This is a genomic window from Faecalibacterium sp. AF28-13AC (assembly GCF_003478405.1).
Lineage (GTDB): Bacteria > Bacillota > Clostridia > Oscillospirales > Ruminococcaceae > Faecalibacterium > Faecalibacterium prausnitzii_E.
In genome coordinates, this window is the sequence record NZ_QUFG01000003.1 from 57,672 (window position 1) to 168,632 (window position 110,961).

The 110,961-nt window shown below is 56.4% G+C and carries 119 protein-coding genes, 1 tRNA gene, 8 pseudogenes and 1 riboswitch (1 of these 129 cut by a window edge); of the genes and pseudogenes, 36 read left to right on the forward strand and 92 right to left on the reverse strand.

The window, feature by feature from the left end:
- Both cls and DWY95_RS04650 read right to left on the reverse strand, forming a co-directional pair.
- Positions 1-668: the beginning of a cardiolipin synthase gene (gene cls / locus DWY95_RS04645; RefSeq protein ID WP_118552569.1), read on the reverse strand. It extends 862 nt beyond the left edge of the window; 668 of the gene's 1,530 nt are visible here — the first part of the coding sequence; it begins with the start codon at positions 666-668; the stop codon falls past the left edge of the window.
- A 68-nt stretch (positions 669-736) separates the two neighbouring features.
- Complete coding sequence (locus tag DWY95_RS04650; RefSeq protein WP_118552570.1) at positions 737-1,576, reverse strand: DegV family protein; 840 nt, start codon at positions 1,574-1,576, stop codon at positions 737-739.
- 160 nt (positions 1,577-1,736) lie between these two features.
- Here DWY95_RS04650 and DWY95_RS04655 point away from each other — a divergent pair, with 160 nt between their 5' ends.
- Complete coding sequence (locus DWY95_RS04655; protein ID WP_097793335.1) at positions 1,737-2,285, forward strand: DUF1836 domain-containing protein; 549 nt, start codon at positions 1,737-1,739, stop codon at positions 2,283-2,285.
- A 56-nt stretch (positions 2,286-2,341) separates the two neighbouring features.
- Here DWY95_RS04655 and prfB read toward each other — a convergent pair whose 3' ends face one another.
- Entirely contained in the window at positions 2,342-3,463 is a 1,122-nt protein-coding gene (prfB, locus tag DWY95_RS04660) for a peptide chain release factor 2 (RefSeq protein ID WP_118552571.1), read from the reverse strand.
- Positions 3,464-3,774: 311 nt separating this feature from the next.
- Between prfB and DWY95_RS04670 the strand changes: the two genes are divergently transcribed.
- Complete coding sequence (locus tag DWY95_RS04670; protein WP_097793332.1) at positions 3,775-4,755, forward strand: RING finger protein; 981 nt, start codon at positions 3,775-3,777, stop codon at positions 4,753-4,755.
- Positions 4,756-4,796: 41 nt separating this feature from the next.
- Positions 4,797-5,672: a UTP--glucose-1-phosphate uridylyltransferase gene (locus DWY95_RS04675; protein WP_118552573.1), complete on the forward strand. Its 876-nt coding sequence runs from the start codon at positions 4,797-4,799 to the stop codon at positions 5,670-5,672.
- 60 nt (positions 5,673-5,732) lie between these two features.
- Here the strand turns inward: DWY95_RS04675 and DWY95_RS04680 are convergent, their stop codons facing one another.
- Positions 5,733-6,419, reverse strand: a complete 687-nt coding sequence (locus DWY95_RS04680) for a rhomboid family intramembrane serine protease (RefSeq protein ID WP_118552574.1) — start codon at positions 6,417-6,419, stop codon at positions 5,733-5,735.
- A gap of 272 nt (positions 6,420-6,691) precedes the next feature.
- Here DWY95_RS04680 and holA point away from each other — a divergent pair, with 272 nt between their 5' ends.
- Both holA and DWY95_RS04690 read left to right on the forward strand, forming a co-directional pair.
- Complete coding sequence (gene holA, locus DWY95_RS04685) at positions 6,692-7,720, forward strand: DNA polymerase III subunit delta (RefSeq protein WP_118552575.1); 1,029 nt, start codon at positions 6,692-6,694, stop codon at positions 7,718-7,720.
- Positions 7,717-8,334: a DUF4093 domain-containing protein gene (locus tag DWY95_RS04690; RefSeq protein ID WP_118552576.1), complete on the forward strand. Its 618-nt coding sequence runs from the start codon at positions 7,717-7,719 to the stop codon at positions 8,332-8,334. The genes holA and DWY95_RS04690 overlap by 4 nt, the downstream gene beginning before the upstream one ends.
- 28 nt (positions 8,335-8,362) lie before the next feature.
- Here the strand turns inward: DWY95_RS04690 and DWY95_RS04695 are convergent, their stop codons facing one another.
- Positions 8,363-9,049: a sigma-70 family RNA polymerase sigma factor gene (locus DWY95_RS04695; protein ID WP_223383515.1), complete on the reverse strand. Its 687-nt coding sequence runs from the start codon at positions 9,047-9,049 to the stop codon at positions 8,363-8,365.
- A 202-nt stretch (positions 9,050-9,251) separates the two neighbouring features.
- On the opposite strand from DWY95_RS04695, the pseudogene DWY95_RS04700 reads away from it, so the two are divergent.
- Positions 9,252-9,371 (forward strand): annotated as a pseudogene (locus tag DWY95_RS04700) (argininosuccinate synthase domain-containing protein); the annotation flags it as partial.
- 178 nt (positions 9,372-9,549) lie between these two features.
- Positions 9,550-10,683, forward strand: coding sequence for an SLC13 family permease (locus tag DWY95_RS04710; protein WP_118552578.1), 1,134 nt, complete (start codon positions 9,550-9,552; stop codon positions 10,681-10,683).
- Positions 10,684-10,832: 149 nt separating this feature from the next.
- On the opposite strand, the gene DWY95_RS04715 is transcribed toward DWY95_RS04710, so the two are convergent.
- The 4 genes from DWY95_RS04715 to DWY95_RS04730 all read right to left on the reverse strand — a co-directional run bounded on the left by DWY95_RS04715 (position 10,833) and on the right by DWY95_RS04730 (position 13,695).
- Entirely contained in the window at positions 10,833-11,126 is a 294-nt protein-coding gene (locus DWY95_RS04715) for a GNAT family N-acetyltransferase (protein ID WP_223383514.1), read from the reverse strand.
- Positions 11,123-11,965: a class I SAM-dependent methyltransferase gene (locus DWY95_RS04720; RefSeq protein ID WP_118552579.1), complete on the reverse strand. Its 843-nt coding sequence runs from the start codon at positions 11,963-11,965 to the stop codon at positions 11,123-11,125. Before DWY95_RS04720 ends, DWY95_RS04715 begins: the two co-directional genes overlap by 4 nt.
- 88 nt (positions 11,966-12,053) lie before the next feature.
- Positions 12,054-12,665: a class I SAM-dependent methyltransferase gene (locus DWY95_RS04725; RefSeq protein WP_118552580.1), complete on the reverse strand. Its 612-nt coding sequence runs from the start codon at positions 12,663-12,665 to the stop codon at positions 12,054-12,056.
- Between the two features lie 247 nt (positions 12,666-12,912).
- The gene (locus tag DWY95_RS04730) at positions 12,913-13,695 is read right to left on the reverse strand and encodes a ZIP family metal transporter (protein ID WP_097770701.1); all 783 of its coding nucleotides are present in this window, start codon (positions 13,693-13,695) and stop codon (positions 12,913-12,915) included.
- A gap of 75 nt (positions 13,696-13,770) precedes the next feature.
- On the opposite strand from DWY95_RS04730, the gene DWY95_RS17325 reads away from it, so the two are divergent.
- Positions 13,771-14,202, forward strand: coding sequence for a hypothetical protein (locus DWY95_RS17325; RefSeq protein ID WP_223383513.1), 432 nt, complete (start codon positions 13,771-13,773; stop codon positions 14,200-14,202).
- On the opposite strand, the gene DWY95_RS04740 is transcribed toward DWY95_RS17325, so the two are convergent.
- The 8 genes from DWY95_RS04740 to DWY95_RS04780 all read right to left on the reverse strand — a co-directional run bounded on the left by DWY95_RS04740 (position 14,124) and on the right by DWY95_RS04780 (position 18,840).
- The gene (locus tag DWY95_RS04740; protein WP_118552581.1) at positions 14,124-14,651 is read right to left on the reverse strand and encodes an isochorismatase family protein; all 528 of its coding nucleotides are present in this window, start codon (positions 14,649-14,651) and stop codon (positions 14,124-14,126) included. The genes DWY95_RS17325 and DWY95_RS04740 overlap by 79 nt on opposite strands.
- Before the next feature lie 184 nt (positions 14,652-14,835).
- Positions 14,836-15,225, reverse strand: coding sequence for a C-GCAxxG-C-C family protein (locus DWY95_RS04750; protein WP_118552582.1), 390 nt, complete (start codon positions 15,223-15,225; stop codon positions 14,836-14,838).
- Between the two features lie 32 nt (positions 15,226-15,257).
- Complete coding sequence (locus tag DWY95_RS04755) at positions 15,258-15,884, reverse strand: alpha/beta hydrolase (RefSeq protein WP_118552583.1); 627 nt, start codon at positions 15,882-15,884, stop codon at positions 15,258-15,260.
- Positions 15,885-15,901: 17 nt separating this feature from the next.
- Positions 15,902-16,672, reverse strand: a complete 771-nt coding sequence (locus DWY95_RS04760; RefSeq protein WP_118552584.1) for an EFR1 family ferrodoxin — start codon at positions 16,670-16,672, stop codon at positions 15,902-15,904.
- Between the two features lie 59 nt (positions 16,673-16,731).
- Positions 16,732-17,355, reverse strand: coding sequence for an isoprenylcysteine carboxylmethyltransferase family protein (locus DWY95_RS04765; RefSeq protein ID WP_337995357.1), 624 nt, complete (start codon positions 17,353-17,355; stop codon positions 16,732-16,734).
- A gap of 38 nt (positions 17,356-17,393) precedes the next feature.
- Positions 17,394-17,729, reverse strand: coding sequence for a pentapeptide repeat-containing protein (locus DWY95_RS17330; RefSeq protein WP_118552585.1), 336 nt, complete (start codon positions 17,727-17,729; stop codon positions 17,394-17,396).
- A gap of 12 nt (positions 17,730-17,741) precedes the next feature.
- A complete protein-coding gene (locus tag DWY95_RS04775; protein ID WP_118552586.1) occupies positions 17,742-18,191 on the reverse strand; it encodes a low molecular weight protein-tyrosine-phosphatase in 450 nt (149 codons plus the stop codon).
- Positions 18,192-18,297: 106 nt separating this feature from the next.
- Positions 18,298-18,840: a ClbS/DfsB family four-helix bundle protein gene (locus tag DWY95_RS04780; RefSeq protein ID WP_118552587.1), complete on the reverse strand. Its 543-nt coding sequence runs from the start codon at positions 18,838-18,840 to the stop codon at positions 18,298-18,300.
- 249 nt (positions 18,841-19,089) lie between these two features.
- On the opposite strand from DWY95_RS04780, the gene DWY95_RS04785 reads away from it, so the two are divergent.
- The 4 genes from DWY95_RS04785 to DWY95_RS04800 are packed head-to-tail and all read left to right on the forward strand — an operon-like array spanning position 19,090 to position 25,001.
- Entirely contained in the window at positions 19,090-19,653 is a 564-nt protein-coding gene (locus DWY95_RS04785; RefSeq protein ID WP_118552588.1) for a TetR/AcrR family transcriptional regulator, read from the forward strand.
- Positions 19,650-22,031 carry a glycoside hydrolase family 2 TIM barrel-domain containing protein gene (locus DWY95_RS04790; protein ID WP_118552589.1) on the forward strand — a complete coding sequence of 794 codons (2,382 nt, stop codon included), beginning with the start codon at positions 19,650-19,652 and terminating at the stop codon, positions 22,029-22,031. The genes DWY95_RS04785 and DWY95_RS04790 overlap by 4 nt, the downstream gene beginning before the upstream one ends.
- Positions 22,022-23,407: a glycoside-pentoside-hexuronide (GPH):cation symporter gene (locus DWY95_RS04795; RefSeq protein WP_118552590.1), complete on the forward strand. Its 1,386-nt coding sequence runs from the start codon at positions 22,022-22,024 to the stop codon at positions 23,405-23,407. Before DWY95_RS04790 ends, DWY95_RS04795 begins: the two co-directional genes overlap by 10 nt.
- The gene (locus DWY95_RS04800; protein WP_118552591.1) at positions 23,400-25,001 is read left to right on the forward strand and encodes a glycoside hydrolase family 36 protein; all 1,602 of its coding nucleotides are present in this window, start codon (positions 23,400-23,402) and stop codon (positions 24,999-25,001) included. Before DWY95_RS04795 ends, DWY95_RS04800 begins: the two co-directional genes overlap by 8 nt.
- Before the next feature lie 364 nt (positions 25,002-25,365).
- Here DWY95_RS04800 and DWY95_RS04805 read toward each other — a convergent pair whose 3' ends face one another.
- The 15 genes from DWY95_RS04805 to DWY95_RS04880 form a co-directional block, all read right to left on the reverse strand.
- The gene (locus DWY95_RS04805; protein WP_118552592.1) at positions 25,366-25,809 is read right to left on the reverse strand and encodes a GNAT family N-acetyltransferase; all 444 of its coding nucleotides are present in this window, start codon (positions 25,807-25,809) and stop codon (positions 25,366-25,368) included.
- Positions 25,810-25,915: 106 nt separating this feature from the next.
- On the reverse strand, positions 25,916-26,824 hold the full coding sequence (locus DWY95_RS04810; protein WP_118552593.1) for a radical SAM mobile pair protein B: 909 nt from the start codon (positions 26,822-26,824) through the stop codon (positions 25,916-25,918).
- The gene (locus DWY95_RS04815) at positions 26,812-27,501 is read right to left on the reverse strand and encodes a radical SAM mobile pair protein A (protein WP_118552594.1); all 690 of its coding nucleotides are present in this window, start codon (positions 27,499-27,501) and stop codon (positions 26,812-26,814) included. The genes DWY95_RS04810 and DWY95_RS04815 overlap by 13 nt, the downstream gene beginning before the upstream one ends.
- Positions 27,498-27,935, reverse strand: a complete 438-nt coding sequence (locus tag DWY95_RS04820) for a radical SAM mobile pair system MarR family transcriptional regulator (protein WP_118552595.1) — start codon at positions 27,933-27,935, stop codon at positions 27,498-27,500. Before DWY95_RS04820 ends, DWY95_RS04815 begins: the two co-directional genes overlap by 4 nt.
- Before the next feature lie 242 nt (positions 27,936-28,177).
- On the reverse strand, positions 28,178-28,843 hold the full coding sequence (sfsA, locus tag DWY95_RS04825; RefSeq protein ID WP_118552596.1) for a DNA/RNA nuclease SfsA: 666 nt from the start codon (positions 28,841-28,843) through the stop codon (positions 28,178-28,180).
- A gap of 267 nt (positions 28,844-29,110) precedes the next feature.
- On the reverse strand, positions 29,111-29,488 hold the full coding sequence (locus tag DWY95_RS04835; RefSeq protein ID WP_118552597.1) for a desulfoferrodoxin family protein: 378 nt from the start codon (positions 29,486-29,488) through the stop codon (positions 29,111-29,113).
- Positions 29,489-29,589: 101 nt separating this feature from the next.
- Positions 29,590-30,315, reverse strand: a complete 726-nt coding sequence (locus DWY95_RS04840; protein ID WP_118552598.1) for a MerR family transcriptional regulator — start codon at positions 30,313-30,315, stop codon at positions 29,590-29,592.
- Positions 30,316-30,369: 54 nt separating this feature from the next.
- Positions 30,370-30,921, reverse strand: a complete 552-nt coding sequence (locus DWY95_RS04845; protein WP_118552599.1) for a GNAT family N-acetyltransferase — start codon at positions 30,919-30,921, stop codon at positions 30,370-30,372.
- 52 nt (positions 30,922-30,973) lie between these two features.
- Positions 30,974-31,186: an HFLK protein gene (locus tag DWY95_RS04850; protein WP_118552600.1), complete on the reverse strand. Its 213-nt coding sequence runs from the start codon at positions 31,184-31,186 to the stop codon at positions 30,974-30,976.
- 98 nt (positions 31,187-31,284) lie between these two features.
- A complete protein-coding gene (locus DWY95_RS04855; RefSeq protein ID WP_118552601.1) occupies positions 31,285-31,782 on the reverse strand; it encodes a hypothetical protein in 498 nt (165 codons plus the stop codon).
- Positions 31,763-33,280, reverse strand: coding sequence for a DNA methylase (locus DWY95_RS04860; protein ID WP_118552602.1), 1,518 nt, complete (start codon positions 33,278-33,280; stop codon positions 31,763-31,765). Before DWY95_RS04860 ends, DWY95_RS04855 begins: the two co-directional genes overlap by 20 nt.
- A gap of 215 nt (positions 33,281-33,495) precedes the next feature.
- Entirely contained in the window at positions 33,496-35,595 is a 2,100-nt protein-coding gene (locus DWY95_RS04865) for a PTS transporter subunit IIABC (protein ID WP_118552603.1), read from the reverse strand.
- Positions 35,596-35,683: 88 nt separating this feature from the next.
- Positions 35,684-36,532, reverse strand: a complete 849-nt coding sequence (locus DWY95_RS04870; protein WP_118552604.1) for a PRD domain-containing protein — start codon at positions 36,530-36,532, stop codon at positions 35,684-35,686.
- Between the two features lie 591 nt (positions 36,533-37,123).
- Entirely contained in the window at positions 37,124-37,300 is a 177-nt protein-coding gene (locus DWY95_RS04875) for a hypothetical protein (RefSeq protein WP_243082583.1), read from the reverse strand.
- 25 nt (positions 37,301-37,325) lie between these two features.
- A complete protein-coding gene (locus tag DWY95_RS04880) occupies positions 37,326-37,646 on the reverse strand; it encodes a sigma-70 family RNA polymerase sigma factor (RefSeq protein WP_243082584.1) in 321 nt (106 codons plus the stop codon).
- Between the two features lie 225 nt (positions 37,647-37,871).
- On the opposite strand from DWY95_RS04880, the gene DWY95_RS04890 reads away from it, so the two are divergent.
- Both DWY95_RS04890 and DWY95_RS04895 read left to right on the forward strand, forming a co-directional pair.
- The gene (locus DWY95_RS04890; protein ID WP_243082585.1) at positions 37,872-38,351 is read left to right on the forward strand and encodes a helix-turn-helix transcriptional regulator; all 480 of its coding nucleotides are present in this window, start codon (positions 37,872-37,874) and stop codon (positions 38,349-38,351) included.
- A gap of 122 nt (positions 38,352-38,473) precedes the next feature.
- A complete protein-coding gene (locus DWY95_RS04895) occupies positions 38,474-40,255 on the forward strand; it encodes an AAA family ATPase (RefSeq protein ID WP_118552607.1) in 1,782 nt (593 codons plus the stop codon).
- Positions 40,256-40,409: 154 nt separating this feature from the next.
- Here the strand turns inward: DWY95_RS04895 and DWY95_RS04900 are convergent, their stop codons facing one another.
- The 21 genes and pseudogenes from DWY95_RS04900 to DWY95_RS04990 form a co-directional block, all read right to left on the reverse strand.
- Positions 40,410-41,486 carry a hypothetical protein gene (locus DWY95_RS04900; protein WP_337995356.1) on the reverse strand — a complete coding sequence of 359 codons (1,077 nt, stop codon included), beginning with the start codon at positions 41,484-41,486 and terminating at the stop codon, positions 40,410-40,412.
- A 204-nt stretch (positions 41,487-41,690) separates the two neighbouring features.
- The gene (locus DWY95_RS04905) at positions 41,691-41,933 is read right to left on the reverse strand and encodes a hypothetical protein (protein ID WP_147365919.1); all 243 of its coding nucleotides are present in this window, start codon (positions 41,931-41,933) and stop codon (positions 41,691-41,693) included.
- Positions 41,915-42,448, reverse strand: coding sequence for an AbrB/MazE/SpoVT family DNA-binding domain-containing protein (locus tag DWY95_RS04910; protein ID WP_118552610.1), 534 nt, complete (start codon positions 42,446-42,448; stop codon positions 41,915-41,917). The genes DWY95_RS04905 and DWY95_RS04910 overlap by 19 nt, the downstream gene beginning before the upstream one ends.
- Before the next feature lie 179 nt (positions 42,449-42,627).
- Entirely contained in the window at positions 42,628-42,864 is a 237-nt protein-coding gene (locus DWY95_RS04915; protein WP_005922522.1) for a hypothetical protein, read from the reverse strand.
- Positions 42,865-42,924: 60 nt separating this feature from the next.
- The gene (locus DWY95_RS04920) at positions 42,925-43,308 is read right to left on the reverse strand and encodes a type II toxin-antitoxin system PemK/MazF family toxin (RefSeq protein WP_118552611.1); all 384 of its coding nucleotides are present in this window, start codon (positions 43,306-43,308) and stop codon (positions 42,925-42,927) included.
- 190 nt (positions 43,309-43,498) lie between these two features.
- Positions 43,499-44,191: a DUF6551 family protein gene (locus DWY95_RS04925; protein ID WP_243082586.1), complete on the reverse strand. Its 693-nt coding sequence runs from the start codon at positions 44,189-44,191 to the stop codon at positions 43,499-43,501.
- On the reverse strand, positions 44,188-45,309 hold the full coding sequence (locus DWY95_RS04930) for a hypothetical protein (RefSeq protein WP_118552612.1): 1,122 nt from the start codon (positions 45,307-45,309) through the stop codon (positions 44,188-44,190). The genes DWY95_RS04925 and DWY95_RS04930 overlap by 4 nt, the downstream gene beginning before the upstream one ends.
- A complete protein-coding gene (locus DWY95_RS04935; RefSeq protein WP_118552613.1) occupies positions 45,290-45,532 on the reverse strand; it encodes a hypothetical protein in 243 nt (80 codons plus the stop codon). The genes DWY95_RS04930 and DWY95_RS04935 overlap by 20 nt, the downstream gene beginning before the upstream one ends.
- Positions 45,533-46,076: 544 nt before the next feature.
- The gene (locus tag DWY95_RS16965; protein WP_158577518.1) at positions 46,077-46,232 is read right to left on the reverse strand and encodes a hypothetical protein; all 156 of its coding nucleotides are present in this window, start codon (positions 46,230-46,232) and stop codon (positions 46,077-46,079) included.
- 11 nt (positions 46,233-46,243) lie between these two features.
- Positions 46,244-46,699, reverse strand: coding sequence for a (deoxy)nucleoside triphosphate pyrophosphohydrolase (locus DWY95_RS04940; RefSeq protein WP_118552614.1), 456 nt, complete (start codon positions 46,697-46,699; stop codon positions 46,244-46,246).
- A 21-nt stretch (positions 46,700-46,720) separates the two neighbouring features.
- Positions 46,721-47,914, reverse strand: coding sequence for a Fic family protein (locus DWY95_RS04945; RefSeq protein ID WP_118552615.1), 1,194 nt, complete (start codon positions 47,912-47,914; stop codon positions 46,721-46,723).
- A 138-nt stretch (positions 47,915-48,052) separates the two neighbouring features.
- Entirely contained in the window at positions 48,053-48,565 is a 513-nt protein-coding gene (locus DWY95_RS04950) for an NUDIX domain-containing protein (RefSeq protein ID WP_005922551.1), read from the reverse strand.
- A 2-nt stretch (positions 48,566-48,567) separates the two neighbouring features.
- On the reverse strand, positions 48,568-49,059 hold the full coding sequence (locus tag DWY95_RS04955; RefSeq protein WP_118552616.1) for an HD domain-containing protein: 492 nt from the start codon (positions 49,057-49,059) through the stop codon (positions 48,568-48,570).
- A gap of 56 nt (positions 49,060-49,115) precedes the next feature.
- Entirely contained in the window at positions 49,116-49,352 is a 237-nt protein-coding gene (locus DWY95_RS04960) for a hypothetical protein (protein WP_118552617.1), read from the reverse strand.
- Between the two features lie 154 nt (positions 49,353-49,506).
- Complete coding sequence (locus tag DWY95_RS17580; protein ID WP_337995362.1) at positions 49,507-49,707, reverse strand: adenine deaminase C-terminal domain-containing protein; 201 nt, start codon at positions 49,705-49,707, stop codon at positions 49,507-49,509.
- Positions 49,708-49,813: 106 nt separating this feature from the next.
- Positions 49,814-51,247: pseudogene (gene ade / locus DWY95_RS04965) on the reverse strand (adenine deaminase); the annotation flags it as partial.
- A gap of 173 nt (positions 51,248-51,420) precedes the next feature.
- A complete protein-coding gene (locus DWY95_RS04970; protein WP_097782528.1) occupies positions 51,421-52,455 on the reverse strand; it encodes an alcohol dehydrogenase in 1,035 nt (344 codons plus the stop codon).
- A gap of 107 nt (positions 52,456-52,562) precedes the next feature.
- Positions 52,563-53,420 (reverse strand): YitT family protein, encoded by an 858-nt coding sequence (locus DWY95_RS04975; protein WP_118552618.1) that lies wholly within the window; start codon positions 53,418-53,420, stop codon positions 52,563-52,565.
- A gap of 249 nt (positions 53,421-53,669) precedes the next feature.
- Positions 53,670-54,134, reverse strand: coding sequence for an Hsp20/alpha crystallin family protein (locus DWY95_RS04980; RefSeq protein WP_118552619.1), 465 nt, complete (start codon positions 54,132-54,134; stop codon positions 53,670-53,672).
- A gap of 233 nt (positions 54,135-54,367) precedes the next feature.
- A pseudogene (locus DWY95_RS17585) lies at positions 54,368-54,787 on the reverse strand (ADP-ribosylglycohydrolase family protein); the annotation flags it as partial.
- Positions 54,788-55,250: 463 nt separating this feature from the next.
- A complete protein-coding gene (locus tag DWY95_RS04990) occupies positions 55,251-55,544 on the reverse strand; it encodes an XRE family transcriptional regulator (protein ID WP_118552620.1) in 294 nt (97 codons plus the stop codon).
- A gap of 110 nt (positions 55,545-55,654) precedes the next feature.
- Here DWY95_RS04990 and DWY95_RS04995 point away from each other — a divergent pair, with 110 nt between their 5' ends.
- Complete coding sequence (locus DWY95_RS04995; protein ID WP_118552621.1) at positions 55,655-56,848, forward strand: AIPR family protein; 1,194 nt, start codon at positions 55,655-55,657, stop codon at positions 56,846-56,848.
- A 357-nt stretch (positions 56,849-57,205) separates the two neighbouring features.
- On the opposite strand, the gene DWY95_RS05000 is transcribed toward DWY95_RS04995, so the two are convergent.
- The 4 genes from DWY95_RS05000 to DWY95_RS05015 all read right to left on the reverse strand — a co-directional run bounded on the left by DWY95_RS05000 (position 57,206) and on the right by DWY95_RS05015 (position 60,160).
- A complete protein-coding gene (locus tag DWY95_RS05000) occupies positions 57,206-57,403 on the reverse strand; it encodes a hypothetical protein (protein ID WP_187116959.1) in 198 nt (65 codons plus the stop codon).
- A 160-nt stretch (positions 57,404-57,563) separates the two neighbouring features.
- Positions 57,564-58,364 (reverse strand): ADP-ribosylglycohydrolase family protein, encoded by an 801-nt coding sequence (locus DWY95_RS05005; protein ID WP_118552622.1) that lies wholly within the window; start codon positions 58,362-58,364, stop codon positions 57,564-57,566.
- Positions 58,365-58,378: 14 nt separating this feature from the next.
- Complete coding sequence (locus tag DWY95_RS05010; protein ID WP_118552623.1) at positions 58,379-59,038, reverse strand: vWA domain-containing protein; 660 nt, start codon at positions 59,036-59,038, stop codon at positions 58,379-58,381.
- Between the two features lie 90 nt (positions 59,039-59,128).
- On the reverse strand, positions 59,129-60,160 hold the full coding sequence (locus tag DWY95_RS05015) for a macro domain-containing protein (RefSeq protein WP_118552624.1): 1,032 nt from the start codon (positions 60,158-60,160) through the stop codon (positions 59,129-59,131).
- A 114-nt stretch (positions 60,161-60,274) separates the two neighbouring features.
- Here DWY95_RS05015 and DWY95_RS05020 point away from each other — a divergent pair, with 114 nt between their 5' ends.
- Complete coding sequence (locus DWY95_RS05020) at positions 60,275-61,156, forward strand: DUF5131 family protein (RefSeq protein WP_337995355.1); 882 nt, start codon at positions 60,275-60,277, stop codon at positions 61,154-61,156.
- A gap of 22 nt (positions 61,157-61,178) precedes the next feature.
- Here the strand turns inward: DWY95_RS05020 and DWY95_RS05025 are convergent, their stop codons facing one another.
- From DWY95_RS05025 to DWY95_RS05065, 9 genes and pseudogenes are all read right to left on the reverse strand, one after another.
- Complete coding sequence (locus DWY95_RS05025; RefSeq protein ID WP_118552625.1) at positions 61,179-61,631, reverse strand: aminoacyl-tRNA hydrolase; 453 nt, start codon at positions 61,629-61,631, stop codon at positions 61,179-61,181.
- A gap of 12 nt (positions 61,632-61,643) precedes the next feature.
- The gene (locus DWY95_RS05030; protein ID WP_118552626.1) at positions 61,644-62,231 is read right to left on the reverse strand and encodes a pentapeptide repeat-containing protein; all 588 of its coding nucleotides are present in this window, start codon (positions 62,229-62,231) and stop codon (positions 61,644-61,646) included.
- An 87-nt stretch (positions 62,232-62,318) separates the two neighbouring features.
- Entirely contained in the window at positions 62,319-63,095 is a 777-nt protein-coding gene (locus tag DWY95_RS05035) for an HAD family hydrolase (RefSeq protein ID WP_118552627.1), read from the reverse strand.
- A pseudogene (locus DWY95_RS05040) lies at positions 63,080-63,540 on the reverse strand (DUF523 domain-containing protein). The gene DWY95_RS05035 and the pseudogene DWY95_RS05040 overlap by 16 nt, the downstream one beginning before the upstream one ends.
- An 85-nt stretch (positions 63,541-63,625) precedes the next feature.
- Positions 63,626-63,925, reverse strand: a complete 300-nt coding sequence (locus DWY95_RS05045) for a helix-turn-helix transcriptional regulator (RefSeq protein ID WP_118552628.1) — start codon at positions 63,923-63,925, stop codon at positions 63,626-63,628.
- A gap of 280 nt (positions 63,926-64,205) precedes the next feature.
- Complete coding sequence (locus DWY95_RS05050; RefSeq protein WP_118552629.1) at positions 64,206-64,484, reverse strand: helix-turn-helix transcriptional regulator; 279 nt, start codon at positions 64,482-64,484, stop codon at positions 64,206-64,208.
- A gap of 423 nt (positions 64,485-64,907) precedes the next feature.
- The gene (locus DWY95_RS05055) at positions 64,908-65,786 is read right to left on the reverse strand and encodes a ParB/RepB/Spo0J family partition protein (protein WP_118552630.1); all 879 of its coding nucleotides are present in this window, start codon (positions 65,784-65,786) and stop codon (positions 64,908-64,910) included.
- Positions 65,743-66,570 (reverse strand): ParA family protein, encoded by an 828-nt coding sequence (locus DWY95_RS05060; protein WP_118552779.1) that lies wholly within the window; start codon positions 66,568-66,570, stop codon positions 65,743-65,745. Before DWY95_RS05060 ends, DWY95_RS05055 begins: the two co-directional genes overlap by 44 nt.
- A 4-nt stretch (positions 66,571-66,574) precedes the next feature.
- Positions 66,575-66,796 (reverse strand): annotated as a pseudogene (locus DWY95_RS05065) (DUF6017 domain-containing protein); the annotation flags it as partial.
- A gap of 262 nt (positions 66,797-67,058) precedes the next feature.
- Here DWY95_RS05065 and DWY95_RS17340 point away from each other — a divergent pair.
- Positions 67,059-67,277, forward strand: a pseudogene (locus DWY95_RS17340) (recombinase family protein); the annotation flags it as partial.
- 103 nt (positions 67,278-67,380) lie between these two features.
- Positions 67,381-67,473, forward strand: a pseudogene (locus tag DWY95_RS17345) (hypothetical protein); the annotation flags it as partial.
- Positions 67,474-67,968: 495 nt separating this feature from the next.
- On the opposite strand, the gene DWY95_RS05080 reads toward DWY95_RS17345, so the two are convergent.
- Positions 67,969-68,244 (reverse strand): sigma factor, encoded by a 276-nt coding sequence (locus DWY95_RS05080; protein ID WP_347561990.1) that lies wholly within the window; start codon positions 68,242-68,244, stop codon positions 67,969-67,971.
- A gap of 268 nt (positions 68,245-68,512) precedes the next feature.
- Here DWY95_RS05080 and DWY95_RS05085 point away from each other — a divergent pair, with 268 nt between their 5' ends.
- Positions 68,513-69,469, forward strand: coding sequence for a pyruvate kinase (locus DWY95_RS05085; RefSeq protein ID WP_118552633.1), 957 nt, complete (start codon positions 68,513-68,515; stop codon positions 69,467-69,469).
- 90 nt (positions 69,470-69,559) lie between these two features.
- Here the strand turns inward: DWY95_RS05085 and DWY95_RS05090 are convergent, their stop codons facing one another.
- From DWY95_RS05090 to DWY95_RS16975, 7 genes are all read right to left on the reverse strand, one after another.
- Positions 69,560-70,390, reverse strand: a complete 831-nt coding sequence (locus tag DWY95_RS05090) for an energy-coupling factor transporter transmembrane component T (protein ID WP_118552634.1) — start codon at positions 70,388-70,390, stop codon at positions 69,560-69,562.
- Complete coding sequence (locus DWY95_RS05095; RefSeq protein ID WP_118552635.1) at positions 70,380-72,104, reverse strand: ABC transporter ATP-binding protein; 1,725 nt, start codon at positions 72,102-72,104, stop codon at positions 70,380-70,382. The genes DWY95_RS05090 and DWY95_RS05095 overlap by 11 nt, the downstream gene beginning before the upstream one ends.
- A 97-nt stretch (positions 72,105-72,201) precedes the next feature.
- On the reverse strand, positions 72,202-72,753 hold the full coding sequence (locus tag DWY95_RS05100) for an ECF-type riboflavin transporter substrate-binding protein (protein ID WP_118552636.1): 552 nt from the start codon (positions 72,751-72,753) through the stop codon (positions 72,202-72,204).
- A gap of 133 nt (positions 72,754-72,886) precedes the next feature.
- The gene (locus DWY95_RS05105; protein ID WP_118552637.1) at positions 72,887-73,876 is read right to left on the reverse strand and encodes a Na/Pi symporter; all 990 of its coding nucleotides are present in this window, start codon (positions 73,874-73,876) and stop codon (positions 72,887-72,889) included.
- A gap of 179 nt (positions 73,877-74,055) precedes the next feature.
- Positions 74,056-74,292 carry a hypothetical protein gene (locus tag DWY95_RS05110; protein ID WP_118552638.1) on the reverse strand — a complete coding sequence of 79 codons (237 nt, stop codon included), beginning with the start codon at positions 74,290-74,292 and terminating at the stop codon, positions 74,056-74,058.
- 62 nt (positions 74,293-74,354) lie between these two features.
- Positions 74,355-74,831 carry an InlB B-repeat-containing protein gene (locus DWY95_RS16970; RefSeq protein ID WP_158577519.1) on the reverse strand — a complete coding sequence of 159 codons (477 nt, stop codon included), beginning with the start codon at positions 74,829-74,831 and terminating at the stop codon, positions 74,355-74,357.
- Positions 74,832-74,982: 151 nt separating this feature from the next.
- Positions 74,983-76,056: a hypothetical protein gene (locus tag DWY95_RS16975; protein ID WP_158577520.1), complete on the reverse strand. Its 1,074-nt coding sequence runs from the start codon at positions 76,054-76,056 to the stop codon at positions 74,983-74,985.
- 176 nt (positions 76,057-76,232) lie between these two features.
- On the opposite strand from DWY95_RS16975, the gene DWY95_RS05120 reads away from it, so the two are divergent.
- From DWY95_RS05120 to DWY95_RS05130, 3 genes are all read left to right on the forward strand, one after another.
- Positions 76,233-77,153 carry an AAA family ATPase gene (locus DWY95_RS05120; protein ID WP_118552640.1) on the forward strand — a complete coding sequence of 307 codons (921 nt, stop codon included), beginning with the start codon at positions 76,233-76,235 and terminating at the stop codon, positions 77,151-77,153.
- The gene (locus DWY95_RS05125) at positions 77,153-78,910 is read left to right on the forward strand and encodes a hypothetical protein (protein WP_118552641.1); all 1,758 of its coding nucleotides are present in this window, start codon (positions 77,153-77,155) and stop codon (positions 78,908-78,910) included. The genes DWY95_RS05120 and DWY95_RS05125 overlap by 1 nt, the downstream gene beginning before the upstream one ends.
- A 196-nt stretch (positions 78,911-79,106) precedes the next feature.
- A complete protein-coding gene (locus DWY95_RS05130; RefSeq protein WP_118552642.1) occupies positions 79,107-79,835 on the forward strand; it encodes a hypothetical protein in 729 nt (242 codons plus the stop codon).
- A gap of 45 nt (positions 79,836-79,880) precedes the next feature.
- On the opposite strand, the gene DWY95_RS05135 is transcribed toward DWY95_RS05130, so the two are convergent.
- The 3 genes from DWY95_RS05135 to glyA all read right to left on the reverse strand — a co-directional run bounded on the left by DWY95_RS05135 (position 79,881) and on the right by glyA (position 82,466).
- A complete protein-coding gene (locus tag DWY95_RS05135) occupies positions 79,881-80,396 on the reverse strand; it encodes a cob(I)yrinic acid a,c-diamide adenosyltransferase (RefSeq protein ID WP_118552643.1) in 516 nt (171 codons plus the stop codon).
- On the reverse strand, positions 80,393-80,989 hold the full coding sequence (locus tag DWY95_RS05140) for a histidine phosphatase family protein (protein WP_118552644.1): 597 nt from the start codon (positions 80,987-80,989) through the stop codon (positions 80,393-80,395). Before DWY95_RS05140 ends, DWY95_RS05135 begins: the two co-directional genes overlap by 4 nt.
- 223 nt (positions 80,990-81,212) lie before the next feature.
- Entirely contained in the window at positions 81,213-82,466 is a 1,254-nt protein-coding gene (glyA, locus tag DWY95_RS05145) for a serine hydroxymethyltransferase (protein ID WP_118552645.1), read from the reverse strand.
- A 238-nt stretch (positions 82,467-82,704) separates the two neighbouring features.
- On the opposite strand from glyA, the gene DWY95_RS05150 reads away from it, so the two are divergent.
- The 4 genes from DWY95_RS05150 to DWY95_RS05165 all read left to right on the forward strand — a co-directional run bounded on the left by DWY95_RS05150 (position 82,705) and on the right by DWY95_RS05165 (position 86,254).
- Positions 82,705-83,292, forward strand: a complete 588-nt coding sequence (locus DWY95_RS05150) for a 5-formyltetrahydrofolate cyclo-ligase (RefSeq protein WP_118552646.1) — start codon at positions 82,705-82,707, stop codon at positions 83,290-83,292.
- On the forward strand, positions 83,267-83,899 hold the full coding sequence (locus DWY95_RS05155; protein ID WP_337995354.1) for a cyclodeaminase/cyclohydrolase family protein: 633 nt from the start codon (positions 83,267-83,269) through the stop codon (positions 83,897-83,899). Before DWY95_RS05150 ends, DWY95_RS05155 begins: the two co-directional genes overlap by 26 nt.
- 5 nt (positions 83,900-83,904) lie before the next feature.
- Entirely contained in the window at positions 83,905-84,753 is an 849-nt protein-coding gene (locus tag DWY95_RS05160; protein ID WP_118552647.1) for a bifunctional 5,10-methylenetetrahydrofolate dehydrogenase/5,10-methenyltetrahydrofolate cyclohydrolase, read from the forward strand.
- 157 nt (positions 84,754-84,910) lie between these two features.
- Positions 84,911-86,254, forward strand: a complete 1,344-nt coding sequence (locus DWY95_RS05165; protein ID WP_118552648.1) for an MATE family efflux transporter — start codon at positions 84,911-84,913, stop codon at positions 86,252-86,254.
- A gap of 448 nt (positions 86,255-86,702) precedes the next feature.
- Here DWY95_RS05165 and DWY95_RS05170 read toward each other — a convergent pair whose 3' ends face one another.
- Positions 86,703-87,647: a phospho-N-acetylmuramoyl-pentapeptide-transferase gene (locus DWY95_RS05170; protein WP_118552649.1), complete on the reverse strand. Its 945-nt coding sequence runs from the start codon at positions 87,645-87,647 to the stop codon at positions 86,703-86,705.
- Between the two features lie 202 nt (positions 87,648-87,849).
- On the opposite strand from DWY95_RS05170, the gene DWY95_RS05175 reads away from it, so the two are divergent.
- Positions 87,850-89,268, forward strand: coding sequence for an MATE family efflux transporter (locus tag DWY95_RS05175; RefSeq protein ID WP_118552650.1), 1,419 nt, complete (start codon positions 87,850-87,852; stop codon positions 89,266-89,268).
- Between the two features lie 54 nt (positions 89,269-89,322).
- Here the strand turns inward: DWY95_RS05175 and DWY95_RS05180 are convergent, their stop codons facing one another.
- Positions 89,323-89,922, reverse strand: a complete 600-nt coding sequence (locus tag DWY95_RS05180) for an ECF transporter S component (RefSeq protein WP_112145826.1) — start codon at positions 89,920-89,922, stop codon at positions 89,323-89,325.
- 144 nt (positions 89,923-90,066) lie between these two features.
- Positions 90,067-90,187: riboswitch (FMN riboswitch) on the reverse strand.
- Between the two features lie 117 nt (positions 90,188-90,304).
- On the opposite strand from DWY95_RS05180, the gene DWY95_RS05185 reads away from it, so the two are divergent.
- The gene (locus DWY95_RS05185; protein WP_118552651.1) at positions 90,305-91,393 is read left to right on the forward strand and encodes a mechanosensitive ion channel family protein; all 1,089 of its coding nucleotides are present in this window, start codon (positions 90,305-90,307) and stop codon (positions 91,391-91,393) included.
- 72 nt (positions 91,394-91,465) lie between these two features.
- Here the strand turns inward: DWY95_RS05185 and DWY95_RS05190 are convergent, their stop codons facing one another.
- Positions 91,466-92,095, reverse strand: a complete 630-nt coding sequence (locus DWY95_RS05190) for a ZIP family metal transporter (protein ID WP_118552781.1) — start codon at positions 92,093-92,095, stop codon at positions 91,466-91,468.
- A gap of 510 nt (positions 92,096-92,605) precedes the next feature.
- Here DWY95_RS05190 and DWY95_RS05195 point away from each other — a divergent pair.
- Positions 92,606-92,866: a hypothetical protein gene (locus DWY95_RS05195; RefSeq protein ID WP_118552652.1), complete on the forward strand. Its 261-nt coding sequence runs from the start codon at positions 92,606-92,608 to the stop codon at positions 92,864-92,866.
- A gap of 100 nt (positions 92,867-92,966) precedes the next feature.
- On the opposite strand, the gene DWY95_RS05200 is transcribed toward DWY95_RS05195, so the two are convergent.
- On the reverse strand, positions 92,967-93,539 hold the full coding sequence (locus DWY95_RS05200; protein WP_118552653.1) for a chromate transporter: 573 nt from the start codon (positions 93,537-93,539) through the stop codon (positions 92,967-92,969).
- Positions 93,536-94,099 (reverse strand): chromate transporter, encoded by a 564-nt coding sequence (locus DWY95_RS05205; protein WP_118552654.1) that lies wholly within the window; start codon positions 94,097-94,099, stop codon positions 93,536-93,538. Before DWY95_RS05205 ends, DWY95_RS05200 begins: the two co-directional genes overlap by 4 nt.
- 199 nt (positions 94,100-94,298) lie before the next feature.
- On the opposite strand from DWY95_RS05205, the gene thiD reads away from it, so the two are divergent.
- Positions 94,299-95,087, forward strand: a complete 789-nt coding sequence (gene thiD, locus DWY95_RS05210) for a bifunctional hydroxymethylpyrimidine kinase/phosphomethylpyrimidine kinase (RefSeq protein ID WP_118552655.1) — start codon at positions 94,299-94,301, stop codon at positions 95,085-95,087.
- A gap of 52 nt (positions 95,088-95,139) precedes the next feature.
- On the opposite strand, the gene DWY95_RS05215 is transcribed toward thiD, so the two are convergent.
- Both DWY95_RS05215 and DWY95_RS16770 read right to left on the reverse strand, forming a co-directional pair.
- Positions 95,140-96,096 (reverse strand): 2-dehydropantoate 2-reductase, encoded by a 957-nt coding sequence (locus tag DWY95_RS05215; RefSeq protein ID WP_118552656.1) that lies wholly within the window; start codon positions 96,094-96,096, stop codon positions 95,140-95,142.
- 150 nt (positions 96,097-96,246) lie between these two features.
- Positions 96,247-96,510: a hypothetical protein gene (locus tag DWY95_RS16770; RefSeq protein ID WP_147365920.1), complete on the reverse strand. Its 264-nt coding sequence runs from the start codon at positions 96,508-96,510 to the stop codon at positions 96,247-96,249.
- On the opposite strand from DWY95_RS16770, the gene DWY95_RS17350 reads away from it, so the two are divergent.
- Positions 96,509-97,147, forward strand: coding sequence for an MBL fold metallo-hydrolase (locus tag DWY95_RS17350; RefSeq protein WP_243082587.1), 639 nt, complete (start codon positions 96,509-96,511; stop codon positions 97,145-97,147). The genes DWY95_RS16770 and DWY95_RS17350 overlap by 2 nt on opposite strands.
- 545 nt (positions 97,148-97,692) lie before the next feature.
- On the opposite strand, the pseudogene DWY95_RS17590 reads toward DWY95_RS17350, so the two are convergent.
- The 5 genes and pseudogenes from DWY95_RS17590 to DWY95_RS05250 form a co-directional block, all read right to left on the reverse strand.
- Positions 97,693-99,192: pseudogene (locus DWY95_RS17590) on the reverse strand (ComEC/Rec2 family competence protein); the annotation flags it as partial.
- 3 nt (positions 99,193-99,195) lie between these two features.
- Positions 99,196-99,735: a phosphoribosyltransferase family protein gene (locus DWY95_RS05230; protein WP_097793201.1), complete on the reverse strand. Its 540-nt coding sequence runs from the start codon at positions 99,733-99,735 to the stop codon at positions 99,196-99,198.
- A 40-nt stretch (positions 99,736-99,775) separates the two neighbouring features.
- On the reverse strand, positions 99,776-100,108 hold the full coding sequence (locus DWY95_RS05235; protein ID WP_097793200.1) for a histidine triad nucleotide-binding protein: 333 nt from the start codon (positions 100,106-100,108) through the stop codon (positions 99,776-99,778).
- Between the two features lie 84 nt (positions 100,109-100,192).
- Positions 100,193-102,853 carry an alanine--tRNA ligase gene (gene alaS, locus DWY95_RS05240; RefSeq protein WP_118552659.1) on the reverse strand — a complete coding sequence of 887 codons (2,661 nt, stop codon included), beginning with the start codon at positions 102,851-102,853 and terminating at the stop codon, positions 100,193-100,195.
- A 472-nt stretch (positions 102,854-103,325) separates the two neighbouring features.
- Complete coding sequence (locus tag DWY95_RS05250) at positions 103,326-104,057, reverse strand: hypothetical protein (protein WP_243082588.1); 732 nt, start codon at positions 104,055-104,057, stop codon at positions 103,326-103,328.
- A 159-nt stretch (positions 104,058-104,216) separates the two neighbouring features.
- Between DWY95_RS05250 and DWY95_RS05255 the strand changes: the two genes are divergently transcribed.
- A complete protein-coding gene (locus DWY95_RS05255) occupies positions 104,217-105,167 on the forward strand; it encodes an RluA family pseudouridine synthase (RefSeq protein WP_097793198.1) in 951 nt (316 codons plus the stop codon).
- Positions 105,168-105,394: 227 nt separating this feature from the next.
- On the opposite strand, the gene DWY95_RS05260 is transcribed toward DWY95_RS05255, so the two are convergent.
- Positions 105,395-106,414, reverse strand: a complete 1,020-nt coding sequence (locus DWY95_RS05260) for an alpha-hydroxy-acid oxidizing protein (protein WP_118552660.1) — start codon at positions 106,412-106,414, stop codon at positions 105,395-105,397.
- Between the two features lie 264 nt (positions 106,415-106,678).
- Between DWY95_RS05260 and DWY95_RS05265 the strand changes: the two genes are divergently transcribed.
- The 3 genes from DWY95_RS05265 (at position 106,679) to DWY95_RS05275 (ending at position 108,491) form a co-directional block, all read left to right on the forward strand.
- Positions 106,679-106,770, forward strand: a tRNA-Ser gene (locus DWY95_RS05265).
- Between the two features lie 187 nt (positions 106,771-106,957).
- Positions 106,958-107,641 carry a gamma-glutamyl-gamma-aminobutyrate hydrolase family protein gene (locus tag DWY95_RS05270; protein ID WP_118552661.1) on the forward strand — a complete coding sequence of 228 codons (684 nt, stop codon included), beginning with the start codon at positions 106,958-106,960 and terminating at the stop codon, positions 107,639-107,641.
- Between the two features lie 13 nt (positions 107,642-107,654).
- Positions 107,655-108,491, forward strand: a complete 837-nt coding sequence (locus DWY95_RS05275) for a hypothetical protein (RefSeq protein ID WP_118552662.1) — start codon at positions 107,655-107,657, stop codon at positions 108,489-108,491.
- Between the two features lie 54 nt (positions 108,492-108,545).
- Here DWY95_RS05275 and DWY95_RS05280 read toward each other — a convergent pair whose 3' ends face one another.
- Positions 108,546-109,256 (reverse strand): 4Fe-4S dicluster domain-containing protein, encoded by a 711-nt coding sequence (locus DWY95_RS05280; RefSeq protein ID WP_118552663.1) that lies wholly within the window; start codon positions 109,254-109,256, stop codon positions 108,546-108,548.
- Positions 109,257-109,342: 86 nt separating this feature from the next.
- Between DWY95_RS05280 and DWY95_RS05285 the strand changes: the two genes are divergently transcribed.
- Positions 109,343-109,999, forward strand: coding sequence for a Crp/Fnr family transcriptional regulator (locus tag DWY95_RS05285; protein WP_118552664.1), 657 nt, complete (start codon positions 109,343-109,345; stop codon positions 109,997-109,999).
- Between the two features lie 80 nt (positions 110,000-110,079).
- Here the strand turns inward: DWY95_RS05285 and DWY95_RS05290 are convergent, their stop codons facing one another.
- Positions 110,080-110,958 carry a hypothetical protein gene (locus tag DWY95_RS05290; protein WP_118552665.1) on the reverse strand — a complete coding sequence of 293 codons (879 nt, stop codon included), beginning with the start codon at positions 110,956-110,958 and terminating at the stop codon, positions 110,080-110,082.
- Between the last annotated feature and the right edge of the window lie 3 nt (positions 110,959-110,961).

Below are 110,961 nucleotides of genomic sequence, written 5' to 3' on the forward strand. Positions count from 1 at the left end.
ATGACGAAGTCGCTGGGCAGGCCCAGCAGACTGCCGAAATCGTCGTAGATCAGCCGCACATCCACGCCCTCGGCAGCTTTCTGCTTGAGGATGGCCTCAATGCCGTCCCACATCGTACCCGACTTTACAATGAAGAATTCGAGAAAGATAAATTTTTCCGCCCGTTCCAGGTCTTCCAGAAGCCTGGGGTACATGGCTTCGCCGCAGGGGAAATAGTGCGCGGCGGTGTGCTTCCACGCCGGGTAGGGGCCGTAGGTCTCCACATAATGGCTCAGGTTTTTCTCCACGCGGTCCAGCGTGTCGGTCTGGTCCGGCCGGGGCGCAAGGTCGGCCGTGTGGGCCTGCTCCACCTTCCGCATCCGGGTGCGGAGCCCCTTGGCCGGGGCCTTGTTGCCAAAGGCCAGATACAGCGCCCCGCCCAGCAGCGGCAGCAGGCCGATGAGGACGATCCAGCCGATCTTGTAGGCGCTGTTTTCGTCCTTCCGGACGAGGTAGAGCACGATGACGATGCTCAGCGCCTTGAGCAGGCCGTTCAGCCAGACCCGGCCCGCCGTAAAGGCCCAGAACGCCCAGAGCAGCCACAGCACCTGCAATGCCACCAGCACGATGGTGATGGTGGCACGGTTGAGGATGCGGCTGAAAAATTTAACGATCGGCAGTCTGAACACGCTGTACCTCCCCCGCCGCTGCGCGGCTCTTTAAGATGGAGTTAGTATAGCGCGGTCCGGGTGATTTTTCAAGCCTCTCCGTCCTCGTATCCGATCAGAAGGCCGCCCAGCTCGGCGTAGTAGCTGCACAGGCCGCCGCACTCCGTCACCACGACTCTGGCCCCCTCAAAGACAGCCTCGATCATGTGCTTCAGGCGCTCGGCAGCGGCAGGGTTGCCGCAGTGGGAGATGTTCACCTTGCCGTTGGTGTAGCCGTGCTCCTTGAGCTCCAGCACGATGCGCTCCAATGCGCCATGCTCGCCGCGCGTTTTGCAGATCACGTCCAGCTCACCGGCCTCACTGGCCTGCCCGATGACCCGGATGCCCAGCATCCGCGCCACTGCCGCCACAGCGGGCTTCACGCGGCCATTGCGGGCCAGGTTGGCCAGCGATTCCAGCGAGAAGAGCAGATGGGTGTGCTTATGGTAGCGCAGCATCTCTTCACAGATGGTGTCGAACTCCTTGCCGGCAGCCAGCTCATCCCGCAGATGCTCGGCCAGCAGGACCTGCTCCGGGCCGGTGGACAGGCTGTCCAGCACAAAGACCCGCTTACCGGGGTTCTCCTGCTGGTATTCCTCCGCCGCCAGCTGGGCCGCATTGCAGCTGCCCGACAGCGTACCGGTGATGGTGATGGCGTACACCTCATCGGCTCCCTCGTAAGCGGCCAGCCAGTCGCCAACGTTGGGGCAGGAAGTCGAGGTCTTTCCTTTATAGGTGCGCAGGGTCGTGGCCATGCCCACCGCATCCAGCGTGCCGTCATCGTGGTATTCCTCGTGATCGGTGATGATTTTCAGGGGCACACAGGCAAAATCCACGCCATCCAGTGCATACAGGCTTGCGGCAGAATCCACAACGATCCGGGTCTTCATAAGCAGTATCTCCATTCCAGCGGCAAAATCCGCCGCATTTTTCATGTTGTCGAAGCTATGATATCAGTTTTTCAAAAACCTGTCAACCGTTTCCGAGAAATCTTCAAAAAGTTTTCATAAGACGGTTGACCCTGCCGGAAAAATACGCTATACTATCCGCATGAACAATGAATCCAACCGCCGCATAGCGGCCTGCGCCGTGGATTTTGCCCTGCCGCGGTACGCAGAACTGCCTTCCGTCGGGCTGTATCTCGACCAGACCGTCCAGTACGTCAACGGGTATTTTCGTGCATTTCCAGGGGTGGAGCTCACGGCTTCCATGGTGAGCAACTACGTCAAGAAAGGGATCATCGGCCACCCCATCAAGAAAAAATACACCCGTGAGCAGCTGGCCGGCCTGATCTACATCGTCGTCTCCAAAACGGTGCTCTCGATGGAAAACATCGACACCCTCTTCAAAATGCAGCGCCAGCACTACTCTGCCGCGCAGGCCTACGACTATTTCTGCGAGGAAGTGGAAAACTGTCTGCCCTATGTGTTCGGCCTGACCCATACCATCCGGGATCTGGCCGCGGACGCCGGAGAGGAGAAGCTGCTGCTCCGCAGCACCATCATCGCCGCCGTCAACAAGATGTTTCTTGACTGCGCATTTGCCGTCATGCACCAGGAGCAGGCTCTCTGGCCGGACATCCTGGCGGATCTGGCGTAAGACACACAAACGAAAAAGCCACGCTTTCGCGTGGCTTTTTTGCTTATCGGTAAGATTTAGGTGTCCTGCAATTCCCCGCGGCTGGCGGCCTTGAGGTATGCAAAGATGAAGCCGTCGAGGTCGCCGTCCATAACAGCGTCCACGTTGCCGGTCTCGTAGTTGGTGCGATGGTCCTTGACCATGGTGTAGGGCATGAAGACATAGCTGCGGATCTGGTGGCCCCAGGCGATCTCGTTCTGGACGCCCTTGATGTCCTCGATCTTGTCCATGTGCTGCTGCTGGGCGATCTGATACAGCTTCGCCTTCAGCATCTCCATGGCGTAGTCGCGGTTCTGGAACTGGCTGCGCTGGGTCTGGCAGCTGACCACGATGCCGGTGGGCTTGTGGATCAGACGGACAGCCGAAGAGGTCTTGTTGATGTGCTGGCCGCCGGCACCGGAAGAACGGTAGACCTGCATCTCGATGTCTTCGGGGCGGATGTCCACCTGGATGGTGTTGTCCAGCTCCGGCATGACTTCCAGCGAAGCAAAGCTCGTCTGGCGGCGGGCGTTGGCGTCAAACGGAGAGACGCGAACCAGGCGATGCACGCCGTTCTCGCTCTTGAGCAGGCCGTAGGCGTTGGCGCCCTTGACCATCATCGAAGCACTCTTCAGACCGGCTTCGTCGCCGTCCTGATAGTCCAGCACTTCCACGGTCATGCCGTGGGCAGCGGCCCAGCGGTTGTACATCCGGTAGAGCATCTCGGCCCAGTCCTGCGCCTCGGTGCCGCCGGTACCGGCATGGAAGGTCAGGATGGCGTTGCTGTGGTCGTACTCGCCATTCAGCATGGTCATGAGCTGCAGTTCATCCACCGCCTTCTCCACGGTGTTGACCGCCTCTTCGGCTTCGGGGATCATTTCCGGGTCGTACTCCTCGTCCAGCATTTCCAGCATGGTTTCGGCGTCATCGTACAGGCCCTGCAGCTTTTCAAAGCGGTTCAGCTTGCCGCGCAGGTCGCCCACCTCGTCGAACACCTTTTTGCTCAGCTCAGCATCGTCATAGAAGCCGGGGCGGGACATGGTGTGCTCCAGCTCCTGCACACGCTTGCGGGAGGCCTCGATGGCGAGGGCCTCTTCCAGGTCCTTCACCGCTGTGCCGTATTCGGCCAGCTTCACTTTCAGTTCTTCAGTCGTGATCATTCTCAATATCCTCTCAAAAATAAGAAGTATCGCCCTTATTTCTCATAGGTCCATCGCGCTTTGCATTCTGGCAAACACAAAAGCCGGCCGCCAGAGGTTCTCCCTGCGGGAGAGCTGGCATCGCGCAGCGATGGCTGAGAGGGCTACAAAAAGATACAGTTTATACACAGATACTTCATTAGTATACCGGGAATCCGTGATAAAGTAAAGAGGAAAAATCACCATCATGCTGGAAATTTGAAGATTTTCACCTTTTCTTTTCTCCGGGATGGGAGTATAATAGCATCAAGTACCATTTATGGGAGGAAGTTATGCCAAAATATTATGGCTGCCCCTGCGAGGGCTGCGGCAAGCCGCTGACGCTGCAGGACGATATCGTCGTCTGCCCCGACTGCGGCGCACCGTACCACCGGGATTGTTATGAAAAACTGGGCCGCTGCATCCACAGCCCAGCTCATGCCGCCGGATACGAATGGAAGTTCCCGTATCAGGAATCCGAGCTGTGCACCTGCCCTGCCTGCGGCGAGCGCACCCTGCGCAGCGAGGACCACTGCCGCTGCTGCGGTGCCGTGCTGCCGCCGGAAGGGGCCGAAGAGCCTGCCGACCGCACGGCCGGCCCCGGCGAGGGCAATTTTGATTATTCCAGCCTGTACCGCCAGTATCAGGAGACCGGCTCCATGCCCCAGGACCCCATGCGGCAGGCCTATGAGGCCGCCTTTGGCAAGGACGAGATGCTGGACGGCATCCCCTGCAAGGACTGGGCCAGCTACATCGGCCCTGCGTCCCCCGCCTACCTGAGCACCTACTGCCGGATGCAGCTGGCGCACAGCAAGATCTCCATGAGTTTTTCGGCACTGCTGTTCGGGCCGTTCTATTTCTTTTACCGCAAGGCATGGAAGCCCGCATTCGGCTTCCTGGCAGCTGAGCTGCTGCTGGCCGTGCCCACCCTGCTGCAGCTGATGCAGCTCACCGGCAGCACCATGGCCCCCGCTCTGAGCGATTCCACGATGGTCATGCTGGCCCGCCTGTGCTCGGCCCTGAGCTTTTTGCTCATGGTCGTGCGCGGCATGTACGGCAAGTGGCTCTACCGCAAGAGCGCGGCAGACCGCATCCGGAAGATCCGCTCCGAGTTCCCGGACGAAGCCCAGCGCAAGGCCGTTCTGGCCGCACAGGGCGGCGTCAGCTTTGCGGCGGTGTTCGGCTGCTTTTTGCTGCTGATGGTCATCGGCAGCGCCAGCACCCTGCTGCTGGGCCCCAATGTGGACGCCCTGCTCAATCTGGTCTACGGCTGATGCACCCAGCCTGCGATAGTTTTGCGAAGGAGTTTTGAATCATGAAAAAAGTCACGAAAGCTGTCATCCCTGCTGCGGGCCTTGGCACCCGTGTGCTGCCCGCCACCAAGGCCATGCCCAAAGGGATGCTGCCCCTTGTGGACAAGCCCGCCATCCAGTATCTGGTGGAAGAGGCCGTCCGTTCCGGCATCACTGACATCCTCATCATTCTGGGCCGCAACCAGAGCATCATCGAAGACCACTTCGACCGCAGCCCGGAGCTGGAAGAGAAGCTGGCCGCACCCGGCAAGGAGAAGATGCTGGAGGAGTGCCTGGGCATCTCCAACCTGGCCAACATCTACTTCGTCCGCCAGAAGCAGACCCTGGGCCTTGGCCACGCCGTGAGCATGGCAAAAGCTTTTACCGGCGACGACCCCTTCGTGGTCATCTATGGCGATGACGTCATCTGGGGCGAAGACCCGGTCTGTGCCCAGCTCATCCGCGCCTACGAGGAGTTCGGCCGCCCGGCCGCAGGCGTCTCCGCTGTGCCCTGGGCCGATGTGAGCCGTTATTGCAGCCTGAAGACCACCCCCATCCACGACAACTACTTCTTCGTAGATGACATGATCGAGAAGCCCAAGAAGGGCCAGGAGTTCAGCAACTACTCCATCCTGGGCCGCGTCCTGCTGACCCCGGAGATCTACGACATCCTTGCCCGCACCAAACCCGGTGCCGGCGGCGAGATCCAGCTGACCGACGCCATGGCCGAGTTCGCCCGCAACTATGGCGGCATGACCGCAGTCGAGTTCACCGGCAAGCACTACGACATGGGCAACAAGCTCAAGATTGCCGAGGCACAGGTGGAGCTGTCGCTCCAGCACCCGGAGATCGGCGAGGCCTTCCGCGCTTATCTGAAAGAATTCTGCAAGACGCTGTAACGCATCTGCACAAAAATCCCCTTCCGCATGGTCCTGCCGCGCGGAAGGGGATTTTTTATTTTACCGGTTCCTGTGCCGGGAGGTCTTTTCAAATTTCAGGCCCGGCTTTGCCCCGGACGCCTTGCGGCGTTTTTGGGGGCGCAGGGCGTAGAAGTAGCCGAACCCCGTGCCGCAGATGCCGCCCACGATGTGCATGAAGTTGGCGACATTGTCATGCACGAAGACGATATCGTACACCTGCTGGCCCAGATACAGCGCCGCCACCAGCAGCATCGTGACCGGGATGCCGCCCGAAAAGCCGGACAGCGACGCCAGCATGATGAGCATGAACACGATGCCGGAAGCGCCCAGCAGGGCCGTGCGGGGGAAGAGCGCGCATTGCAGCACACCGGACACCAGCGCCGTGAAGACGATGCCCTCCAGCAGCGGGATGCTGCCGTATTTTTCCTCCATCGGCGGGCCGATGACGAGGAGCAGGAGCATATTGTTCAGGAAATGATCCCAGCTGGCATGGCCCAGCACATGGCCGAACAGCCGGACATAGAACAGCGGGTCTTTGAACGAGGAGCGATAGACGCAGAACAGGTGCATGGTCGTCCAGCCGTTCGTCCACTGGCCCAGAAAGAGCACCAGGAGCGACAGCAGAAAAAAGGTGAGGATCACCGGGGAGTTGTATTGCAGCTGCAACGTAAATTTGGCACGTTTCGTAATGGCTTCATCCTTTCGCGGCCCGCGGAGGCCGGGCATTTTTTACTTCCGGCAGGGTCGGCCCCCTGCATTTTCATTCGTTTCCTCTTTGCCGAATGTTTGAGAAAAGCGTTTTCAGTATATCATGTTTTTCCGTTCCCGAAAAGCCCCGCCCCGGCTTTTTTTGCGTCCGGGCAGGCAGCATTTTTTTGCCAGGCCCCTGTGCACTGTGCATTGACAACGCCCCGCAAGTCCGCTACACTATGGATATCGAATCTCCCGGCATCTGCGGGGCAGAAGATCCCCCGCAAAAACGAAAGAAGGTCTCCCCTTTGGCAACGGAAGCAAAGCTCCGGCAGCTGGCAGAAAGCAGCTGCCCGGTCTACTATTTTTATTCCAGCGAGCGGTATCTGGTGCGGCAGGCCGTGGCGGCTGCCGTGCGGCTGCTCTCGGCCGACAGTGACGAAGAAACCACCGTGCTGGACGGTGCCGCTCCGGAGCTGGAACAGCTCATCATGGCGGCGGGCACCATCTCATTTTTCGGCACCCGGCGCGTGGTGGTCCTGCCCGAACTGGACCCCGCCGCCTACAGCGACAAAGATCTGGATGCGCTGTGCGAAACGCTTTCCAGCCTCGAAAATGCCGTCGTCGTGCTGGGCAGCGTGTTTCCTTTGGAGCGCGGCAAGCTCAAGACCGGCAAACGGGCGCAGAAGCTCACCGCTGCCTGCAAAAAGCTCGGCTATGCCGAAGAGCTGGCCAAGCCCAAACCCTACGAGCTCAAGGTGATGATGATCGAGCGGGCCAAAGCGCAGGGTGCTACCCTGCCCGAAGGTGCCGCCACTGCCCTGCTGGAGCGCTGCGGTGAAGACCCCTTCCTGCTGGAAAACGAGGTGGACAAGCTCTGCGCCCTCTCCGGCTACCAGACCGTCACTGCGGCCATGGTGGCTGAGATGGGCACCGTGAGCCTGGAGGCCGATGTCTTCGAGATGACCCGGATGATCACGGCCAAAAACGCCACCGGGGCCTGCAAAAAATTACAGGCTCTGCTCCGGCTGCAGCAGGAGCCCATCGCCATCACAGCGGCACTCATCGGCAGCTATGTGGACCTCTACCGGGTCAAGCTGGGCAGCGCCAGACGCAAGAGCTACAGCACCGTTTTCAAGGAGTTCGGCTACAAGGGCAGCGATTACCGGCTCAAGCGCTCGGCCGAGACCGCCAGCCACTACACCCTCGGCCAGCTGGAAGCCTGCTTGCAGGTCCTGCTGGATCTGGACAAATCATTGAAAAGCCAGCCCGTAGACGCGGAGGTACTGCTGGAAGCAGCTCTCTGCCGTCTGGCGCTGGCGGGGAGCGGACGATGAGCGAACGAGAACTTCTCCACACCGACCGGGTGCTGGTGGTGGAAGGCAAATACGATGCGGCACGCCTTTCCCACCTGACAGACGCGCTGATCCTTCTGACCGACGGATTCGGCATTTATAAGGATAAAAAGCGCCAGCAGCTGTTCAAGGCGCTGGCAAAGAAAAACGGGCTCATCCTGTTCACGGATTCGGACGCCGCCGGGTTCCGCATCCGCACCTACATCACCAATCTGGTGGGGGCCGAACACGTGGTGCAGGCCTATGTGCCTGCCATCCACGGCAAGGAAAAGCGGAAGCCGCAGCCCGGCAAAGAGGGTCTGCTCGGCGTGGAGGGCGTGGACGACGCCATCGTGTTGCAGGCGCTCAAAGACGCCCTCGGTGCGGAGGCTGGCGCAGCTGTCCCCCGCCCGGAGGGCCGGGCCATCACCTATGCCGACCTCTACGATTGGGGGCTCTCCGGCACACCGGGCAGCGCCGAGCGGAAATATGCGCTGCTCAACGCCCTGGGCCTGCCGCCCCGCCTCTCGAAAAAGGAGCTGGTGGAGGCACTGAACCGCCTGTACCGGTTTGAGGAACTGGATGCGTTCCAGGCGGCGTTTTTCGCTTCGGTGTGAAAGCACTCCGCGATGAAGGTCAAAATTTTTACCGGCATCCGCCCCACCCTTCCCGCAGCAGTTCCAGCGCGTGGGTCTCCAGGCGGGAAACATAGCTCCGGCTGATCTGCAGCAGCTTTGCGGTCTCCAGCTGGGTCAGCGGCGGTTGACCGGCCAGGCCATACCGCAGCAGGATCAGCTTCCGTTCCCGCGCCGGCAGCCCTTCGATGAGCTGCCGCAGCCGCCGGGCCTCGTCCTGCTGCTCACAGCTGTCCTCCATGCAGAAGCCGTCCTGCAGCACGTCCGAGAGGGTCAGTGCCGTGTCGTCCTTGCCCGCCTCCAGCGTTTCCTGCAACGACACGGTGGTCCCGCTTTTCCGCTCCCTCCGGAAGTGCATCCGAAGTTCATTTTCAATGCAGCGGCTCGCATAGGTTGAGAACCGCGCCTTCCGGGTAGAGTCGAAGGTATCCACCGCCTTCATCAGGCCGATGGTCCCGATGGAGATCAGGTCTTCCTGGTCGCTGGGCTGGGCGTAGTATTTTTTCGCCACATGCACCACCAGCCGCAGATTGTGCCGGATGAGCGTTTCCCGCGCCGTGGGGTCGCCCGCCCGCAGGGCCGCAAAGGTCTCGACCTCTTCCCGTGCGCTCAGGGGCTTGGGGAAACTCCCCGCTTCCAGATGCAGCGCCAGCACCAGAAATTTCGTGGCAAAAAATTGCAGCAGAGTCAACAGCATACAACGCACCTCCCAAACTATGGTCCTCCTACACTGTATGAGCGGGGACAAACGGTTCAGAAGTTGTCTGCATGCTGCACCTTCCTGTATCCTGTTCTTGCTGCAATCTGATTCATTGCAGTTTCAGCTTACAACAAAAAATGAGATAGGCCCCCTTTTTCTTCTGCTCCCTCTGTGTAACACATCATTGACAAACCTACACGCATCCAAGCTGTACATCGAAGACCTGACCGATGAATTTGTGGAGGATTACGTCATTCCCACCATGCAGGCCGGGGCAGATTACGAGGGTTATCTGCTGGGCACCAGCTTTGCCCGCCCCGATCACCAGCACATTGAGCAGTGTCGGCAATATGATCGGCCCCATGGGAATGCTGCTGGCAGGCATGGCCATTGCGGAAGTGCCCCTGAAAGTTGTTTGAGCTGTTGCTCTGAAATACGAAAAAAGGCCGTCCGGCACCGTAGCAGGGCAGCCTTTACAACTACAAGGATGTGTCTCTATGAAACTACTCAAACAATTCATTCAGCAGGAAACGGTCCTCACCGCAGCCGCTGTGCTGGCCGTTGTCTCCGCCTTCTTTGTTCCACCGGATGTACAGTATCTCGGCTACATCGACCTGCGCACACTGGCGATCCTGTTTTCCCTGATGACGGTCATGGCCGGGCTGCGGCGGCAGGGCTTTTTTGATGGCCTGGGCCGGGCATTGCTGTCCCGTACCCACAGCACCTTTCAGCTGACACTGGTACTGGTCGGGCTGTGCTTTTTCGGAAGCATGTTCATCACCAACGATGTTTCCCTGCTGACCTTCGTTCCCTTTACCTTCGTGGTCCTGAGCCGTCTGGGAGCGGATGTCCGCCGCTCTCTTCTGATCCCGGTGGTCTGTATGCAGACCATTGCGGCAAACCTTGGCAGCATGCTGACCCCCATCGGCAACCCGCAGAACCTCTATCTTTACGGAAAAAGCGGCATGAGCATCGGGGGATTTGTGCTTCTTATGCTGCCCTACACACTGGTCTCTCTGCTCCTGTTGCTGGCTTGGGCAGCATTGGTCTGCCGGAAAGCCTCTGCCACCCTCTCCGTGGACGAGCTTGTTTCTTCCTCTGCATCTCAGGGGAATCAGAAAATCATCCTGCTGTATCTGGTTCTGTTTGCCGTTTGCCTGCTGTCCGTGATCCGGGTGTTGCCCTATGGCATTGCCTTTGCCGCTGTACTCGTCTGCGTTCTTTTTGCAGACCCGCACACCTTACGGGCAGTGGACTATTCCCTGCTTTTGACCTTTGTGGCTTTTTTCATCTTCATTGGCAATCTAGGGCGCATTCCGGCCTTTTCCGGCTGGCTGCAGGAGTTTCTGACCGGCCGGGAAGTTCTTGTGGCGGTTCTTGCTTCGCAGGTCACCAGTAATGTTCCCGCCGCCCTGCTGCTGTCCGGGTTTACGGCAGAGACACAAGCCCTCATCATCGGCACCAATCTGGGAGGTCTTGGCACTTTGATCGCATCCATGGCCAGTCTTATTTCCTACCGGCAGATTGCACGGGAGCTGCCACAGGGAAAGAAGCAGTATTTTGGGCTGTTCACCCTGTCCAACCTGATCTTCCTTGCGATCCTGCTGGGTGTGTGGTTTTTGCTCCGCTGAGCGTAGCAGATAACTTATGGTTTTTCTATAAAGCTAAAAAAGGGAGTTCCGTCACGGACGAAGGTCCGGGCAGAACTCCCTTTGGTTTTATCGTATGCACCAGCGGATAAACAGTTTCGTTTCTTCTTTCTTCATTGCGCCGCCTCTCCTCACACTATTCCGTTTGCTTTGGTCGGCTCCGGGTACTTAATCAGATCATACAGCTTGCCATATGTGCCAAGATCGTGTGTTCCGGCAAGTTTCATACCCAGATGCACATATTTGTCGCACTTGCTTTTTGCATCTGTTTCCAGGATCACCGGCACGCCCAGCCGGTCGCCCTCGGCAAAGGCAAGGTCCAGCACCTTTCGCATATAGCCCTGTCCCTGATACTGCTCCCGCACACAGACAAGCCCAACGAAAATATAGGGTTTCTTTTCCTTGTCCATCCCTGCGTATTTCATTGTCTGTCTCCAAATCCGATCTTCACGATCTGCATTTTCATTCCGTTGTCTCCAACCTTTGCAAGAAAACGGAAAAATCCGCTGACGGACGGGTCTTTCAAATCGTTGTAGCCCAGCATATAGCCCCTGCTGGATACCCGCAGACGGCTGTCCCATGGAGAAAACTCGCTTTTCGCATCCGAAACCGCGAAATATGCTCCCACATCTTTGATTTTCGCCGTCCTGAGCCACGTTTTGGCGATCATCTTCACCGCCGTGCGGTTGGCGGCATCGAACACCAGCACCCCGCCGGGAAAAGCATCTGCCATCCCCTGCACCAGATCCCGGACCTGCCGGGTCAGGAAGTAATAGAACACCCCGGAGGCAAAAAGCACCGCCCCGCCGGAGGCATCAATCTTGTCAAACCATGCGGGGTCTTTCAGGTCGCAGGGGATGTTTTGCTCCCGCTCCCCGGCGGGCAGCAGCTGCTGCCGCAAGGCGATAACATCCGGGAAGTCCAGATTGTAGATCTTGCATCTGCCGTTGTCGCAGGCTCTGCCGGTGTTATCCAGCCCACAGCCCAAATTGACCACCGCCGCGCTGGGATGGGTTTTCAGATAATTCCGTACCTCCCACGCAAGGTCATTCTGCCGCATGGCGACCTCCAGCGCACCAAAGCGCTGCATCAGGCTGCGGGAGTTTTCCTCTGCCTCTGAAAAGTCGTAGTCAATCTGGTCGATCAGATGCACCGCTGTTTCGTCCCGATAAAGGTTTGGATACAGCTCTGTGCACAGCTTCCGGGAATACAGTGGGAGGATCAGCGTCTCCTGTACAGTGTTTTTCTCAATTTTGTATTTCATAGGTTCCTCCCTGATCTCCTTATTCTGCTTTCCGGCAGACAAACCATGCCATGTTCTTCACTGTTCCAAATGTTACAGTTGCACTACTTCACCACTTTTGCGCCGTAACGCAAAGCCAGCCCTTTTTATTTTTGTGGCTTTGGATCTTACAAAATCCTGCTTGTTCCAGATACTCTTTCAATGCAGTATCCGTATAGATGGTCATGCCGCCGATGATCTCCGTCCACTTCTTGTCCTTGTCCGTATCGCCGTTTGCTTCGTTACAGATGAAAAAGACCCCGCCGGGCTTCAGCACCCGATAGACCTCTCGGAAATTCTGCGCAAGCTCCGGCCAGAAATAGACCGTTTCAAAGGCGGTCACCACATCAAACTGCTCCGCTTCAAACGGCAGCTCTGCCACACTTGCCTGCTGCACGGTACACCGTCCTGCCGCAATGGCATCCGCATTGACCTTACGCGCTTTTTCTACGCTGACAGCCGAATAGTCGATGCCCTGCACTTTGCCTTTTGGGCACAGCTTCAACAGCGTTTTAATGTTCGCTCCACCGCCGCAGCCGCAGTCCAGCACCATGGCATCCGGGGCAGGCTGTAAAAAGCGCAGCCCCCATTCTGCCATTGCGCTGTGTCCAAAGTTCATCATAGCAACCATGATCTTCCCGCCAAAGCCTACGGGCTTTCGGGTGTTTTCAAAAAAGGACATAATGCCTCCCTCTTTCTATTTACCGTTCACAATGCAATACTTTTTTACCAGATGCGCCCACTGCACCGGATGACAGGCCAGCAATTCCTCGTGCCGAAAGTTAGATAAAGCTAACTTTTCATTCTATAAAAAGCCGCCTCTCAGCGGCCCTTCTGCCAAAATAATACGCCCTGCTGTTGTCGCTGTCAAGAAGTTTCGGCATTTTCGGAGATTCCGAAAGAGATTTCGTTTTCAAGACCCCCAACCGTCACCCCAGTGCCACATCCAGCACCATCATCACGCTGAAGCCCACCGCGAAAAATACCGTGCCAACGTTGGAGTGCTGCCCCTGCGACATTTCCGGAATCAGTTCCTCCACCACCACATACAGCATGGCTCCGGCGGCAAAGCTGAGCAGATAGGGCAACGCAGGCACCACGATGCCTGCTGCCAGAATCGTCAACACTGCCCCGATGGGCTCTACGATGCCGGACAGCACGCCGCCCCAGAACGCCCGGCCTTTTTTCATTCCTTCCGCCCGCAGGGGCATAGAGATGATGGCACCCTCCGGGAAGTTCTGGATGGCAATGCCAAGGGAAAGTGCCAGCGCCCCGGCGGCAGTGATCTGAGCAGTCCCGGCAAGGTATCCGGCATAGACTACGCCCACTGCCATGCCCTCCGGGATGTTGTGCAGCGTCACCGCCAGAACCATCATGGTGGTGCGCTGGAGCTGGCTTTTTGGCCCTTCGGCCTGCAAGCTGTTCTGGTGCAGATGTGGGATGAGATGGTCCAGCAGCAGCAAAAACAGGATGCCCAGCCAGAAACCCACCGCCGCCGGGAAAAATGCCAGCCTGCCCAGATCCGCGGCCTGCTCCATAGCCGGGATCAGCAAGCTCCATACCGATGCCGCCACCATCACTCCGGCGGCAAAGCCGGTGAGGGCGCGCTGGATGCCGTCACGCAGAGAGTTTTTCAAAAAGAACACACAGCCCGCCCCAAGACTTGTGCCCAGAAAGGGGATCAAAATCCCCCAGAATGCGTCTTGTATCATGTCGTACCTCCTTGTGGTTAAATACAGCTAACCGCATAAAAAGTATACTGCGCTCCGGCAAAAAGGTCAAGGGCTTTGCGGTATTATAAGCTCAGTGAGACCCCTGCCTACTACATCACCGCATGGTATAACCTGCTGAGCGGCAAGTGGGAGTTTGGCAAGGTCCACGCCACCGAGACCACCGTAGAGGGCACCACTGTGGAGCTGAATACCAACGGTCACCACGCCACCTACGAGATGAAAATCTCCGGTTTTGATCTGGACTACAAGGCCAACAAGGTCTACGGCGTAGTTCTGACCACCGCCGATGGCAGTGAGTACGGCCTGCACCATGTGACCAATTTATTGAATTTACTGCAACATAATCTTGAAGTTTATGTAATGTATTTCGGTAACAAAGGTATTCAGCAAAGACCGTTTACGCTATATCATTTTTTGAGTAACTCCAATGCCCTGTCCATTGGTACGCAGTCTGCATATCGTTCAGGCCAGAGAAATTCATTATAGTAATGGTAAGCCTGTTCCCTAGTCATGTACTCATTGTCCTGCGTAGAATTTGCATAGGCAGGAACAATCATGTGTAAGCCATGCTCAAAACCAGCCTCTACCGTGGCATTGATACAGAAATCAGTCATAATGCCACAAATCATCACGTCTTTTTCTTCCTTTGCAGTCAGATACTCAAGCAGACCACTCTCTTTTTTGAACGCACTGCATACGGACTTGATAAACCGTTTTTCATCAGGCATCGGTTGAAACTCGGAATAAACCTCAAACTCATCATCCCCGATAGAGAATCCGGTATCAGGTCCATCATCATGCTGTACATAAATAACTTCTATGCCTTGTTCTCGTGCTGCTCCAATCAGCTTTTTGATATTACCAACAAACTTTCTGAACTCATATAAGCGTTCATCCACGATACCATTCTGTGTATCTACAACCAATAAAACCATGAATAATCTCTCCTTTTTGAGCTTTTTGCCTTGATTCAAATAAACTAAATTCGTATATTATAATAGAGCGTAACTTCTGCTTCATACACCGATTCTGTATGAGAATCAAATAGCACCCATTCCATATCGGTCCCACAGTATGTATCACATAATGCCGTGGCAAATAAACAAGATCTTCTTCATCTTACTCTCCCAGCACCTCGCCCAGTGCCAGAACAGCGTTGCGGACGCACTCCGGGCACGGGCACAGCGGTGCGCCGTTCTCTATCCCCTTCAGATCTTTGCAGATGGTAGCACCGCACTTTTCCTGAAAGTTTTGCAGCAGCTCCTTGGAAATGCGGGGTGTGCCCTTGCCGTCGGTGACAATGCCCGCCACCATCACAGCGCCGATCAGTGCGCCGCAGGTGCTCTCCATGCAGCCCATGCCGGCGGCATAGCCTGCGCCCAGCTTCATCAGGGTATCGGCATCCACCGGCAGCTTGTCCTCAAATGCCTTCAGCACCGACTGTGCACAGTTGCACTGTCCAGTAGCTTTCCATGCAGCAGCCTGTGCCGCCCGTTCTTCGATGTTCATTTTACAGTCCTCTTTCTTTGATGAATCGTAGTTTATTCGACACTATTATAAAATTCCTGTAACACTGTTGCCAATTCCTCCGGAGATTCTACGTTTGCTTCATGACCCGCTTTCAGAAGTTCATGGAAGTGGGAATCGCTCAAATAACTGGCAAGTTCCTTTGAGGCTTTTTTGTTTGCGTTGTCCTTTTCCCCACAAACGATCAATGCCGGACAGGACACCTTACATAATGAATCCCTGAAATCCAATTCCGTCATCGTACCGCACAAGCTGATCACATCTGCTTTTTTGAATCCAAATTGCTTGAACGTTGCATTTGGCATAAAGCGGAACAGCATATTCTGGAATTTCAATAATTTTTTAGGCATTTTATATTGTGCCGCAATTAACACAAGCGCCTTTATTTTATCCGGATGGTCTATCGCATAATTAAGTGCCAGAACAGCACCCAAGGAAAGCCCGCACAAGACGATTTCATCATGTTCCTTATCACACTCTCCTGAAAATGCAGCATACAGTTCCCCATAAGTGGCCGCTTTGTCCTCCAGCATCTCTGCCAAACTCAAGCAGACGCTGCTGTCCGAGACCTTCGTTTCTTTTATTACTCTGTCCCAACTGTCTGGTTTTTGTCCCAACCCATGCAAGTATAAAAACTTCATCTAATTTCCGCTCTCCTTCAGGCATCCTGCTGCTTCCTTTCCAGCGCTTCAAAGTGATACCGTGGCTTCCCTTTGCTCTTTTTGCCGTACTCGATGGCCTCTTTGGGGCAATAGCAGATGCACGCCATGCAGTGGGTGCAGTTTTTTCCCCAGACCGGCTTCCCGTTTTCCAGATGGATATTGTTCAGGGGGCACAACTCCACGCACTTACCGCAGCCGATGCAGGCACCCGTTGCCCGGAAGGCATCGGCTTTTACAAAGAAGCGATAGAACACCGGGTTCACCGGGCCGCTCATAAAGCGGTCATAGAGGGCCTCTCTCTGCGGAGGAAATTCCTGCCCGGCTCTGAGCTGGGTCAGCACCTTCCGAAGCGCAGGCTCTGCCTGCTCCACAATGCTCTTTGCCTGCTCTTTTTGGGGTACATTGAACATGGCAATGTAGTTTTCCGGCATGATGATCTGAGCAGTCCCCATGTACTGCAGCTGCTTTTGCGCCGCAAGCTGCCGGTTATAGCCTGCCGCATTGCCGATTTCGCTGCCGCAGTCCATCACAAACCAGATGCGCTCTGCCCCGGTCAGCGCGGTCTTGCCCAGCCACTCCGACACCACCCGGGGGATACGCCATGCGTAGGTAGGCGTGACCAGCACCACATCCCGCCCGGTCTGCACCGGGGCAGTATCCCATGCCTTGATGCAGGCGTTCAGGTCGTAAAGCGGCATCTCCAACCCTTCGGCAATGCGCCGTGCCAGATACCGGCTGTTGCCGGTTCCTGTAAAATAAAGTACCATGGCTGTTCCCTCGTTTTTGTATGGTTTTTCAGATGCCTGTCTGCCCGGCAAACTGGAAGTTATCTTTTTCTTCCTAAATATCGGCATACTTTTGATTTGTATTGCAGGTACTCATTTCCGAATGCTTCTATCAAAAAATCTTCCTCTACATTGACTATCTGTAAATGAAAAAATACCACTGCAAAACCTGTTGCAAAGCAAAGGAACCAATTAAAGAACGAAAACAATATTCCTATATACATTAAATCAAAACCCAAAAATGCAGGATTTCTGCTAATAGAATAGATTCCCGTTGTTACCAAATTGGTCTTTTCTTCTTTTTGCACACCTGCTCTCCAATTCTCCTTCATTTGTGTAACAGAAACAATAAAAGCAAGTACACCGAACATTGTTATTACAACTCCTGTAAATTGCAACACAATATGTGCTGTTCCCGAATAAAACACAATACTGATAATCTGTATTACAGGAAGCAAATATGTGATTATTTTAAGAGCTACTTCTATAAATTTGACAAATCCCTCTTTTCCTTTTCCTAATTGGTCTGTCTTTATGCCTTGCTTTTTCTGACTAATCAGCTTTGCAAAATAGCAGATGTAGAACACTGCCATCAGTGAAATTGTAACAATTTTTATTATCATCGTGTACCTCCAAATTCCAAGTTGTCGCTCTCCGTATGCCATAGTCTCCGCACGCAAAAGACCCGCGGCAAAGTGCGTGCTTACACCTCGCCCGCGAACTTCGTGCCCCAGCTCATGCGGGTGTCGTACATCAGGCGGGTCAGCGCAAGGCGGCTGTAATCGTCGGTGCCGTACTCGTTGATGTGCACCTCTTTGGTTTCCACCTTCTCCGGGTCCTGCACCGAGGAGGATACGCTCCGCAGCCCGGTGATCTCGCACCGCACGAACCGGCACTCGTTCAGGGTGGTGTGGTCCAGCTCACATTTTGTAAAGGAGCAGTCCACAAATAGGCAGTCTGCAAAATCGCAGCGCTCAAAGATTTCCCCGGCAAACGACAGGCCGGTAGACCGTTCGCCCTCGCAATAACGTTCCGTCATCCCCTTTCCCTTTTATCGCAGCTCTTCCAGCAGGGCGGTGCAGCCCTCCAGCACATCCTGCCAGGTGGCTTCAAAATCCCCGGTGTACCACGGGTCTGCCACATCGCCGGGGCGGCGGGTGTGGTCCATCAGCAGCGACACCTTGTGGTCGGGGTCGCTGCCCACAAAGCAGGTCATGTTCCGCAGGTTGTTGTAGTCCATGGCAATGAGATAGTCGTAGCTCTCATAGTCCCGCCGGGTCATCTGCCGGGCGGTTTTGCCATCACAGGAAATGCCGTGCTCTGCCAGCTTGCGCCGGGCAGGCGGATAGACCGGGTTGCCGATCTCCTCGGTGCTGGTGGCTGCCGAGGCAATTTCAAACTGCCCGGAAAGCCCCGCCTTTTCCACTAAGTCCTTCATCACAAATTCCGCCATGGGGCTGCGGCAGATATTGCCGTGGCAGATAAAAAGCACTTTTATCATAATCTCTATATTCCTCCATAAGTTTCTGCAAATCTCTGTTTTTCAGCGCAGCTTCTATGCTTTTTCTTAATACCTGATCCTAAAATAATCCAGATACGCTTTATATTTATCCTGTGCAGCAATGCGGAGAACGCAGCGCAAGCTTTTTCCATTTCCGGATCTTAGTCCGAAAGGTCCCGAAGGGAGCGACCGTGTTGACGTGAATGAATTTGTACACCTCCCACACCGCTGTTTTCGTGGCATCATCCGCCCATTTTCTCTTATGCGGCTGGAACAGCTCCTCCTCGCTCATGGCATCGATCATTGCATTGAGCCGATCCATATTCTCCTTCAATCGGGCTTTCAGCTCCTGCAGGGATAACGGTGCATAAGTATCCGTGAACCACTGATACAATCCGCCCAGTTGATTCCATTTGAAGTCCTCCGACGGCGTTTTTACCGGTAGACCGTTTCGTTCATCCGTTTCCCATTTCAAAACCAGTGTCGTCCAGCCCACCTGATACGCAAGGTTTTCTGCCGGTGTCCGGTCCACCTCCTCGACCCGTTTATCCTTTAAGGCTTCGGGGATGTCATCAAACTCTGAAATATACTTCTTGAATGCTTTATTGATCTCAGCCTTGAGCTCTTCCTTGTTGTTGTATGTTCTCAAAAAAACACCTCCGGAATTCCATATCGCTGCACCCAGTATACCATGCCTTCTCCCCACTGAAAAGCTTTCGCACGCAAAAAAACCCGGCGGCTTTCAAGGCACGCCGGGGTTCTTTTTGTCATTCTGCTGCAAAATGTCTGCACTTTCTTGGCAGAACGCAGAAAATGCGGAAACTGCTTGATTTAGTTCGGTTTTCGCACTAGAATGGAAACCAGAAAAGCAAGTGCAGTTTCCACAAGGAGGACGCTCATGCAGGAAAAGCTCGATGCGCTGGTGCGCACGCAGGCCATGCAGTTATTCCGTCAACAGGGGCTGCATTTCACCATGCAACAGGTGGCAGAGCCGCTGCACATCAGCAAAAAAACCATCTACACCGTTTACCCCTCCAAGGAGGCCCTTCTGCTGGACATGGTAGACCATGCCTTTGCGGACATCCACCACTGCAAGCAGAAAATTCTGGCGGGCAGCGGTACTTTGCAGGAGAAGCTGCGGGCGGTCATCATTGCCATGCCGACAGAATACGCCGCGCTGGACCTGCGGCAGATGAAGGAGCTGGACGAGAAATACCCGGTGGTGGCGGCGCGAGTGCGCAGTCAGTTGGAAAACGGGTGGGAACCCACCATGGCGCTGCTGGAGCAGGCTGTGGCAGAAGGGGTCATGCGTCCAGTATCCCTGCCGGTGCTGCGGCAGATGATCACCGCATCCATCGAGAGCTTTCTGGCAGACCGCAGTCTGGCAGAAAGCGGAGTACAGTATGTGGCTGTACTGGAGGAAATGATCTCGATTTTACTGGAAGGAGTGCTGCTGCGATGAAACACAGCTTTTGCGAGGACTGGGAGTTTACACGACACTGGACGGAAGCCTTTGGCAAGGGGCTGCCTGTACCAAAACAACAAGCCGTTCGCTTGCCCCATACCTGCCGGGAGGTGCCGCTGCACTATGCCTCTCCGGCCGATTACGAGATGGTCTGCGGCTACCGCAAGCGGTTCCGGGTACCGCCGGTACAGGCTGCGCCCCGGCTGTTTCTCCGCTTTGACGGCGCTGCTCATCAGGCGGTGGTGCGGGTCAACGGCAGGGTTGCCGGGCAGCACCGGGGCGGCTATACCGGCTTTGCGGTGGAGATCACCGACCTTGTGGACCGGGAGGGTGAAAACCTGCTGACCGTGCAATTGGATACCCGTGAAGACCCGACCATTCCGCCCTTTGGCTTTGTCATTGATTACCTGACCTACGGCGGTCTGTACCGGGAGGTCTGGCTGGAAGCCACCGCCGAAAGCCGCCTGACCGACCTGTTCGTCTACACGCCCACCCTGCAAGAGGCTGTGGTGCAGTGGACCGCAGAGCTTACATCCGCAGCCGTGGCGGTCCGCATCCGGCTGGAGACCGCAGACGGCACCCTGCTGGCCGAGCAGACCGCACAGGCAACAGAAACCGGAAAGATGCAGCTTTCCGTCCCGGACGCACAGCCGTGGGATACCGAGCACCCGGTTTTGCATCATGCCGTGGCAGAGCTTTTGAACGCAGCCGGACAAGCCATCGACCGCAAACAGGTGACGTTTGGCTTCCGCACCGCAGAGTTCCGGGCGGATGGCTTTTATCTCAACGGCAAAAAGACCTTCCTGCGGGGTCTGAACCGACACCAGAGCTACCCTTACATCGGCTATGCTGCGCCGGAAAGCCTGCAGCGGGAGGATGCCCGCATTTTGCAGGAGGAGCTGCACTGCACCGCCGTGCGCACCAGCCACTACCCTCAAAGCCAGTATTTTCTGGATGAGTGCGACCGGCGAGGTCTGCTGGTGTTCACCGAGCTGCCGGGCTGGCAGCACATCGGGGATGACAACTGGAAGGACGCTGCCTGCGAGATGCTGCGGGAGATGCTCCTGCAAAACCGCAGCCACCCCAGCATTATCCTGTGGGGCGTGCGCATCAACGAAAGCGTGGACGACGATGCCTTCTACACCCGCACCAACGAGATTGCCCATCAGCTGGACCCCAGCCGCGCCACCTCCGGTGTGCGGTATCTGGAAAAGAGCCATCTGCTGGAGGATGTCTATGCCTACAACGATTTTTCCCACAACGGCGTAACGCCCGGTGCAAAGCCCAAAAAGGACGTGACCCCGGATATGAGCAAAGCGCTGCTCATCTCGGAGTGCAACGGTCACATGTACCCCACAAAAGCCTTTGACGATGGTCCCCATCGACAGGAACACGCCCTGCGGCATGTCCGGGTTCAGAATGCCGCTTACGGCAGCGGAGAACACGCCGGGTGCTTCGGCTGGTGTATGTTCGACTACCAGACCCATAAGGATTTCGGCTCCGGCGACCGCATCTGCTACCACGGCGTGCTGGACAGCTTCCGTAACCCCAAATTGGCGGCAGCAGTCTATGCCAGTCAGGGTGACGCTGACCCGGTGCTGGCGGTCAGCTCCTCCATGGACATCGGCGATAACCCCGCCGGGCAGCTGGGCACAGCCTATGTTTTCAGCAATGCCCAGCAGGTAAAGCTGTACAAAAACGATGTGTTTGTCACCGCCCTGCGCCGCAGCGAGTGGACAGCCCTACCGCATCCGCCCTTTGTGATGGACGATCCCATTGGCGAGCTGCTGGAAACGCAGGAGCATTTTTCGCCGTCCAAAGCGGCCGCTGTGCGGGACTGCCTGCTGGCTGCCGGGAAATACGGCTTGGCGGGGCTGCCGCTTGCCTACAAGGTCAAATTCGGCTGGTGTATGCTGCACTACAAAATGACCTTTGAGGATGGCGTGGCGCTTTACGGCAAATATGTGGGCAACTGGGGCGGCGAAGCTACCCGATGGCGGTTCGATGCCGTGCAGGACGGCAACGTGGTGCGCAGCGTGACCCTTTGCCCCAGTGCAAAGCTGCACTTGGAAGTCAAGGTCAGCCGGACGACCCTGCGGGAGCAGGATACCTACGATATGGCCGCTGTCCGGGTGCGCATTCTGGACGAGAATGGCACCCCTGCCCCCTACGCACAGTTCCCGGTGCAGTTTGCGGTGGAGGGCAGCGCCGCCCTTGTGGGTCCACAGACCGCCGTTGCCGAGGGCGGCATGACCGGAACCTATCTGCGCACCGTGGGCACTGCCGGAGAAGCCCTGCTGACTGTTTCTGCACCGCAGACCCAGCCCGTTGTGCTGCGGTTTACCATTGAAAAGGAGGACGCTGTATGGAACTGACCCTGAAACAGAAAACCGCATTTGGTATTGGTGCCGTGGGCAAGGATATGGTATATGCCCTGTCGGCTTCTTACGTCATGTATTATTATCAGGATGTGCTGGGGCTTTCGGCCAGCTTTGTGGGCGTCGTGCTCATGGCTGCCCGGTTCTTTGATGCCTTCAACGACCCCTTTATGGGGGTTCTGGTGGCAAAGACCCGCACCCGCTGGGGGCGTTTCCGTCCGTGGATCTTTTCCGGCACACTGCTCAATGCACTGGTGCTCTACGCCCTGTTTGCCGCCCCGGTGCTGGACGAAGCAGCGCTGATGGTCTATTTCAGTGTGGTGTACATCCTGTGGGGCGTCACCTACACCATGATGGATATCCCCTACTGGTCCATGATCCCGGCCGTGACCCGCATCCCCAAAGACCGGGAGAACCTTTCCATGGTGGGCCGTACCTGTGCAGGCGTTGGCTCTGCCCTCATCGCCATGTTCACCATGCTGCTGGTGGGAGCACTCGGCGGCGACAGCGAGCGCGCTGGCTTCCGCTGGGTGGCATTGATCGTAGCGGCAATTTTTGCAGTGACAGAGCTGGTGTGCTGCATTTCCATGAAAGAAACTACCCCCAGTGAGATGAAGACCGCCACCGTAAAGGAGATGTTCTCCGCCCTGTTCCGCAACGATCAGGCTATGGTAGTGGTGGGCAGCATCGTGCTGATCAACTCGGCGCTGTACCTTACCTCCAACTTCATCATCTATTTCTTCAAGTACGACCTTGGCGGTGCAGGTTGGAAAGCCACCTACACCCTGTTTTCCACCGTGGGCGGTGCGGCTCAAATTCTGGGCATGATGGTGCTTTACCCCTTGCTGCGCAAAAAGTTCAGCAGCACGCAGGTGTTCCATCTGAGCCTTGTGCTGGCGCTGTGCGGCTACGGCACGCTGCTGGTGTTCTGCCTGACCGGCCTGTCCCACAGCCTTGCCCTGCTGTGCATTCCGGGCGTGGTGGTGTTTGCCTGCAACGGAATGCTGACTGTGCTGACCACCCTGTTCCTTTCCAACAGCGTGGATTACGGTCAGCTCAAGACCGGCCGCCGGGAGGAGAGCGTCATCTTTTCCATGCAGACTTTTGTGGTCAAGGCTGCCTCCGGTGTGGCGGTATTCCTGACCGGCATCGGGCTGGACCTCATCGGTCTTGTGGGCAACACGGAGGAGACCGGCCCGGTGGCAGTACAAAGCGCCGGAACCCTGCTGGGTCTGCGCCTGATGATGACCGTTCTGCCCATGCTGGTGCTGGCTGGTGCGCTGGTGCTGTTCCGCCGCAAGTTTGTTCTGACCGATGCCCGCGCTGCCGAGATCAGCGCACAGCTCCACGGGGAGGAAACGCACCATGACTGAAATGCTGCACTGGTACGCGGAAACTTCCGGCGGCGTACAGACAGGCAACTGCACGGTCACGGAGAATGGCGGTGCGCTGCATCTGACGGCAGACCTGCCCGCCGGGACGCTGAAGGCGGTGCGTGCCGAGATGCCGTGGACGATGGAAGCAGACGAGCGTCTGTTCATGAACGGCTACCAGACATGGACCTACAGCCCGGAGCTTGACCGGAACGGCAAGCTGCGCGGCACCGACCACATCCCCGGCTTTCTGCGCAAAAAATATGCCTTTGACCGCTACGGCGATTATCATTTTGCGCCTTATGGGCATCAAAAGGGGCAGAGCCACGGCTTTTCCTACTGCTATTTCCGCAAGGGCACACAGTTCCGGCTGGTGGCATCGCTGGACGAGAAGCCGGGCTACACCATCCTCCGGTACGACAGCCGCAAAGCCCTGCTGACGCTGGAGCGTGACTGCGCCGGGGTGGAGCATCCCGGCGGCAGCGTTGCCCTGTTTGACCTGTTTTTTTCCGCAGGCAGCGAGGCCGAGGTGTTCGACGGCTGGTTTCAGGCTATGGGCATCAAGCCCCGGACTGAAAAGAAGCTTGCAGGCTATTCCAGTTGGTACAACCGCTATCAGGACATCACCGAGGATACCATCCGGGAGGATCTGATCGGCTGCCGCAGCCTGCTTTGTCTGGGAGACCTGTTCCAGATCGACGATGGCTGGGAGCCGAAGGTAGGCGATTGGCTGGAAACGGATGCGCAGAAATTCCCCCACGGGCTGAAAGGCATGGTGGAGGAAATTCACGCCGCCGGATTTCAGGCCGGGCTCTGGCTTGCACCCTTTGTGTGCGAAAAGGACTCTGCCCTTTTCCGGCAGCACCCGGACTGGCTGCTGAAGGTGAACGGTGCACCGTGGTGCTGCGGCTGCAACTGGAGCGGCTTTTATGCGCTGGACATCGACAACCCGGCCGTGCTGGATTATCTGCGCCGGGTATTTGACCGGGTTCTGAACGACTGGGGCTTCGACCTTGTCAAGCTGGATTTTCTGTACGGCGCCGCCCCCTTTGGCAACGCCCACGAGAGCCGTGCCGCCCGGATGCGCCGTGCCATGGAGATGCTGCGCAGTTGGTGCGGACAAAAAGCCATCCTTGGCTGCGGCGTGCCGGTGATGCCTGCTTTCGGGCTGGTGGATTACTGCCGTGTCAGCTGTGACGTAGGGCTGGACTGGGACGATGTGTGGTATATGCGCCTGTTCCACCGAGAGCGAGTGTCCACAAAGCAGGCCATCAACAACACGCTATTCCGGCGGCAGCTCAATGGCCGTGCCTATGGCAGCGACCCGGATGTGTTCTTCCTCCGGGAGGAAAACTGCAAGTTGACGGCAGAGCAAAAACGCACCCTTGCCACGGTCAACGCCCTGCTGGGCAATGTGTTCCTCACCTCGGATATGCCGTCTCACTACACGGATGCGCAACGGGCAGAGTACCGCCGTCTGCGCACCCTCTTTGAGCACGCCACCCAGGTGCAGGCAGAAGCGGAAAACGACCGTCTCAGCATCCGGTATCTGCTGGACGGAACTCCACAAAAATTATGTTTTACCCCCTTCTGACGGCGTGAACAAACCCCAACAGTCAAAACCACCGGCTGAGCCGGTGGCTTGAGTAAGCCCTAGAAGGGCATCCTACTGGCAAAGCCCCTCAAGGGGCCTCGAGCAAGCGTCTTTCATCTGCATTATCTGCCCTACCGCTCTAACGAGCTATGTTGCAAAGTACATCTTCTAAGATGACAATTTCTTTGTCATCTCGCTTTGCTCGAATCTTATAGCTAAAGCATTTTCTACTCCACCAGCGGAGCTGGTGGTTGTCGCTCGCTCAAGCTACCCAACAGCCAACAAGCCAGACGGCGATTCATCTCACCGCCCGGCTTGTTTTGTACCGCAGCAAAAGCTCTGTACCCGTGTGGTAAACTGGAAGTTATATATGTCTTTGCAAATATACCATATCTATTAGTTGTACACCGCCCTCATAAATTAGGTGGTCATAATTATCGGTAAAGAAATTAGGAATCTTGTGAGAACGAACAAATCCACATTTTTCATAAAATGGTATCGTCAATGGACTGTCACCTGTTCCAACTTGCAAAACAGAATATTCATCTGCATATTTACCGGCAAGAAAATCAATTAGTGCTTTGCCATAGCCCTTTCCCTGATTTTCCGGATCGACTGCGATATTCTTGATTTCAAGTATTTCATTACCTTCATCGGTGACAACACATTCAGCTTTTACATCATTGTCTTCAAGCACATACATAGTTCCTTTTTCAAGATACCGATCAACCATGCTCTCCTGTTCATCAGCTAATAACAATAATGATATAAACTGCTTTTTATTCTCATTCACTTCTCGGATTTTCATATTCATTACTCCGTCAAACTGGAATTGTTCTAAATCTTCTCGGTTGCACCTTCTTGCCCTTCGGACAAGGAGTCTCCCTCGTTCAAAGTTCTTACAAAATTTCTGTTTAACGATTTCTTTTTCCGGTATTTTCTGTCCCTCGGATTTCCTCATGATAGAAATAATCTACGATCACCGGATGTCCCTGCGGGACTCTGCCATAAGGCATTTCATTATCCACAAAGGGACAATCATACTTCTTAGCCATTTCCGCAGCTTTTACTTCAAGTGCTTCAAAGTAGCTGCGGTTATGCTTGTTATAGATCTCGTCGTAAAGTGGTACAAGATCAGGATATTTTCCGGCGATATAATCCATAATTGTCTTTTTGAAACCGCCTCGAAGATTGAGATTTTCGAGCCAGAACAGATCGCACTGATCCTTTACCCGCTCAAAGATTGCTTCAAAATCCGTGATACCGGGAAATACCGGGGATACGAAACAGACTGTACGGATACCTGCTTCATATACCTGCTTCATAGCAGCGATACGACGCTCAATGCTAGAAGCAGAGTCCATATCGTTCTTGAAATTTTCATCCAGTGTGTTGATCGACCATGAAACGGTTACTCGTCCAAGCTTCTTCAGCAGATTAATATCTCGTACCACAAGATCCGACTTTGTGCAGATCAGAATATCTGCGTCACTGCCGATCAGCTGCTCCAGAAGTTTTCTGGTATTCCCGAATTGCTCCTCCTGTGGATTGTAGCCATCTGTCACAGAACCGATGACCACCCGCTGTCCGGCATATTTCTTCGGATTCTTAATTTCCGGCCAATGCTTCACATCAAGGAAAGTGCCCCATTCCTCCTTGTGTCCGGTAAAGCGCTTCATAAAAGAAGCATAGCAATACTTGCAGGCGTGTGTACAGCCTACATAAGGATTGACCGAGTAACCGCCTACAGGCAGACTGGACTTGGTCATGATGTTCTTTGTTTCCGCCTCATTAATGAGGATTCCATTTATTACTTCTGCCATGATCTCTGTACCTCCAACACTTTATTGAATTCATCCGGCATTTCCTGAATCATATTTTCATTCCCTATGATAGGGACAAGATCTTCCTTCATAAATACCGGAATGCCGAGCTTATGTGCCTGGTCCGCCAGAGACCATGCCCATTCCGGCTCCGTATGAACCTTCCTGCTCTGAACTCCAGTCATGGTGCCGACAACGATCCAATTGATTCCGGAAAGATCAACTGAACCTGGATTGTCGAATAGCGGCTCAAAGGTAACATGATAGTGTTTTGCTCTGACATTTTCCCGTAGTGCGTCAATACGCCACAGTTCTGCTTTTCTCGTCACCGTAACACCAAACCACGCGTTTTTCAAATCTGTATCAAAATCCAGCAGATCTGGTCGCTTTGTAAGGAACAGGAACTGATGCTGTGGATTTTCACGGATTTTTTCAAATACCTCGTCTCTCCATTCTGGCTTCCAGCCGGAAAAATCGCTCATGCCGGTAAGAAAAAAGTTCTGCGGACGTTTCTTTTCCATCATCTTGAGCTTACCCGGAAAGAATTCAGGGTCAGCAAAGTCATCAATCATATGCCAGCGTTTCACATTATTGCGGGCATAGCAATATGCACACCCCACTGTACATCCGATGACGAGATTCATGTTTTGAATCTGATCTTTGATACAAATACTCATGATTTCTGCCACTCCTCAAGATTCTTTCTGATACGGTCGAGGCATTCCTCAAACCGGGCAATTTCTTCCTCCGAAAAACCTTTGTAGTAAATACTGCCCATTTTATCAGATACAGAATCGTATTCGTCCTTTAAGGCATGTGCTTTTTCAGTCAGAAACAGGAGTGTTTTCCTTTTGTCCGTTTCAGACTGAACACGTCTTATCAGCCCTTGATGTTCCATTCTTTCCAGCATCGTAGTAAGAGAAGTTATCGCTAATCCACATTTAATCGAGAGTGACCTGATTGAGATTCCATCTTCCTGCCACAGTACATAAAGAATACGCCCTTGGGCTCCGTTAAACGCATCAATATTCTTTTCGCTGAGAATCTTCTCAAAGATTCGATCTCCAAGTTGTTTTATTTTGGTAACAAGAAATCCGCCATTCATTTTCACACAAAAACTCCTATATAGTATTTTATCAAATAATACTATATAGGAGTTTTACTGTCAACAGTTTGTATGTCTAAGTAGAAGTAAATTCCGATTCGTCGAGTTCAGTATACCACGCTTTCTCCCTACAGAAACGTTCCTGCACGAAAAAGAGCCGCTGCGATCAAGGATAAAAACAATCTCTGTGAGATCCTTCTTCATGATCGAACGAACGCAAACAGGGTGTCCTTTCATTCCCTCCCTTTTTACGCTTCTCTCTGCTCCACGATTTCCAGACTGTCCCGCCCGACATGGCAAAGCAGGAACAGCACACTCACGCCTGCGGCTTTCGCTTCGGCCAGCGCTGTGCCAAACTCCGGCTGCGTGTCAACATTCGGCCTTACCTCGGTGATGCCTTCCATCTGGATCACAAAGGCTACTGCGCACCGATACCCTGCCCGCTGTGCCTGCGCTAACTCGTGCAAGTGCTTCACGCCCCGTTCGGTGGGCGCATCCGGGAAATACCCGATACCGCCCACTTCCAGTGTACAGCCTTTGACTTCCAGCAGGTATTTCTGTTCGCCCTTTTCCATGTAGAAGTCGATGCGGGATTTTCCGTAGGTAAACTCTGGCCTGACAAGGTCAAACTCCTGCTTTGAGAGCCATTCTCCTACCACCTTGTTGGGTGCCTGACTGTCCATATTGACCCAGCCAAGTTTCTGCTTGCGTACCGCCACAAGGTCGTATTTTGTCTTGCGTTTCGGGTTGTCCGACACTTCCAGACGCACCGCCGCACCGGGCAGCAGCAGTTCCTTGCACCGCCCTGTGTTTTTGACATGGACGGTTTCCACCGCACCGTTCACGTTCACATGGGCAATAAAACGGTTGGGACGGTCAAGAAAAATGCCGTCCACGATCTCTCTGTATTTCAATGTTTACTCCATTTTCATTTTTGTCTGATCCGCCTGCGCCGTCCGGGCATCAAAGCAGCAGAAGATGACCTTCCTATCGCAGTCGGCGTGGCGTTGCAGCCAATCCGCCACGGTACAATATCCTCGTACGTTGGTTTCTTGCGCGTATCATACTTCATCCTCTGCACAAGGTCAAGCAGAACATTTTCAGCGCTGCATCAGCCCTCTGGCTGTACGCAAAACAGGCTCCTGCAAGCGTTCAACCACCGGCAGGAGCCTGTTCCGTTCTTAAAGCTTCGTCATCCACAGACCATGCAGGTTGCAGTAGGCGTAGACCGCCACCGGCTTTTCGCTGCCCAGCTCAAACACCGCCTTGGGCGCCTGACCGGGGGCGAGGTAGCGGAGCTGTCCACCGTTTTCGGTCTCCACAAAGATCCACTGGATGTGGTGCACATCCACCATGGGGTGCTCCACCGCACCCACCGCAACGGTGAGGGTGCTGCCGGAAAGCTCTGCCACCGGCAGATGCTTTTCGCCGCTGGCCTCCACGGTGTTGGGGATCAGCTCCTTCATCTTTTCGCCGCAGCAGACCATCGGAACGCCTGCGTTGTGGATGGTGGTGACCAGATTGCCACAGTGCTCACAGATATAAAACTTTGCCTTCATATTCAAATCCTCCATCGGAATGTTGTTGGTGTTTCTTGTGACTATATGATAACATTTCCTAGTTGGATTTTCTGTGACCGGGTCACGCAAGACAATTTTGCTTACCGGCAATAGATTTCAATGGCTTTCTGTGCGAATTCTGCAGCGCCTTCTCCCCCGGCAGCGTTAATGTTCTCCGTAAACTCGCCGCCGGCACCGTACATCTGTCCAAGTTGATGCAGAATGGGCTTCGTGCAGGTATAGTAATTTTCCGTGATAAAGTCCTGCAGCTTTTTCACCTGTGCCTGTACTGCGGGATCTGCCGGTTCTCTGGTTTGCAGCGTTCCGAATGCCGCTACGAGCCCCATCAACTGCTCGTTGATGCTGCCAGATTCCTTCTGCGTCCGACGGGCGTTTTTTGCCTCGAATTCCTGATACTCTGTGGTTTCGCCCCATTCTTTCTTTGCACGTTCTGCGTATTCCCTGATCTTCTGTGTGTCAAATGCGTTGAAATCCATAACATTTCCTCCTGTTGTCCGAATCTTCTCCGCAAGAGCGATCAACTTTTCCAGATGTTGTTTTTTCAGGGTCAGCAATGTGATCTGCTGTTCCAGTGCCTTTTCCCGGTCAAATTCCGGGTTTTTCAGAATTTTTCGGATATCCTCCAGTGAAAATTCCAGCTCTCGGAACAGCAAAATCTGTTGCAATCGTTCCAGTGCAGCATCATCATACAGGCGATAGCCTGCCTGCGTTCGATGCGCCGGATGCAGCAGACCGATTTTATCGTAATATTGCAGCGTCCGAATGCTCACCCCGGTCAGATTGCTCACTTCCTTGACAGTCATCATTTCGTTTTCCTCCCTTGCGACAAGCTCAGTATACGCTATGACGCAACGTCAGGGTCAAGTGCTTTTTTCAAATGGAGCCTTTCGTATCTCATAGACGATCACGTTTGGCAATTTTGCCATCCCACCCTCTGAAAGGCTATATGCCTTTCTCACCGTCTCTGTAAACACATCTCGGACATCGATCTGCTGCCCGCCAAGTTTCTCTGCGATCCGGCGAGAATAGATGTTTTTGGGAAACGCATTCCAGATCAACGCCTCGTCCGGACTTCTTTCAAAAAAAGCCCGGCACAACAGCCATGCCGCCTCATATCCGTAGCCTTTGTTCCGGGATGGCGGTGCGATTGCAATATCGATTGCCGGACGATTCAGGTCTACGTCGATATCAATGTATCCGCATGGCAGATCCGTTTTCACCTCCCGAATCAGATACCGCTCACTGGAATCCTCAATTGCTCCAATCTCTCTGCACATATACGCCCAGAGATCCGACTTCTGTTCGTAGAGGTCGTGAAAGTTCGATGCCGCCTTATAAGCCGTCAGATAATCCTGACGATTTTCCTCGTTCAGTCTGCTGATACAGACCTTCTCCCCCTGTAAAGATGCCATATTCTCACCCTCGTGTGTACCGCAATCAACCGTCGGTTTCTGTCAGATGCCCTCAGCTTCCCATGGCAATAAGCACCAGCACGACCACCACCGCAATGGCGATGAGGCAGCCGCAGCCGCTTCCATCTCCACCACCGCCGCCACCATTGTTGTGGCCGCCGCCACCGCCGCCGGACGAGCCGCCGAAGTTGCGGTTGAAGGCCGTCATGTATTGGGCATAGCCCGTGTCGCCTTTGCCAAAGTAGCCGTAATCACCGTTTGCCATTGTATTTTCCTCCATCCGAAGTGTGTTTTGCTTCTTCTGAGGTCATTTTACTGAAAGAGCTGTCCCATAAACATCTCTTTCAGAATCTCTTTGCAATGTCATTCTTCTCCGATGCCCAGATACACATCAATGTCCATGATACCCTCCCCGCTGACCTCCACCAGATCTTCAAAGGGCACCACGGTGTCGCCCACCTGCAAGGTGCGGAACACCGGGTCGATGCGCTCCACTGTTCCACTCAGCGTGATATAGTTGCCTACCGCCGGAACCTCCGGGTGGGCGGTATCCTCTTTGAAGTATCGCACCGTGACGATCATGCCCTTGGTGACCTGCATCAGCCGATCGGACAGGGCGGACATTTCTTCCTCGGTCAGAATGCGCTTGGGCACCCGCTCGGTGCGCTGCTTTTCTGCGGCAAGCTGCTCGTCATAGCCCCGCAGCGGAGAGAAGGGCGAGAAGATCTTGGCACGGTTCTGAAGGGTCATGCGGGGGTGCTTGCGAATGGATTCTTCGGTCTGAGGGCGCTCCATCTCCAGGATGTCCCCGTACTTTTGGGCAGTCTCCCGCCCGATTTTGCTATTTTTGTAGTTTTCCATCTAAACCTCCTGCCGCACCTCCTGCGTTGTGACCACCGATTTGTGCGTTGCGCTGGCGCATGGTGGCACCTTCTTCGTAGCTGCTGGCTTTCAGCACAGCGTTTTTGCCGTACTTATTCTTGATACCCAGCATGGCCTGCTGGAGCTTTTTCTCCTTTTCCAGCTTCTTGGTGTCGGTGAAAAAGTCCACCTGATAGATACCCTCATCCGGCGTGACCTTATTGGCGTTGAGGGTAATGCGCCGCACCGTCAGCGCCGGATTTGTAATGCGCTCAAACAGCTTTGCGCTTTCGTTGATGAGGGTGCTGCCCAGATTGGTGGGGGCATCAAACCGAACCGTGCCGTGCGCCGCCTTGGGGATAATTCTGCCGTAGCGGTCGGTCTGGGTCAGACCACGGTAGCCCCCCTTGTCCACGTTCTCCCGGTCGTAGCCTATCTCCAAGGTGATGGATTCCGTCACCAGTTTCTTTTCCGTGAGTCGGAACATCAGAATCTCCGCCATCTCCCGGACGATGAGTTTAGCTTTGTCGTTGGGGTAGGGACAGGTCAGCACCTGCCCCTCGCTGATGCTGTTGGTGCTGGGCTTGTAACTTTTGATCTGCTCCATGCCGCAGGGTTCGCAGCCCCATGCGTGGTCGATGAGGATCTCTGCGTCCACGCCGAAAATTTCATACAGTCGATCTTCTCCGTGGATGGAAAACCGCGCCAAGTCCCCCATCGTATAAATGCCGTGAGATTCCAGCCGCTTGACGGTGCCTGGACCGGTCATCCAGAAATCTGTCAGCGGGCGATGGTTCCACAGCAGATACCGGTAGGACTGCTCGTCCAGCTCCGCAATGCGGACACCGTCCTTGTCCGCAGGGATGTGCTTTGCCACAATGTCCATGGCCAGCTTTGCAAGGTAGAGGTTGGTGCCGATGCCTGCCGTTGCGGTGATGCCGGTGTTGGTCAGCACCTCCCGCACCATGGTCATGGCAAGTTCATGGGCGCTCATGTGGTAGTAGAGCAGATAGCCTGTCACGTCAATGAAAACCTCGTCGATGGAGTAGGGGTAAATATCCGCCGGGGACACATATTTGAGGTAGGTCTTGTAGATCTGGGTGGAAACGTCCAGATACCGCTGCATCCGGGGCGGCGCAACGATGTAGCTCAGCCCTAGCGTCGGGTCTGCGTTCAGGGCATTGGCATCGAAAGAGGTGCTGGCAAAGTGGTACTTGCCATCCTCTCCCCGGACTGCCTTTTTCTGCCGGATGGCAGTTTGCAGCCGCTGGGTGTTGACTTCCCGGACACGCTGGACGGCTTCAAACAGCCGCGCTCTGCCGGGGATCTTGTAGGATTTCAGGGAGGGCGACACTGCAAGGCAGATGGTCTTTTCGGTGCGGGAGGCGTCCGCCACCACCAGATTGGTGGTCAGGGGGTCCAGATGGCGGTCTACGCACTCCACCGAGGCATAAAAACTTTTCAGGTCGATTGCCAGATAGGTGCGCTGCGCTGCCATGATTCAGCCCTCCTTTGCAAAATTTACAACCATTTATCTTATTATAATAAATCTTTACGCCGTTTTCAAGATGGAACGGCTATTTTATCCGTAATTCAGACAGCAAAAAATGAGATAGGCCCCCCTTTCGGGGAAGTCTATCTCATTTTTTCGTTGGGGCTATTTTGCAACAGCCCCCCTTATAACAACCCTGCCTTACGGTTGAAGAAAAACGCTTAGTGCTTCAGTTCCAGCAGCGCATCGCCCTGCTTTACGGTGCCACTGGCTTTAGCCGCGACAGCGGCATAGTCATCGGTATTGCAGACAATAAGCGGCGTGGTCACGGGATAGCCTTCGGCCTTAATGGCTTCCAGTTCAAAGCGGATCAACGGCTGACCTTTCTTCACCTTATCACCCTCGTTGACGAGGTAGGTAAAGTGCTTGCCACCCAGCTTGACCGTATCGATGCCGATGTGCATCAGCAGTTCGGCACCGTCAGCCGTGGTCATGCCCACGGCATGGTGGGTCTCAAAGGTGGAGGAGATCTCACCGTCAGCAGGTGCCACCAGTTCACCATCGGTGGGCTCAATGGCAATGCCGTCGCCCAGCGCACCGCTGGCAAAGGCTTCATCCTTCACATCGGCCAGCGGCACTACAGTACCGTTCAGGCAGGCAGACAGCACGGTATCCTTTGCTGCGGGGGCCGCCGGGGCGGGTGTTGCGGTCGCCGCCGGGGTCTTAGGTGCATTTTCCAGATAATCTTCCAGCTTTGCCTTGATGACGGCCACCTTGGGGCCGTATACCACCTGCACACCGTTGCCCTTGCAGATCACGCCGGAGGCACCGGAGGCTTTGAGCACATCCTGCCGGACCAGCGCAGCGTCCTTGACGGTGCAGCGCAGGCGGGTGGCGCAGCAGTCCACGTCGGACAGGTTGTTGGTACCTCCCAGACCTTCTACGATCAGGGCGCTGACCGGATCATCCCCTGCGGGGGTGGTGCTGCCGGAAGCGGCGCTGCGGGCGTTCACGTCCGCACGGGTGTACAGCTTGACTTCCTCGGCATCATCGCGACCCGGGGTCTTGTAGTCAAACTTGGAGATCATAAAGCGGAAAATGATGTAGTACAGTACAAAGTACACCGCACCGACCACGACCACCCACATCCAGTGGGTCTTGGCGTTGCCCTGCATCACACCGAACAGCACCAGGTCGATGAGACCGCCGGAGAAGGTCATGCCCACGCCCACATTCAGAATGTGCATCAGCATGAAGGACAGACCGGCCAGCACGCAGTGCACCGCGTACATGGGAAGTGCCACAAAGATAAAGGTAAATTCCAGCGGCTCGGTGATGCCGGTGAGGAAAGCGGTCAGGGCTGCGGAAAGCAGCAAGCCGCCTGCCACCTTTTTCTTTTCCGGCTTGGCGCACTGGTACATCGCCAGCGCCGCGCCGGGCAGACCGAACATCATAAAGGGGAACTTACCGGCCATGAAACGGGTAGCGCTGACCGAGAACACCGTGGTAGACTTGGAAGCCAGCTCGGCAAAGAAGATGTTCTGTGCGCCGGTCACGGTGACGCCATCGATGATGGCGGTGCCGCCCACAGCGGTCTGCCAGAACGGCATATAGAACACATGATGCAGCCCAAAGGGGATCAGCGCACGCTCCAGCAGGCCGTAAATAAAGGTGCCTGCGTAGCCGGAAGCCAGCACCAGTGCACCCAGCGCGGCAATACCGCTCTGCACCACCGGCCAGATATAGAACATGGCAATGCCGACCACCAAATACACGATGGAGCTGACGATGGGCACAAAGCGTGTACCGCCAAAGAAGGCCAGCACCTGCGGCAGCTCGATCTTATAGAACTTGTTGTGCAGCGCCGCCACGCCCAGACCGACCACGATGCCGCCGAACACACCCATTTGCAGGGTTGTGATGCCCAGCATGGTGGTGGTGGAGTTGGCAGGCATCGCTTCTACGCCGCCTGCCGCATTGATCATTGCCTGAATGGCTGTATTCATAATGATATAGGCCACTGCGCCGGACAGGGCGGCCACCTCTTTTTCCTTGCGGGCCATGCCGATGGCCACGCCCATGGCGAACAGCAGCGCCAGATTGTTGAACACGGCGCTGCCGGTCTGGCTCATCACGTCCAGAATGGTGTAGATCAGGGTACCGGGGTGGATGACGCTGTTCAGGCCATAGGCCGCCAGCATGGTTTCGTTGGTGAACGAGCTGCCGATACCCAGCAACAGGCCCGCTACAGGCAGCAGTGCAATGGGCAGCATAAAGCTGCGTCCCACGCGCTGCAGCACGCCAAAGATCTTGTCTTTCATCTTCAGTTCTCCTTTTCTCAAGTTCGTATCCAGCATATATATCCACACAGGAAAGACCTGTGGAGAATCAAAGGTAAAGCAAAAGAGCTTATTTTCCCATCCGGATCCGTTTCAGATGGATCGTAAGGAACATCAGTTCCTCGTCCGAAAGCTCCTTGTGCCAGGTGTTGCGGACATACTCCGCAATGCAGCAGGCGCATTTGTAGTGTTCGCTGCAATTGCGGGCGATCAGGGCGCGGAACACTTCGTCGTGGGTATCGTTTTCCTGCTCCTGTTTTCCTTGAAATACGCGTTGCGCAAAAAAGCGCAAATGCACGGTAAAGCGGCTGAAATCCAGTGCATCCCGGTCAAAATGGCAGTTGTAAAAGTATTCCACCACCTGCACGCAGCCATCCACAAAGCGGGTGACATCGTTCACCACGCTCATGGTGGTGTTGAGCTCTGCGTTGACGATGTGCAGCGCAATGAAGCCGCCCTCGTCGTCCGAAAGGTCTGCATGGCAGCGCTGGCGGATGGCGGCAAGGCACTCCATGCCAAGGCGATACTCTTCCGGGTAGAATTCCCGAATGGGAGCCATCAGCGGGTTGGAAAAGCGAATCCCCTGCTCACTGCGCTGGATGGCAAAGCTGATGTGGTCAGCCAGCGTGATGAGCAGGCTCTCGTTCAGCGGGTAGTTCACCCGGCTGCGGATCATTGCCACCAGCTCGTCGGTGAGCAGCAGATGCTCATACGGGATCTGTTCCAGAAGTTCCACCAACTTCTGCTGCACGGCAGGGCTGGTCATGCGGTAGCTGCGCTCCACGGTTTCAGCCTCAATTTTATAGCCCGGCTTAACGCCAAAGCCCAAACCGCGCCCGGTGACGATCAGCTCACAGCCCGTGGGGTCCACCACGCGCAGAATATTATTGTTGATTGGTTTTTTGACGGTATATTGCATTGTTTCTCCTCCTTAGGTTGAAAAAGGCAATAAAAAAAGACCACTCTTGACACAGCAAACATACCGAAGGCTGAAACACGCTTTCGGCTTGTGCTATGCAGAGTTGGTCTAGCCCGCCAAACGGTAACAATCCAACGACGCTGCTCACGTACATTTTTCTTTTTGTAAGGCACAAACAAATTAAGCACTTGAATAACAATTTATTTTATGCTAGATTACAATACCATATTCTTTGTGGAGTGTCAAGATAGAAACGGGGGTTCTTTTTGACTTTGTCAATTTTACCCAAACTCAGGTGATTTTCTACAGCAAATTGACAAGTAAGAATATTCCTTTTTTGCTTTATATGTGCCGTTGTTTTCAATCGAGATTATTGCGGAGAAAGCTGTGCTCCATCTCGTAACTTATCACCTTCACAAAAAACGGTCAAGAATTGCTGCCCTATATACAAAAAAGCCGCCGAGGACACCTCCACAATGGGAAGAGTCCTCGACGGTATTCGCTTATCGGGTCTGGGTTTTCTTGGTGGTGTCCTTTTCAGGTCACTTGCTTATGGAATCTTTTTTTCGCGTTTTGCGGCAAACTTCTCTGTTATACTCCAAACACTGTTTTCATGGTATGTTCCATAAAAGATCGGATCGCCTGCTGGCTGTACCCGTTTTCGGATGCATTGACGATATAATCTGCCTCAATCAAAATCTGGTAGTCGATGCCGTTGATCTGCTCCGGTCTATGGTGGTGCCCCACCAGATAAGCCACCCGGTTCACAGGATATATTCCATCTGCCGTTCCTTTATTCTCCCGGTGATTCTTGAAGCCAGCCTTTGCGCAACTGATCCAGTGCGTGGGTCTTGAGCCTTGAGACATAACTTCTGCTGATCTGGAGCAGCTGTGCCGTTTCCAGTTGGGTCAGCGGCGGCTGACCCGCCAACCCGTACCGCAGCAGGATCAGCTTCCGTTCCCGCGCCGGCAGCCCTTCGATGAGCTGCCGCAGCCGCCGGGCCTCGTCCTGCTGCTCACAGCTGTCCTCCATGCAGAAGCCGTCCTGCAGCACGTCCGAGAGGGTCAGTGCCGTGTCGTCCTTGCCCGCCTCCAGCGTTTCCTGCAACGACACGGTGGTCCCGCTTTTCCGCTCCCTCCGGAAGTGCATCCGAAGCTCATTTGCTATCCTCTCCCCAGCGCACTTTCAGATGGAAAAGAGAATCCATCTCTTTCACGCAATGACGCATCTACGTCAAAATGGATTTTTTGGAGCCGAGAGAGCGGTTCCTTTTTTCTGCTTCAGAGGGTGTCATGTGAGGGTCATGGTCTAACCCCTCTATACATCTTGCAGGTAACTTTGGCAGGCCCCCGCACCACCGTAGAGGCGCAGGCGTTCTACCGTATGTACCACTCTTACGCCGACATCCCGAACCCATGGGACCGTCTGCGTTGGTGCCGCTATGGTCTTGACCTGCTGCAAAAAGAGGTTGCTGCCATGGTGGGCATGGAGGAATGGCTCTATCGGGATCTGGAAAGCGGCGCATTTCACCGCAGCTTCACGCCCGAACTTGCGGACAAGCTCGCCGCCCTTTACGGCATCCCGGTGGAGGATATTCTGGACGACTACACCCTGTTTCTGCACCGGGGCAGAGGAGACTTCCTCCGCAGATACCGGGAGACAAAAGGCTGGAACCGTCAGCAGCTTGCCGACCATGCCAAGGTAGGCAGGACAAGTATTCGCTGCTGGGAGACCGGACAGAAAACCATCAGCCAAAAGTGTTTCCGGCTTCTGGCCGAAAATCTTGGGCCCGATTTTCTTTCTATGCTTCGCATGTGAGGTATGGTAATTTTTCTCCGGTCAAAAGAATTTTTCATTATACCCCTTTATACCCTTGTGTAAAAGGGTATAAAGGGGTATAATACTTATAGACGCTATTTCAACAGAATAGGAGGCACCTTATGGAACAGAGCGAATTGCAGGTTCACATGAACGAGTTGGCGCAAAAAATCGCCATGCTTCCTCCCGGTTCGATTGTAAAGAAAACTGTAACCGGGCGCGAATATTATTATCATCGCTGGACAGAAAATAAGAAGCGCCATGAAAAGTACATCCCCGCTGAAGTGTTAGATTCTTTTCGCGCACAGATTGAGCAGCGAAAAGAGTTAGAGCAGGAGCTGAAGGCACTGAAAAAGATGTTGCCGAAGGCAGCACCGACTCACGTTGCTGCTTTTACCACAAATGTCCGCATTGGTGCCGCTCTGCGCACATTCTCTGCTTCTGTCAAACGATACAAAAAACGAGAGTGTTTTCAACAGTTGCATAATTTTCTATACGGTGAAGCACAGGACAAAGTTTTTATTCTCTATGGTTTGCGCAGAACCGGAAAAACAACTATGATTCGGCAAGCCCTCGCCGAAATGAATGATACAGACTTGATGAAGTCTGCATTCATCCAAATCACTGCTCAGGATACGCTTGCTGCCTTAAATACCGACTTAAAGGTTTTGGAATCGCAGGGCTTTCAATATGTATTCCTGGATGAAGTCACCCTGCTGGACGATTTCATCGAGGGTGCTGCACTGTTTTCTGATATTTTTGCAGCAAGCGGCATGAGAATTGTACTTTCAGGCACAGACTCTCTCGGCTTTCTGTTTACCGAGGACGAACAGCTTTATGACCGTTGTATTCTTCTGCACACTACCTTTATTCCCTACCGCGAATTTGAATCCGTTCTGGGGATTCACGGCATTGATGAATACATCCGTTATGGCGGTACAATGAGCCTTGGCGGTGTTCATTATAATGAGAGCTCCACATTTGCCAGCAAAGAACGCGCCGATGAATATGTAGACACAGCCATCGCGCATAACATTCAACACTCTTTGCGCTGCTATCAATATGAAGACCATTTCCGAAATTTACGCGACCTATACGATAAAAATGAGTTAACCAGTGCCATCAATCGCGTTGTCAAAGATATCAATCACCGCTTTACGCTGGAGGTATTAACACAGGATTTCAAATCTCATGATCTCGGTGTTTCCGCAAACAACCTTCGCCGGGACCGCAGCAATCCTATAGACATCCTCGACCACATTGATCTTTCTGCGGTAACAGACCGTTTACGGGATCTTCTGGAAATTCTCAACAAATCAGAACAAACTGTGGTTTTGGATGAAGACCATGCAGCAGAAATCAAAGAATATCTGGACCTATTGGATCTCACACGGGATATTGATATCCGTCATCTTCCAAAGGTAAATACGAAGTCCACTCGAACCGTTATCGCTCAACCCGGTCTCCGTTACGCTCAGGCATCCGCACTGATTCACAGTCTTCTTCTGGATGAAACCTTCAGTGCCCTTTCCCTGCCGGAACGCACTGCCGTACAAGAGCGTATTCTCACTGAGATCAAAGGACGAATGCTGGAAGACATTGTTCTTTTGGAAACCAAGATAGCAACCCCCGGAAAGGAAGTTTTTGTACTTCAGTTTCCTATTGGTGAATTTGATATGGTGGTGTTCGATCCTGCCGCCGGTTCCTGCCAGATTTTTGAGATCAAGCACAGTATGGAAATCGCCCCATTCCAATACCGCCATTTGATCGACTCTGAAAAATGTGCCCAAACAGAACATCGCTATGGTCCCATCACCGGAAAATTTGTTCTCTACCGTGGTGAAGATCAGATCCTGAACGGCATCCAATACCAAAACGTTGAAGAATACCTTCGAAATCTTTAAGGCCCGATTTTCCATCTATGCTTCGCATGTGAGGTATGGTAATTTTTCTCCGGCCAAACGAAAAAGCTCATCTGCAAGCCACGATATGTGGCAGCGCAGACGGGCTTTCGTTATGGAATCATTCTGTTTCAATTATTCTGATATTCGCTCTGACTTACATGGCGTTCCGTAAAACACGCAGTCGTTCTTCAAACGTTGCTTTCCATGCCGGATGCTTGGAGAATACGGTGTGCTCCACCTGACGGACTTGGTTCAGTCCGATGTTCCGCACCGCTTCCACTGCAGCATCTTTTTGGCTCAGATGGCGTTTTCCCACGGTCAGACAGTTCGCGCCTTCTGGCGTGTCGTACTGCTGAAACGCCCGGTTGAAGTCCATCAGGTCATGCAGACGGATGGGCTGATTGGTTTCGTTGTCTACCAGCAGACCCCAATTTTCCCAATGACGGTCAGTATTGCCCACCAGATAATCCAGAATGTTCATCATATAGTAGCCGGGAGCATCCAGCTCTAAGATCTTATCCAGCGTGTTCCAATCATGGTTCGTGCAGTAGACGTCATAGGCTGCATAGGTCACAAGACTGTATCGCTGAGATGTCATGATTTTGCTGATAGAAATCAGCTCATTTTCAAACATTCCCTGCTCATACAGTACCTGATGGCAGTCAAAACACCGGCAGATTTTGCTTGCCAGCACTTCACGTTCCACCGCTTCCCTGCCACCATCCTTGTAAAGATAGAAGCCATCCTCTTTTCGCACCCACGCCTTGGGGTACAAGCCGCCCGTAGACAGGTCATTTGCCAGAAGATGGGCGTTTGTCACCGTCATTTGGTGCCCCCGCAGCGCAATATCCACAAGCGCATTGCTTAAGGAGTGTGCAAAAAGGTTGATATCCTCGAATCGAATCTTCTCGTTTTCTTCTTTCACCCAGAACACATCCAGCAAAGACAGACAATGGTAGGATAATGCAATCTGTGCTCGTTCCCTGTCCGTAACACTCTGAGATGCACCGATACTGTTCAGGATTTCCTTGGCGTAGGTGCGATCCAACGTCAACATCCGGGAGGCGCACCAATAGTAAAAGTTCGTTACATTATTGATGCGCTCGTCAAAATCATCCGATTCCACCAGAACCAGATCATAGGGCATGAAATCCTCGATGCAGACCCTGCATTCCCCTGTCGTGCTGAGTTGTGCCACACAGCTTTCCCGGTGCATGATCTCGTAAAACATGGTTTTCATCCCTCCCTGCGTTCTGTGTCTTGCTCTGTATTTATATTACCTTCTTTTTTCACGGGACGCAAGAGCTTTTACTTTTCAAAAAGCTTTTTCTGCTGCTCCATCAGGACGGTTTCGATACGCTCTTTCAGCAAAAAGTGGAATTGTTTCGGGTAATAGCACAGATATTTATCAAGGATCGTACCGAAACCACTCGTTTCAAGCCATGAACCTCAGCCGTATCGACCCAGTAATTGCCACGGAGATTCCCGGCAGCCGAGCCGCATTCGTGAAATTGCGCAGAACTTCACTGGAAACGGCTTCAGCCAGTGCCTCAAAGCAGCCACCGTCTGCCTTATACCAGAGATTTTTCTCCGTATCAAACCATTTTTCCTGATTTCCGCGCGAAGTCGTCACCACAACCCTGTCGTTGGTATGCAGCATCAAATAATTTCCAGCCATTTGTTATCCTCCGCCATTCTTCCCTGCGTCTTTTCAACAAGCAGAACCGGGTCATATTCCGGAACGCCAACAGCATCCAGATAGTAATCCAAGCCCTTTCGTGTTTTCGGAATGCATCGGTCTGCCAGAAAGGCCAGGAAGTCTTCCCATGAGGGCGTTTCGTTCACACCAAACGCAGTATCCAGTATTTCGTCAACTTTGTTTTCGATGCAGATCTGCTCCGCTGTAAAATCTGCCAAAATCACGGTACACAACGTATCTCCGTCATAATACCGATATTCTTTCAGCTGATGTCCTTTCTGTTCTGCATTTCTGCGGAACAGTTCCGAGTCTGTTGATGCAAGCGGTCGGACGGTGATTTTTTCACCGTCAAAAGAAAGTTCTACCCGGTTATCTTTCTGGATTCCCATCGCACGAAGCCACACTGCCGGGAGATTGACCGAATACTTTTCTGCATTCTTTCCTGCTGTTCCCCCTGCTTTTCTTCTCATAATTTTCACGCTGCGACGATTCATGCACTTCACCTTCCATTACAAAAAGAATACCATATTGGCCGCCAACAATCAATGATTTTTTTTTGTCAGCAAAATTCCAAAAACTTATGTAACACAAAAAGCCCCACGCTCAACACTGCCTCTGAATCTGACCGTCTCTGGTCAGAGCAGAAAAGCATATGTTGAGCGTGGGGCTTTGTTTATCGGCTCGGCTGCCAGCCGGGCTTTTGGTGTTCTTTGGGTTTGTAGGTTCCTTTGGTAGTATCGATCACCGCCTGCAGCAATTCGAGCTTCTGCCATGTGGGGCAGTTCAGACGGTCGATTTTTTCGATCACATAGTTGGCGTGGGCGGTTGCGACCCGTTTTCCGAGTTCGTCCCATCCCTCTTTCGTTTTGGGGTAATGTACCACCACTTCAATGGGGGCACTCTTTCGCATGGCTCACTCACCTCCGATTACATCGCTATCACCTCATTTTTACGGGTTACTGGTTGTCCGCTATTCGCTGCGGTTTCCGCTCAGAACGTTCAGAGCCAGACTGACCAGCAAAGCCATATCAATGCGGAGCATTTCAGCCTTGCTGGCATAGCCCATAAAGCATTCGATGCGGGATTTATCGATCGTGAAGATCTGCTCCAGAAGAATCATGGACGGTTCTTCAAAGGCCGGGTTAGAATCCACCAGCACATGGGTGGGCTGGTTTTTCTTCTTTTCCGTCCGGGTAGTAACAGTTGCAACGATCAATGTAGGCGAATGACGGTTTCCAATGTTGTTCTGCAGAACTACCACAGGGCGTTTCCCGCCCTGTTCCGAGCCGATATGCGGCTCCATGTCTGCATAGTAGATGTCTCCTCTGAGATATCTCCAATTGTTCGGTAACATAAAAATCAACCTCCTTTTTATGTAAGAAACAGCCGCCGCAGACGGATACCACGACGGCTGTTGTTCAGGAGGTAAAACGAAACTGTCAGTTTTTCAGCGGCAGACTCATCTCACGGCTGGCACCGTTATAGATACGAAGAATCTGCCGCATGTGGCGGTTTGCAGAACTTCCGGTGTCTTTCTGAGCCAGCTACGTGATGGTTTTCGGGTGTGTCCTTGCCAGCTGCTGCACCAGCCGCTCCCGGCTGTACTCGCCCTCGTATACGGAGATGAAGCGGGCCACACCCCGGATTACACCGGCAAGGTAGGAATCCACATTGCCCTTCCACGCCTCGTTGATGATGTGAAGCATCTCGACGTAGCGCTCACAGCCATACTGCTTGTACAGCTCGTATGCCGTTCCGATGCAGTAGATTTTCCAGGGTGCCCGGATGCCGTCATAGGCAAATTCCGCACCGGCATTCGACGTGATCCCCACAAAGTAAAGTGCATCCGGGTTTTCGGCCACCAGATTTGCACGAAGGCGTTCGCCCGCCGTCAGGCATGTAGCATTGCCGGTCTGAATCGCAAACAGCGTTGCTTCGTCTTCTTTGGTAAGGCCGTAAAAGACTTTGCAGCGAATCGTCACATCCTTGCCACCGTTGCAGGTTCGACGGGCTTCCACCGTGTTCTGCCCATCAAAAACATAGAAGCGCCCATCCCGGTAGCTGACCTTCGGCTCGTTCGCGATGTACTCCGAGAAGTTTTCCGCGATCTGCGAAACCTTCTCCATCCGCAGCATACGCTGATATTCAATACACGGGATCAGTAGTGCACTGTTTACCATCTGATAGGCAAACTTGCATTCAGGCAAAGTGTTCAGGTTCAGATTGGAATTCATCATAACTTTTCCTCCTTTATGGTTTTCAGATAGTTTGTCATCCGGTCAAGCAGTTCAAAAATGGTTTTTCGACAGGTTTTATCGGTCAGAACATCCGGGTGTTCCTGGAAAATAACATTCCACCGAAAGATAAACTCTTCCGTTGCTCCCTGCAGTTCGCACAGCATGATGGAGCCGGTTGCTGCTGCTTTATCCTGGTAACGGGCATCCACCGAGGCCTGCAGTCGGGCCTTGTCTTCTTCGGACAAGTGCCGTTTATGACCCTGTATGCTCTGAAGAAAACTTGGTGGCGCATTGCTGGTCGGCTCAATTTCCTCTTCCGGCGGGGACTCGGTGATCGTTTCCTGTACCGGCGTTTCCGGCTGTTCTGCCTGCGACGTCGTGTTGTTTTCCGTTGCCGTTGGCTTTTTCTTCTGCGGTGCAGACTTTGGCTTCGGTGGTGGCTTGCTCGGCTTCAGACGTTCGAGGACCGTATCATCACGGTCACTCTTTTTCTTCTTGAGTTCCTCAAGAATTGCCGGGCGTTCTTCCTTTGGAATTGAAGCAAGCGCTACGATTTGTTCATCCGTCGCCTTGATATGCCCGGTCAGGATCTCTTCCTGCGCACCGGGCACCGCTTCTTCCGCAGCATCAATGCCTCGTGAATACTTTTCGGCACGTCGTACCGTCGCAGACCCAACACCATGTTCTACGGCGATTCGTTCGCAAGTGCGTTTTTCTGAATCGATGTGATCATTTTGATCACATCGATTTACTTTATTGCAATTTCCGGGCTGCCCGCCCACTGCCAGCTTGTTTGATTCATACTCCTTGCCCAGAAGAAACTTCTTTCGTTCTGGGCTGAGATTTCTGCGGCCAAGCTGATTTTTGCAGATCCATGCAAGCGCTTCGTACTTGTTCGCAAGCTGGATTTCTTCCACTTCAAACTTGATAAAGCCGTGCTTTTTCAGGATGCGGTAGCGGGTGTGCCCATCCAGAATGTAGCCATTCCATGTGATGATGGGATTCAGAAGACGACCCTCGGCAATGATGTTCTGCTCAAGCTGCTGTTCTTCCTCAAACTGCAGCGGCGGAATTTTGCTTTGGAACTCCGGGTCAATTTTAAGCTGGCTCAGTTTCACGTCGGTTCTCCTTTCCGGTCATTTTCGATTTACGGACAACGGGCTGAACGTAGTAGTCAAACCCATATCGTGTCTGGCAATACGTGCAGACATCCTTGACGAGCTGCCTGGGGTCGGCTCTGCGGAGCCGGACGCCCTTTGCGTCCAAAAATGCCCCTCGGCAGACGGCGCACAAAGTTGTCAGGGTGGATTCATCCACCTTTTTTGTGGTCTTGCGGTTCATTTGCGTACTCCTTTTCGCTGATATATAAAAACGCCGTCCGTGGTTACCCTCGAACGGCGTTTGGAAAAGGTTTTGTATGGTTTCTCTTAATTTGCCCCCGGCACCCCTGAGAAAGGGAAACAATCAGGCGTTGGATTTGCACCACTCCATTGGCCTCTCGGCCACCCCGTCTTCTTTATGACCGGGCCGCGAATTACGGAAGTATCATTATCTGGAAGTACCTGAAGCTGCATATTCAATTTTCAAGGTCCGCCCGGCTGCGGCTCCCGCTCCCTTTCGGAGGTGGGCCGCTGCCGTGACAATAGTGTATCGTACTTTCGAGCAAAAGTTTATGGACTCGTAGTCCAAGTCACCCACCCTCTTAGTCCATGTATTGTATACAACAGTCCCAAAAAGCAAAAAAATCCCGCCTGAAAAGCAAAACCTTCGCTTTGCCCTCAGACGGGATGTCTTTCGACACGACTGTTATAAATTCAAAAAAGCTCTTGACCTGAAGTCAACTTTAAGGATTATACTGAACCTGTCAGAAAAATTTTTGCCGCTCTTATGCGGCAGGCATGATGATAAAGGAGAATTCTCTGCACACCAACTTTTTATGCTCTGCCCACCTTGTTTCGCTGTAGTGATCGTCTGATACCATTGCTGTTCCCGTAGCGGCTTTCACCAGCAGCATCATGGGACGGCGCAGTTCATCCTTCATGCCGTAAACACTCAGCATCTCTGCAGAGGTTCGTTGTCATATTCGCTGGTATGGAGTGGTTTCACTGGCTGCATTGAACTTCTGATAACATCCAAAATGGTCCGATCCGCCGGAAGCCACGGAACGGAATCAAACTCCTCCTTCGTCAGCCACCGCGCAGCTTCCGCTTCTTTCAGAACAAGATCGCCGGAAACCACTTCACACCAGAAGCAGTCCATGGAAAGATGAAACGCCGGATACTCGTACTCGATTGTACCAATTAAATCCTCCACGGCGATTTCCGTGTCCAGTTCTTCTTCAATTTCCCGCTTCAGAGCCTGCTGCGGGGTTTCACCCGGCTCGATTTTGCCGCCCGGAAACTCCCATTGACCCTTGTAGTCACCATAACCGCGGGCGGTAGCGTAGATTTTGCGCTTTTCCTGCATGGAGTCGCAAATCACAGCGGCCACAACACGAATCGTTTTCATAACGTACTCCTTTTGGATTCATTATAATGGCCGACCGTCAGAAGTCCCACCGACATGATAGAACACCCTGTTTCCTGCTTTTCTTGCAGTAAGCAGCCCCATCTCATGGAATTTCATCACAAACGTCCGAATGGTTGCATACGCAGCGTTTCGGAAATCCTTTTCCAGCTGCTTTGTGGTAAACTCCTCTGCACCATAAGCAGACAGAACATGCTCCCAGAGCAGCCGTTCTTTTTCTGTGATTTTTCCTTCCGCAAGAGCAGTTTGATATACCTCAAGATCAGTTTTCGGCGGGACTGCATCCACCTGCAGGCGGTTATAGACCTCATTGCAGAAGTAGAACAGAAAGGGAGTCACATCCGTATAGCCGGAAATCAGAGCATTTCTCTCCACGCGTTCGTAGGCTTTGTAATATACGCCCTTGTTTTCAGCGATGTATCGGGAAAACGGCGTGAACAGTGCCGCAGGATAGCCCTGCTGAACAAGATACCAGAGGTGGAATAGCCGTGTAGTGCGTCCATTCCCGTCAAAATAGGGGTGGTAGTACGCAAAGGCAAAGTGCAGAATGGCAGCCTTATGCAGCTCATTGATGCCGTCATTGGCATTCGCAAAATCGACAAGACATTTCATGGCACCGGGAAGCCGCTCTGCCGGAAGTCCCGGTCTGGGTTCTTCACCGCCCACAATAAAAACCTCGCCATGCCGATAAAAGTGGTTTGGCAGTAATCGATCTTCATCCGGGAGATAATCCCCTGTGCTGATCTGATATAGGTGATGCAGATTCTCCTCGGTGATCCTATTCTGACGATTCACGATAAACTCCAGTCCGCGCTTCATACCATAGATGCGGGCTTCTTGTTCATCACGAGGGGCATAACCATCGAGGATATAACGGATACTGCTGCGGGTCGAGCGGATACTTTCAATTTGAAAAGTCGCATAAATTTCCTCGGTCATCGCCGACAAACCGAAGTTTTGTCCACTGACAGGGACAGAGAGCAACTGCTTCATACCATTTGTTGAAATTTGCGCGAGGTTCGGCAGGTAAAACAGCTTATTTCCAGAAAAATCAGTCAACGGCAGAGGCTGCGCAAAGTTTTGCCGCAGCAATTCGGCAAATTCTTTGACGCTGACAGTCGAGTACTTGTATTCCATCCGATTGAGTTCAAACAAATGCTTATCTGAAAGCATTTTGGCAAACTGTGCCCCATCCATTCTGTCCACCTCGCAGTTGATACTTATTGATACTACATAGTATCAATATACCGATTCTTTATAAAAAAGTCAACCGAAACAGGCCGAACCAACTTTTTTCCATACTTTCCGTCAAAATTCCCGTGGCACAGCCACGAATCACATCTCCATCGGCTTATTCCCCACTTCGTCCAGATACGCATTCAAAAATTCCGCTGCAAGGCTGTTGGGACGGATGTTTTCTCTGGCTTCCTGTGGGGTGAACCACTTGCAGCGGTCCACTTCGTGGTTGATATGCAGCGCCTTTGCGGTTCTGACGAAAGCGGTAAAGTTGCACATCAGCGTGTTAGACGGCTCAAAAAACTTGGTACGGTTGAACCGGAGGTGCTCTACTTCCAACCCGGTTTCTTCCCGGACTTCCCGCACCACGGCGTGTTCTTCTGCCTCACCGCGATTCACATATCCAGCCACCAGAATATAAGAGGGCTTGCCGTACTGCTGGATGAGCAGAATTTTCCCGGTTTCCTCATCCACAACAATCATGCTGACTGCCACATTGTACATCGGGAACCGGTATTGCTGGCATTTCGGGCAATAAGGCACAATGCCCTCTTCTTCCAGTTCTTTTTCAATCAATGCCGTACCGCATTCAAAGCAATGCTTCTGAATCATTTTTACACTCCAAACACTGTTTTCGTCAGCCGGATACCTGCTGCCATCTTCATCGTATGTTCCATAAAGGTTCGGATTGCCTGCTGGTCGTACCCGCTTTCGGACGCATTGACGATATAATCTGCCTCAATCAGAATCTGATAGTCAATGCCGTTGATCTGCGCCGGACTATGGTGGTGCCCTACCAGATAAGCCACCCGGTCGATCTGTTCTGCTGTCATGCCGGTATCCGCCAAGAACTCCCGCACCAGCGGGGCACCCTCCTGCTCCTGATATTTACCATTGGTGTTGCCGTACTTTTTGCGGCAGAGCGGGCAGGCGATATCGTGGGTGATGGCCGCCACCTCCAGAATAAACTGCGTGTCTGCGTCCAGCCCCTCCAGCTCACCAATGGTTTTGGCATAGGTCCACACGCAGCTCAGGTGCGTGATGTCATGGATATTCCCTTCGGAAAAGGCGATCATCTTTTCCATGATCTGTGCAATGGTCATCATTTGTTTTCACTCCCGTTTTTAATACTTAAATGTTCACCTTGATAAACGCGAATTTGTCAACATCTTTCTTTTTTATCTTTTATATCGTCTTTTAACGATTTGATTTCTTCCAGAATGAGTTCAGTACAAACAACGATAAGACCTGCCAGAAGAACGATTCCGCCATAAATCGGATAGATAAAGGACTCTTGGACTCCACCGCCGATAACGCCAGACAAGAGTTGCCATACACCACCAAATGGCCAGATAACGAATGCAAATACCACAATCATCGTAATAATAGCTTTTTTCATTGCTCTTTACCTCCCGAAATTCCAATTTATCAAATAAGAATTTCCGTCAATTTTTCTCTTGATGCGGCTCGCTTCTAAGAGTAGGAACGAACTGTTCTGTTGCCGGAGACGGACCATTCGGGTCGGTCTCCGGCAGTATTTTTGTTATCGCCTATTAAAAAACAGCCGGAACGACTTTCTGCTGCGCTACATCGATGATGCCGTATGTATTCAGTCTGAGTTTTGGGATGACCGGAAGGCTGACGAAGGCGAGGGTCATAAAAATGCCGATGTCTTCCGCTACACCATGTGCCTTGAGGGCATCGTTCAGCGCCTGCATTTTCGCCGCAACGCTCTCTGCGCTTTCGGTGCTCATCAATCCGGCCACCGGGAGCGCAAGTTCTGCCACGACCCGTCCATCTTGCCACAAACGCAAGTCCGCCTTTGTTTTTCCGCACAGTGTTGCCGGCCAGCATCATATCGGTATCGTTGTCCCCTGCCACAATCAGGTTATGGGAATCATGTGCGATGCTCGATGCAACGGCTCCGCATTTCAGGCTGAAGTTTCCTAAAAAGCCAATGCCCACATGGCCGGAGTGATGATGCCGCTCAAAAACGGCCAGTTTTACGATGTTGTGTTCCGGGTCCACACCGGGAGCTTTGCCCGGATGCCGTTGGAACTGGATGATTTTTTCCTCCGTAAGCAGCTCGCCCCGGTTCAGGCAGATGACACGCTCCTGCTCCCCGCTTTCCCGAAGTTCCAGGTCCTGCAGTGTGATCTCATCCAGATCAAAGGAATCCATAACGTGGGAAAATCTCACACGGTCGATGTCAAGCGGTGCGGGTTTCAGCGTTTTTCCGTGCTCGGCCACCAGCGTGCCGTTCTTGTAAACCTGTTCGACCGTAAAGGATTCCAGATCAGGAACCACAACCAGATCTGCCCGGTACCCCGATGCTACGGCACCGCGCTGCTTGAACCCAAAATACTGTGCCGGGACCAGCGTTGCCATTTTGACGGCCACTGCCGGGTCTGCGCCCAGCCGGATCGCTTTACGGATGTTGGAATCGATGTGGCCGCTGTCCAGCAGGTCACCGGGGTGCTTATCATCCGTCACCAGCATACAGCGGCTGCAATAGGGCTCCCGGAACAGCGGCATCAGGGCCTCCATATTTTTGGCAGCCGTTCCTTCCCGGATCATGATGTATTGTCCGCGCCGGAGTTTTTCCATGGCTTCCTCGATGTTGGAGCACTCGTGATCGGACTGAACGCCTGCCGCAATATAAGCATTCAGGTCCTTATCGCTCAAGAGCGGTGCATGGCCATCCACGATCTTTCCCGCTTCGGTGCAGTCGCGGATCTTCTGCAGAATCTTCGGATCACAGCGCACCGTCCCATAGGCATTCATCAGCTCTGCAAGCCCCAGCACACGGGGATCGCCGTAGTAAGGCCGGAGCTGTTCTGCGTTCAGCACCGCGCCGGATTCATCCAGATCCGTGGCCGGCACACAGGAGGGCAGCATGAAATAAACCGAAAGGGTCAAATTTTTTGTCGTTTCCAGCATGAAATCCAAGCCTTCCAGCCCCGCAACGTTCGAGATCTCGTGTGGGTCTGTGACCACCGCAGTGGTACCGTGGGGCAGCACTGCCTGCTCGAAAGCCGGACCACAGAGCATTGAGCTTTCGATGTGGATATGCCCATCGATCAGACCGGGACAGACATATTTGCCGTGCAGATCAACTTCTTTCCGGCCGTGATACGCACCCACGCCCACGATCGAATTTCCGCTGATGGCAATATCAGCGGTGTCGATCTCATCGGTAAACACATTGACAATTCTGGCATTTTTCAAAACCAGATCAGCCAAAGCATCTCCTCTGCCTGCCGAGATCCGGCGTTTCAGCTCATCAGACTGCATAGAAACATCTCCTCTCTCTGAAGTTCGATTTTCTCACCTGTGGATTGGTTCTGCCCTTATTCTACCACGCCTTGCCGCTGCGGAAAAGATGTCGGGAAACAAAAATGGCCCCGGAGGGCTTGTTACAGCTCTCCGGGGCCACCTTATGTGCGTGTGTGACTTAGCGCAGACCGTCAGCACTCCACTGCCACCTTGATCACGCCGTCCCGTTTCTTTTCAAACAGCTCGTAGCCCTCTGCGATCCGGCGCAGGGGGTAGGTGTGGGTGATGAGCGGTTCGGTATCGATCTTGCCTTCTGCGATGAGACGCAGCGTTTCTTCACAATCGCAGCCGTCCACGCCGCCGGTCTTAAAGGTGAGGTTTTTGCCGTACATTTCCGGCAGCGGCAGGGTCTGTGCCTTATCGTACAGCGCCACCACCGTCACAACGGCGTTGGGCCGTGCACACTCCCATGCCAGCCGGAAGGTGGAGTCTGCCCCTGCCACCTCCAGCACCACATCGGCCCCGTCGTGGTCGCTGTGGGCACGCACAAAGGCGGCGCAGTCCTCCGGCTGCACGGTGAGCACCTGCGGGTAGTGCCGACGGATGAACTGCAGGCGGCTTGCGTCCTTTTCACAGACGATGATGCGCTTGGGGCTGTGCAGCATGACGCACAGCAGCGTGCAGATGCCGGTCGGCCCTGCACCGAGGATCAGCACGGTATCCTCGGGGGTGATTTCCGAGATGCGTGCCGCCCAAAAGCCGGTGGCCAGCACATCGCCCACCAGCAGCGCCTGCCGATCGGTAACGCCGTCCGGGATCTTGTTCAGTCCCTGATCCGCAAAGGGCACCCGGACATACTCGGCCTGCCCGCCGTCGATGCGGCAGCCCAGCGCCCAGCCGCCGTTTTGATCGGTGCAGTTGTTCACAAAGCCTTTTTTGCAGAAAAAGCACTCTCCGCAGAAGGTCTCCACGTTCACCGTCACCCGGTCGCCGGGTTTCACATTGGTCACCGCACTGCCCACTTCTTCTACGATGCCCACCATCTCGTGCCCTACCGTGATGCCGGGCACCGCCCGGGGCACGCTGCCGTGCTTGATGTGCAGATCGCTGGAGCAGATGCTGGCAAGGGTCACCTTTACAATGGCGTCCCGCTCGTGCTGCAGCACCGGCTTTGGTTTTTCCATCAGGGCAAACGTCCCCTCTGAAACATAGGTATAGGTCAGCATGCTTTTTACCTCCATGCGCTTTGATATTTCCGGACTTGAGTATACCACGCAGCTATGGCAAAGAGCAAGCCGCAAAAGGCCCGCCCTTTGCGGCAGCTCTCCGCCGATCAGATCTTGGGCTGATACTGCATGCTGGACACATTGTAAATGGTAACAAAAGCCTTGGGGTCTTCCCGGTTGATAAAGTTCATCAGCTTCTGATATTCGCTCTTGTCCACGATGGTAATGATCTCGTTGTGCTTTTCCAGATTGTATGCACCGATGGCCTCGTACATGGTCGCACCGCTGTGCAGGTCATGGAGGATGAACTGACGCAGCGCCTCCTCTTTTTCAGTGATGATGCAGACGCGGCGTTTGATGCTGCTATCAAAGATGAAATGGTCCAGCACGATGCCGTTGAAGTAAGTACCGAGGATACTCAGCACCACGGTCTTTTTATCGTAGACCAGGGCCGCGGAAAGCGCCACACACATTCCCGACAGAGACATGGCTTTTCCCAATTCCATGTGCAGGTACTTGTTCATGATCTTTGCCACGATATCCAGCCCGCCGGAGGATGCATTGCGGTTGAACAAAATACTCAGCCCGATGCTGACCACCAGAATATAGCACAGCACGTCCAGCTCCTGACTGCCGGTCATCGAGCCGAACTCCGGGAACAGCTTTTCAAACAGCCCCAGAAACACCGGCAGCAGCACACTGGTGTATACGGTCTTTGCGCCAAATTCTCTGCCGCAGGTAAAGAACCCGATGATGAGAAGCACGACGTTCAGGATCATCGTAATGACCGACAAGGGCAGCGGCACAAAATTGGACAGCACGATGCCAAGGCCGGAAATGCTGCTGACGGATGTATGGCTCGGCACCAGAAAAAAGAAAACGCCCGCCGCAATGATCGCCACCGCCCCGGTCAGGACTGCCGTCTCCCTCAGGACTGCGCCGGTCTTTCCTTTTACATCACTCATCTTTGTCCCCCTAAAATCAAATTTGTTTCACCGATTTCCTCATCTTTGTCGATGCGGACAAGGAGCTTACCGCCAAAGCGTTTGTATTCCATAGTGAAGTACCTCCATAAATTCCGAGTTGCTGTTCTCAGTATACCATGATTTTCCCTTGCGGAAAAGATAGCGAAACAAAAATGCCCCCGGAGAGCTTGTTGCGGCTCTCCGGGGGCATCTTATGTGCGTTGTGCTTTGGCTCACACGACCGGCGTTTTACTCGATCTCGATCAGGTTCGGGTTCTCAGGCAAAGCCTTCGTCTGCTGAGGAGCAGGCAGCTCGACGTGCAGGACACCATCCTCGAACTTTGCGTGGATGTCCTCCTTCTTCACATCGCCCACGTAGAAACTGCGCGCGCAGGTGCCGGAGAAGGATTCGCGCCGCAGATAGCGGCCCTCTTTGTCCTTTTCGTCATTGCTGTGGCTGCGCACTGCCTGAATGGTCAGGTAGCCGTCGTTCAGATCCATCTGAACGTCTTCCTTCTTGCAGCCCGGCAGGTCAACGGCCATCTCGTAGCCGTTGTCCGTCTGTTTGACATCGGTCTTCATCATGTTTGCACCGCGCTTACCAAAGGCGCCACGAGCCTCACGGTTCATAGCACGTTCCAGTGCAGCGTCATTCCAGAACGGATCGAAGAAATCATCGAACAGGTTTTCATGGAAAACAGTCGGCATAAGCATAAATCATTCCTCCAATCCCGGCGTTCGGGTCGGGGCAAAAAATCTGAAGCGTCCATTCAGAAGGGCTTTCCGGGGAGCCTAGCGGCTCTCCTTTTGCCCTTCCTCCTGAGCACGCCACTGTTATAGCGCCGTTCATTAGCAGTGTCAACAGAAGAGTGCTAAAATTCACAAAAGAATAATACTTTTATAAAATCCTATGCAATCTTTTCAAAATTTAGTCGTATCATCGCATTTTATATCATCTTAGCAATCATAAAGCACAACAGTTCATATGCTTCCCGGATATCCTCCGGCAGACGTTTCAGAGTCTCGTCCCGCAGTTCCTGCGGCATCCCGTAAAAAGCTTCGGCAATGCCGCCGGTGATGCAGGCAAGGGTGTCGCTGTCGCCGCCCAGAGAAACTGCATTGCGAAGTGCATCCTCAAAACTGACGCTTTCCAGAAAAGCAATGATTGCTTCCGGCACAGTTTCCTGACAGGTCTCCACATGATGATAGGTCGGCCGAATTTCATCGCAGGTACGGTTCAGGTCATAACCGAAGGTCTGCTCCACATACTGTTTGATTTCCGGCTTGCTGTGGCCGGTACGGGCCAGAAAAATCGCTGCCGCCGTGGCCTACGCGCCTTTGATGCCCTCAGGGCGGTTGTGGGTAGCCACAATTTTCTTTGTCTCAGGGCTAATAAGGTTTGCCATGAGCGAGCCATCTTTTTTCGTCATTAACTTAAGGGCTCCTTTTGCAATCTGCTGCTTCTGCTCATCTGTCAGCATCGCCTGCAATGTCACATCCGGCACTGCCGCTTTAACGGCGTTAATAAAGGCCGGTGCAGTATATAATGACTTCTCTATTTGGGAAAAAACTGTCTTTGCTCCTTTGAGCAGATGTTTCGCCACCTCTGGAACTCGCCCAAAATGTTCCGATAGTTCTTCTTTATATTCAGATGCATCAATTATTTCCACATCTTCAGATGCAATGATGATCGTTTCTTTGTCCATATCAAATAATCCTTTCGTGATATTTCTATAATAAAGTTTGTATTTTTTGCGAACCGGCCTATTTCTGTATGTAGGTAAGCTCAATATCATATCCAAGTTGCGCCAGTATCTGCACAAAAGTCAGTCAATTTTTAGAACTTCGATATATTTTAACTATTTCAGCAAACAAATCGACAGGATTTTCTTCCAAAGCATCGGCAAGCATAATTAGTTTTTCTATACTAATCCAATTCTTTCCGTGTTCTATATTGCAAAGGTGTCGAAGCGAAATCCAATCTTCTGAGCCGAACAATTCGTCACTTCTATTATAGATAAATTGTTCACGGCTTTTGTACTGTTTTCCTAATGACTTTCGTTTCTGCTCAAACATTTTTCCTATTTTTGTTAGAGCTTCACTCTGTCTTGCTTTTTCAGCCATATATCTCTCCATTATGCACCATGGTGCATTGTTTATTTTTGAGTATATGATATACTAAAATTGTTCTCAGGGCAACAGCCCTCGAGAAGAAAATATAAGGAGGCCATAAAATGGCAAATTTAAAGTTTAAAGTTGAGGCTCTTCGTACCCTCGCATCCCCTTATCGTAAGGGAGACAAAGATGAAAGCACCTTCGAAACCATTTATTATCTGCTGGTGGATATGAAGGAGCTTCCCTCTAATATTCCTCTCGATGTCAATCCGCGTGAACCAAAGATGACAACCAATGTGGCTCGTAGCTTGCTCACTGCTGTAGTGGAGCCGGAAACTGATTTCTATATCAACAACCGCGGTATCGTCATCGCCGCCAAAACGCTAACCTTTAATAGCACTGATTCGGAAGTAACCATTGACATTGGTGATCAGAATGACGAAAACGACAAGTCCCTTTACGGCATTCTTGACGGCGGCCACACCTATACCGCCATCATGCGTAAGCGCGACGAAATTCCTGAAGACATTCGCAAATTTGTTCGTGTTGAAGTCATCACCAATGTGCAGAATATCACGCGCCTCTCCGATGCTCGCAACACGTCGGTTCAGGTTTCTGATATGGCACTATTCAATCTCGACGACAAGTTCGACGATATTAAAGCCTCCATTGCAGGTCAGGCATATGCAGATCTGATTGCTTACAAAGATAATGAGGATAAACCTATTCACGTTTCGGAACTGCTCCGCTTGCTCTACGCCTTTGATATCGACAAATATCCTGATGACAATGCGGCCCCGGTACAGAGCTATTCCGGTAAAACACAGGTATTTAAGCGCTATAAGCAGGCATTTGAATCTCCTTTTTATAAGTCTTTGACCGGGCAAATTCCTCTACTGGTAGAGCTTTATGATGTTATCGAACGCGAACTTCCTGAAAAGTATAGGGATTATAAGAAGGCGCAGGGCGTTGCAAATCCGCGTTTTGGAAGCGTGAGAGGCATCGAATCTCTTGACACTCCGACAAAAACGGAGTTTCTCGCCACTCCCACAAAGTATTCTGTTTCCAGTGGCTATATCTACCCCATTTTTGGTGCTTTCCGTAGTCTGCTGAAATTTGATGAGGCAACGGGAGCTGTTTCCTGGCTGTTCAATCCAATTGACATCTGGAACGAAGTCGGCACATCCATTGTTCAGAACACCTTTGAGACCTATACTAACCCTCAGCTGGCCGGTAAGGATAAGCAGCTTTGGCTTTCCAACTACAGAATTGTAGAAACCCAGAGTCTCCGCAAACTTCTCGGACGCAGATAAATAGAATAGTATTGAGCAAGAGGCATCGGATCGCATCCGATGCCTCTTTTTGTTGGTCTAAAACGACTCTTTTAATACATTTAATCAACTATACTGCAAGCCTAACTCTCCAGAAATATTGGTAAATCATTGGTAAAACTGAGGTTGAAACACAGAAAGCGCTTGATTTACAAGCGTTTTTTCATGTCCGGCAAATCCTGCCATGGCAGATAAAAAGCACTTTTGTCATATCAAAATATTTCCTTATATCGTATCATTTTGTTTTTTTGTACACATGCGTGCAAAATTCAGTTCTGCTTCAAGAACTCCCGCAGCACATCCTCCGGGCGGGGGTATGGTTCGTTACTCTTTCCATCCTCATTTCCCAAGATATTTTTCCAGAAGCACCAGTTGGACGTCCTCAATGCCATTGAACACCGTCGGGACAATTCCAATTTCCGTATAACCGTGTTTTTTGTACATGGCACGTGCCACCGCATTCCGGGCGCTTTTTCGTGTGCGTCTTGATATATTCCGCACTTTCCAGTGCCTTTTCATAAAGATGTTCCATACCATTCTCTCCTTTTCCCAAAAAATTCGATATACTCTCTGGGTTCAGTATATCGGATTTTTCAGGCCGATGCAAGACACCCTCCATCGAGTCTTATTAAAAACCAAGGAGCAGATACTTCACATCACGAGTGTGTTGTATCTGCTCCTTGGTTCTCCGAATGTCTTATCTCTGGCCGATGTTCCACCGAAACAGCTCATATCTTTCCCGGATATCCTCCGGCAGACGTTTCAAAGTCTCGTCCCGCAGTTCCTGCGGCATCCCGTAAAAAGCTTCGGCAATGCCGCCGGTGATGCAGGCAAGGGTGTCGCTGTCGCCGCCCAGAGAGACCGCATTGCGAAGTGCATCCTCAAAACTGACGCTTTCCAGAAAAGCGATGATGGCTTCCGGCACGGTCTGCTGACAGGTCTCCACATGGTGATAGCCCGGCCGAATTTCATCGCAGGTACGGTTCAGGTCATAACCGAAGGTCTGCTCCACATATTGTTTGATTTCCGGCTTGCTGTGGCCGGTACGGGCCAGAAAAATCACTGCCGCCGTGGCCTGCGCGCCTTTGATGCCCTCCGGGTGGTTGTGGGTGACTTCGGCGGTCACTTTTGCCATTTCCAGCGTTTTGTCCAGCGTATCGAACAGCCAGCCCGCTGCCGACACCCGCATAGCCGAGCCGTTACCGAAACTGCCATAGGGATTCGGATTTTCTGCGTGCAGCCACCGGCGGAACATCCCGCCGTAACCGGCATGGGGATATTCACGGCCCCAGAACCGCATTTCATGCTGCACTGCACAAAATGTTCTCTCCGGCAGACCCTTTCCGTCAATCAGACCAACTGCCACCGCAGCGGTCATGACGGTATCATCGGTGAAGTGCGATTTCTCGCTCAGCAGCGGAAAATCCTTGTGCTTGTAATTGTTGTGGTCAAATTCATAGGGACTGCCCACGATGTCACCCAAGATTGCTCCTAACATGGCTGTTTCCTCCTTTACCTATGATGCCGCTTCTGAAAATCAGCTTCGATTTGTTCTTTCCACTCTGCGCCGATGGACGCGCAGCAGGGTGCTTCCCGCATCCGGGAGACCGTCTCGCTGACAACGTGGTAGTTGACCGCCACGCCCTGTGCGTCATTCTCGAACCGCACAGCCCGGTCGGACGAGATGCCGAAGCGAGCGGCCTCCTGCACGGCGTCCATGTTGGCACCGAGGAACAGGAACTCCCAGCCGTACTGCTCTTTTTCCTGCTCGATCATCCGGCGGATCTTCTCATAGCTAAACCGCTTGCTGGCGTTTTCCAGCCCGTCCGTGGTGATTACAAAGATGACCTTTTCTGCACGCTCGTCCTCCGGCAGATGGCGCTGAATGTTCGCCATCTTCTCCACGCCGTAGCCAATGGCGTCCAGCAGCGCCGTACAGCCCCGGACGTAATAGTCCTTTTCGGTCAGCGGTGCAACAGCCTTCAGTGGGAAACGGTCGTGCAGCAGCTGCACCTCATGGTCGAACAGGATCGTGGTCACGTTGGCCTCGCCCTCCTGCTCCTTCTGCCGGGTCAGCATAGCATTGAACCCGCCGATGGTATCCTGCTCCAGCCCGCCCATGGAACCGCTGCGGTCCAGAATGAAAACAAGCTCGGTAAGATTTTTCTTCACAACAATGCCCTCCGTTTTGTGGTGTATCGCTTTCGTTGGCAAAAGGATACCACAAACCGGAGGGCAAAAGGTCAACGGGCAGGCGACAAATCACGCACCCAGCTGTTCCTGATCGTATTCAAACAATAGCGTATTGACCTGATTGATGTTATAGATTTTGTGTTCCAGACAGTACCGCACGATCCAGTCCCGCTTGGAGCCATCCGAAAAGGCATAGCCCGCGCTCTTGAGCAGGTCGATGGTCTCATCCTCCGACAGATGCAGCCCCACCGCAAAGGCCAGCACCGTTTTCTTTTTGGGGTTGTAGTCGCGATTGCACTGAATTTTGGAGAAATGCTGCCGGGAGATGTTGGACTGCTTGTATACGGTGGAGTCTTTCAGCCCCCGCTCGTCAATGAGCCGCAGCAGCCGGGTGGTGAAGCTCTCGCCAAGGTTGTCCATCAGGCTTTCCAGACTGCGGGCTGTCCTGGGTGCCGCGGCGGGTGCCGGAACTGCACCCAGCATCGGCAGGGCAGCATCTTCTTCCAGAAGCCTCCGCCGCTCTGACAATTCCCTGCGCCGACGGCCAAATCCGTAGCTTTCATCGTTCTGTGCTACATAGTGGTCGTCAATGTACTCCTCCACCGAGGCGAACAGCTTCCGGCTCACGGCCAGCGAGCCCCGGTCGTAAAGCACCAGATACACGGTCAGGTCGTGCTCCATGACGTACTGCGTGATGGTGTCCACCGCAATGCGGAAGGCCTGTTCTTTGGGGTAGCCATAGTTCCCGCTGGACAGCAGCGGAAAGGCCACGCTCTCGCAGTGGTACTCTGCGGCTAATTCCAATGCGGAGTGGTATGCACCGGCTAATTGTTCAGCTTCGCCGAACCCGCCGCCGTGCCACGCCGGGCAGACTGCATGGAAAACGTACTTTGCCGACAGCCCGAATGCCGGAGTACACACGGCTCTGCCCAAATCGCAACGGCCGATGGCTTCGCAGGCGGCGGTCAGCTCCTGCTCCCCTGCCGCCTGATAGATGGCACGGCTGGTACCGCTGCCCTGCAAAAGGTTCCGGTTGGCCGGGTTGACAATGGCATCCGCCGCCACTTTGGTGATGTCGTTGCGGATCATCAGAAACGGCATGGTGGTTCCTCCCTCACATGGTTTTCTTCATCCTATCACATCCGATGGGGCGGTGCAAGGGGTGCTCTTGTTTCCTGTCCGCGCAGCTATTATAATAATAGGTACCGAAAGAAGGTGAGCTTCCTGCACGACATCTGGAATCCATGGCACGGCTGCGTCAAGTGCAGCGAGGGCTGCCAGAACTGCTACATGTATTTTCTCGACCGGATGCGGGACCAGAACGGAGCCGAGATCTACAAAACGAAAAGCGGCTTTTCCTACCCGCTCCAGAAAGACCGCACCGGACACTACAAAATCCAGAGTGGTGAGCAGATCCGGGTCTGCATGACCTCAGATTTCTTCTTGGAAGAAGCCGACCCGTGGCGGGCTGAGGTGTGGGACATCATGCGCCAACGCAGCGACGTGGTGTTTTTTCTGCTCACCAAACGGCCGCAGCGGGTACGGGAGTGCCTGCCGCCGGACTGGGGCAGCGGTTGGGACAACATCTTTTTCAACGTCACCTGTGAAAATCAGCGCCGCGCCGATGAGCGCATTCCCATTCTGCTTGACCTGCCCTTCAAGCACAAGGGCATCATGTGCGCGCCCTTCATCGGGCCAGTAAGCATCCGGCAGTACCTTACCGCCGGGCAAATCGAGCAGGTCATCTGCGGCGGCGAAAACTACGATGGTGCCCGCCCCTGCAATTTCGATTGGGTCAAGTCTCTCCGGCAGGAATGCGTGGATGCCAACGCGACCTTCTGCTTTATCGAGACCGGCACCGTGTTCATCAAGGACGGCAGGCGCTACCACCTGCCAAACAAGCAGCTGCAAAGCCGAATGGCCTGTAAATCCGGCATGAATTTTCAGGGCAGGCCCATTCATTTTGACCTCGTGGACGACTGGGGCTACCCCATCCCGCAGGAAGATCTCTATGTGCCCCATTTCCGCGCAAACTGCGAGACCTGCGGCAGCAAGTTGATCTGCAACGGCTGCAGCGATTGCGGAAAATGCTTATAAAATAAAGGAGTTCTATCAGGAATCAATACAAATGAAATTTATGGCTGATCTGATGTGCAATTTCATCCGGCAGCGGGCGGAAACCGATGCAGGTCAGGGTCATGCCTTCTCCGTTTTCATCAAATTCTTCCGGCTCCAGCTCGGTGTGGCAGGCATCCCGGATGAGGAAGAAGTCTTTGTTTTCCACAAGGCCCAATTCCTCGGCAATTATTTTTGCTTTCAGCAGTTGATTGCGGTTCTTTGCCCCGCAGATAGTTTTGGTAAAAGAGCCATCAAACCATTCTTCATAGGTTGCTTTCTCCAACATGATTTCTGCCCGATAGCCGGTAATTTCTCCGTCTTTCTCAATGGGTTTCACGCTCTGTCCCATGCCGATGGGGTCGGTGAGGAATGCCAGCGAAGCATGGCAGCACTGCGCCGCCAGCTTACCGGGAGACATCTGCAGGTCTTTTCGGGCAATGATGAGTTGACGCATTTTCTCTCCTTCTTATGACAGCTTGATCTTCAAATCTGCCAACAGATTCACCGCTTCCGGCAGCGAAAATTTCGCATCCTTCAGGCGGCTGCCCAGAATGTCCACCTTATAGCCTGTAGCATCCCGGAAATCCGCCTTGCGCAGATCACACTGGTAGAACTCCGTTTCGTGAAGTTCTACACCCTTGAAATTCGCCAGCTGCATCTCGCATTTGGCAAACATGGAGCCGACAATTTCGTTGCCGTCCGAAAAGTCGAAGCGGTTAAAGTTCATTTCGGTGAAGGTGTTATATTTCAGACTGCACTCTTTCAGCGTGTGAATGGGGTCTGGGAAGGCACCATTGGACATCAGCGGTGCCCACACGATTTCATTCAGGCGGCAGTCCTCAAAATCCAGCGACTGCACCGAGGAATGGGTACTGCGCAGACCTGTGATCTCACACCGCACGAATTTGCACTCGTTCAGCGTGGTATGATCCAGTTCGCATTTGGTAAAGGAGCAATCCACAAACACGCAGTCTGTAAAGTCGCAGTCCTCAAAAGTCTCCTCGGTGAACGACAGGTCAGCAAACCGTTCACCTTCACAATAACGCTCTGTCATAAAATTCTCCTGTCAGCGCAGTTCTTCCAGCAGAGCCGTGCAGCTTGTATCGTATCATTTCAAATTTGGAACGTGCGCGTTCCAAATTTACGCTTGCTTCAAGAACTCCCGCAGCACATCTTCTGGGCAGGGTGTATGGTTCGGGTACTTTTCCCGCAGCGGTGCGGCGGCACCATCCATAATGTAGGGCACACCCACAATGTCCAGCATCGACACATCGTTATAATTGTCGCCAAAAGCCATCACATCGGCAAGGGCGATGTCCAGAGTCTTGCAGATGCTGCGCACACCGATGCCCTTGTTGGCAAAGGTGGTGTCGATCCAGTACGGCCCTGCCACAGCGCAGTTCGCCTCTTTCCATCGTGGGACAAACCGTTCCGTGTAAGATTCTACGCCTTCGTGCAGATACACCGATACTTTTGTGATCTCCTCCGGCACCTCGGAAGGGTCATGGATGATTTGATAATTGTTCCCGATGAACTGAATACGCTTGAGCATTCCCAGACCCCGCTCCATCAGGTATGCAGTATTCTGGCCGGAAAGCATCACTTCGCCCTGCCCGTCGCTGCGGGTCCACAGGTCGTTGGCAATTTCTTCGGCCAGTGCACGGGGCATCGGGTTCTTGGCAATGCACTGTTCGTCTTTATAGATTACGCCGCCGTTCTCACAAAGAAACACACAGCAGTCTGCCACCGGTGCAAAGAGCTTGCGCAGGCTGGTATACTGCCGGCCGGATGCCGGGCAGAACAAAATACCGCGCCGATGCAGCTCCCGTATCTGTTCAAAGATCTCGCCTTCCAGCTCTTTCCTGCCGTATTGCAGCAGCGTACCGTCAATGTCGCTGCAAATCAGTTTGATTGACATTTTCCGTCCTCATTTTTCAAGATAATTTTAGGCAATTCCCCGGCATCCAGAACACGGATGCCTTCGTCCATCAGCATCTTGGCAAAAACGCCCTGTCCGGGAATCTTTGTCCCGAAAACGTTCCATCGTAAATTTCCTTCACGCCGCAGCTGGGGCTGCGGGATTGCAGGATGGCAAGCTCCACCCCATTTTCTTTTGCAATGGCAAGGGCTTTCGCTGCACCTGCCCGGAACTCCCGGTCCACATTGATGCCCTCTTTGTTCGTGACAACGTCCTGCACGATTTCCGCCGGGCACCGCGGTGTGGGCAGGCCGCCCAAAACCTCCGGGCAGACCGGAACCACCTGATGCCCCCGCGCAAAATCACAGACCGCCTGATTGTAATTGTTTCCGCCGCTGTATTTGCAGTTTTCGCCCAGCAGGCAGGCGCTGACCAGAATCTTCATTATTGCGCGCTCCGTTTTTCAGATACTGAATCTTTTACCTATTCTACCACGCTTTTGGGCATTGAAAAAGAGGATTTTGCTTTTCCTATCCCCATACCGGGAGGTCCGCCGTAATCTTTTCCAATTCCTGTGCAAGAAACGTCAGCCTTTCCCTCAGATGGTTGTTATGCGGTGCGTCTCCGTTCAGCAGATAGTCCGTTCTGACATTCAGGCAGGACGAAAGATCCTGCAGCAACTCAATCGAGCAGCAGCGGCTTCCCGTTTCAACTTTTGCAAGATGGTTCGCACTAATGTTCAGCATTATACTCAGCTGTTCCTGCGTAATCCCTTGCTTTTTCCGCAAATCGCGGATACGTCCGCCGAATTCTTTTGCATCAAATCGCATTGTTCAATCCTTTCCTTTGCGCCGGAAACACAAACAGGCCGAGACTCCTTTTCCGAGTCCCGGCCTGTTTTCAGCTTGAAAATGCACAATGACCGCGACTCGATGGAGCTGCTCTTGTGAGCAGCTCACGGAGTATTATCAGCCTTTAATGCATTTCAGGCAATTTTCCCTCTTGCGCAATTGAAACTTGCGCCATGGCGATATTATAGCAAGTACTTTCATTGCTGTAAAGCGCTAAAATATACTGTTTTTGCGGCAAAACCGCTCATTTTTCTGCGATTTACTTTAACGGCTGCAATTTTTTCTTGAGGTCATCCAGCATCTTGCAAACCAATGTACTGTTTTCAGAACAACCTTTCAGCAGGAAATCACTGCTGACTCCCATTGCATCCGACAGGCGTCCCAAGTGGTCTACTCCCAGATTGCGCTGTCCTTTTTCCAATGCGCGAAGCTGCTGCACTGAAATTTCAGCTTCTGCTGCAAGCCGTTCCTGCGTCCAGCCTTTTTCGAGGCGGCTTCCACGGATTCTGTTGCCGACTTGCACTTTGTCATAACTCATATTCGGTCGTCCTTTCTGCTGCTACGCAGCGGTTTGGGCGGAGGAACTGGGTTTTGTTTGCAATCCTCCCTGCGATAAAGATGCTTTCTCCTTTTCCGCACACCAGGATAATGCATGCGGATTCAAATTCGACTTTATTTCACAAAAGCGAATTTGCTCATAAATTACCACAGAGTATTTTTTCCGTCAAGTCCTTTTTTTGCGGCGGAACGTGACAAATTCACACAACAAACTCACAAGAATGAATATCTGCACTCGAATTACACATATTTCACTATAAACTCGTTTCAAAAACATCAATATGTCTTAGTTTGCAGCGCAACCATATCAAATTTTCTACGTTTTTCACAGGTCTCATTTTCACGATTCCACGCAAAAAATTGAATGTTGTCAGCGTTTAACAAACGCATATAGTGTGCCCACTCATTTTAATGCCATCTTCCATCGCCGGGGCGTGTAGCTGCGGGGAAAATACTTTTTCAGAGTATCGTTTTTGATGACCACCTTATCCAGTTCATCCTTTTTGACTTCCCCCATAATGGCAAAGGCGGCTTCATAGGTGAGCTTTCCTTCCTGCGCCAGCTTTTTCATTCGCTGCGCCTGCGACAGGGACGGTGCGTTTTGGGTCTCGTCCATGGCCTGCAAAAAATCCCGCTGTTGAGCCTCGTCCAGATAGGACAGTTCCACAGCGGGATTGAAGGAGATTTTCTTTTCATCTACAAGGTCGAGCAATTCGGGAATGAGATTCGTCAGGCGGATAAATCGATGCACCTGATTGCGACTATCTCCCGCTTCTTGCCCAACGATATCAAGTGCCTGCAACTTCATCCCAACTTGGGATGAAGTTAAATCCGACCTAGCACCTTGATTTTTTAGTGCATCCAGCTTCATTTTATAGGCAAAAGTCCTCTCGCTGGGCAGGATGTGTTCACGCTGTAAATTGGAATCCACCATTAATATCACAGCCGCATCGTCCGACATCTGCCGCACAATGACCGGCAGGGTGTCCAGCCCGGCAAGTTTGGCCGCATACTGGCGGCGGTGCCCGGAGATGATCTCGTAGCCACCCTCTGGGCGTGGTCGGGCGATCAGCGGAGCCAGCACACCGTACTGTGCGATGCTTTCCACCGTCCGGGTCATGGCTTCATCGTCCAGCACCTTGAAGGGGTGGTTGGTGAAGGGGTGCAGCGCATCAATGGGAATCTGCTGTACCTGCTCCCGTTGTTCCTCCTGTCGGTTTTCTTCGGTGGAGAACAGGTCATCTAGCCCTTTCAGAGCTAAGTTTCCGCTGTCGATCGGCATCTGCCAGCACCTCCTTTGCAAGAGATTTGTAGGCTTCTGCCACCTTGCCCTTGGGGTCATAGGCAAAGATGCTTTTGCCTGCCGCACTGATTTCAGCCGCTCGGACAGACCGTGGGATGGTCTGCTCAAACACCTTCAGGTGCTTTCCGTATGCCTGCCGGATCAGATTGCTGATCTGTTTTCCGTAGTTGGTGCGGCTGTCGGTCATAGTCAGCAGAATACCCTCGATTTTCAGTTTCGGGTTGATCTGCCGCCGGACCTTCTGCACCGTCTGCAAAAGCTGTTCCAGACCCTTTGCGGACAGGTACTGCGCCTGCACAGGAATCAAAGCAGCGTCTGCCGCAGCCAGTGCGTTGATGGTGAGCATCCCCAGCGAGGGCATACAGTCCAGTAGAATAAAATCGTACTCCCGTTTGGCACTGTCCAGCACCTGTTTCAGCATCTTTTCCCGGTTCATGCTGTTCACCAGAGCCACTTCCAGCCCTGCCAGTTCGATGTTCGCCGGAATCAAATCAACGCCCTCCGCGTGATGTAAAATGCCCTCACCGGGCTGGATGGGCTGGTCGTTCATGGCTTTTGCCATCAGGGTGGAGAGGGTGGTAGGCAGTTCATCGGGCTGCTGCCAGCCCATGCTAATCGTCAAAGACCCCTGTGGGTCGGTGTCCACCAGCAGGACTTTTTTGCCCTCCATTGCCAGCCCGATGCCTAGATTTTCACAGGTAGTGCTTTTCCCCACACCACCTTTTTGATTGGTGACTGCGATAATCGTAGCTTTCTTTGCGATAACATCACCTCCCCGGAGAACCGCGCGCAAAGTCGTGGTTCGTTTTGTTCTGATAGTAGAGGTTCATGGTGGTTGGCGCATTGTAGAGCATCGCCAGCAAATACTGCTTCACGTTCCGCACCGGGGCGGTGTTTTCTGCAAGAGAATCCAGCACAAAGCGGATGTGGTCGGCATTCAGCTTTTTCAGCCGACTGCGTACCACCTCGGCAGGCTTGTCATCTCCGGCGTTTCCGTTCAACAAGTCCAGCGTTTTCCAGCTCCCGGAATAAAATTTTGGGCACCCGGAAATACGAGAACATCTCGCCCGACTGCCCATAGAAATAGTCAAACATTCTGTTTCCTCCTTTTTTGACCGTTTACATCCTTGACACCTCCGTTCCATTTGTGATGAAATATGTATGACTATCGTTATTTTTCTTTACAAAGATGGCTTGTCATACTACAATCGCCGCATCTACGGCCACCAGACAACTGGAAAGGAGTATCTCATGGCCAAAACTGCCGACACCATTGCAATTTATTCCCGCAAGTCCCGCTACACCGGCAAGGGCGAGAGCATCGGAAATCAGATCGACCTCTGCCGCGAATATATCCGCACCCACTACGGCGATGCCGCAGCACAGCAAGCGGTCGCCTTTGAGGACGAGGGCTTTTCCGGCGGCAACCTGAACCGCCCGGACTTCAAAAAGATGATGACCGCCGCCAAAGAGCGGAAGATCCGTGCCATCGTGGTCTATCGTCTGGACCGCATCAGCCGCAACAAACGAGGCGCTGCTGACCGGTCTGCTGTGGTGCTCCTGCGGCAGCCGGATGTACCCCAAGGTCACCGGGCGCAAAACCGCAGAAGGACGGGTGGTTTTTCCCTATATGTGCAAGTTGAAGGAGCGCAGCCACCTGGAGCTTTGCAGCGTGTCCAACGCCAACGGCAATCTGTTGGATGCCGCCATCTGTGAACAGGTCAAGCACCTTGCCGACCATTCCAGCGACTTTATGAAGCAGTTGGAAAAGGCACGGTCCGCCCATGCGGGCAATCGCTCCGAGTGTGAGACCAAGCTTTCTGCACTGCGCAAGGAGCAAGCCGAGACGCAGCGGAAGATCACCGCCTTGATTGATTCGCTGACAGATTTCGGCGACAGTACCGCCGCAGTCCACCTGAAAAAGCGCATTGAGGAGCTGAACGGTCAGGATGCCGCCCTGAGCTCCCGCATCCGGGAACTGGAAAGCCTTACAGACGAGGGCGTTCTGGCAGGGATGGAATTTGACCTGATGCGTCAACTGCTGACTGTGTTCCATGACAACATCGACGACATGACCGTGACCCAGAAACGTGCCGCCATCCGCACGGTGGCGCGCAAGGTGGTGTGGGACGGCAAGGTGGCTCATGTGGTTCTCTTCGGCTCACCGGAGGATGAGATCGACTGGACCACCTTCCCGGTAGACCCGGAAGAGGACGAGAACGCCCCCGAAAGTGGTGGAGATGGTTCCGATTCTCCCTCCGGCGTTCGTTCGGGTGAGGATAGCATTTTCAATGCAGCGGCTCGCATAGGTCGAGAACCGTGCCTTCCGGGTAGAGTCGAAGGTGTCCACCGCCTTCATCAGGCCGATGGTCCCGATGGAGATCAGGTCTTCCTGGTCACTGGGCTGGGCGTAGTATTTTTTCGCCACATGCACCACCAGCCGCAGATTGTGCCGGATGAGCGTTTCCCGCGCCGTGGGGTCGCCCGCCCGCAGGGCCGCAAAGGTCTCGACCTCTCAGTTTCAGCTTACAACAAAAAATGAGATAGGCCCCCTTTCGGGGAAGTCTATCTCATTTTGATCTTGTCAATATCAGTTGACAGATATTGGCTCTTTGAGTTCCCTGTGTCAACTTTTATTGTACAACACCACTTTTCAACGGCCTGGTTCCATGTTACAATAAGAAAAAACGAAATCGGGTGATCTTTTGGAATTTTATGGCACCATCGGCCCCGCCTGTGCCCAGCCGGAGACCTTGCAGCGCATGGTGGAAGCTGGCATGACGGGCATCCGCATGAACCTTTCCCACGGGCCCCTTTCGGCCCACAAAGACTGGCTGGACATGATCCACGCCGTGGGCATCCCCCAGCTGCTCATCGACCTGCAGGGGCCGGAGCTGCGCATCGGCACACTGGCCCAGCCCCTTGTGCTGGAACCGGGGCAGAGCCTCCGGCTGGGGCAAGGGGGTGTTCCCTGCCCGGCGGCGCTGGTGCAGGCGGCCCGGCCGGGCCAGAACCTCCTGCTGGACGACGGCAGGCTCCTTGTGCAGGTTGCCGGAGCCGACGGCGCGGCCCTGCAGTGTACCGTGGTGCGGGGCGGCACTCTGCAAAGCCGCAAAAGCCTTGCGGCACCGGGGCTGGCGGTAGCCTCCCCCACGTTGACGGAGGCAGACCTGCAAAACCTGCAGCTGGCGGGAGCCTGCGGCGTTACCGGGGTGATGCTGCCCTTCGTGCGGGGGGCCGAGGACATCCGCACCCTGCGCCAGGCGCTGGAACAGGCCGGGGCCGGGCAGATCCGCATTTTTGCCAAGATCGAGAACCTTGCGGGGGTGCAGGCCCTGCCGGAGTTCCTGCCTCTTGTGGATGAAGTGGTCATTGCCCGCGGGGACCTCGGCAACGCCATGCCCCTGTGGGAACTGCCCCGGTGCCAGAAACAGCTTTCGGCGGTCTGCCGGTCTGCCGGGGTGCCCTTTATGGTGGTGACCCAGATGCTGGACAGTATGTGCAGCCGGGCGGTACCCACCCGCGCTGAGGTCAGCGACATCTACAACGCCGTGTCAGACGGTGCTTCCAGCGTGATGCTCACCGGGGAGACTGCCGCGGGGCAATACCCGGTGGAGGCCATGGATTATCTTGTGCGCACTGCCCGCACTGCCTTGGAATAACCAGGATGAAACGGTTGTTTTCTACGGTGATTCTTGCAAAGATTATACCGCATTCGCCACCAGGGTGGCAATGAGCCAGCCGCCTGCTTTTTACACAAACGGATTGTAGAACCGCCCGAACCGGATGGTCACGGTGAGGCTGAGGAGCAGCAGGAGCACCCCGACACCCAGCGCGATGAGATCGCAGCGGACGAAAGGCCGCTGGGTATACCAGGTGCGCTTGTTCATTTTGCCAAAGCCGCGCAGCTCCATCGCGTTGGAGATGGTGTCGATGCGGTTCAGGCTGGTCAGGATGAGCGGCAGCAGGATGTTGACGGAGTTTTTGAGCCGCTTGAAGAAGGGTTCCTTTCTGCCAAGCTCCACGCCGCGGGCCTGCTGGGCCTGGCTGATGCTGTGGTAGTCGCGCTGGATGTCCGGAATGTACCGCAGCGCAATGGCCACCGAGTAGCCCACCTTGTACGAAATGCCGATGCTGTTCAGGCTGGCCGCAAACTCGCTGGGGTCGGTGGCCGAGATGAACAGGATGGCCACGGGCAGGGCCACGAAATACTTGAGCGAGATGTTGCACAGATAGAACAGCTGCTCGGCCGTCAGGTCATACCGCCAGAACAGGTGGCAGAGCACCGTGCGGGTGCCGTACAGCGTCGTGCCCTGGTCGGGGTCGAACAGGAAGATGAACAGGTTGTTCAGCAGCAGGAACACCAGCATGAACACCAGCATGAACCGCACCTCGCGGAACCTGATCCGGCTCAGCTTGAACGCGGCTAGGCTGACCGCCAGCAGCACCAGCAGAACCCAGGTGTTGTAGGTGATCATGCTGGCAAAGGTGAACAGCAGAAAGAACGCCAGCTTGGTGGTGCCGGTGAGCTTGTGAACGACGCTCTCCCGCGGGAGATAATTCAAAACAGTTTTAGCGGCCATGTTCCCGCACCTCCCGGTCCTGCGCGATGAAGCGCTCCACAAATTCCTGCGCGGGCGCAATGCCGCAGCGGTTGGCCAGCGTGTAGAGGCTTGTCTCCTTCAGTGCGGCCTGCCGGATGAGGGCGGGGTCGCACAGAACGCCCGCCGGGCTGCGGTCCGCAATGAGTACACCGTCGCAGAAGACCAGCGCCCGCTGGGTGTATTCGAGCATCAGGTGCATGTCGTGGGTGATCATCACGACCGTGACGCCCTGGGCGTTCAGCCCCCGCAGGAACTCCATGATGTCGGTGTAGTGGCGGAAATCCTGGCCCGCCGTAGGCTCGTCCAGCAGGATGAGCTCCGGGTCCAGCGCCAGTACGCTTGCGATGGTGACACGCTTTTTCTGGCCGAAGCTCAGCGCCGACACCGGCCAGTTCCGGAAAGGATACAGCCCGCAGATCTTGAGCGTCTGCTCCACCTTTTCCCGGATCTGCGCTTCGGTCAGGCCGGAGCGCTGCAGGCCCAGTGCCACTTCGTCGTAGATCATGGTCTTGGAGATCATCTGGTTGGGGTTCTGCATCACATAGCCGATGTGCTGGGCACGGCGGCGGATGTTCTCCTCGGCCAGCGATCTGCCGTTGAGGAAGATCGCGCCCGCATCCGGCGTCTCGAAGCCGCAGATGAGCTTGGACAGCGTGGATTTGCCCGCGCCGTTCCGGCCCACGATGCTGACCATCTCCCCTTTGCCGATGGAGAACCGGACATTCTTCAGGGTCGCCTGCCCCTTCTGGTAACCAAAGCACAGGTCCCGCACTTCCAGCAGCGGTTCCGGGGCCGGGGCAGCTTCCGGCTGCGGATAGGCGGTGAACCAGTTCCGCAGGGCCGTGGTGTCGGCTTCGTTCAGGACGAGGCTATCCACATGCGACGGGTGCTTTTCCGGGGTGATGTCCACGCCCGCATAGCGCAGAGCGGTCAGGTAGAGCGGCTCCCGGATGCCGTTTTCGGTCAGCAGGGAGGTGGAAAGCAGCTCGTCCGGGCGGAGGTCGGCCAGAATTCTGCCCTCGTTCACGAGGACGATGCGGTCCACGCTCCGCCAGAGGACGTCCTCCAGCCGATGCTCGATGATGAGCACAGTGGTGTCGGTCTTTTTCTGGATCTCGTCGATGAGCTCCATGGTCTGCTTGCCGGTGGCCGGGTCCAGGTTGGCCAGCGGCTCGTCGAAGAGCAGGATCCTGACCTGATCCACCATAACGCCCGCCAGACTGACCCGCTGCTTCTGCCCGCCGGAAAGCTCATGCGGTGCATAGCCGAGGTGGTTCTCGATGCCCACCAGCTCCGCAGCGCGGCGGGTGATGGTGTGCATCTCCTCCTGCGGCATACAGCTGTTTTCCAGCGCAAAGGCGATGTCCTCGCCCACGGTCAGGCCAATGAACTGGCCATCCGGGTCCTGCAATACCGTGCCCACATGGGCCGACAGCTCAAAGATGCTGCTGTGCGGCGCATCCACGCCGTCCACGGTCAGGGTGCCGGTGCACACGCCGGGGTTCGAAAAGGGGTTCAGGCCGTTGATGCAGCCCGCCAGCGTGCTTTTGCCGCTGCCGGACGGGCCTGCGATGAGCACACGCTCCCCCGGATAGATGTCCAGGTCGATGCCGGTCAGCGTGGGACGCTTCTGGGCGCGGTACTGGAACGAGAAATCTCGGAACGAGATGATGGGTTCGTTACGTTCTGCCATGGGCAAATTACCTCAGCTGTTCAAACAAAAAGCCTTTCCTCCGGCGGATGGCCGAGGGAAAGGCTGCGGGTTCCATCCAGGATCGCTCCGGCCGGGATCACTCCTGGTCGAGAGAGCCCTTCTTGGCGATGGTCCTGGTGTAGGCCAGCACCAGCAGGCCGCCCACCACCACAGCGGTGATGATGTTGGACACAGCGGCAAAGGCACCCTGTGCAAAGACCTTCTTGGCCGGCTCGGCGTAGATCAGGATATCCAGCACCGGGGCCACCACGACCCAGGCCAGCAGATGGGCTGCGATGTTGGCGACCGTAAAGGCGGCCATCTTCTTTTTGCCGAACTCGCCCTCCTGCAGGTCCAGCTTTTTGGCGAACAGGCCCACCACAACGCCCACGAAGGCCGAAGCGATGACCCAGCTCCACCACGGGCTGCCGCCCCAGGACAGGTCGATCAAGGTGTGGCCGATGAAGCCGATCAGACCGCCGGCCACCGGGCCGTACATCGCGGCCAGCAGGGCCAGAACGGCGTACTGCAGGCTGATGTTGGTGTTGGGCACCGGGCTGGGAATGGCCACGAACCGGCCCAGAACAAAGAACAGGGCTGCGCCGATGCCGACGGCGACCACTGTTTTGATGCCGTTGTTATTTTTCATATTCTTTCGCTCCTCTTTTTTTGCACCGCAGTGTGCGGCATTTTTTCAAGGCATTGTCAGTATACGACAAGCCGGGAACCCTTGTCAATGGACAAACGGCTCTCTTTGCAGAAAAACCGCCGGTTTTGCCGTTTCAGCGGGAGCTTTGGGGCTGCGGCACCAGTTTGCAGACCAGCTGGACCATCACCGGCGTCAGCGGGAGCCACACCAGTGTGCACAGCAGGTTGAACAGGGTGTGGGCATTGGCGATCTGCCGCGCCAGCACTTCCAGCTCCGGCCCCTTGGGCGAGACGGCCTCCACCAGTCTTGTCATCCAGGGCAGGGCCAGCAGGCAGACCACGCTGCCCGACAGGTTGAAGCAGCAGTGCGCTGCCGCCGTCCGCCGGGCATCCGTAGGCTGACCCACCGCCGCCAGCACCGCCGTGATGGTCGTGCCGATGTTGTCCCCCAGCAAAATGGGCAGGGCACCGGCCAGCCCCAGCACACTGTGGATACCGTCCGGCCCGGCCTGCTGCGCGGCCCGCTGCAGCACCGCGATGGTGGCCGAGCTGCTCTGCACCACCAGCGTCATCCCGGTGCCCAGCAGCAGCCCCAGCAGCGGCGTATGCCGCACCTGCGTCATCCAGCGGAGGAAGACCGGGTGTTCGGCCAGCGGAGCCATCGCGCCGGACAAAACTTCGATGCCGTCGAACAGCAGGCCGAACGAAAACACCGCCAGCCCCAGCTGCCGCGTCCGCTCCCGCCGGGCCAGCAGCCAGACCAGCACCCCCGCAAACAGGATGGGGAACACCCAGTCCGCCAGCCGGAACGCCACCAGCTGGGCCGTCATGGTGGTGCCCACATTGGCCCCGAACACCACAGCCACGGCCTGCGGCAGCTCCATCAGCCCGGCGCTGACGAACCCGATGACCATCACCGTGGTGGCCGAGCTGCTTTGCAGCACCGCTGTGACCAGAAGCCCCGCCAGCGCCCCGGTGAGCGGTGTGCGGGTGACGCGGCGCAGGAATCCCCGCATCCGCTCCCCTGCCGCCTGCTGCAACGCCCGGCTCATGTTCTCCATCCCAAACAAAAACAGCGCCAGTCCACCGGCCAGCCCGAATGCTGCCCGAACGCCTTCCCCCATGTGTCGTCCTCCTCTCGGTGTGGATAACACAAAAATACTCGCCTTCCGGTGGGAAAGCGAGTACATTTTGCAAGGGAGCCGGTCATTTGTCCGTCCGGACACAGCGCATACCGCGCCTGTCCGCCTGTGGTGCAGGGAAACAGCTCTCTGCAGGTCCTGCTCTTTTTTGGGGGGCGTTCTTAGTTCGTGCCGGTCAGCTTGAATTTGTTCAGGGTCTGGATGGTGGTCACGATGACATTGACGTTGTTGACGATGGAGCTGCCGGCAGAGAAGATGCGGGCGACGTAGTTGAACAGGGTGCCAACGTTCAGGAAGATCTTCCAGGCCCCGGTATCGGTGATCGAGCCACCGTTCAGGTAGACCATCTCGTTCTCGTCGATCGCGGCAAAAGCAGCGGGCATCTTGATTTCGTTCATAACAGGGATTCCTCTCTTTCAAACATTCGATTCGTTTTTGTGTTTCAGCAATGCAGGCCGACTCAGCCGTGCATCGCAACCAGTGTCACGACCAGGACCGTCGTTCCGACGATCAGGATCTCGCCCAGGTGGTCCTCCAGCCGGAAGGTGCTGGCAGGCTGTTCGGTTGCCTCCGGCTCCGGCTTTGCGGTGGACTCGCCCGACACAGGCGTCCAGTGGGCATACAGGGTCTGCCCATCTTCCTGGAACTCGTACTCCGCCGGCTTGATCTTATCGCCGCCCACAAGATCCGTATACCAGCCATCGAAGAGGTAGCCTTCCATGGTGGGGGTGGGCAGTCTGGAAGTCCGGTAGACCTCCGTGCCGTCCAAAGTTTTGATGCGGTAGACGAAGACGTACTCCGGGGTGCCGATGCCGCCCTGCCGCTCCAGATAGATGGTGTAATAGTTGGGGTTGTCCGCAAATGCCAGCGGCGTCACGCAGCAGAACATTGCCAGCGTCACCACACCGAGCATCAGCCGCTTCAGGAATTGCTTCATCGTTGCTGCCTCACTTTCCAGTCTTGCCGGTGCCGGGCAGACTTTCTCTATATAGGTTATACGATAAACACAGCATTTTGTCAATCGGAACTGCGCAATTTTCGCATTTTCATGTTTTCCGAAACCGCAGCCCCCGCACCGTGCTGCGGCATCAGGGCGCTGCGAGCAGGGAAACCACGGCACCAGCGCAGGGTCTTCGGCAGAATGCCGCCTGCCAGGTGATGTGTTCCGGCTCCACCGGTTCAAAATAGCAGGAGGAACACGCCGCAGCCACACCTTCTGCCTCATCTGCACTCCCGCGCACCGTGCAGAACACCGCCGTCGGGCCGTCGGCCCCGCCAATGACAGCGATGGCCGCATCCCCTTCCCCCTGCGGTTCCAGTCCATACTTCTTTTCCAACGCTGCCCGTTCGGGCGGCAGATTCCGGGGTCGGCGGCGCGGGTGGTCCCCCTCAGCGCAGTCGGAGAGGAAGAAATTTTCGGCAGCCGGGGTCAGGCGGTAGGTCATCATACAGAAGCGGTTGGGCCACTCCCAGCCATCACAGTCCGGAAGTTCCAGCGTTTCCGACCGGACATCCAATGCAGTCAGCTGATAGGTCTGTGCGTTTCCCGGTTCGTGCAGCGTCACCGACCCGCCCACCGCAGGGGTCCGAAACCGTTCCGCCGGGTGTTGTTCCAGTTCCGCTTCCAGCCGCACCTCCAGGACACGGAAGCGCTTCGGGCAGCTCTTCCGGCTCCGGGTCGCCCAAGGGTAGCTTTCCCGCCAGAACTTCCAGACCGTCGTTTCATCCAGCCCATAATGCCGCAGGAACGCTGCGACTGTATCATCGCCGGCCATCTCTCCCGGAAGATAACCCACCCCGCAGCCATCTCTGGAATGCAGCCGCATCCCATTCAGTTCCAGCTCCGCGCAGAACCCCACATTCAACGGATTTTCCTGTTCCATCTGCTGTTCCTCGGCTCTGGTCAGGGTGCGGCTGCATTCGCCGTCTTCGGTCAGGCCCCATTTTTCCATATAGGCCCGCAGTTCTTCCTGCGGCACCTCCATCGCAAAGTCCACGACCAATCCCTGTCGGCACCGGTAGACCGCCGGAATGCGCCACTTGTATCCATGCCATTCAAATTCGCGGTCTACGCGCAGTTCCTCGCCGGGGTCGTTTCCCTCCTGTGTTCCCCAGAAATTTTTCCCAAAGCAGACCTTCCAGCGGCGGTGTTCGTGTCTCATGGCAGTTGTCCCCTTCCGTTTTTCTCTATTTTAACACCATTTCATCGGCCCCGCAATTTCTTTGCGAATTTTTGCCGGCTCCCAGCCGCCTGCCCCTACACAAACGGCGGCGGTTGTGCTATGATAAGGCTGAAAAATCGGTTTGGCACTGCCAACCCACGAAGAAGGTGTCGTTCATGTCTGATCTGCTTGAGACCCTGCGGCAGGAGGGCGTCGATCCTGCGCTGCTCGCCGCTGTGGAAGAATACCGCGCAGCCCACCCGCTGGCCGAGGCGCTGCGCCCCCGCATCCCGGTGTCGGCTTTTACCTATTATGGTAAGGACGTCTGGGAGCAGGCTCTGGCCGCGCTGCTCTGCGGCGAGAACCTGCTGCTGGCAGGCGGCAAGGCCACCGGCAAAAACGTGCTGGCCGAGAACCTCTCCGCCGCCTTCGGCCGCCCTGCGTGGGACATCTCGTTCCATGTGAACATGGACGCTGCCTCCCTCATCGGCATGGATACGTTTGAGGGCGGCGCGGTCAAGTTCCGGCCCGGCCCGGTCTACCGCTGCGCCCAGTGCGGCGGGTTTGGCGTGCTGGACGAGATCAACATGGCCAAAAACGAGGCGCTGGCCGTCCTCCACGCCGTGCTGGACTTCCGCCGCGCCATCGACGTGCCCGGCTATGAGCGTATCCCGCTGGCCGAGGAGACCCGCTTCATCGCCACAATGAACTACGGTTATGCGGGCACCCGTGAGCTGAACGAGGCGCTGACGTCCCGCTTTGTGGTTATCCAGATGCCCACCATCACACAGGACAACCTCGAAAAGCTGCTCCGTGCCCAGTTCCCCGACCTGCAAGCAAACTATGTCCACCAGTTCGCCCTGCTCTTCCTCGACCTGCAAAAAAAGTGCGACAGCGCGGAGATCTCCACCAAGGCGCTCGATCTGCGCGGGATGCTGGATGCGCTGCGGCTGATCCGCCGGGGCGTCCCGGCCGGGGCCGCGCTGGATATGGGCATCACCAACAAAGCCTTTGATTCCTACGAGCAGGGGCTGATCCGGGACGTCATCGCCGCCCGCATCCCGGCGCAGCTCACTGCCGCAAAGCTGTTCCGCTGATGGAAGCGCAGAGCTACACCGCCGAACAGCGGCGCGCAGCCAATCAGGTCTGGGCGGCAGCCGGTGCCTATGGGTTTGAGCCGCTGTTCCTTGCACACAACACCGACGGCACGATCGATTTTTACATGAACTGCATCGTGGGCCTGGTGCACAAATATTACGGCGACGATCTCATCCGGAGCCTGTTCGGGCTTTGGGATGGCGACATCCGGGAGGCCGAACTCGACGACCTGACCTGGCTCTACCTCGAAAGCGCAGCCTATGCGCTGGAGCTGCCCCGCCGCCCGGTGCTGGCCGAGCTGCGCCGCGCCCATGCGGACTACTTTTTCGGCATCCAGTACAAGCTCTCCCGGCAGGAGTGGATGGCCAAAAACCAGCTCGTCTACACCATGCAGGCAGACCGCTGGCGCACCGTGCAGGGCCGCCGCCCGCCGGTGATGACCCCTTACGAAGCCGACCTTGCCGCCGCGCTGGCCCCGCAGACGCCGCCGGAACCGGCTGCGCTGAAACCGGCCCTGCTGGCCCTCTTTGCCCGCGCGAAGCTGTTTGACGGCACCGTACACAAAAAGGCCGCGCTCCACCTGCATCTCGAAGGGCTTCTGGCTTCGCTTGCCACCAAAACGCTCCCCACCCAGATGATCAAGACCGACCGCGTCATGGTCGAGCACTCCAGCGCGGTGGATGCCGCAGGCAGCGGCGGGCTGACGGTGGACAAGCGGCTGGCCCGCATCACCCTCCGGCAGAACGCCGCCGAAGACCGCGCCTACATCGAGAGCTGTTTCGGGCGCTCCCTCTACCCGCCGGAACGGCTGCGCAAGGCCGAGCAGGAGCTTTGCACCGGCGATCATCTGGGGTGCCATCTCTGGTTCGCCGCCGGTGTCCCCAGCCCCGAACAGGCCCCCACCCCGGAGGCAAAGCATCTGGCCGAACAGGCGCAGCTGCAGGCCGACCGGAACCGCGCCTACTACGCCAAGAACCGGGAGCTGCACCGCAGCGTCGTGCTGCGGCTGACCGAACAGATCCGCAACTGCATCCTCGTGCACCAGCAGCCCCATGCGCGGGTGGCTCGCAGCGGCAGTCTGGACCCCGTGCGGGTCTGGCGGGCCCCTGTGCTGGACGACGCCCGCGTCTTCCGCTGCGCTGAGGAGGAGAACCAGCCCGCCTTCACCGTAGACCTGCTGCTGGATGCGTCGGCCTCCCGCCTGCACTGTCAAGAGGTCATCGCGGCGCAGGGCGTCATCCTTGCCGAGAGCCTGACCGCCTGCGGCATCCCTGTGCGGGTCAGCTGCTTTTCCAGCCTGCGAGGCTATACGGTCCTGCGGGTGCTCAAAGGCTTTTCGGACAAGAACCTACAAAACATCCACCAGTATTTCGCCTCCGGCTGGAACCGCGACGGCCTGGCCCTGCGGGCTGCGGGCGATCTGTTGGACTTTGCGCCCGGCCCCGCGCCGCGTCATCTGCTCATCCTGCTGACGGACGCCTCCCCCAACGACAGCCGCCGTGTGCCGCCCTCTTCGGAGAACCCGCTGGGGCACGACTACGGCGGAGCTTTCGGTGTGGACGATGCCGCTGCCGAGGTGCGCACCCTTCGCCGCAAGGGGCTGCGGGTCTCCGCTGTCTTCATGGGCGAAGACCGTTCCATCCCTGATGCCGAGCGCATCTATGGCAAAGATCTGGCCCGCATCCGCGGCATGGACCAGCTGGCCCGCGCGGCCGGGCAGCTCATCCAGAACGAGATCCGCGAGCTGGGCGATTGACTCCTCGCACCAAAAGACCGGGACTGCATGTTTGCGGCCCCGGTCTTTTGGTTACAACCATAGTGTTTGTCTTTTCCCCCAATGTGCAAAAATATTTTTGCAATCTTCAAACTTTTAGTTGTAATTCGTGACAACTTATGCTATAATACAGCCAGAAAAGAACGAATCAATGGTTGTACGAGGAAGGAGACCCGCTATGGATGCCAATCGTTACTTTGAGCAGATGCACCAGGTCATGTCCGCACAGAAGCGCGATTTCTCGTTGATTTTGAGCGTAAAGGTGCAGGACCTTGGCGGCGCGGATGCTTACATCGAGCTGCGCCGGAACGCATCCGGCCGCGCACGGGTCTTCTATTCCACCATGGGCCGCCGCAACCTCAACTTCCAGTTGTTCCGCAAGGGCTGGCAGTTGTGCCACAACGCATCCGGCGAAATGACCGGCCGTTTCCCCACCAAAGCGGACGCCCTGCTGGACGCAGCGGACTTTTCCGCCTGCATCCGGGACGATGCCTTTGACCCGGCCCGCACGGAATTTCTCGTGAACCAGCTCCGGCGTCTTTCGGACACCTCCTGCCCTTCCCTGCCGCAGTCGGCCCGCGAAGGGGCGCTCATCACCGTGGACAGCTTTGTGGGCCGCGGCGGGCACTGGTGCTATTGGAGCACACAGGCTGCTGACTGCCTGCCTCTCGCCGCGCTGCTCTGCTGGCTGGGTGATTTTCTGGCCGGGAGCGAGCGCCGCACCCTGCAAAACTGCCCGCAGGCCATGGAGCTGGCCGCGCAGTGGCAGGTGGAGCTTTGCTCGCCCTTCACCCGCCCGGCGGACGCCGTCCGTTCTCCGGCCCAGCGCCCGGCCCCGCGCCGCGCCGCCCCTGCCGCGCAGAACCCCCACTGGCAGAGCATCCTGGCGGTGCTGGCCACCGTATGACAAAAGTGCCCCGCCCTCTGGTTTTCCAGAGAGCGGGGCACTTTTTCAATATTCGATCCCCTGCCGGGCGGCGATGCCCTTCTGGTAAGGGTGGCGGCAGCACTTCATCTCGGTGCTGTAATCCGCCGCATCCAGCATCCACTGCGGCGCAGCGTGTGCCGTCAGAACGCATTCCTGCCCATCCGGCCGGTGCAGAACGGCCGACTGAAGCAGCTCTTTGTCCACCATATCCAGTTCCCATGCGGAACCGGCTTCATCCAGAAGAAGCAGATCGGCCGACTCGGCCATGGCAGCCCGGAGGTTCTCATTTTGCAGCGCCCGCGTAGCCGCCTTTTCGGCGTCGTTCATCTGGAAGACGAACTTCTGCCCAGCCTTGCCGCGGTAAACTTTGGCCCCCAGCTGCTCCAACAGCGGGATCTCGCCGCTTTTGCCGCCCTTCAGGAACTGCACGATGACCACACGCTTCCCGCTGCCCAATGCGCGCAGCGCAAGGCCCATGGCGGCTGTGGTCTTGCCCTTTCCATCGCCCCAATAGAGATGCAGCAATCCGCGCTCCATCATGCGTTTTCCTCCGTGTACTGGACGGTTTTCACCACGTGCAGGATGTGTTCCGCCTTCCAGTCGCAGGCGTCCAGCACATAGCCGCCTGCGTTGGGGCCGCACCATGCGTGGAAGGTCTTGTGCGGCACCGCGAACCGCTCCATTGCGGCCATCTGGGTGCCGCCGTGCGCCACGATGACCAGCCGCTCCTCGCCGTCGGCAAGTGCCTTGTCCACCAGAGCGGCAAACGCCGCGCAGACGCGGTCACAGAAATCGCTCTTCCGCTCCCCGTCCGGGTGAGCGCTGGCTTCGTTCTGCCGGACCCACTCCAGATACTCCGGGTCCTGCTCCACACGGACGAACTTCCGCCCCTCGAACCGGCCGAAGTTCATCTCCTTCAGCCCCTCCACCGGCACCAGTTTTGCATCCGGAAAGAGGATCTTTGCCGTCTGTGACGTGCGCTGCAGCGGCGTCACGTAGACGACCTCTGGGGAAAAGTCCGCCCGCCGCAGCTGGGCCGCGCTTTCGGGCGAAAGCGGGATGTCCCGCTGGCCCTGATACCGTTTCTGGGCGTTGTATTCAGTTCTGCCATGGCGCAGCAGATAGATCCACATGGTGTTGTCTCCTTTTTTCATCCTTTTGCCGCCCCATTATAGCCGATTTCCGCAAAAGATACAAGCCGCTCACGGTTCATTCTTCCCCCCGCCTGCCACAGCATTCTTTTTGGTTTGCAATATCCAACCACGCGTATCTGCATGGCATGCCCGTGCGCCTTTTGTCAAGCGCAAAAAGCACCCGCCGCAGGATGTGCAGCAGGTGCCGGAAATTTGACCATTCTTATTCGTACAGGGGGAACGCCTTGGTGAGCGCCAGAACGCGGGCGGAGATGTCGTCCCGCTTCTCGTCATAGTGCCAGATGCAGTCGGCAATGCAGTCGGCGATGATCTTCATCTCTGCCGGGCCCATGCCGCGCGTCGTGACAGCAGGGGTGCCCAGACGGACGCCGGAGGTCACGAAGGGGCTGCGGGTCTCGCCGGGCACGGTGTTCTTGTTGGCCGTGATGTGCACACTGTCGAGGCGGGCTTCCAGCTCCTTGCCGGTGCACTCCTCCTCCCGCAGGTCGAGGAGCATCAGGTGGTTGTCGGTGCCGCCGGACACCAGCTTCACGCCGCGGGCCTGCAGCTCAGCCGCCATGGCCTGTGCATTCTCCACGATCTTGCGCGCATATTCCTTGAATTCCGGCTTCAGTGCCTCCCCGAAGCAGACGGCCTTTGCCGCGATGACATGCTCCAACGGGCCGCCCTGGGTGCCGGGGAAGACGGCGGAATTGATCCGCTTGGCCAGCACCGCGTTGTTGGTCAGGATCAGGCCGCCGCGCGGGCCGCGCAGGGTCTTGTGGGTCGTGGTGGTCACAACATCTGCATAGGGCACCGGGCTCTGGTGATAGCCGCCCGCCACCAGACCGGCGATGTGGGCCATATCGACCATCAGGTAAGCGCCATAGCCGTGGGCGATCTCGGCCAGCTTTTCAAAGTCGATGGCGCGGGGGTAAGCCGACGCGCCCGCCACGATGAGCTTCGGGCGCACCGTTCTGACCTGCTTTTCCAGCGCCGCATAGTCGATGACGCCGTCCTCGTTGACGCCGTAGGAAACAAAGTGGTAGTTCTTGCCGGACATGTTCACCGGCGAACCGTGGGTCAGGTGGCCGCCCTGCGACAGGTCCATGCCCATGACGGTATCGCCGACGTCCAGCAGTGCAAAGTAGACGGCCAGGTTGGCCTGTGCACCGGAGTGCGGCTGCACGTTGGCATACTTGGCCCCGAACAGCTTGCAGGCGCGCTGGATGGCGATGTTCTCCACCTCATCCACATAGGCACAGCCGCCGTAATAGCGCTTGCCCGGCAGACCCTCGGCATACTTGTTGGTCAGCACCGTGCCCATCGCAGCCATCACGGCAGGCGAAACGATGTTCTCGCTGGCGATCAGCTCGATGTTCTCCCGCTGGCGGGCCAGCTCGCGGCCCATCGCCGCAGCCAGCTCCGGGTCAGCCTTGCCCACCAGACCGATGGTATCCATCATTTCATCGTACATTTTTACTACCCCTTTCTGACAGATCGTTCCGGGCAGAGCGGCTCCGAAGTGAGCCTTGCTCCCCTCCTCTTTATGATAACAAAATCAGCCCCGATGCGCAACCATATTTTCGCCTAAGCCCTTGCTTTTTTTGCGGCCAGCGTTTATTATATCTGTATAAAAATCCGTTCCCGCGTTTGTGCAGCTTTTCAGAATCGACCCACACAAACTCCGACGGAAACGAAGGAGGAAACCGCAGATGGATCATTCCCTGCAAAAAGCAGCCCAGCGCAAGGCGGGCATTGCAGCAAGGCGGGCGCTTCCCGCCGCCGCACGTTCTGCCGCAGACGCCGCGCTGTGCCGCCGCATCGCAGCACTGCACTGCTTTCAGAATGCCCGGACGCTCCTTGCCTATGCCGCCTTCGGCGGGGAGGCAGATCTGTCCGCTCTGCTGGCGGAGGCCGTGCAGCAGGGCAAGACCGTCGCCTACCCCATCTGCGGTGCGGGCTTCACCCTGACGGCCGCTGTGCCCGGCCCGGACGGCTGGGAGGTGGGTGCATACGGCATTCGGACCCCCATCCCGGAGCGGGCGCAGCTGCTCCCGCCCGAAGCACTCGACCTGGTGCTGGTGCCCTGCACGGCCTTTGATGCCGCCTGCCGCCGCGTCGGGATGGGAAAAGGCTACTATGACCGCTACCTGCCCCGCTGCCGGAACGCCGTACTGCTTGGCGCTGCCTTTGAGGCGCAGCGGGTGGAGCAGGCCGCTGTGGACGCGCACGACCAGCGGCTGGACGGATTTGTAACAGAGGAGGGGATCTATCGTGGAACTGATGAATTTGAGCTGTGAAGCGTTTTTAGAAGACCTTGCCGGCAGCGCCCCGGCACCGGGCGGCGGCGGGGCCGCAGCTCTGGTGGGTGCCGCCGGTGCCGCCCTTGGCAATATGGTCGGCAGCCTGACCGTTGGCAAGAAAAAATATGCCGCCGTGGAGGCGGACATCCTTGTCCTGAACCGCCGTGCCGCCGCCCTCCGCAAGCGGCTGGAATGGCTGGTACAGGCCGACGCCGACGCCTTTACACCGCTGGCCGCAGCCTACAAGCTGCCCAAAGAGACCCCGGAGCAGCAGGCCCACAAAGCCGCTGTGCTGGAGGCCGCGCTGGAAGGGGCCTGTGCTGTGCCGCTGGAGATCATGTCCGCCTGCTGTGAGGGCATCGCGCTGGCGGCGGAATACGCCGAAAAGGGCAGTGTGATGGCCGTATCGGATGCCGGGTGCGCTGCACTGTTCTGCAAGGCCGCCCTGCAGGCCGCCGGGCTCAATGTCTCCATCAACACCCGGCTGATGGCCGACAACGCCCGCGCCGCCGCCCTGAATGCACAGGCCGACGCCATGCTGGCGGAGTTTGTGCCGCAGGCCGACCGGATCTACGAGAAACTCACACATTCATTGAGGGGGTAATTCTGATGGCAACGATTTTGAAGGGCGCGCCCGTTGTGGCCGCCATGAACGAAGCAAACGCCGCCCGCTGTGCTGCAATGCAGGAAAAGGGCATCGTGCCCACGCTGGCCGTGGTGCGCGTGGGTGCCCGCCCAGACGATCTATCCTACGAAAAAGGCGTCCTGACCCGCTGCGGCAAGGTGGGCGTCGTCGTAAAGCAGTTTCTTCTGCCCGAAGATGCTGCACAGGACGCGCTTCTGGAGGTCATCCGGAAGATCAACGCGGACCCGTCCATCCACGGCTGTCTGCTCTTCCGCCCTCTGCCCAGGCAGTTCGATGACCGCGCCGTCCGCGCGGCGCTGGCCCCGGAAAAGGACATCGACGGCATCACGGACGGTTCGCTGGCTGGTGTGTTCACCAACACCGCCATCGGTTACCCGCCCTGCACCGCGCAGGCCTGTCTGGAGATCCTGAAGTATTATCAGGTGCCGCTCTCTGGTCGGCGGGCCGTGGTCGTGGGCCGCAGCCTCGTGGTCGGCAAGCCCGCCGCCATGATGCTGGACCGTGAAAACGCCACGGTGACGCTCTGCAATTCCCGCACCCAGGATCTGCCCGCCCTCTGCAAAGAGGCCGACATCGTGGTCGTTGCCATGGGGCGGCAGGGCTTTATCGGCAGCGACTGCCTGTGCGAAGGCCAGGTCGTGGTCGATGTGGGCATCCATGTCAACGCAGAGGGCAAGCTCTGCGGCGACGTCCGCTTTGACGAGGCAGAACCCCTCGTCGAGGCCATTACCCCGGTACCCGGCGGCGTGGGCACCGTGACCACCTCCGTGCTGGTCGGCCATGTGGTGGATGCCGCAGAAAAAACGCTGTAACAAACGATAGCAATTCAACTTCTTATAGCAGTTTGCGTTTTTAATGCACAAGCAACACCCGCAAACTGCATATCGCAAAGATGCCGTTTGAATGTTGCGCTCATTTCTTGACTTGCGATAAAATTTGCGATAAACGATTTTTTGAAGGAATGTAATCATGTCGAAAGATGAATATTTGATCACAGATCCACCCCTTAAAGCGCTGACTGTTTTTGCGATGCCGATGATCCTTGGCAGCTTTTTTCAACAAGTATACAATATGGCCGATTCCATAATAGTTGGTCAATTTGTTGGCTCCTCGGCACTTGCGGCTGTTGGTGCTTGTGCTGCACTGACCAATGTTTTTATTTGTGTGGCGCTTGGTGCTGGTGTGGGCGCAGGTGTGCTTGTAAGCCGCTATTTTGGTGCAAGAAATTATGGTAGAATGAAAACCATTGTGTCAACGTCCCTGATCAGCTTTTTGATCTTAAGCATTGTCCTTGGTGTCTTTGGCTTTTGCTTTTCCCATTTCATGATGAGCGGATTACAGACCCCTGCCGATATATTGGAAGAAGCAGCATTGTATCTGCGCGTCTACTTTGTGGGTTTCCCGTTTCTATTCATGTACAACATTCTTTCCACCATGTTCACTTCCATCGGTGAATCCAAAATTCCGTTGGGACTGCTGATATTCTCATCGATCCTGAATATTTTTATGGATCTCTGGATGGTGGCTGGTCTTGGGCTGGGAGTGTTTGGTGCAGCCCTTGCGACCTTGATCGCACAAGGAATTTCTGCCGTGTTTTCGTTTTTGATCTTTCTGTCTCGGATGCGGCAATACAAGAGCTCCTTTCGCAGGTTCGACCGGCAGGAGCTGTATTCCATGCTTCGCATTGCGGTACCATCGGTTTTGCAGCAGTCCACAGTGTCTATCGGTATGATGATCGTGCAGGCAGTGGTAAATCCCTTCGGCACACAGGCACTTGCCGGGTATGCGGCAACGATGCGGGTAGAAAATGTTTTTTCGCTGATCTTCGTATCCATCGGCAATGCAGTTTCGCCGTTTGTATCCCAGAATCTTGGCGCAAAGAAAATTGAGCGCATCAAAAAAGGTTATCATGCTGCACTGGTGTTGGATCTATGCTTTGCAGTTCTTGCTTTCGTGGTCATTGAAACACTGCACACACAGATTTCCTCGTTGTTCTTGGGAAAAGACGGAACCGCGTTGGCCTATCAGGTGTCCGGTGATTATATGAGATGGCTTGGTTACTTTTTCATCTTCATGGGCATCAAGATGGCAACGGATGGCGTTCTTCGCGGACTTGGGATCATGCGGCCGTTTCTTATTGCAAATATGGTAAACCTTGCAATCCGCTTGTCTGTTGCTTTGATTTGTGCACCGCGTTTTGGCATTGCTTTTGTTTGGCTTGCAGTCCCGGCAGGTTGGCTTGCAAACTTTCTTATTTCCTATGCGGCGCTCAGAAGATCGTGGCCAGAGGATAAAGCAGCGGTATCTCAATGATTTCATGCAGTGGAGAGGTGCTTTTCCTGCGTAAATTCAAGGCACGAACGCTGGATGCTCTTCCGAACGCGATCCAATGTGCTTTTCAAATGGGATTGCTATAAAAAGAAACAGAACACGCCCGGCGGTTGTCTCAGCCTGACCGGGCGTGTTCTGTTTTTCAGAATTGCAAACAGGAGGAAACTGGGAGATGACTGTTTATCCACATGTTCCAGTTTGATCACAGAAGATTCCGCCTTTCCCTACTTCATCTCCCTCAAAAGCCTCCTTGCCTTTGCAGGGTACGAAAAAAGGCGCTCGGTGAGTGTTCACCAAGCGCCTTTGCTTTCGATGCTTAAAGTATAGCGTTTTTTCCGTTCGCTTTCAATCTGAAAACTGCAACAACTTTTTCCGCGCAGATTTCCGTGTTTTGTAAAGTTACACAAAGTCAGACCTTTATTTTTGTCGATTACCGGGTCAGCAGAAGAAGCCAGGCCGAAGCCACCGCCTGCAGGATGAGCCAGCGGGCCACCACCTGCTCATCACTCCAGCCCATCCGCTTGCGCACATGGTCATGCAGCGGGGTCAGGGTGTGTTTGAGGATGCTGATGTGTAAAAACCGCTTGAAGCTGATCTTCAGGATGCCCAGGCTGCCGTCCACGATGAAGACCAGCGCTGCCAGCAGGAAGGAGAACGGGTGGCCGCTCTTGAGCGCCAGCACCGCGAGAAAGAAGCCCATGGCGCGGCTGCCCGCGTCCCCCATCAGCAGGGTGGAGGGCTTGGCATTCATCCACAGGTAGGCCAGCAGTGCGCCGATGAAGACGATGGCAGCGGTGCTGTAGTCCCCCAGTTCCTCGCCGTAAGCCAGCAGGAAGGTGCCGATGCTGACCACCGCCAGGCTGGCCGACAGGCCGTCCACACCGTCGGTGCAGTTGACGACGTTGATGCTGGCCCAGATGAGGACGACGATGAGCACGAGGTAGAGCGGATACGGGATGGCAAAGCTCCACTGCAAAAAGTTCACGGTGGTGCTGTTGAAGTTCAGGTAGGTCACACCCGCCACAATGGCGATGACGAGGTCGATGAGGCCTTTTTTGTATTCGTTCCAGGCCACCTCGGAGGCATCGTCAAAATAGCCGGAGAGCATGGAGGCAATGAGCAGCACGGTATAGATGATATACTCGGTGCGCAGCGGAACCACCGCCAGCGTGACCAGCGCGATGCAGAGCACGAAGATGAGGCCGGAGCCGCGGGCCTTGCCTTTGGAAAGCTCGCCGTTCACCGCAAATGCGCGGCCATGGTCGTGGGGGAGCTTCTCCCGGAAGACCGAATCCATCAGCGCCGTCAGCGCAAAAGCCAGCAAAAATCCCAGCGCGTCCACGGTGCGCTGACTGCCCGATAACAGTTGGAGCATACGATTTTCCTCTTTCCCGGAGCCGCACACAGCGCCGCTCCTGTTGTTTCACTCATAGGTAAGGAAAGTGTATCACGCCCGGCTGAAAAAATCAATCTCCTGCGCACAAAACACGCCGGTTTGACATTTTTCATGCTTCCTTATATAATAGGTATACTCTGTCCCCCTGTGCGGGGCATTTTTTATGCGAACAGGAGAAGCCATGACACTTTCACTCGAACAGCTCTCCTCCCGGATGCGCCGGGGGGAGGACATCCCCTTGCGGGAAACAGCGCAGGTCGTGCTGGCGCTGAGCGTCCCTTCCATTTTGCAGCAGATGGTCGTCACCGCCATGGAATACATCGACGCCGCCATGGTGGGCCACATCGGGGCCGAAGCCACGGCCGCCATCGGCATCGTCAGTTCCAGCACCTGGCTGCTCCACGGCATCCTGGTGGGGCTGTACACTGCCTTTTCCATCCAGATCGCGCAGTATCTCGGCGCCGACCGCCAGGCCGACGCACGCGGTGTGCTGCGGCAGGCCATGCTCTTCAACCTCATCCTGGGTCTGGCGGCGGCAGGGTTCGGCATCGGCATCAGCCGCTTTCTGCCCGGCTGGCTGGGCGCTGACCTCTCGCTGCAGGCCAACGCTTCCGCCTACTTTGCCATCTGGTCGGCCGCCCTCCCCTTCACCATGGCCATGGGCATGTACGCCGCCATGCTCCGCGCTACCGGCGACGCCCTGACGCCCGGCCTCATCAGCGTTCTCGTCTGCGGGCTGGACGTCGTGTTCAACTTTTTCCTCATCAACCCCACCCGGACGCTGCCCCTCTTCGGCACCCGCGTCACCGTCTGGGGTGCCGGGCTGGGCGTTCCGGGTGCGGCGCTGGGCACCGCTCTTTCCAACGTGATCGGCGGGCTGCTGGCGCTGACCATCCTGCTGCTGCGGGACGGCCCCCTCTGCATCCGGAAGCCCGGCTCCTGGAAGATCACCCGCGCCTGTCTGCTCAACCTCTGGCGGGTGGGTGCCCCGCTGGCCGCAGAGCGCGCAGCCCTCTCCTCGGCGCAGGTGGTGCTGGTGCGCATCGTGTCGGGGCTGGGCACGGTGGCCATCGCCGCCAACAGCCTCGGCGTCAGTGCCGAGGGACTGTGCTACATGGCCGGTTACGGCATCCAGGACGCCGCCATCGCCCTCATCGGGCAGGCTGTGGGTGCCAACCGGAAGGACATGGCCAAGCGGTTCGCCTGGCTCTGCACCGGCATCGGCATCGGCATCATGGCGCTGTCCGGCATGGGGCTGTGGGTGTTTGCCCCGGCGCTGATGGGCATCTTCACCGCCGACGCCGCCGTCATCGCGCTGGGTGCGCGGGTGCTGCGCATCGAAGCCTTTGCCGAACCGATGTTCGGGGCCAGCATTGTGGCCAGCGGTGCCATGCAGGGCGCGGGCGACAGCACTGCCTGCTTTGTGCTGAACCTCGTCAGCATGTGGGGCATCCGGCTGACGCTGGCATCCTTCTTTGCGCCCCGGTTCGGGCTGGCGGGCGTGTGGGGTTCCATGTGCTGTGAGCTCTGCATCCGCGGCCTGCTCTTCCTCTTCCGCCTTGCCCGCGGCAAGTGGCTGGAAAAAGGAGCCTTAGCTTAAAAAAGACCCTCTCCGGCATTGCGAAGCAATGCCGGAGAGGGTCTTTTCCTTTTTTTACTTTCTGCCGTGCAGGATGGGCGACAGCGGCTTATAGATCACCATGCAGAGCACTGCATCCAGCAGGCCCTTGACCAGCGTGAAGGGCATGTTGAAGATGACGAGGCACTTGATGAGGCTGTCTGCCGAGGGCAGGATGGCCTGGTACATGCCGAGGATGGCTTCCAGCGGCATGTGGTAGAACTGCACATAGGCCGGATAGGTGATGAAGTAGTTGGACGGCACACTGAACACCGCCATGGCCGCTGCACCGATCAGCGCACCGAGGATGGCCGTTTTGCGGCTCTTGCGGTGCTTGTAAATGCAGCCCGCCGTGACCGAGAAGACCGCGCCAAGCATGAAGTTGCACAGCTCGCCGACACACGCGGTGCTGGTGCCCTTGATGACGATGTGGAGCAGGTTCTTCATGAAGCTGATGACGGCGCCGTACACCGGGCCCAGCGCAAACGCACCCAGCAGGGCAGGCAGATCGGAGAAGTCCATCTTGACGAAGGACGGGATGAGCATCGGGATGGGGAACTCGATGAACATCAGGATGAAGGCCACCGCGCTGAGCATGGCGGCTACGGTCAAGTTGTGGGTCGTGTTTTTTTTCATGGTAATTTCCTCCCGTGGGGCGCATGGCCCCGCTCAATTGAACTGGAAAGCCCTTTTCGCGCCGTACCGGAACCGGGAAGACAACCAAAAACGCGCCCTGCCGCAGCAAACACTGCAACAGGGCGCGCAAACAATTCGATTTGTCTGCCGTTTCTTGCATCCGGACTATACCGTTGGCCCCGGAGTCACACCGGGTCAGCACTCTTTGGGAGTGGTCGCGGGCTGTACCGCCAGTGGGGAATCGCACCCCGCCCTGAAACGAACTTTCTGGGCAGAGTATAACGCGCCGGGCTGCACTTGTCAACCCCCAATTTCGGTTGCCCTTTCCGCGCGCTTTATGGTATACTGGGGCGTAATATTTTATTTCCGAGGAGTTTTTGCCATGATCTTTTCCATCCGCGATCTCGCGTTCGAGATTGGTTCCCTCTATCTGGAAGGCTGGCTTGCCCTGGCGGCGCGCTGTGTCTGTGCGCTGCTGCTCTTTGCCGCCGGGGCGCTGGTCTCCCTGCTGCTGCGCAGGAAGCTCTTCCCCATCCTGCAGGCCCGCAGCTGGCATTTTGCCGCCACCCCCATCCTGCTGCGCAGTCTGGAGCGCCCGCTGGAACGGATGGCCGTCTTCACCGGCCTCTACCTTGCGCTGACCAGCCTGCCGTGGGCCATCACCGGCCTGCCCAGATTCCTGCTCGTGGCCTACAAGGTCGTGATGAGCTTTCTGTTCTGCGAGGGTCTGTATCAGGCCTCGGATGTGGCTGACCTGCTGCTAGCCTCCTGCAGCCTGGAGATCCGCTCCAACAAGACCCTGCTCGCCCTGCTGAACACGACCTACAAGGTGCTGGTGGTCGTGCTCGGCGTTGCCACCATCGCGCAGGTCATCGGCTTTCCCATCGGCAGCATCGTCGCCGGTGCCGGTCTTGTCGGTCTGACCATTTCGCTGGCCGCACAGGAGAGCGCCAGCAACCTGTTCGGCGGTCTGGTCATCCTGCTCGACAAGCCCTTCTCGGTGGGCGACTGGATCACCGTGGGCGAGATCGAGGGCGAAGTCATCGATATCAACTTCCGCTCCACCCGCATCCGCGCCATGGACAAAACGGTCAGCATCGTCACCAACAGCAAGATCTGTTCTTCCACGGTGCAGAACGCTGCGATGCGCACCATGCGGCCCTATCGGTTCACGCTGGGCGTCACCTACAACACCACCCGCCCCCAGCTGGAAAAGCTGATGGCTGACCTCAAGACCATGCTGGACGAAAGCCCCTACACCCAGAATGGCAGCAACATCGTCCGGCTGACCAGCTTTGGCGATTCCAGCATCAACATTCTGGTTTCCGCCTATCTTCAGACGAACGCCTATGCCGTCTTCCTCGAAGAGCAGAACGACCTGAACCTGAACATCATGGACATCATGCAGGCCGACGGCGTGGACTTCGCCTTCCCCTCCACCAGCGTCTACATCGAAAAATCCGGCTCCTGAGCTGCACCCTTCCGCTCCCTCTCACGAGGGAGTTTTTTGTTTGCGGGAAGATGGAGTTTTCGTGCATCGCACTCACAATGCCACATCCAGCGCCATCATCAGCGCAAAGCCCAGCACCACACTGATGACCCCGGCAGGCTCATCAGCCTCCACGGCTTCGGGGATCATCTCCTGCGCCGTCACGCAGACCATGCACCCGGCGGCAGCGCTCATCAGCCAGGGCAGAGCGGCCTGCACCCAGCCCGCCAGAGCCAGCGCCAGCAGCGCCCCCAGCGGCTCCACCAGCCCGGAGGCCAGCCCTGCCCCGAACGCCCGCTTCCGGCTCTCCCCGTTTTGCAGCAGCGGCAGGCTGACCGCTGCGCCCTCCGGAATGTTCTGCAGCCCGATGCCCAGCGCCAGAGCCAGCGCGCCGCTCATGGCGTCCACCTCCCCGGACAGCGCCAGCGCAGCCGCCAGACCCACCACCATGCCTTCCGGCAGGTTGTGCAGGGTCACGGCCAGCACCATCCGGCCGCAGTGCCCGGCCCCGGCACCTGTCAGCAGCGTCCCCGCCGCCTGTTCCAGCCGCAGCAGGCCCACTGCTCCGATGACCAGCCCCGCCGTGGGCGGGAGCCATGCAGGCAGCGGCCCTTCCTCCGCCCGCTGGATGGCCGGCAGCAGCAGGCTCCACACACTGGCCGCCAGCATGATGCCCGCCGCCATGCCGCAGAGCATCCGCCGCGTCTTCGGCTCCTGCGTCGGCCGCATCAGAAAGACACCGGCCGCCCCCACCGTCGTGCAGCAGGCTGGCAGCAACAGGACCGTCGCCAACAGAAAAAAGATCCCGTTCAAAACGCATTCCCCCTTCCCGCCGTTCTATGCAGGAAAGAGGAATGTGGTGAACGGTCTTCTCTGTTCTGTTTCCCATTATACACTTTTGCCATCCCATAAACCGGATATTCAAACTATGATTCTGCACCATTGGCGCAGCGGCTTTTGTGCGTCCTTCTTTTGCCTGGTTTTGCAGATTTTGTGAAAATGACAGCCTGCTAAAAAAGCCTTGACTTTTGGGCAATATTTCTAACAAATGTGCAGATTTTCCTTTGCGAATGCAATCTTTGCCGAAAAGCCCTTGATTTTTTTGACAAACGGACTAGAATATCATTTTGCAGAACGATCCCGCCTGTGAGGGGTCGGCTGTGAATTTTTTGGATCGTAAGGAGATTTTGGAATATGAAACTCAAGAATGTTGCTGTTGTCGTTGCTGCTCTGGTTCTGGCTGTTGGTATGACTGCCTGCGGCGGCTCTTCTTCCACTGCCGCTTCTTCTACCGCAGAGTCTGCGGCTTCTTCCGTTGCTTCGGTTTCTGCTTCCTCTGAGGCAGCTTCCAGCGAAGCCGCATCCTCTGAAGCTGCATCTTCTGAGGCAGCTTCTTCTGAGGCAGCTTCCAGCGAGGCTGCTTCCTCTGTGGCTGCTTCTTCCACTGCCGCCTAAGTTCTGATCTTGTCCCGTTGCAAATAGCAGAATGCCGCCCTGCAGGCTCTCACCTGTGGGGCGGCATTCTGTTTTTTTACTGCCACTTCTCCCGAATGGGTCAGACGCCCCAGAACAGGATACCCAGCCCTGCCGCCAGAACGATCATTCCGATCGGCGAGGGGGCTTTTTTTATTACCTTTTTGTAGGCGAAGTGCACCGCCCACAAAAGGGCAAACACCGCCGCCGACCGGGCCGAAACGGAGACCCCGCCGCCCACGGTCGTGAAGCCCGCCAACGTGGAGAGCGCCATGGTCAGGGCCGTGGCCAGGATCATCGCCACAACGCAGGGCCGCACCCCGGAGAGGAAGGCTTCCACCCCTGCATACTTCATCAGGTTTTGCAGCACCGCTGCGATGAGCAGAATGATGACGAACGAAGGCAGCACCACGCCCAGCGTGGCGAAAAACGCACCCAGCAGCCCTCCTTGCGAGGAGCCGACGAAAGTTGCCATGTTGACAGCCAGCGGGCCGGGGGTGGACTCCGACACTGCGATGAAGCTCAAAAAATCGCTCTCGGTCAGCCAGCCATGCGAAAGCACAGTCTCCCGCACCAGCGAGATCATCCCGTAGCCGCCGCCAAAGGAGAGCGCCCCGATCATGAGAAAGTTCAGGAACAGCTGCACATAGATCATCTTCCCGCACCCGCTTTCTTCACAAGATAGAGCAGCACTCCCGCTGCCCCGCTGAGCAGGATGTAGTAGATGGACGAAAATGACACCGCCGCGACCGAACAGCCCACCATGGCCGCGATGACCGCCGCCAGGATGCAGACGTTGAACGCATTCCGTTCCAGCTGGCGCAGCATCTTCAGCCCCGCTGAGAGGATGAGGTAGATGACGCAGACCTGGATGCCCCGGAACGCATGGGCCACCACCGTCAGGCTCAGAAAGCGGTCAAAAAACAGCGAGATGCAGTAGATGACCACAAAGGACGGGATGCAGACGGCCACCGTGGAAGCTGCCGCTCCGGCGGTGCCGTCGATCTTATAGCCGATGTAGGTGGCGCTGTTCACCGCCACGGGGCCGGGCGTTGACTCGGCGATGGCGACCATATCCAGAAATTCCTCTCTGGACACCCACTGTTTTTCCTCGACGAATTCGTGCTCCAGCAGGGCGACCATGGCATAGCCGCCGCCAAAGGTAAACGCGCCGATCTTCAGGAATGTCCAGAACAGGGTCGAAATTTTTTTCATTTCAGTTCCCTCCCAAAAACAAATCGTTTGATTATTCCACGCCTCCTTACTATATCGCCCTGCCGCCCGCCTGTCAAGAATCACTCCGCCCGCAGAGATTGGATCTCTGTGCAGAAAGCGGCGCAGCTCTTCTCTTTCTTCGCGCGGCATGGTATACTGAACACAGACACCTGATGTTACAGAAAAGAGGTCTTATTTCATGAAAACCGCATTGACCATTGCGGGCAGTGATTCCAGTGGCGGTGCCGGCATCCAGGCCGACATCAAGACCATGGCGGCCAACGGCGTCTTTGCCATGAGTGCCATCACGGCCCTGACCGCACAGAACACCACCGGTGTGACCGGCATCTTTGAGACGACGCCGGAGTTTCTGGCCGCTCAGCTGGACGCCGTGTTCACCGACATCTACCCCGACGCCGTGAAGATCGGCATGGTCTCCTCGGCACCGCTCATCCGCACCATCGCCGAGCGGCTGCGCTTCTATGAGGCAAAGCACATCGTGGTGGACCCGGTGATGGTGGCCACCTCCGGCTCCCGGCTGCTGCGGGACGACGCCATGCAGGCCCTCACGGAGCAGCTGCTCCCGCTGGCAGAGGTCGTCACGCCCAACATCCCGGAGGCCGAGATCCTTTCCGGCCTAGTCATCACCGACGCCGCCGGGATGGAAGCCGCCGCCCGGAAGATCAGCGAGCAGTACGGCTGTTCCGTCCTCTGCAAGGGCGGGCACAAGGTCAACGATGCCGACGACCTGCTCTGGCGGAACGGCAGCGGGAAGTGGTTCCGTGGGGAGCGCATCCACAACCCCAACACCCACGGCACCGGCTGCACCCTGTCCAGCGCCATCGCCTCCAATCTGGCCAAAGGCTATGACCTCGACACCTCGGTCGAGCGGGCCAAGGAATACATTTCCGGCTGTCTGTCCGCCATGCTGGACCTCGGCCGCGGTTCTGGCCCCATGAACCACATGCACAAACTCTTCCTCGATTAAACGGCACGAAGCCCCCATCCCTGCGGTGCAGGGATGGGGGCTTCGGTCTGCGTTATTTTGCCCAGGTGACCGCCTCGTTGCCGGTATAGTCGAACCGGCCGTCGTTCTTTTCTTCCAGCGCCTTGATCATGTGGTAGGTGTATTCGTTGTAAGGCGTCTGGATGCCCAGCTCTGCGCCCATCCGCATCAGGGCACCGGAGAACATGTCGATCTCGGTGTGGCGTCCGGCGTCCAGATCCTGCAATGTGGAGTAACGGGCCGTGGGCGGCACGGCACTGCCCCGCCCGGCAGCGGCATCGGCGATGCGCAGGTCGATGCCTTTGGCCGCTGCAATGGCTTCCAGCTCCCGGCGCAGACCGTCGCTGATGGCCTGCATGTGTACGCTGTCCCGGTAGCAGCCCACGCCCGCGCCCAGGATGGCCTGTGGCAGGTTGTTGCAGACGTTCAGACGGAACTTAGCCCACATCTCTTCCCGGATGTGCTCCGTGACCCGGTAGTGGATGCCGCTCCCCTCGAACAGTTCCACGATGGCCTGCACCCGTTCGCTCTGGAACGGCGCCTCCTGTTCGCCGAAGATGATGCCCAGCGTGGCGTCCGGGTCAAAGTGGAAGCCGTCGGCCTCCTTATGAGACGCCACCTTGATGAGCGAGCGGATGACATGCGCATCCCCCACCTCAGCAGCGATGCGCTCCTCGCTGTCCACGCCGTTCATCAGGCTCATGACCACCGTGTGCGCTCCCACGGCCTTTCGGATGCTGTCCATTGCGCCGGGCAGCGCACCGTATTTCAGGCAGACCACGAGAAAGTCCACCCCGTGGGCCTCCTCCGGTGCCCAGACCTCCGGGCGGTAGGTCCTGCCGTTGATGCCAATGCCGTTTGCCCTCAGCCGCGCGGCGCGTTCGCCCTCGGCCAGCACCCCCAGCCGGATGCCCGGCTTGTCCGCCAGACCCCAGATCACATACGAACCCACGGCACCGGCTCCCAGCACCGCCACAGTTTGCATCTTCATTCTTCGTTCCCCCTCGTTTTGTATTGCGCTTTCATTCTAGCACGAAGCCGCGCCTCTTTGCAAGATGCTGCCCCCGCCGGATGTTCTTTTTGGGGCGGGGCCTGCTCTGTTTTCCTTGCAAAGTGCCGTCCGCTCCTCTATAATAAAATCTCAAGCTGTCGATTTCAAAAAAGGAGAAGCACCATGGAACATTGGCACCGCAGCGGGCAGGCCCTGCTCAACGAAATTTCCACCACCCGGCTCCCCGCCAGCCAGCTGGCCGTCTGGTCTATCGGCCAGTGCGGGTTCATTTTCAAGTACGAGGACACCGTCGTCTGCATTGACCCGGTGCTCAGCGACCTGACCGGCCCCCTTTGCACCGGAGGCACTGCGGGCAGACCTCGTGCTCTGCACCCACGGCCACGCCGACCACATGGCAAAAGATACCCTGCGCGGGCTGACCCGGCATCCCGCCGCCCGGTTCGTTCTGCCCGCCGGGTGCTCTGCCCTCGCCGCCGAATACGGCATCCCGGCAGACCGCATCACAACGGTGCAGGAAGGTTCCATCCTGCCGCTGGGCGGGGTCACCGTCCGGGCCTTTTCCGCCGCCCACCCGGAGCACATTCTGGATGCGGGCGCCCCCGGCATGGCGCTGGGGTATCAGCTTACCTTCGGCGGCTTTACGGTCGTGCACCTGGGCGACACCTACCTGACGCCCCATCTGTATGAAACGCTGCAGGCGCTCCCCCGCCCCGACCTGCTGCTGGCCCCCATCAACGGGCAGGACTTCTTCCGCACCCAGCGCAACTGCATCGGCAATTTGGAAGCCGAGGAGGCCGCTCAGCTGGCCGTCCGGCTGGGCGCGGCCTGCACCATCCCCACCCATTACGACATGGTGCAGGGCAACACCGTGGACCCGCTGCGGTTCGCTGCGGCCCTGCGTCAGCTGGACCCCGCCGCCTGTTTCGCCCTGCCTGCGCTGGGCGAGCGGCTGCTCTTCCAGGCCGCTGCAGGCCGGAAGGACAGCAGTGTTTTCTCCTGCCCGCCGCCGTCCTCGTCCATCCAGCGATAGTCTGTGCTGCGGGTGAGAAGGCTCTGATAGCGCACGCCATCCGGTCTGGCCATCGACGCCAGCAGCCAGTCCACCTCCAGCGGCTGGGCAAACCGCACCGTGCCGCTCAGGGTCACAAACGACTGCCCCTCGATGGTGAACCGCACTGCACAGCCGGTCTGTGTGCGCAGGACTTCCAGCGACGCCGTGTCGGTCCGGAGCGTTTGGGTCGTATTCGCGGCCAGCCGGGCTGCCCGGACGATCTGCTCTGCACGGAGAGTGCAGGGTTCCTGCGGGTCCATCCGCAGGTCGATGAGCGCTTCCACCGTCCGGATGCTGCGGCGTTCCAGCGCCGTCTCCACGGCTTTCCGGGTGGTCTGCCCGCCCCGGTAGAGCACGACGGCCCGGTCGTTCTGCGAGAGGATGACCGCCGGAGCCATTTTACTGCCCACCAGTTCCACGCGGACCACGTCCCGGCTGAAGGCGTTTCCGGCCCCGATGGCAAGCGCCGCTGTGAGCAGCACAGCAGGCACCGCCGCCCGCAGCCGGATGTTCCAATGCCAGGCCAGCCCCAGCAGCGCAGCCAGCAGCAGGCAGACGAGCGCCGCGTAGGCCGTATCAAAATAGATCTGCGCACCCGGCCAGCCGGACACCCACAGGGCCCAGTGGTCGAGCAGGTCCACCAGAACTTCTGCCCCGAACGCCGTGGCCCGGTGCAGCGGCTCCAGCGCCGGGGCCAGCCCGGTGAGTGCTGCCGCCAGCCCCAGCAAGAGGATCGGTTCGACCAGCCAGAGCACGGCCACGCTGGAGACCAGCGCATACAGGCTGGTGCTCAGGCCCCGCAGCACCAGCACCGGAAAGGTCGCCATACAGGCACAGCCGGAGACGCAGAGCGTCTCCCACACCGCTGCCCCCTGCTGCCGCAGACAGTTTGCAAGGACTCCGCCGCATTTGCCGGCGGTTTTTTTGTTGCGGCGGCGTTTTTCTTCCCGCCGCTCTGCACTGCGGCGGGCCAGTGCGACACCCGCCAGCGTTCCCAGCACCGCCGCATAGGAAAGCTCAAACCCGATGTCGCAGACCGCGTAGCTGTTGCCTGCGGTCATCAGCACACCTGCTACGCCAAGGGAGGTCAGCGCATCCGCCGGGCCGTAGACCCAGACGCCCAGCGCGCTGATCCACACGGCCGCCCCGGCCCGGAGGACGGACGGCGTGAAGCCGGTCACTCCCACCAGCAGCACCGCCATCCCGGCCCGAAGCAGAGCATTCCGGCGGCAGCTGGCATAGCTGCGCAGTTTTCTGCGTTTTGGTTGGAACCGGGCCAGCACACTTCCGCAGAGGATGGAGACGTGCATTCCGCTGACGACCAGCACATGGGAAAGCCCAGCCCCGCGGTACGCATTCCGGAGGCGGGTGGAGAGATGGGTGCGGTCGCCCGTGACCATTGCGGCCAGAACACCCGCCGGGCCCTCCGCCATGCCGCGCCGCAGCGCAGCGCTCAATCGGCTTTGCAGGCGGGCCGTCCGGGCGCGGAACGAGCGGCTTTCTCCCAGATGTTCCAGCTTGGTGCCCCCGGCAAGCTCCGCATTCAGCGCAATGCCGTCGGCATAGGCGGAACATTGTTCTCCTTCCGGCAGTGCTTCCAGCGCAAAGGTCCCGCGCACCCGCTCCCCGGCGCTGCATCTCGGCAGGGCGGCGCATTCCACCCGGAAGTCCGCTGCTTCGCCGTCCACTGTTTCCACACGGAGAACGGCATCCACGACGCCCGGATAAAAGGAGGTGCGGACCTGCTCCACCTCGGCGGTCAGCGTGACAGAGGTCCCGTCATAGGCGGCCTGCAGAGCGTTCAGCCGGGCGTGGGTGTGCAGCACCGCCCCAAGGCCCAGCACGGCCCCTGCCAGCAGCAGAATGCCGCCCAGTTTCAGGGGCTTTCGGCCCAGCACAGCGGCAAGGAGCCCGCAAACAAAAATTGCCGCAAGCAGCGGCAAAAGCCATGCTTGCGGCAAAAAGGCGCACACCAACTCCACCCCCAGCGCACCGGCGCAAAAGAGGCAGAGCGGGCGTCTCATGATTTAGTGCAGGAAGAGGGGCAGCGGCTCCAGGAAGATGATATCCTTGCGCTCCGCTGCATCACCCTCGGCCAGAACAGCAGCCTGACCCACGATGGTGCATTTGGTCTGCTCGGCCAGCGCATCCAGCGCCTTCAGCGAACCGCCGGTGGAGATGACATCGTCCACGACCAGCACCCGCTTGCCGTTCATCTTATCCAGCTCTTTGCGGTCGATGACGAGCTTCTGCTTGCCCGCAGTGGTGATGGACTGGTCCTCGACGACGACCGGCTCCTTCATATAGAGCTTGATGCCCTTGCGTGCGCAGACGTAGGGCTTGCCGCTCTGGCGGCTCATCTCGTGGGCCAGCGGGATGCCCTTGGCCTCGGCGGTGAGCAGGATGTCAAACTCCGGGCATTTCTTCAGCAGCTCGGCGGCAGCGGCCACGGTCAGTTCGGTATCGCCCAGCATGATGAAGGCAGCGATGTCCATGTGGTCATTGACTTTGCAGATGGTCAGTTCACGGGTCAGGCCCGCGACGTTCAGCGTATAGGTTTCAGCCATAACAATTCCCCTTCTCTTTGTAGTTCCGTTTGGTTTTGGCTCAGACGGGCAGTTTTTCGCCGCCCAGCACATGGAAGTGCAGGTGCTTCACGGTCTGACCGGCGTCCTCGCCGACATTGGAGATGACGCGGTAGCCGTTGTCGAGGCCCTGCTCCCTGGCGAGCTTTGCGATGACGGCAAAGATGTGGCCCAGCAGGGCACCATCTTCTTCGGTCAGCGCAGCGGCGGAAACGATGTGCTTTTTGGGCACGACCAGGAAATGCACCTTCGCCTGCGGGTTGATGTCGTAAAAAGCAACGACCTGATCGTCCTCGTACAGCTTTTTCGAGGGGATCTTGCCCTCAGCGATCATGCAAAACAGACAATCTTCCATGGGAATTGCTCCTTTCGGATCTTTTTTATTCCTCTGCACAGCCCCCCTTTTCAGGGGCGCTGACGAAGAGGTTATTTTTCATGTTCAGCCCAGCTGCTTCTCGACGATGCCCTTGACGGCTGCCAGAGCTTCGTCGATCCTGGTCTCGTCCTTCAGACCGGCCATTGCAAAGTCGGGCTTGCCGCCGCCCTTGCCGCCGGCGATGGCGCTGATCTCCTTGACCAGAACGCCCGCCTTCAGGCCCTTTTCCTGTGCCATCTTGTTGACGGTGACGGCCATGGTGATCTTATCCTCGGCCTTGCCGACCAGAACGGCCACCACAGGGTTGACGGCCTTGTCGCGGACAGTATCGCACATGCCGCGCAGGGTGTCGCCGGAGGTGCCGGTGAAGTAAGCGGAAGCGATCTTCACGCCGCCCACTTCCTCTGCGTCGTCGAACAGGCTGGTGACCTTGGAGGCAGCGATCTTCGCCTTCATATCGTCCAGCTCCTTGCTCATGGCCTTGTTCTCGGCCATGACAGCCTCGGCGCGGGCAGGCAGACCGGCCACATTGTTGGCCTTGAGGGCAGCCGCCACGGTGTGCAGCATCGTTTCCTGCTTGTTGGCGCGCAGCAGCAGGTTCTTGCCGGTCACGGCCTCGATGCGGCGGATACCGGCCGCCACAGAGGACTCGCTGACGATCTTGAAGCATCCGATCTGGGCAGTGTTCCGGACATGGGTGCCGCCGCAGAACTCGGTGGACCAGCCCTCGATATCGACGACGCGCACGACCTTGCCGTACTTCTCGCCGAACAGAGCCATTGCGCCCAGCTTCTTTGCCTCGTCGATGGGCATCTCCTTCACGGTGACATCCATGGCATCAAAGATGCGGTCGTTGACGATCTTCTCCACGCGGGCCAGCTCCTCTGCGGTGACTGCGCTGAAGTGGGTGAAGTCGAAGTGGGTAATCTCGCCGTCCTGATAAGAACCAGCCTGGTGCACATGGTCGCCCAGCACTTCGCGCAGAGCAGCCTGCAGCAGGTGGGTAGCCGTGTGGTTGCGGCAGACAGCCATGCGGTATTCCTTGTCGACCTTGGCGGTCAGATGGTCGCCGACCTTGACGATGCCGCTCTCCAGTACACAGGTGTGGACGTAGTAGCCCTTGGGGGTCTTCTTGACGTCCAGCACACGCAGGGAGCAGTCTGCACTGGTCAGCACACCCTGGTCGGCCACCTGGCCGCCCATCTCGGCGTAGAACGGGGTCTTGTCCAGCACGACCAGAACGTCTTCCTTGGCCTGCTCATCGGTAGCGATGGCATCGGTCAGGGTCTCCTCGTCGCTCAGGGCGACCACGACGCCGGTGTCGTTCAGGGTCTCGTAGCCGGTGAAGACGGTCGGCTCCGTGTTCAGGCTGCCGAACAGGTCCTCGCTCCAGCCGGAGATGTTCTTCTTCAGACGCTCGGCGCGGGCGCGCTCCTTCTGCTTCTTCATCTCCGTGTGGAAGCCTTCCTCGTCGATGTCGATGCCCTGCTCCGCTGCGATCTCCTTGGTCAGGTCGAGGGGGAAGCCGAAGGTATCGTTCAGCTTGAAGACGTCCAGACCCTTCAGCAGATGCTCGTGGGCCTTTTCCAGGCCGTCGATCATGTTGTTCAGGATGGTCATGCCGGCGTCGATGGTGCGGGCAAAGTTTGCCTCCTCGGTGCCGATGACCTTCTTGATATAGGCGTCGTGCTCACGCAGTTCGGGGTAAGCAGACTCGCTGGACTGGATGACGGTCTCGGCCAGCTCCACCAGGAAGGGGCGGCTGATGCCCAGCATCCGGCCATGGCGGGCGGCACGGCGCAGCAGACGGCGCAGCACATAGCCGCGGCCCTCGTTGGAGGGCAGGATGCCGTCGGACACCATGAAGGTGCAGCTGCGGATGTGGTCGGTGATGACGCGGATGGAGATGTCATCCTTTGCATTGGCACCGTAGGTCTTGCCCGCGATGTGCTCCACATGGTGCAGCACACTCTGGACGGTATCGACCTCGAACAGGTTGCCGACGCCCTGCATCACGCAGGCCAGACGCTCCAGGCCCATGCCGGTATCAATGTTGGGCCGTGCCAGGCGCTCGTAGTGGCCCTTGCCGTCGGCATCGAACTGGCTGAACACCAGGTTCCAGATCTCCATATAGCGGTCGCAGTCGCAGCCCACGCCGCAGGTCGGCTTGCCGCAGCCGTACTCCGGGCCGCGGTCGAAGTAGATCTCCGAGCAGGGGCCGCACGGGCCGGAGCCATGCTCCCAGAAGTTATCTTCCTTGCCCAGACGGACCATGTGGTCGGGGGCAATGCCCACCTTCTTGGTCCAGATGTCGTAAGCCTCATCGTCCTCTTCGTAGACAGAGATGTGGAGCTTATCCTTGGGGATGGCCATCCACTCGTCGCTGGTCAGGAACTCCCATGCCCAGGGGATGACCTCTTCCTTGAAGTAATCCTGGAAAGAGAAGTTGCCCAGCATCTCGAAGAAGGTGCCGTGGCGGGCGGTGATGCCGACGCGCTCGATATCCGGGGTGCGGATGCACTTCTGGCAGGTGGTCACGCGGTGGCGGGGCGGCTCCTCCTGTGCGAGAAACCACTTCTTCATCGGGGCCATGCCGCTGTTGATGAGCAGCAGGCTGGGGTCATCTTTCGGGACAAGCGGGAAGCTGTCGAGGCGCAGGTGGCCCTTGCTTTCAAAGAAGCTCAGGTACTTTTCGCGCAGTTCGTTCAAACCGGTCCATTGCATAACTGTATCTCTCCTCGTGGTTTTTCCGGCGTCCTCCTCCGGACGCAGTATTTTTATGACAGGCGAAAACAAAAACAGCCTCCGCCCCAACAAAGGGACGAAGGCTGTGTGAAGGCTCCGTGGTACCACCCAAATTGCAGGAGATTCTGTCCCCCTGCCGCTTTGTGCGCGGTAACGCTGCGCTGCGTCCGGCTTTTTTCGCCGGAAGCTCCGGGGCGGCTTGAAAAACCCTCTGCCGGAACGCCTTGCAGCCCGAAGCGGGCGTTCTCTCTGGGCGGCATCGTCTGTTTTTCTGACCCCATCGTTGCCATCTGTCATAATCTGTTTTTCCACACAAACGGGCAAATCTCCCCTTTGCGTTCAATTCAGATTATAGCATGGTTGCGGCATTTGTCAAGCCCCTCTCAGGTGCTTTCGCGCCAGCTCTCCCAAAGGGAGAGTCCTTGGCAGGTCGGGCAGGCTGCGCGTCCCCTTACGGCACCCAGATGCGGCGCACTTCCACGATTTTGCCCTCCTGTACTGCAAGGGTCGTATTGTACACCGTCCAGTTGTCCGGGTCTGCATTGATTGCAGCCGCCACAGCCTGCGCACCAGTCGTCTCCACCGCGTCGGCCTGCGGGTCAGCGGAGCTGTCTTTCAGCACCACATCGTCTGCCAGACTCAGTTCTGTTTCACCGACTTCATAGTAAACCGGATAGTCATCAAATGTTATGGTACGGTAATACTCCGAACCATCCATTAAAATCAGGTCCAGACCTCCCTCCTGTTCGATTCCACCGTTGATCGTTACCGTATGATACGGATCGTTCTTCTCGATGCTGGTCACTTCCACTTCGGCATACTGATTTCCCGTCATATATTCTACGTGGAGCCGAATTTTATCGCCTGCTTTCAGCTCATCGATGTCGGCTTTCTCGTAGGCATCATAGCTGTAGATCCGGGCTGTGACGGTTCCGTCCTTGACCTCAGAAGCAATATCCGCCGAAACGAATGTGATCGTGTCCGGTGTTTTCGTCACGTCTTCTATGGTAAAACGGCCGACAGGTTCCACAACGCCTTCTTCCTGCACACGGGACGAAGCGGGCACAGCACTGTTCGAAGCCGCCGGGCTGCTGGCCGTAGAAGCGGACGCCCCGCAGCCTGCCAGCCCCACGCCGACGGCCAGAGCCGCAGCAAGCATCCATACTTTATAATAGAATCTCATACGAACCCCTTCTTTCTGTGCATCCGATGATACACGCTTTTCACAAAAAAAGCAACCCGGAATTTTTCCGTTCCGCTCGCTTGACGGAACGGCCCGGTTCCGCTACAATAAAAACGATTCAAAGACGCATTCTATTTCAAGATAGAGAGGAAAATTTCCGTGAAGATCGTAAAAGTAAAATGTCTTGCCCCCACCCGGCTCGACAATTATCTGATGCAGCAGTTCCCGGCGCTGAATCCGGGCCGCCTGAACAAAGCCCTGCGCGAGAACAAGATCAAGCTGAACGGCAAAAAGCAGCCGCTTTCCACCCGTGTGATGGCAGGCGACGAGATCAAGCTGTTCATTCTGGACGAGGTGCTGGACGCCGACAAGCGGGTGGAAGGCCCGGCCTGGAAGAACGCACGCGGCCCGGCGCAGGTCATCTACGACTGCCCGCAGATCCTGGTGGTGAACAAGCCCGCCGGTCTGGCCGTGGACGGCCCGGAGGACGACACTCTGCTCAACCGCGCGCTGCTCTACCTCAACCAGCAGGGCGAGTATAAAGAAAATGACCTCTACACCCCCGCCCTCTGCCACCGGCTGGATACCGGCACCAGCGGTCTGGTCATCCTCGCAAAGACGCCGGAGGCCGAGCAGCTGTTCCTGGAGGTCATCAAGAACCGCGAGGTCAAAAAGACCTATCTCTGCGTCACCTTCGGCCGCCCCGTGCCGCCGGACGGCACCCTCGGCGGCTATCTGCTCAAAGACGCCGACCGCGGCATCGTCAAGATCGTGGAGGACAAGCAGCCCGGTGCCAAGGATGTGGAGACCCAGTATGAGACCATCGCTGTCTCCGGCCGTCTGGCCCTGCTCAAAGTCCGGCTCATCACCGGCCGCACCCACCAGATCCGCGCCCACATGGCCAGCATCGGCTGCCCCATCCTCGGCGACAGCAAGTACGGCAACAATTCCGCCAACCGCGAACTGAAGCTGAAGTATCAGGCCCTTTGCGCCTGGGAGCTTGCCCTCCCCCGCTTCACCCAGCCCGACTTCGCCGACCTTTCCGGCAAAGTCTTCCGTGCCCCGAAACCGTGGTACTACCAGCAGGTGCTGGATGGGACGCTGAAATAACGCTGCTCTGTCCACACATCTGCGGCAGCGCCGCAAATTAACAAACCCCTGAAAATCGGAAAGAGATCTTCACGCCGCAGGCGGGAATCTCCCGATTTTTCAGGGGTTTGTCTACTTCTTTGGGGTTCCAAGGGGCGAGCAGCCCCTTGGCCGTGCCTCCCGCGCTTCGGAAGTAGCGGGCGCTTTTCTGGTACTCTTTTGGCGCGCAAAAGAGTACAGTTCTCCCTTTAGATGCGCACCATCTCGCGGGTGATCTCGCTGATGGAGTGTGCACCGCACATCTGCATCGTATCAGCCAGTTCCCCGGCGATCTTGTCGATGTAGCACTTGACACCCTCTTCGCCGCCGCCGTAGACCGCCGTGACGAAGGGACGGCAGATGAGCACACCGTCCGCGCCCAGAGCCAGTGCCTTGAAGACGTCCACGCCGGAGCGGATGCCGCCATCGACCAGAACTTTCACGCCGCTGCCCTTGAGGGCATCTGCGATCTCCGGCAGGACTTCTGCCGTTGCCGGGCACTGATCCAGCACACGGCCGCCGTGGTTGGAAACGACGATGGCGGCCGCTCCGGCTTCCTTCGCCTTGAGCGCACCCTTGACGGTCATGACGCCCTTGACGATGAAGGGACGGCCCGCCAGTGCAACGATCTCCTTCAGCTCGGCCACGCTCTTGCTGCCCGCCGGAGGGGTCATGTTCTTCAGGAAGGGCAGACCGGCAGCATCCACATCCATGGCAACGGCAAAGCAGCCGCTGGCTTTGGCCTGGTCCATCTTGGCCTTGACCGTGTCGATGTTCCAGGGCTTGATGGTGGGTACACCGCAGCCACCTGCCGCGCCGATGGCCTGGGTGGCCATGGTCATGACGTCGGGGTTGGTGCCGTCGCCGGTAAAGGCAGCGATGCCGTTCTCCGCGCAGGCGCGGACCAGCACATCGTTATAGGTCATGTCGGTGTAGGCGTCCGAGTAGTGGAGGTTCACCGCGCCGACCGGGCCTGCGAAGAAGGGCAGGCGGAAGCTCTTGCCGAACAGCTCCACATGGGTGTCGGGGGTGCCGTTCTCGCACAGGGTATCCATGTTGACCCGGATGTCGGCCCACTTATTATAATTGCGGATGGCCGTGTCACCCACGCCCTTGGCACCGGGGCCGGGGATCTGGTTTTTGCAGGCCACGCCGTTGCACACCGGGCAGGCCTTGCAATACTTGCCGATGTTCTGCCGGGCATTGCTCAAAACGTCTGAATAATTCATTGTGATCGTCCTCCTATTTCCATTCCAATCCCTGCGGAATTTCCCATTCCGCGCACTCTCTGCCCTCATCATAGTCCCGTTTGGGGCTTGCGTCAAGAGGATTTATCGGGCAGCGGCATTTCCTTCAGAATTTCTTCTTCGAGCCTGTGTCATTTTTTGATTTTCTGAAATTTTTTCAAAAAAATCCTTGACAAAAGTGCTTCTTTCAGGTATTATAGTGGAGCGCTGAGGGCCACGGCCCGAAACGCTGAAAACCGAAGATGTGGAAAGATGGCTGAGTTGGTCTAAGGCGCACGACTGGAAATCGTGTAACGTGTCAAAAGCGTTCTGGGGTTCGAATCCCCATCTTTCCGCCAAAATGCCCGGAACCGATGGTTCCGGGTTTTTGTTTTATCGGTCAGCGGACCTGCCCTCTTCGTCCGCTTCGCAGACCGTTCTCTCAAAGGGAGAGCCCCTGGCAGACCGGGCAATCCCCCGCTTTTTACAAAGGCAGCCGGACTCCGCGTTCGCGGGCGGCGGCTGCAAACAATGAGGCAGTTGAATATGCGTGTTGTGATCGCCATGCCGCGGATGAGCACCGACCCGGAGCCGACCGTGGCACAATCCAAATACATGGAAAGTCTGGCCCGCGCCGGAGCCGGGATGCGCTGGGTCGAGCTGAATGACCCCGAACAGGCGGTGCAGGACGCCCTGACCTGCGACGGCCTGCTGCTGCCCGGCGGCGGCGACATGGACCCAAAGTTCTACGGGCAGGAGCGCATCCCCGCCTGCGGCGAGCCGAATCTTCTCCGCGATGCAGCCGAGCCGCTGCTGCTGCGCGCCTTTCTGGCCGCAGACAAACCGGTGCTGGGCATCTGCCGGGGCATCCAGGTCATGAATGCCGTGCTGGGCGGCGACCTGTATCAGGACATCAAGCCCTTCGAACATCTGCCGCACAACGGCCACTGGGCCAAAGTCCACACCGTCACCGTCCGCCGGGGCACCCTGCTTTCCCGCATTTTGGGGCAGGACACCGTGCTCGTCAACAGCCAGCACCATCAGGCCGTGGACCGGGTCGCCCCCGGCTTCACCCTCGCCGCGCTGAGCGAGGACGGCATCGTGGAGGCCATCGAAAAGCCGGACGCAGGGTTCTGCCTCGGCGTCCAGTGGCACCCGGAGTGGCTCAGCGATGCAGATCCCGCCATGCAGAGCCTGTTCGATGCGTTCGTGAACGCCTGCTCGAAATAAAGGAGGTTTTTCCATGACTGCTCCCAAAAACAACAAGCGGGGCCGTGCCGCCCTCGTGGTGGTTCTCTGCCTGCTGGCGCTCTGCCTGGCGGCAGGCGGCACGGTGTACGGCCTGCTGTCCCGCAAGGTCAAGGCCATTCAGGCCGGGGCGGACTTCGATTTCCGCTACACCGTCACCTCCACGGCTTCCCGGACGCCTGCGCTGTACGGGGTGCTGGAACAGGTCGGGGCCACGCAGGGCACCGTCTCCGGCCAGTATGCGCCCGGCAGATTTCAGTTCGCGCTGACCTCCCAGAAGAGCGGTTCCGCCTTCACGCGGGTGTACATCGACGCGAACGAGACGCTGTACGACGCCGGGCAGCTCTACACCTACCTGCGCGGGGAGATCGTGGCTGCGGCCCCTCTGGCCGGGCTGGTGCTGCCCAACTGGTCCATGGGCAGCTACATCTCCCAGACCCAGCTGGCTTCCCTGCTGGGCGTGGAGCTTTCCGCCGTGGAGATGCAGGACATGACGAACCTGACACTGGGGCTTGGAGCCCTGCAAAAGGTCACACCCGCCGGGGCGCTGGACGGCTACACCTACTACCAGCTGCCCGCCGGGGAGACCGGCCTCACCTGCATCGTCGGCCTGCCGCTGAAGGAATTGTTCTCCGGCACGACGCCGCTCCACATCCTGCTGACTATCCCCGAACACGAAGTGCGCATCTCGCTCAGCGGCACCGTTACCGCCGCTGAGACTGCCGTGGTGGCCCCCACCTCCCGGATGAGCGACGCCGATGTGGACAACTTCGTCCAGCTCCGTCAGGCACTGGAAAAATTTGCAGAAATGCTTCAGAAAGCCGCCTCTTAAACAGCAAGAGCTGCTGCACCCGCCGTGCAGCAGCTCTTGCTTTCTCTTTTTATCTTATCGGTCCAGGATGCGGCCGTCGATGGAGAAGGTCACCACCTGCCAGGGAATGAACTTGCCGCTGTTCTTCAGAGCCGTCACGGCAGCGTGTTCGATGCCGCCGCAGCAGGGCACCTCCATGCGCAGCACCGTCACGCTCCGGATGTCGTTCTGGGAGAGGATGGCCGTCAGCTTCTCGCTGTACTCCACGGCGTCCAGCTTGGGGCATCCGATGAGGGTGATCCTGCCCTGCATGAACTCCTGATGGATGTTCGCATAGGCGTAGGCCGTGCAGTCTGCCGCGATGAGCAGCTTTGCCCCGTTGAAGTAGGGCGCGTTCACGGGCACGAGCTTGATCTGGCAGGGCCACTGGCCCAGCTGGGAGGGCATCGCGGTACCTGCCGCAGAGGCCGGTGCCGCTTTGCGGTCGAACTGGTGCATCTGGTGGCCGGGGCAGCCGGAGTGTGCCGGGGCAGCAGCGGCAGCGGCCTTTTTCTGCTTGTTCTCCAGCACGGCCTGCTCGTCATACGCCGCAGCCTCGCGCTCTTCAAAGGTGATGGCACCGGTGGGGCAGCCGGGCAGGCAGTCGCCAAAGCCGTCGCAGTAATCGTCCCGCATGAGTTTGGCCTTGCCGTTGACCAGGCCGATGGCCCCTTCGTGGCAGGCCGTGACACACGCACCGCAGCCATTGCACTTTTCCTCGTCTATGTGAATGATTTTTCGGATCATAAGAGAATCCTCCTTGCTTTTTCTGTGCACAGTATACTATAATGACAGCAAAGATTCGGTTGTTGTAACCACAAAGAGGGATTTTTATGGACTATCACTCGATTTTTCTGTTTCAGGGCCTGACCGAGGCCGACATCGACCAGATGGAACGCGGCCGCTGCCTGCGGCGGAAAGCCTTTGCCCGCCGCCAGACCATCTTCCACACCGGCGACACCGTGCATGAGATCGGCATCGTACTGCGGGGTGCCGTCCACATCGAGAGCATCGACCTCTGGGGCAGCAAAAGCATCCTCAGCGAGGTGGGCGAGGGGCAGGCCTTTGCCGAGACCTATGCGTTCTGCGGAGAGCCGCTGATGGTGGATGTCCTCGCGGCGGCAGACTGCGAGGTGCTGTTTCTGGACACGGCTGCTCTTGCCCGCCCCCACGCCGAGCACAGCTGGCAGGACCGCCTGCTGCGGAATCTGCTCCGTGTCTCCATGAAAAAGAACCTTACCCTCTCCCGCCGCATCCTCTGCACCGCCCCCAAGACCGTGCGGGGGCGGCTGCTGACCTACCTGTCCGGCCAGGCCGTTCAGGCGGGCGGCATGGAGTTCGACCTTCCCTTCAACCGCCAGCAGCTGGCCGACTACCTCAACCTTGACCGCAGCGCCCTCTCCAAGGAGCTGTGCCGGATGCGGGACGAAGGGCTGCTCACCTTCCGCAAGAACCACTTCGTGCTCCGGCAGCTGCCGGAGCTGCTGTGAGTGCCAGGTACAGAAAAACGCGCAGAGCCGCTTTCCCCGCTTCGGGAAGCACGCTCTGCGCGTTTGTTTGATGTTCGGTCTTACTGGCCCATGTCCGCGTGTTCCTGAAGCCACTTGCCGCCTTCGCCCTTGCCGGTCACCTGGCTGTAGGTCACATTCGTCAGCTCTTTGATCATCGCATCTTTTTCTTCTTTGTACTCTTTTTCCGCAGCATCTGCAATGCTCTGGTCGTAACCATTTTCCCGCAGATATTGGCGCAGCTCCGTGACGATCTCCTTGAACTCCTTGTCGCATTCGCTCTGCAGTTTGGTCAATTCCATCGTCTTCCCCAGCACGATGGAGACCTTCAACGCCAGATTCCGTTCTTCTACGGGGTGCTCCATATATTCACTGTACGCACTGCTTGCGGTCTGATACAGTTTTTTGCTGCTGCGTTTTTGCAGGTTCCGGAGCCGTCGCACATACGCATTGACCTTTGCATCCGTGGTCTCCGTTGTATGCGAGCTGCCAGACGAGGCCGATGTCGAAGACGACGCCGAATGCGAGGACGACGCCGCATGAGACGAAGCGGCCGAATGCGAGGACGATGCCGCGTGGGACGACGCCGCCGAATGTGCAGCGGGCTTCGAAGAAGCGGCGTGGCTCGATGCGGGCTTCGAGGAAGCGGCTGCTTCGGACGAGGACGCACTTGCGTCCCCGCTCTCTGCGCTGCTGTCCACTTCCTCCGAGGATGCGTCCGGCTCCTCTTCCGGCTGCGGCTCCGGCTCACTGGTGGAGTCTGCGGCACTGGCCGCACTGGAGGACACCGGCGCTTCTGCCTGCGCTTCCGAACTGCTGGCCGCAGCGCTGGCCACAGCCTCGTCGGTGGGGTCTGCGTTTGCGATGTGCAGTGCGAGCGGCACCGCTGCAATGAGAAGCAGCGCAACGGCTGCGATCAACTGTTTTGTGTGTTTCTGCATCTT

Coding starts and splice junctions, on each gene's coding strand:
- DWY95_RS04650 (WP_118552570.1), bottom strand. CDS start 1,576: ATGAAGACCCGGATCGTTGTGGATTCTGCCGCAAGCCTGTATGCACTG.
- DWY95_RS04655 (WP_097793335.1), top strand. CDS start 1,737: ATGAACAATGAATCCAACCGCCGCATAGCGGCCTGCGCCGTGGATTTT.
- prfB (WP_118552571.1), bottom strand. CDS start 3,463: ATGATCACGACTGAAGAACTGAAAGTGAAGCTGGCCGAATACGGCACA.
- DWY95_RS04670 (WP_097793332.1), top strand. CDS start 3,775: ATGCCAAAATATTATGGCTGCCCCTGCGAGGGCTGCGGCAAGCCGCTG.
- DWY95_RS04675 (WP_118552573.1), top strand. CDS start 4,797: ATGAAAAAAGTCACGAAAGCTGTCATCCCTGCTGCGGGCCTTGGCACC.
- DWY95_RS04680 (WP_118552574.1), bottom strand. CDS start 6,419: ATGCCCGGCCTCCGCGGGCCGCGAAAGGATGAAGCCATTACGAAACGT.
- DWY95_RS04690 (WP_118552576.1), top strand. CDS start 7,717: ATGAGCGAACGAGAACTTCTCCACACCGACCGGGTGCTGGTGGTGGAA.
- DWY95_RS04695 (WP_223383515.1), bottom strand. CDS start 9,049: ATGCTGTTGACTCTGCTGCAATTTTTTGCCACGAAATTTCTGGTGCTG.
- DWY95_RS04710 (WP_118552578.1), top strand. CDS start 9,550: ATGAAACTACTCAAACAATTCATTCAGCAGGAAACGGTCCTCACCGCA.
- DWY95_RS04715 (WP_223383514.1), bottom strand. CDS start 11,126: ATGAAATACGCAGGGATGGACAAGGAAAAGAAACCCTATATTTTCGTT.
- DWY95_RS04720 (WP_118552579.1), bottom strand. CDS start 11,965: ATGAAATACAAAATTGAGAAAAACACTGTACAGGAGACGCTGATCCTC.
- DWY95_RS04725 (WP_118552580.1), bottom strand. CDS start 12,665: ATGTCCTTTTTTGAAAACACCCGAAAGCCCGTAGGCTTTGGCGGGAAG.
- DWY95_RS04730 (WP_097770701.1), bottom strand. CDS start 13,695: ATGATACAAGACGCATTCTGGGGGATTTTGATCCCCTTTCTGGGCACA.
- DWY95_RS04740 (WP_118552581.1), bottom strand. CDS start 14,651: ATGGTTTTATTGGTTGTAGATACACAGAATGGTATCGTGGATGAACGC.
- DWY95_RS04750 (WP_118552582.1), bottom strand. CDS start 15,225: ATGAACATCGAAGAACGGGCGGCACAGGCTGCTGCATGGAAAGCTACT.
- DWY95_RS04755 (WP_118552583.1), bottom strand. CDS start 15,884: ATGAAGTTTTTATACTTGCATGGGTTGGGACAAAAACCAGACAGTTGG.
- DWY95_RS04760 (WP_118552584.1), bottom strand. CDS start 16,672: ATGGTACTTTATTTTACAGGAACCGGCAACAGCCGGTATCTGGCACGG.
- DWY95_RS04765 (WP_337995357.1), bottom strand. CDS start 17,355: ATGGCATACGGAGAGCGACAACTTGGAATTTGGAGGTACACGATGATA.
- DWY95_RS17330 (WP_118552585.1), bottom strand. CDS start 17,729: ATGACGGAACGTTATTGCGAGGGCGAACGGTCTACCGGCCTGTCGTTT.
- DWY95_RS04775 (WP_118552586.1), bottom strand. CDS start 18,191: ATGATAAAAGTGCTTTTTATCTGCCACGGCAATATCTGCCGCAGCCCC.
- DWY95_RS04785 (WP_118552588.1), top strand. CDS start 19,090: ATGCAGGAAAAGCTCGATGCGCTGGTGCGCACGCAGGCCATGCAGTTA.
- DWY95_RS04790 (WP_118552589.1), top strand. CDS start 19,650: ATGAAACACAGCTTTTGCGAGGACTGGGAGTTTACACGACACTGGACG.
- DWY95_RS04795 (WP_118552590.1), top strand. CDS start 22,022: ATGGAACTGACCCTGAAACAGAAAACCGCATTTGGTATTGGTGCCGTG.
- DWY95_RS04800 (WP_118552591.1), top strand. CDS start 23,400: ATGACTGAAATGCTGCACTGGTACGCGGAAACTTCCGGCGGCGTACAG.
- DWY95_RS04805 (WP_118552592.1), bottom strand. CDS start 25,809: ATGAAAATCCGAGAAGTGAATGAGAATAAAAAGCAGTTTATATCATTA.
- DWY95_RS04810 (WP_118552593.1), bottom strand. CDS start 26,824: ATGGCAGAAGTAATAAATGGAATCCTCATTAATGAGGCGGAAACAAAG.
- DWY95_RS04815 (WP_118552594.1), bottom strand. CDS start 27,501: ATGAGTATTTGTATCAAAGATCAGATTCAAAACATGAATCTCGTCATC.
- DWY95_RS04835 (WP_118552597.1), bottom strand. CDS start 29,488: ATGAAGGCAAAGTTTTATATCTGTGAGCACTGTGGCAATCTGGTCACC.
- DWY95_RS04840 (WP_118552598.1), bottom strand. CDS start 30,315: ATGATGACTGTCAAGGAAGTGAGCAATCTGACCGGGGTGAGCATTCGG.
- DWY95_RS04845 (WP_118552599.1), bottom strand. CDS start 30,921: ATGGCATCTTTACAGGGGGAGAAGGTCTGTATCAGCAGACTGAACGAG.
- DWY95_RS04850 (WP_118552600.1), bottom strand. CDS start 31,186: ATGGCAAACGGTGATTACGGCTACTTTGGCAAAGGCGACACGGGCTAT.
- DWY95_RS04855 (WP_118552601.1), bottom strand. CDS start 31,782: ATGGAAAACTACAAAAATAGCAAAATCGGGCGGGAGACTGCCCAAAAG.
- DWY95_RS04860 (WP_118552602.1), bottom strand. CDS start 33,280: ATGGCAGCGCAGCGCACCTATCTGGCAATCGACCTGAAAAGTTTTTAT.
- DWY95_RS04865 (WP_118552603.1), bottom strand. CDS start 35,595: ATGAAAGACAAGATCTTTGGCGTGCTGCAGCGCGTGGGACGCAGCTTT.
- DWY95_RS04870 (WP_118552604.1), bottom strand. CDS start 36,532: ATGCAATATACCGTCAAAAAACCAATCAACAATAATATTCTGCGCGTG.
- DWY95_RS04895 (WP_118552607.1), top strand. CDS start 38,474: ATGGAACAGAGCGAATTGCAGGTTCACATGAACGAGTTGGCGCAAAAA.
- DWY95_RS04900 (WP_337995356.1), bottom strand. CDS start 41,486: ATGTTTTACGAGATCATGCACCGGGAAAGCTGTGTGGCACAACTCAGC.
- DWY95_RS04905 (WP_147365919.1), bottom strand. CDS start 41,933: ATGGCTGGAAATTATTTGATGCTGCATACCAACGACAGGGTTGTGGTG.
- DWY95_RS04910 (WP_118552610.1), bottom strand. CDS start 42,448: ATGAATCGTCGCAGCGTGAAAATTATGAGAAGAAAAGCAGGGGGAACA.
- DWY95_RS04915 (WP_005922522.1), bottom strand. CDS start 42,864: ATGCGAAAGAGTGCCCCCATTGAAGTGGTGGTACATTACCCCAAAACG.
- DWY95_RS04920 (WP_118552611.1), bottom strand. CDS start 43,308: ATGTTACCGAACAATTGGAGATATCTCAGAGGAGACATCTACTATGCA.
- DWY95_RS04925 (WP_243082586.1), bottom strand. CDS start 44,191: ATGATGAATTCCAATCTGAACCTGAACACTTTGCCTGAATGCAAGTTT.
- DWY95_RS04935 (WP_118552613.1), bottom strand. CDS start 45,532: ATGAACCGCAAGACCACAAAAAAGGTGGATGAATCCACCCTGACAACT.
- DWY95_RS16965 (WP_158577518.1), bottom strand. CDS start 46,232: ATGAAGGATGAACTGCGCCGTCCCATGATGCTGCTGGTGAAAGCCGCT.
- DWY95_RS04940 (WP_118552614.1), bottom strand. CDS start 46,699: ATGAAAACGATTCGTGTTGTGGCCGCTGTGATTTGCGACTCCATGCAG.
- DWY95_RS04945 (WP_118552615.1), bottom strand. CDS start 47,914: ATGGATGGGGCACAGTTTGCCAAAATGCTTTCAGATAAGCATTTGTTT.
- DWY95_RS04950 (WP_005922551.1), bottom strand. CDS start 48,565: ATGATTCAGAAGCATTGCTTTGAATGCGGTACGGCATTGATTGAAAAA.
- DWY95_RS04955 (WP_118552616.1), bottom strand. CDS start 49,059: ATGATGACCATTGCACAGATCATGGAAAAGATGATCGCCTTTTCCGAA.
- DWY95_RS04960 (WP_118552617.1), bottom strand. CDS start 49,352: ATGAAAAAAGCTATTATTACGATGATTGTGGTATTTGCATTCGTTATC.
- DWY95_RS17580 (WP_337995362.1), bottom strand. CDS start 49,707: ATGAGCACCGAAAGCGCAGAGAGCGTTGCGGCGAAAATGCAGGCGCTG.
- DWY95_RS04970 (WP_097782528.1), bottom strand. CDS start 52,455: ATGCTGACCTATACCTATGTTTCAGAGGGGACGTTTGCCCTGATGGAA.
- DWY95_RS04975 (WP_118552618.1), bottom strand. CDS start 53,420: ATGAGTGATGTAAAAGGAAAGACCGGCGCAGTCCTGAGGGAGACGGCA.
- DWY95_RS04980 (WP_118552619.1), bottom strand. CDS start 54,134: ATGCTTATGCCGACTGTTTTCCATGAAAACCTGTTCGATGATTTCTTC.
- DWY95_RS04990 (WP_118552620.1), bottom strand. CDS start 55,544: ATGGCTGAAAAAGCAAGACAGAGTGAAGCTCTAACAAAAATAGGAAAA.
- DWY95_RS04995 (WP_118552621.1), top strand. CDS start 55,655: ATGGCAAATTTAAAGTTTAAAGTTGAGGCTCTTCGTACCCTCGCATCC.
- DWY95_RS05000 (WP_187116959.1), bottom strand. CDS start 57,403: ATGGTATGGAACATCTTTATGAAAAGGCACTGGAAAGTGCGGAATATA.
- DWY95_RS05005 (WP_118552622.1), bottom strand. CDS start 58,364: ATGTTAGGAGCAATCTTGGGTGACATCGTGGGCAGTCCCTATGAATTT.
- DWY95_RS05015 (WP_118552624.1), bottom strand. CDS start 60,160: ATGCCGTTTCTGATGATCCGCAACGACATCACCAAAGTGGCGGCGGAT.
- DWY95_RS05025 (WP_118552625.1), bottom strand. CDS start 61,631: ATGCGTCAACTCATCATTGCCCGAAAAGACCTGCAGATGTCTCCCGGT.
- DWY95_RS05030 (WP_118552626.1), bottom strand. CDS start 62,231: ATGACAGAGCGTTATTGTGAAGGTGAACGGTTTGCTGACCTGTCGTTC.
- DWY95_RS05035 (WP_118552627.1), bottom strand. CDS start 63,095: ATGTCAATCAAACTGATTTGCAGCGACATTGACGGTACGCTGCTGCAA.
- DWY95_RS05045 (WP_118552628.1), bottom strand. CDS start 63,925: ATGCGATTTGATGCAAAAGAATTCGGCGGACGTATCCGCGATTTGCGG.
- DWY95_RS05050 (WP_118552629.1), bottom strand. CDS start 64,484: ATGAGTTATGACAAAGTGCAAGTCGGCAACAGAATCCGTGGAAGCCGC.
- DWY95_RS05055 (WP_118552630.1), bottom strand. CDS start 65,786: ATGCCGATCGACAGCGGAAACTTAGCTCTGAAAGGGCTAGATGACCTG.
- DWY95_RS05090 (WP_118552634.1), bottom strand. CDS start 70,390: ATGGCCGCTAAAACTGTTTTGAATTATCTCCCGCGGGAGAGCGTCGTT.
- DWY95_RS05095 (WP_118552635.1), bottom strand. CDS start 72,104: ATGGCAGAACGTAACGAACCCATCATCTCGTTCCGAGATTTCTCGTTC.
- DWY95_RS05100 (WP_118552636.1), bottom strand. CDS start 72,753: ATGAAAAATAACAACGGCATCAAAACAGTGGTCGCCGTCGGCATCGGC.
- DWY95_RS05105 (WP_118552637.1), bottom strand. CDS start 73,876: ATGGGGGAAGGCGTTCGGGCAGCATTCGGGCTGGCCGGTGGACTGGCG.
- DWY95_RS05110 (WP_118552638.1), bottom strand. CDS start 74,292: ATGAACGAAATCAAGATGCCCGCTGCTTTTGCCGCGATCGACGAGAAC.
- DWY95_RS16970 (WP_158577519.1), bottom strand. CDS start 74,831: ATGAAGCAATTCCTGAAGCGGCTGATGCTCGGTGTGGTGACGCTGGCA.
- DWY95_RS16975 (WP_158577520.1), bottom strand. CDS start 76,056: ATGAGACACGAACACCGCCGCTGGAAGGTCTGCTTTGGGAAAAATTTC.
- DWY95_RS05120 (WP_118552640.1), top strand. CDS start 76,233: ATGTCTGATCTGCTTGAGACCCTGCGGCAGGAGGGCGTCGATCCTGCG.
- DWY95_RS05125 (WP_118552641.1), top strand. CDS start 77,153: ATGGAAGCGCAGAGCTACACCGCCGAACAGCGGCGCGCAGCCAATCAG.
- DWY95_RS05130 (WP_118552642.1), top strand. CDS start 79,107: ATGGATGCCAATCGTTACTTTGAGCAGATGCACCAGGTCATGTCCGCA.
- DWY95_RS05135 (WP_118552643.1), bottom strand. CDS start 80,396: ATGATGGAGCGCGGATTGCTGCATCTCTATTGGGGCGATGGAAAGGGC.
- DWY95_RS05140 (WP_118552644.1), bottom strand. CDS start 80,989: ATGTGGATCTATCTGCTGCGCCATGGCAGAACTGAATACAACGCCCAG.
- glyA (WP_118552645.1), bottom strand. CDS start 82,466: ATGTACGATGAAATGATGGATACCATCGGTCTGGTGGGCAAGGCTGAC.
- DWY95_RS05150 (WP_118552646.1), top strand. CDS start 82,705: ATGGATCATTCCCTGCAAAAAGCAGCCCAGCGCAAGGCGGGCATTGCA.
- DWY95_RS05160 (WP_118552647.1), top strand. CDS start 83,905: ATGGCAACGATTTTGAAGGGCGCGCCCGTTGTGGCCGCCATGAACGAA.
- DWY95_RS05165 (WP_118552648.1), top strand. CDS start 84,911: ATGTCGAAAGATGAATATTTGATCACAGATCCACCCCTTAAAGCGCTG.
- DWY95_RS05170 (WP_118552649.1), bottom strand. CDS start 87,647: ATGCTCCAACTGTTATCGGGCAGTCAGCGCACCGTGGACGCGCTGGGA.
- DWY95_RS05175 (WP_118552650.1), top strand. CDS start 87,850: ATGACACTTTCACTCGAACAGCTCTCCTCCCGGATGCGCCGGGGGGAG.
- DWY95_RS05180 (WP_112145826.1), bottom strand. CDS start 89,922: ATGAAAAAAAACACGACCCACAACTTGACCGTAGCCGCCATGCTCAGC.
- DWY95_RS05185 (WP_118552651.1), top strand. CDS start 90,305: ATGATCTTTTCCATCCGCGATCTCGCGTTCGAGATTGGTTCCCTCTAT.
- DWY95_RS05190 (WP_118552781.1), bottom strand. CDS start 92,095: ATGGCGGCGGGCATCATGCTGGCGGCCAGTGTGTGGAGCCTGCTGCTG.
- DWY95_RS05195 (WP_118552652.1), top strand. CDS start 92,606: ATGAAACTCAAGAATGTTGCTGTTGTCGTTGCTGCTCTGGTTCTGGCT.
- DWY95_RS05200 (WP_118552653.1), bottom strand. CDS start 93,539: ATGATCTATGTGCAGCTGTTCCTGAACTTTCTCATGATCGGGGCGCTC.
- DWY95_RS05205 (WP_118552654.1), bottom strand. CDS start 94,099: ATGAAAAAAATTTCGACCCTGTTCTGGACATTCCTGAAGATCGGCGCG.
- thiD (WP_118552655.1), top strand. CDS start 94,299: ATGAAAACCGCATTGACCATTGCGGGCAGTGATTCCAGTGGCGGTGCC.
- DWY95_RS05215 (WP_118552656.1), bottom strand. CDS start 96,096: ATGAAGATGCAAACTGTGGCGGTGCTGGGAGCCGGTGCCGTGGGTTCG.
- DWY95_RS17350 (WP_243082587.1), top strand. CDS start 96,509: ATGGCAAAAGATACCCTGCGCGGGCTGACCCGGCATCCCGCCGCCCGG.
- DWY95_RS16770 (WP_147365920.1), bottom strand. CDS start 96,510: ATGTGGTCGGCGTGGCCGTGGGTGCAGAGCACGAGGTCTGCCCGCAGT.
- DWY95_RS05230 (WP_097793201.1), bottom strand. CDS start 99,735: ATGGCTGAAACCTATACGCTGAACGTCGCGGGCCTGACCCGTGAACTG.
- DWY95_RS05235 (WP_097793200.1), bottom strand. CDS start 100,108: ATGGAAGATTGTCTGTTTTGCATGATCGCTGAGGGCAAGATCCCCTCG.
- alaS (WP_118552659.1), bottom strand. CDS start 102,853: ATGCAATGGACCGGTTTGAACGAACTGCGCGAAAAGTACCTGAGCTTC.
- DWY95_RS05250 (WP_243082588.1), bottom strand. CDS start 104,057: ATGAGATTCTATTATAAAGTATGGATGCTTGCTGCGGCTCTGGCCGTC.
- DWY95_RS05260 (WP_118552660.1), bottom strand. CDS start 106,414: ATGAATTATTCAGACGTTTTGAGCAATGCCCGGCAGAACATCGGCAAG.
- DWY95_RS05270 (WP_118552661.1), top strand. CDS start 106,958: ATGCGTGTTGTGATCGCCATGCCGCGGATGAGCACCGACCCGGAGCCG.
- DWY95_RS05275 (WP_118552662.1), top strand. CDS start 107,655: ATGACTGCTCCCAAAAACAACAAGCGGGGCCGTGCCGCCCTCGTGGTG.
- DWY95_RS05280 (WP_118552663.1), bottom strand. CDS start 109,256: ATGATCCGAAAAATCATTCACATAGACGAGGAAAAGTGCAATGGCTGC.
- DWY95_RS05285 (WP_118552664.1), top strand. CDS start 109,343: ATGGACTATCACTCGATTTTTCTGTTTCAGGGCCTGACCGAGGCCGAC.
- DWY95_RS05290 (WP_118552665.1), bottom strand. CDS start 110,958: ATGCAGAAACACACAAAACAGTTGATCGCAGCCGTTGCGCTGCTTCTC.